Source organism: Zobellia galactanivorans (genome assembly GCF_000973105.1).
Lineage (GTDB): Bacteria > Bacteroidota > Bacteroidia > Flavobacteriales > Flavobacteriaceae > Zobellia > Zobellia galactanivorans.
In genome coordinates this window covers 3,763,790-3,879,132 of the sequence record NC_015844.1, presented here as the reverse complement: position 1 = coordinate 3,879,132, position 115,343 = coordinate 3,763,790, and the positions used below count along the sequence as shown (strand labels likewise).

The window sequence follows — 115,343 nt, the reverse complement described above, 5'->3', positions numbered from 1 at the left end:
TCAAATTTACAATTACGAAAAATATAATTCATAAAAACACTGTTAAAGGGAATGTTAATTAAAAAATTCGTAAAATTTAGTATTCATTTTTGGACACACCCTTACAATTCCAACCCCCATAATTCAAATTTTACAATATTTACACCCCACACCCATTCAAAACAGCGGTTATATACAAATAAACAAGACTTATACACCCTTGCACCCCATGTTACCACGGGGATGATTTTGAACATATGTTGTCAAATCACCAATAAAAAAGGAGGGCAGTTCGATCGGGCCACCGATTAAAAACCAAAGAATTTCAGTATCTTCTTTTCAGAATCGGCAAAGGTTGCCCCCTCCCCCGCCCTTTACCATACCAAGTATTTTTTATGGCCTTGGCCACAAACAACACAATCATGCGCATCGTTTTCGTCCTACTACTAATTTTACACGGCCTTGTACATTTGTTCGGTTTCTTAAAGGCCTTTGGCCTTTCGGGGTTCAATGCCATTCAGCAGCCCATTTCCAGACCTATGGGACTGCTATGGCTACTGGCCTTTGTACTGTTCGCCCTTACCGCCCTGCGCTACCTTAAGCCTTCGGAACTTTGGTGGATCTTTGGCTTCTTGGCCGTAGTACTCTCCCAGTTTTTGATCATCTCCTTTTGGGCCGATGCCAAGTTCGGCACCCTGTTCAATGTGGTCGTCCTCGCCGTCGCCCTAGCGGGTTACGGGTCCTTTGCCTTCCGTGAGAAGGTACACCGCGAAACCCGGGAAATGCTTTCACAGGCCCATTCGTTACAAAAAGCACCCGTTTCGAAGGAGATGGTTTCAGAAATGCCGCCCGTGGTTCAAAAATGGCTGCTGAACAGCGGGGCCATCGGCAAGGAACCGGCGGGCACCGTATACCTGCAACAAGACCTGCAGATGCAGATGAAGCCCGGACAAAACGATTGGATCCACGCCAGGGCCGAGCAGTATTTTACGGCACAACCTCCCGCCTTTAATTGGTCGGTACACCTAAAAATGAATCCGATCCTAGCCTTGGCCGGACGCGATAAATTTGAAAACGGAAAGGGGGAAATGAGCATCAAACTGTTCTCCCTCTTTTCTATGGTGAACGCCAAGAACAATGCAAAAACAAACGAGGCTACCTTGCAAAGGTATCTGGCCGAAATCGTCTGGTTTCCGTCCAACGCCCTGCAAAACTATATTACCTGGGAGCCCATAGACGGCACTTCGGCCAAGGCGACCATGCAGTACAAGGGCACCCAGGGTTCGGGGGTCTTCCATTTCGATGAAAATGGGAACTTTGTAAAATTCACCGCCATGCGCTACAAAGACGCCCAAGATACACGTCCTACCGAATGGACGGTCACCGCCATCAAGATCGAAAGGCACCAAGGCATAAAAATACCGGTGGAACTAAAGGCGGACTGGAAGCTGGGCGGTACCACATGGACCTGGCTAAAGGTGAAAATCAGGAAGGTGGAGTACCCTCTTCCGCAAAACACCAAAAATTAGATTTACGGATGCCTTGGCCTAGCCCGGTCCGTGGTTTTTTGTTAGATTCAAGCCGTACAAATATTACTTCCCCCCCCCCGGTACGAATCGAATTTAAAGGTAAGGTTAGAAAGTCCCACCTGATTATTTTGTATGTCATTTAATTGAATATACGAGTTTTGATATACAAAATGAATACTTATAATTTACACAGAATGGATTGATATACCGACAACTAAGGGATTTTATTATATTTATGGGGCAGTATAGAAACTTGTATATATATACGTGTTATGTAGCATTTAAACCAACAGCTAAGAACATTGAAAAACATACTATTTAATAATTCGATTACTAAAGGTTCATTACTCGGAATGACAACTAGACTCACTGCTGAACAAGAGTCTGAAATACTAGCTGGGTTATTTGAACAACTTTTACTTTTTGATAAGATTGTTTTAAGTACAGACAAAAATAATCTAACTCTGGTATTTCTAATTTCAAAACTTGGACTTGAGACAGTAGAACGGCTAATTAGAAGTGGGTATATTCTCTTTTCAATTAAGTCAGCTGCAATATTTACAGGAACTGGCAGACAAAGAGAGGACGGAACAATTGACGAATCTGTGATTTACAAACAACCACCAATAGTTGGAGGAAGTCTAAATGGAGATGATATTGACCCAAGCATAAATATTTACAGAGCGCTGGTACGCTTCGGACTTAGCAAAAAAGAGAGAAATAGACTAATCAAAAACATAGTGCCGAAATACCTTGTAAATGACGGACTAGAGATAAGCAGTAATGCAGCTAAAGTTGTTACTGATGCATACGTAAATAACAATTTAGAAAACTTAGGACTTCCTTTTGAAAAAGACCCTTTCGATTTAAACTTGGAGGAAAGAAAAATTCTTTTTGATTTAGGTCATACTGTATTGGACACTTCTATTTTAGCTAAAAATGGATACAAAAGCTACAATAACTATGAGCATTTAGAAATTTCAAAAAAGAACCTTGAGAACATCGGAAAGGCTTATAAGATTTCAGAAAATGTTTCGGAAATTCTCAAAATAGAAAATACACCTGACCTAAAAGCTATGTTTTATCAAGGAGGTCTTGACATTAGTGATATTTTCAAATTAAGGCATTTATCTAGTGCCAAATATTTTAGAAAATGGATTAATGAAGTTGGAGAAAATTCGGATTCAAGCGAAATAACCGAGGCTTACATAAGTGAAGTTGCTGGAGCAAAAAAGTTTTTTGAGACAACAAAAGGTAAATTAATCAAAAATACATTTCTATATGGAGCAACCTCAGGATTAGGAGCTTTAATTGCTGGACCTATTGGTGGATTAGTTGGAGCTGGAGCAAAATCTATTGTAGAACCCGCTGTAGATTATGGTTTAGGCTTATTAGAAGAATTCGTTTTAGATGGAATAATTGAGGGTAAAAATCCCAAAAGCTATATTGATAAACTAAAAAAAGAAATAGATAAAAACGCTACATAACACCGTATATAATCCATTGCTGGTGCTGGCTTACTTACGAAAATCCTCGCGGATTTTCTATTAGGTTTTTATTTGCTAAATTAGTTGCTTAACCACGCAACGTATCATATACAATCACGATGGTCGATGATACCTCCGGCCCGTAAAAAACCGGGCGGTCGAGGCCGCCGCCCTACCTTTTTTTCCTACCATCGACCATCGGCCAGACAGTACGACTGCACATTCGCCCATAAAATTTGCTATATTCCATCCAAGAAAACTCCGACGGAGCCGTTCGCGGTCGGTACCATCGACATCACTGGCTATAGCGAATGTGCGTCTAATGGCGACCCCTTGCTAAGGTATGCAAAGCATACCACGCAACTCGCCATAGCCGTCTGGCCGTTGTAACACATTTAACCGAATAGATTCTGAAAAAAAAACATTAAACATTTTACTGAATCAATATCTGATTTTTCCATATAAATAATTAGGAAAACTAACTTATGAAAAAAATAATATTACTAGTAAATATTTCTTTTTGTGTCTATTTTATAATAATGCTGTTTTGTTTATTCGAAAATAGTTGTTATAATTTTTATTATAATTACTCACCAACATTTTCCTTTATCTATTCCGTTATTTTTATAGTTTTACTAATCAATAATATTATTAAGAAGTCGAATATAAAACCAATAATTCTAAATATATTCTTTTTTTTATTAGCCTGTTTTATCTTGACTTGTCATTTGCTCAATATTTAATTTATATACGTAACTAAAAAATGGAATTCTCTAAATACTCAAAAATGTATTAAAAAGGAAAGAAGTTCAATTCGTAAAGAACTACAAAATCACGAAATACAAGTTTTACATAGCAGAATTTGACTAGAACTTTAGTTATTCTTATATATTCCCAAAAAGACGTTATTTGAAATAAAATATAAGTACATAAAATTGACTGAATTGAAAATAAAAAAATAGAACTGAATAAAAAACGTGTTACAACACCGGTAACCGTTGCACAACCCCATAATCATTAAAATAACGACTCACATAACTGCTTTTTAAGGCGGTTTTATTTTTATTCCCCTAGCGCAAGCTCCAGGCCTGTGCCATACATGCCATACAAAAAAACCTGAAAAGCAGCCTACCGCTACTTTGCTAACGCAGACGGCGTCCTCAAGGGGACATTTCAATACAACATCCCCAATAGAGCAATTCCCCCACTTCGGCAGGCGCCGTGCAGGCCTTGAAGGGCGGGGATGTTCTGCAACACCTTCGTAAACCACCTTGCCCCGAGCCTCACGCCCATTCAAAAACACCCCTGAAAAGCAATTTTACCACTGCTTTGCCGGCTTGCCACTCGCCCATGGCTTACACGCTCCCCCAAACGACCAGCATCAAATCCATTTTTCTATACCTTGTGCCACAGGCCCAAGGGCCATAAACAATTGCTAGGTTCCCGCCCGCCTAAGCCAATTTTTAATTGCTTTGCACCTGCCAAAGCAAACGCTAAAAACATGTAATAAAACCAATACAAACACGTTGTGGTCAATAAACGAAATAAAATAGAATGGCCGAACCTACAGGGATCTTTATTGAATTTGCAATTGATGAAAAGGGCATAAAAAAACTGCTTAACCATAAGTTCGAAAAAGCTGCTTACAATAAAAAACTGGGATATTATTTTTGCGAACTGCTATACGATTGCAATGACAATCCGGGCAATGTATTTATCTTAAACTACAATATAAAGACAAACAAATGTTTTATTGCCTATGTATTGAACCACTTTGAAAAATCGTTAATACAAGCCCTAATAGACAGCTTGCAAATTATCAGCTCATTAAAAAGTCCCCAAACCACCGAATATTCGATTGTATCTTCCACATTTCCCGAGGTGCTCGAGGCTTATAAAATTACGGACGGAAACGTAGCGCAAACCAACCAAGCATTGCCATCGGATATTGTAACTAATTTGATGGATAGGTTTTGGTCTTTTTCAGAAAACAATGCCTTCCCCGAACCTAACATAGCCTTGACCAAAAGGAACTATTTTTATAAAAACTTCAAAAACTACTACAAAAAATACCTCGGGTATATCGAAGAAATAGAAAGACCCCATAAAATTGCAAAGGCGACAAAGGATAACCCTTATCATTTATTTGACAATTTTTACACCTATGACAATAGGGTCTTTGAGTTTAGAAATCATACAAAACAAATTATAGAACTCCCTCAATCGGACCCGGTTTCATTTAGGGACGTTGCGGGAATCAAGGCCGACAAGAATTTTGTCTATAATGCGGTACTAGCTCCCAACTCCCCACCAAGTACGATCAAAGTCGGTGCCTTTACCAAAAATAATCCTGATGCCATTTGGCAATGGGTCATTATGGAAGGTATTGATGGGGAGAGTTTTAATTATGTAAAAGAGAAATGGGATACGGTATATTGGAAGGACAAAAACGCTGTGTTCATTTATAAGAACAAGGAACTTATAAAATTGGAAGGCGCAGATAGTTCGTCCTTTATCTATTTGGACTTTTGTTACGGCAGGGACAACAACCACATATTTTATTTAGACCAGGTCATCCCCATTGATGTAAACAATTACACATTGAACAAAAACGGATTTATCTATGATAAGAAAAACGTCTTCCATTATGAAAACCAACTGGAATTGGATGCCGAGACATTTAAGGTTTTAACATATGAGTCCGAGGTAAATCCGTTTATGGGAGAGTTTATCGTGGAAGACAAAAATGGCCGATATAGTTACAACAGAAAAAGGAAAGACGAGCTAATACGGCCCATAACGGAATAAAACACCAAGCCCTAGGCCATATCGCCTAAATCCAGGGGCATTGGTTTACCAAGCTTCCCTTTTCGCCGAAGCCGATGCAATACCAAATCAACCTACAGAAAACCGGTAAGGGGCAAAGCCTGGGCCGGGAAGGGTTTTTACCGAATTTTTCAAAGGGCCACGCGCCTTTGAAAGGTCATTTTGCTTAATTTACCGCCGAACATAAAGGGCTAGGCCTTTACGGGCGATGTTCGCAACACCACCAAAAGTCCCCATGTACCAGAAACAGAAAAATATGACCGAACGAAAAAAAGCGGTGTTTAATTGGAGTGGCGGAAAAGATTCGGCCTTGGCACTGCATAAGATACTGCAAGAAAACGAATTTGAAGTGCTTTCTCTATTGACAACCATCGACGAAGAAACAGCAAGCTCTTCCATTCATTCCATCCCCCTCGGCCTTTTGAAAAAACAGGCCGATAGCATCGGTATTCCGCTTTATCCGGTACCGCTTTCAAAGGATAAAACCTATAAAAAAGGAATGGCCGAAGCCGTTAGGCATTTTAAGAACAAAGGAGTAAGCCACTTTATTTTTGGCGATATCTTTTTGGCCGACGTAAGAAGGTATCGGGAAAACATGCTCCATCCACTGGGAATAGAACTGGTCGAACCGCTTTGGGGCAAGACGTCCGATGAAGTGATGAAGGACTTTTTAAAGTCGGGGATCAAGACCAAAATAATCGTAACCCAAGCGGATAAATTGGACCGGACCTTTATCGGTAGGGAAATAGACAGGGACTTTGTCCGATCATTGCCCAATGGGGTCGACCTGTGCGGGGAAAATGGGGAGTACCATACGTTTTCCTATGACGGGGAACTTTTTAAGCAGGGCATTGACTTTAAGATTTCCGAGGCCAACTTAATATCGCACGAGTTTAAATTGGACGACGGAAAAGTAAAAAGCTATGACTATTGGCAAGCCGAAATATCGGAATAAAGGACAACCGATCGTACAACAAAAACCGAAAAACAACATAAAAGTTGCCTGGCCAGCGCACCAACTCGCCCGATGCCAACGCAGACGGCGTCCCCAACCGGAACTTTGAAGGCATTTTCCAGTTTGAACAACCACAAAGTGGCAAAATAAAAGTCCCTTCGTTTTAATTAAAATGAAGGGACTTTTTGGATACTAATTCCTACTATGATCATAAATCCTCCATCACCGACTAAAAGAGGTTGAGTAGATCAAGAATATCTTATCAATTTTGATCTGCTGGTGACAGGTTTGGGTTCGCATCAATCTCCGCTTGTGGAATTTTAAATATCCAATCATCATTTTCCGATGGGCGCTCCACTTGGAAAGCCTCTTGGTATAATACTTCCGATGCTCCTGAACCGCCATCCGCTGCGTGGTCGATTCCCTCGTCCCATCTAATTTTGTCGGTATAGCCGAAACCTTCTCCCCATAGTTCAAGGCGACGTTGGAACTTAATGTGCTCCATTAAAGCTTCTTTGGTATTGTAAGCAGTTACATCGTAAGCGCTGTCGCGTTCCTCGCCCAAAGGCCTCAAAGCTTCCTGTGCACCTGCAATGTCGTCCATCATGGCTTTGGCTTCTGCCTCGATAAGGTACATTTCCGACGAACGCATGTAAATGATATCATCGGGATCAATAGAACCTGAATTGGCGTTCTTCAACTTAAAGTGCATATAGGGGTGTTGATTGTATGCATTGGTAATACCGTAAATTGCATTGATCTCTGCCCTTCTGGCATTGTATCCTTCCAAATCATTTTCATAATTTGGGTCTCTCGGCAAACCGGTATTTGAATCAAGTCCTCCCTGATTGTTCGCTGCGGAACTATTGGTATTCGGTGCATCGATAAAGAAAACATCCTTTCTGTAATCCGTATCGGGAATGGCATCGACCAATCTTCGGTCCGCAATCTTTGGGTTGTTTCTGACCTGACTACCGTTAAAGGTATTACTTACCAAATAGAAATATGAAGAAAAAAATGCGGTCTCGGCGTCTATTACGTGGCTTCCCCAAATAACTTCTGAAAGGTTATTGGAGTTAAAACCGGATTTCCATTCTTCCTCGCCCATCAACGGATAGTTCTCACGCGCCTTTACAGCTGCTTCGGCCGCCGTTTCCCAATCTCCTTTTGATAAGGCAGTGCGGGCCAATAGACCATAAGCGACATCTATGTTCAATTGGGATTTGGTATCTGCTCCCCCACTTGGTCTTCCCGTGCCTTTTTCAAAAGCAGCTATTGCATCAACCAAGTCAGCCCCAATCTGGTCATAGACCTCTTGTACGGTAGACCTTGGCTCACTGGTGAACGGTAATTCCGAGGAAAACAACAACGGCACCCCCGGATCTGTTGCCGGATCTCCGATTAAATATCCCTTGGCATAATGCTGTACCAAAGAAAGATAGGCATAGGCCCTATATGTATAGGCCTGTCCCAAAATTTCATATAGTGCCTGTGATTCCAACATTGTTCCATCCGTAGCCCTATTGATAAGCAGGTTGGCACCCAATACAATATTATATCGGTGGTACCATAGTAACTCACAGGTCAAGGATGTCGGGTCGGTGTGCGAGTTCCATTGCATTTCGGTTCTCCATCCCAAATTGTTGGCACTCGCCGAATGGATAAGCCCCCCTGAAAGGTTATCTCCAAGGGGAACCCAGTAATGGTTGTTGGCCCTGGAGGATTGGCCTCCGGGAAGAATGGTCTGCGACTGGGAATATAGGCCACGATGCAGTCCATTCAATATCAATTGCATGCTTTCTTCGTCGGCAAGCGCATCTACCGCAGAAATGGCATCGGTGGGCGTTGTTTCGAGAAAATCGTCGTCGCAAGAAGTTATGGTTGTCCCTAGGAATACCAATAACAATATATTTATTTTTCTTAACATAATTCTATTTTTTAAAAAGTAACGTTCACCCCTAAAGAGATAATTCTTGCAGGATTAAAGTCGTTTCCTTCACCGGTTCCCGCCAGGTTAAACTGAGGGTTCAATCCCTTTCTCTCGCTTTTGGTGTAGAGATTTTCACCTGATATGGATACCCTAAGCTTATCCAGGCCGAGTTGATTTGCAATCTTATCATCAAAGGTATACCCCAAGTTCACGTTTCTAAGTGCCCAAAACGAAGCATCGGTTATGAAACGATCCGATTGTGTTCTGACCAAATTAGGGTTACCCGATTCCAATCGGGGCACATCGGTAATGTCGCCCGGTTGTCTCCAAGCTTTTAAAATATCCGGGTGGTACGAGCTTCCAAAATTACCACTGTGCATCATTGCCGAATATCCATTGTCCAATATCGATCCACCAATACCATAATTGATCAAAAAGTCAAAAGAAAATCCTTTATAGCCAATGCTGTTGGCTATTGACCCCAGTAGATCAGGAATGGAACTATCACCCGTATAGGCACGTTGCGTCTCTTGCCAATCATTGGTTGTGGCTATTTCACCATTGCCATCCAACACGGGCACGCTATTGCCTTCTTCATCGAGTTCATACATAAGGAACAATTGATCCCCTGTTTGTGTATCAACACCGCCGGTCCTCAATAGATAGAAATCATATCGGGAATGACCTTCCGCCCAACGTTCGGACTCATTAATAAAGGGATCGGGCAAACTGGTAATCTCATTTTTAAATGTAGAGCCTTGTAAGGTAACATTCCATCTAAAGTCGTCAGTATCGAACAGATTCGCTGTCAGTGCAACTTCCCAACCGGAGTTGAACATGTCGCCAACGTTCACCGGCACTTCATTTAGGCCATTACTTGGTGCAATGGGCATTTTGTACAATAGGTCGGAAGAGTTTTTCTTGTAGTATTCCACAGAACCATCCAAGAAATTATTGAACAGGGCAAACTCCAAGGCGACATCAAAGTTTTCAATGGTTTCCCATTGTAGGTCGGGATTACCAATATCCGTAAAAATAATAGCAGGACTAGCCGCATTGGATGTAATAGAGAACCTTGCCTGGGAAAGGAAGAAGTCCAAAAGATCATCATTCCCTACTTCACCGTATGAAGCCCTCAACTTCAATTGGTCGATTATATCGGAGTCTTTCAGGAAATTTTCTTGATCGATTCTCCAAGAACCACCTACAGAGTAAAATGTTCCCCATCTGGTGTCGGCATCGAATACGGATGAACCATCACGTCGAACCGAAGCACTGATATAGTATTTGTTATCATAGTTATAATTTACTCTTGAAAAATACCCTTCAATACTCTTTCGTGTGGAAGCCCCTTCCAAATCTACAATATTCGAGAAGTTATCGAACTCATAGATTCCATTGGCCGCCTGGATCGTTTTCATACCACCGTTGAACGTAAAGGTCCTGTCGAAGCTCTCGTGTCCTGCCGTAATATCCAAATTATGGTTGCCGAAGCTTCTTACATAGCTCAATATTTGGTTAAAGTTCTCTACTTGCCTTCTGGATCTTTCCTCACTATACCTTCCATCAGGCTGGGCATCACCGATTATGGCATTTTCGTATTCTTTTTCAAGCCCTTCGTTGATATCCCTACCATAGTTCACCCTCACACTTAGTCCTTCAAAAATTTCCTGCTCTGCGAAAAACCTGAAACCATAGGTATTGTCCTTATCGCGCTCGTCATTGAGCATAAGCTCTTGAAGTGCATGACGTCCTTGGTAAACAGGTCTTGAGCCAATATTGTACTCAGAAAAACCTTCTCCACTGTCAAAAACTGGGTTTCCAAAATTGTCGGTTACCATATTTCCTTGAAGGTCGTTTACATATACGGGATACACAGAACCTATATTTTTAGCAAAACCAAAAGGGTTTACTATACTGTTGGTCCCTGCGGAACTAGGAGCCACAGCCTCTGTAAGGGCAATACTGGCACTACCTCCAATGGTCAATCGATCGTTGACATCGAATTCTGCGTTAAGACGGGTGGTCAAACGATTAAATTTTGAATTTACCACAAAACTCTCCTCGTCTAGGTATGAAGTGGAGAAAAACACCTTATGATTCTCGCCTCCACCGGAAACGTTTACATTGTAGTTTTGACGAACCCCTGTTCTCGACATCGCATCGTACCAATCAAGGTTTTTATAGATAACCTTGGCATTGGGGTTCAACGTACCATCCACACCTACAATTTGATCGTTGGGCACATCAAATGGATTGTAGCCCAAACTGTTGTAAATGTTTTCGGAAGCAAAGGCCGGATCTCCACCACCCGCACTTGAATTTTTTAGGGCTTCCCACATGCTTTCATAATACTCGCCAGGTGTAAGTTCCGGATAAAATGGAATAGCAGTGGATACAAGGCCATATTGCATAGAAGCATTTACCTGTATTCCTTCCTTTCTTCCACTTTTAGTAGTAATGATCACAACCCCATTGGCTGCCCTGGAACCATACAGAGAAGTTGATGCGGCATCTTTTAGGATCGTAAACGATTCAATATCCTCTTGGTTGATCGTATTCAGCGAACCTTCATATTGTACACCGTCTACGATGAACAAGGGATCGGTATCGCCGTTCAATGTTCCTACTCCACGGATAACAATCCCCGGTGAAGAACCAGGGCCTGTAGGCGATGTAAACTGCACACCTGTGGCACGCCCTTCAATGGCCGCAATTGGAGAGGTAACACTCCTATTCTCCAAGTCCTTGGCGCCAACGATATTGGCAGAACCTGTAAAAGCCTCTTTAGTACTAGTGCCATAGGCCGTAACGATTACCTCTTCGAGCGCCTGTGCATCCTCTTCCATCCGCACATTGATGGTATTGGACGCCCCAACGGTTCGCTCAACGGTTTTCTGTCCCATATAACTAAAACTAAGGACATTTCCAGTAGCGACAGCAATACTATAGTTACCATCAAAATCTGTCTGTGTCCCCGTAGATGTACCAACTACAACAATGGAAACACCAGGTAATGGCAAGCCTGATTCGTCGGTCACCTGACCCGACACGGTTTTGTCCTGCGCCTGTAATCCCAAACAAAACAACAGGGATACAATCGACACATAGCATCGAATTTTTAATTTCATAAATCTAGTCTTTGGTTGCATACATTTTAAATTAGCCGAATTAAAATAAGGTGATAAATATATTTTATTTTGTAAGAAATAGAAAAATAGGACTACACATAAAAACCCTACAAAATACAACATTAACCAATTTTAAAAGATTTAACAAACCTAAATAACGAAGGAATAAGACTACTTTATATTTTTGTAATAGTTACAAAAATCAATATATTATTTTAAACTATTTGTTTTTTAAACCTACATATATGATAAGATAGCAATACCCCAGGCCGAGTAAAAACACCTCCCTGGCACGAACGTCACGCTCGTACTAAAATCCCCACTTCGGCAGGCTCAGTGTAACGCTTTGAAGGGGGTGCCCGAAGGGCGGGGGATGTTCTGCGACACCAAGCAGTACCTTGATCAAAAAAATAACCCGGCCTTCACTTTATTTTAATAGTTCCCCTTCTATTTTTTGCTGTGTATTGTCTAATTTAGTTGCTACGACCAGCCTCCATCTTATCCATAGATCTGTGTCCGTATCCACTTTGAACAAAGCATAAACAAAAGATAGAACGATGAAAAAAGTACTGTTCCTAACCGGAGATTTTACTGAAGACTACGAAACCATGGTACCCTTTCAAATGCTGCAAATGGTCGGCTATGAAGTGCATGCCGTTTGCCCCGACAAAAAGAAGGGAGATACCGTTAAGACCGCCATCCACGATTTTGAGGGCGACCAGACCTATACCGAAAAACCGGGCCATAATTTTGCCCTGAACTATAGTTTTGACGATGTGGTCGCCGAAGACTACGACGGTTTGGTCATTGCCGGCGGAAGGGCACCCGAATATTTAAGGTTGAACCAAAGACTGCTAGAGATCACCACCCATTTTTTTGAGACCAACAAGCCCGTAGCGGCCATTTGCCACGGTATTCAGATACTAACGGCCGCCAATGTGGTAAAGGGCAGGAAACTTACCGCCTACCCTGCCGTAGGTCCCGAAGTGACCCTGGCCGGTGGCGAATTTCAAGATATCCCCGCAGACGGGGTCTTTGTAGACGGCAACCTGGTTACTTCCCCAGCATGGCCCGGACACCCTGGCTTTATCCGTGAATTCTTAAAAGTAATGGGCGCGACCATTACCCTGTAAAACGGTATTACAAATTCTAAGGAAGCTTATTGTAGCGTAATAAAATGCGAAACATTTAAATACCCCCGCTAGCGCGAGCTTCACGCCCGCGCTAAAATCCCCCACTTCGGCAGGCTCAGCGCACTGCTTCGAAGGTGGGGGGCACAGGGCGGGGGTGTTTCTTGGAGGACGAAAGTCCCCCTGTTTATTCCTCTGGAGGGCGCATGAGGTACTTTTACTTGTCGAGCTTTAAGTGCCTACACAGGTCCTCGTAGCCCATCTTCGCATAGTCTACAGATGCTTGCCCCTTGGCGGCACTACCACTGGGCACTATGATATATCTGAATTCCGTGAGGTAGGGAGCATAGATATCGCTACCATCCACACTTGAAACACTAATGTTCAATACATCTACAGCAGAAAACAATTTGATGGAATAATATTGAAAATCAGGATTATACCGATGGTAGGGCAATTGAAAATACAGGTAATCGTCACCATTACTTTTTCTGGCAAATACGGTCACCAAACCGTTATCCCTAATTTCTTGGTCTAAGTCGGGCACATTCATATTATCGGATGCATTAATGGCATTTATAGGTGTTTCCCCGAAATCGAGGGTAAACCATTCGGAAGAAATGACATTGGCCGTACCGGTTTCCCCCTGCTCTCCATCCCGGCCATCCTGGCCGTCCGCACCATCTTGTCCGTCGATCCCGTCTTCACCATCCCGACCATCAATACCCGCAGCCCCTGTTTCCCCTTGGGGTCCCATTGGGCCTAAGGCACCATCATTACCGTCTTTGGAGCAAGAGACAAGCAATAAGACCAGAAGTAAGCCGTATAATACACCCTTTGTTCCCATAATTGAAATTTTATCGTTTCCCTGTAAAACTAAGCCTCGCTCCCTTGGGTAGAGTCCTGTATGTTTGAGATTGAAAAAATCAGGATACATGTGATGGCCAAGGCTTTGCTCCCCGCTGTCGCAAGCATCACCTCGTGCTAGAAAAACACCTATATATAAAATAAGGATGCGGATAAAGTCGTTGTACTTCCTAACGAAGACAATCCACTAAAACAAAACACCTTATAGTCCACTAGATCAAACCAAATTCGTTTTTTTAAGTCCAACCCACAAACCGATATAACATGAAAAAGCATTTTTTTATACTTTCGATGATATCCTTGTTTACGATCGGCTGTTCCAACAATGACGACAACGATAAGGAAACAGTTCCGGAGGCCGAAGACACCTTTACCACCGAACAACTTTCGGATGCGGCCAACTACTCTAAAGAGAAAGGGGGAAGCGCCGTTTTGGTCATGACGGACGGCTCCGTTATTTTTGAAGATTACCATAATGGCGCCGACCAAGATACCGCGCCCCATATTTACAGTGCGACCAAGCTTTATTGGTCGGCCGTTGCCGCATTGGCCAAACAACAGGGCCTTATCGATTACGAAGAGCACGTTTCGAACACCATCACCGAATGGCAGGACACCGGTCTGCATCCGGGGAAAAATAAAATCAAGATAAAGCATCTATTGACCCTGTCTTCAGGACTCTCCCAGAATTTTTTAACCCTATCGGACGAGAGCGATAGATATCAATATGCCATTGACGAATTGAAAATGGTAAGTACCCCAGGGGAAAAATTCTCTTACGGACCGAGCAACTATTATATATTCGGGGTTCTTTTAGAGCGAAAATTGCAAGAGAAGGGCATTTCCCAAAACCCATTGGAATACCTTGAATCTGAAATTTTCGATAAAATCGGATTGGAGTATGACAGTTGGTCCCATGACGAGGCCGGAAATCCCAACATCCCCAACGGTTGCCATTTAACCCCGAGAAACTGGGTGAAGTTCGGACAGTTTATGATCGACAAGGGCAACTATAACGGCACGCAAATCATCGAAACGTCGCTGTTGGAAAATATGTTCGTTGCCACGGGTCCCAATCCGGGACACGGTAATTTTTGTTGGTTGAACAATGTAAACGGTTATGGGCTCAATCCCCTAGATGCCGCCCCCGATGGTTCATCGGGCGGAATTATGTACTACCATGGGTACACCGAAATCATTGGCGGTTTGGGATCAGGAAAAAACAGGATGTATCTCATACCCTCGCTCAAAACGGTTATCATCCGACAGACCACACTTGATGAAGATACCTTTGAGGACCATGAATTCCTAGAATTTTTATTGAACTGATCAAGGCGCAACACAGCGTTTAAAAAAGTGAAAATCCCCTACCTGTATGGCGGGGGATTTTTCTTGTTCTTAATGAAAACTGATTCCTGATTTGGCCCAAGTAATTTTTAAATCGTCTAGGGCCCGCTGAAACCGATCAAAATCTTTATTGTGGGTTTGGGTCCACCCTACCTCCGCATAGGCTGCCAGCCTCGGAAAAATTTGCTTTTCCATGCTTTCTACCGTTGGGATCCATTCACTCCACATTTGGGTGCCCGAACCTAAAATACGCGCATGGTACTTTTGGTCCAAGCCTTTAGGAATGGGATCAAAGGCGTAGGACTTTGACAGGGGCAGTCTTTGGTAGGTATAATCCAAGTAGGTATCCCAGTGATTCGAATTCACCACATCATACCCCTCTTGAACCGCCCGATTGATCAATTGCAAATCGCCTTTCCAAAAGTGTACGATGGCCGATTTTGCCAGTTTCTCCGTTTGAACCGTTTCTTGCTCGCGTTCCCCATGTATATCATCGCCCATAATTTCATTCCACCCCATCATTCGTTTTCCGGCATTGTCGATATAGTTCGATATTTCATTGGTAAAGTAAATCTGTAAATCAGCAGGGCTACCCAAGTTCTTTTCCTTCATAAAGCTTACGATATCTTGATGGGTCTCCCAAGGCGTATAGTTCACCTCGTCTCCCCCGATATGCACTACGGAACCTGGAAAAAGGGCCATTACCTCATCGAGGACATCCTTGAGAAAGCGCACTACCTTTTCGTCCCCAATATTGAAGGAATCGTCCATTTTTCCGAATACGGCTGGAACTTCGGTTGTGGTCCCCAAGGTCCCTAGCCAGTGGTAAGCCGCAATTGCCGCCATGGCGTGGCCCGGCATTTCTATTTCGGGCACTACGGTGATATGCCTAGCCTTGGCATAGGCGATGATTTCCTTGATCTCTTCTTGGGTATAAAAACCTTCATGGGGTTCTTTTGTTCTTTCCTCACTCTTTCGGCTCACCTGGGTGTTCTTTCTTTTGGAACCGATTTCCGTGAGCTTCGGATATTTCTTTATCTCGATCCGCCAGCCTTGGTCATCGGTCAGATGCCAGTGAAAGGTATTCATCTTCAAGAGGGCCATTTGGTCCAACATCTTTTTGACCGTCTCACTCCCCTTAAAATGCCTGGATTCATCCAACATAAATGCCCTCCAAGGAAACCTGGGAGTATCGCTTATTTCCAAAATTGGAAGCGTAACCCCCTCCACGGGTGCAGCATAGCCAAAATCTGGGGGAAGCATCTGTCGCAAGCTTTGGATGCCATAGAACACCCCTGTATTGGTAGCGGCTTTAATGGTTATCCCCTTTTTTCCAACCGATAGGATATAGCCTTCCTCGCCCAACTCCGACAACAGGCTTTCCTCTAGAAAAAGACCAATACCCTTGCCCTTGCTCTTTATTCGGGGCGATTGCCCAAAGCCTGTTTGAAGCACTTTTGCCAAATAGCTTGCTTCATTTTCCAAGTTTTCAGCGCTTATTATGGAAATCTTGCCCTTTAATTGAAAGGAACCTTCTCCATATGCCACTGACGTAGGCTGGGGAATGATAGTGACTTCTTCCCTAGCCTGCATTGAAAAAACGGAGAGGACAAGAGCTATAAAAAAGGAATTGGAAAGCTTCATATACTATATATTTTTATGTACTGTGTTTTGATTCTACTTTGTGTTTTAAGTGATACTAGCCTTGGTAAACCACTGCGCCGGACTTAACCGTCCTTACAATTTCGATGGTATTGGCGCGCCGTTCAAAGACGATGAAATCCGCGCTAGCCCCTTTGGTCAACCCCAAGGTTTTATTGGCCCCTAACCACTCCATAGGTTTTACGGAGGCCATATCCAGAGCTTCCGACAGGGGAAGAATGCCCGAATTCGTCAAATGGTCTACGCACCAAGCCAGGGACTGGGCGGAACCGGCCAACATTTTTGGCTCTTCCTTCATAAACAATCGACCTTCCTTGTTCAATTCTATCTGTCCTCCAATATGGCTATCGTAGGATCCCGGCGCGAGGCCGGCAAACTTTGTACAGTCACTCACCAAAATGCAGCGCCCTTCCTTTACCTTGACGAATATTTCTAGCATGGCCTTGGGCAAATGAAAGCCATCGGCGATAATAGAGGCCCATAGCTTGTCCGATGCCAACTGTTCCCAAATGTAATTGTCGTGCCTGGGCAAGGATAAATGGGTAGCATTGCCCAAATGGGTCGACATGGTTGCGCCCGCCCCTATGGCGGTCTGTATTTGCAACGGACTGGCGGCAGTATGCCCGATGGATACCAACACGCCCGAAGCCGTACATTTTTTTATAAACCCTTCGGCTTCCGGCCATTCGGGGGCCATGGTCATTAGCTGTATCCTGCCTTCGGCCAATTTCTGCCAAGAACGGAACAGCTCCCAATCCGGGGCTTTTATATGTTTTAAAGGATGTGCGCCCCGTGGACCGTCCTCAGCCGATAGAAAAGGGCCTTCCAAATGAATCCCTCCGATGGAGGCGTTCACCCTTTCGTCGGCCTTACAGGCGGCAACAATGGCCTCTATGGCCTCGGCTATGCCTTCGTCGGAATTGGTGATCAAGGTCGGGAAATAGGTAGTGACCCCGGCTTCCCATAAAAAACAGGTGAGCTCACAAACCTCATCGGCCGTCAATAGGCCACTATTAAAGTCGATTCCCTTGAATCCATTAACCTGAAGGTCTACCAAGCCTGGGGCCAAATGAAATTCGCCCTCGGCAGCAAGGGACTCTTTCACCTCCACTATCATTCCCCCATTAACACGAATGTCAATAGGCTTTCCCGTTTTGTAATGCTGACCTTTAAAATTCGTTTTCATTACTTTAGTTTTTATCCGTCTTCGCCAAATTTTTATGCAATTCCAATACTTCTTCCGGTACTTCGCCCTTGTTCAAAAATCCGTATAACGCAAACAAAAAGAAGGAAACCAAGGTAGGGGCACCGATCTCTAGGCCAAAGGAATCTATGGGAAATATTTTAAGAAGTATAAAGGTCACCAAACCGCCCACAATGGATATCAGGGCCGCCCTTCCATCGCTTTTCGCGAAAACGGGCAACAGGCCTAGGATCATAGGGATGGAGATGGGACCCAAGAGGGCGCCGAACCAACTGATGATCAAGCCGAAAACACCCCCAAAATGACTGGAATTCAAGGCTACTACAATGGTAAGCATCGTAAAACAAAAAGTTGTCAATCTCGCCAATTGCAATAGTTGTTTACTATCGTATGTCCTTATGGCGGGAAACAAGACCGGAAGAATATCACGACTGATAACGGCGGAAACCGTATTTGAGTCCGATGCCGTCATAGACAGGGTATTCGCAAAAAGTGAAGCAAGAACGAGTCCGACCAAGCCCGTAGGGAGAAATTGCTTTACCATCATTCCGTAAGAAAGTGTGGGATCCGCCAGGTTCTCTAGAAAAAGAGGCGAGGCGAACATGGGGTAGAACAAGACCAAGGGCCAAATAAAATAGAGTATGGACGATAGAATGGCCGCCTTCTTTGCCGTTTCCCCCGAAGTGGACGAGATAAAACGCGTAGCCAGGTTCCAAGTGCCCCCGCTATAGCTAAAAAAGTTGATGATCAAGATAACGATGACAAAGCCAAAGGTATAGGGGCTATTAAAAAAGTTGGAATTTTCGGCAGGTAAGCGATCCCACATCGTAAAGATACCTGCGATACCATCATCTAATTTCATAATGATCATGACGAACATGGTGGTTCCGGCAAGCAGCTGTACGATAAACTGTCCGAAATCGTTCCACACATCCGCCCAGAGCCCCCCTATGGTTATATATACGAGGGAAATAGTACCCACCAAGATAATCCCGAAGGTTATGGAGCTTCCGCTGAACACATTCAGTAGAACGGCTATGGCGGCAAGTTTTCCCCCTGTGTCGAAGATTTTTATGATGGCCCCCGACCAGGCGATCAACTGTTGGGTTTTTAGGTCGTAGCGCTTTAAGAGGTATTCCGTAGGGGATTGTATCCCGGAGAAAATCCGCAGCCTCGACCAACGGGGCGCAATGTAGAATGCGGCCAGGAGGGTAGCAAGGCCCACCGTAAAGGCCCACCACACATAGAGACTAAAGCCGTGGGTATAGGCAATACCGGCATAAGCCACGAACACGGCCCCACTATAACCGGAAACATGATGCGAGATACCCGATAGCCACCAGGGTAAATTCCCCCCGGCCGTGTAAAAGTCGGCAGCGTTCTTTACCCGAAAATAAGACCATAGGCCAATGGACAAAAGCATTAAAAAATACAATGATAAAACAATCCAATCGAGTAGCTGCATCTTACTTATTTAGGGCAAAAATTTGGTTTTACGATATTCATCCACGACTAAGGTTTACCTTATTTTAATTTGGCCAAACGGTCATAGAGTCCTTTCACGGGCTCGACCCTTAAGGCATTTTGCTCTTGTAATTCGGCATCGTATAGAAATCCCTTATTGAGGTCTATAAATCGTTTATCGAGGTCTTTGGCATCCTTTAAAACCTGGTCTAAGGCCTTAAGCAGTTCGGGGGTATCGGCAACGGAAAACCCTTTGGAGTTATAGCGCGCCTCAATGTTTTTAAAATCCAGATAGTGCATCCTTAAATCGGCCATCAACTTAAAATGTCCAAATTCCCTGATGTTCTTTGAGGGCGTGACACTGCTTATGGCCTCCCTTATCTTTCCGTAGCGCTCCTTCACTTCTTCAATACTGCCACTCTTTGAAGCTTTGCCGTTGGTAATCGGTTCGGGGTTTGCCGAAAAGAAGTCCCAAAGTTTTTGACTATCGGCCCGGTTCAAGCCGAACCTTTTCTTGCCGTAATCCCTGACAAAGGCTTCGATATCCAAGGGTTCATCGGTTTTCAGGGCATGGGCATAGCTGGCGATAAGAATACGAAAGCCCGCCATAGGATAGGTATTTCGCATTTGCACCATATCCATCACATCATAGCCTACGTCCCATGTAAAGCCGTATACGCCACTGGTAGACCACGAAGTCATGAACAGGCCTTTATAGTTGGCTTCCCGGGCGTAGGGAATAAAATCCCGTTGGTTTTTAAAATGGGTCATCCAGCCCGTTCCGTACCAGTTATCGGGATGGGAGCGGATCGCAGGGGAGCCCCAAAAGGTGAAGCCCAACTCTTGAAGTCCGGCCACATCCCCAAAGTGATTGGTTTTCCAGCCGTAGTTCCAGTCGATAAAAATGGTTTCCTCGGGCAACTCGGCCGCAGCCTCAGGATATTTTAAAATGATATCGGCCCAAATAATCGGCTTCTTTCCCAAGGCGATCACCGCCTCGGCCACCATCTTCATATGGTCGACGAACAATTTCGACTTTCCCTCTTCCTCTACCTTTTTCTTACACAAGGAACAATGGCCCAACAAATAAGTCTCATCGCCACCAAGGTGTATGTAATCGGAATTATGGGTTTCCGACAAATCGGCCAATAGATCCGAAAACAGCTCTATGTTCGCCTCCACCTGCATGGGGCATAATTGCGAAATATCCTTTCGGTCTTCCTTTAAGATGCTGTACCGGGGGTTTCTGAGAATATACTCTACATGGCCCAAGCTCTGTTGAAGTGGCACGACCTGTATGCCTAGACTATCGCAATGGGCCACAAAATCTTTTATCTCTTCACGCGTGTAGGAGTACTTATTTGAAATGGTAGCGTGATTTTTAAAGGGATAGGTTCCCTCCCACTCCATCACCAAGGTATTGATTCCGAAACCGGAAAGTTCCGTAGCAAAGTCCTTTAAGGCCTGGGGGGTCATTACCTGAATCCGTAGATCAATATGAAAACCCTTAACGGCAAAGTCATCCGTTCGTTTATTCCCCGATGTCTGGGCCTGAAAGTGCAAGGGCATCACAAGGAGTACAAGCCACACCGCAATCGAATATAAAATATGTTTTGACCTCATAGGATAGTTCGTTCTTTAATTTAAAAATTTAACTCGACACCTTTACCACCCCTTGGTAGGCATCCTCATCGAAATAATATTCGCAATTGGCATGTGTTGCCAATATCGAAGCCGGACATTCGGTAGTGATCGGCCCCAACAAGGAGTTTTTTACCGCTTCGCTCTTTTTAGCGCCCAAAACAATACAGAACAGCTTCTCGCCCCTCATTAGGGCGGGAATGGTCAAGGTCAAGGCCTTTTCAGGCACTTGGTCCAAGTTGGCGAAACAGCCATCGTTCACCTGTTGCTGGCGACATCCCTCGTCAAGGGTTACAATCTTGACCGTTTCGGGGTCATCAAAATGGGCTACCGGGGGGTCATTAAATGCAATATGGCCATTCTCGCCAATACCAGCGCAAACCATATCTATCGGGCCTTCGTTGACCAGTTTTGAATATCGGTCGAGCTCTTCGTCCAAATCCGTATGGGGGTTTATCAAAAACCGCTCCTTTAGGCCTACTTTAGAAAAAAGGTGGTCTTCGAGGTATTTGGAAAAGTGTTGTTGTGCCCCTTGGGGCAACCCGATGTACTCGTCCATATGCAGGGCGATGATTTTATCCCACCGAATGGATCGGGATTGCGCCAAGTACTCCAACATGGCATCTTGCGAAGGCGCGGCGGCAAAAATAATACGTACCACCTCTTGTCTTTCCTGCAATTTTAGGATATGTTTTTCAATTGCTTTCCCGGCAGCTGTACCTGCTTCGGTCCTAGAAGGAAAGACATTAATTTTCTTTGCGTAATCTAGCATTTTTATTTCTGTTTTTTATTGCGCTTAGGCCACATCTTTTATGAGCCTATAAAATTTCGATTCTGTCGATAATGATTTCGACCTCTTGGTTGTTCGATGGACTACTTCCTTTAAAAAGCCATAAGTTTATTTTTAATCTTTCTTCCTTGTCGGGCGGAATATCGGCACCCTTGTACACCCAGTGATTTAGGGGTTCTTCTAAACTTACATCGACATGCCCGTTGAAACTGGCAAATTCGATACGATCGGGTTTCCAATCGAAAAAGTGGGTCGACAAGCCATTTTCCATTTCCATATTGAACCGGAACTTGTTGTCAACCACTGAAGACGGCTGTACGGCAAACTGCGAATTGTCATTCTCGGTTTTAGACCATTTCGAAAATTCGATATCTATTTCCTCGGTATCGTTTCCGTACACGAAAAATCCCGCGACCGCATTCTCATCGATTTGATCCAGCCTACTCGAGGCATACATAACATACTTGGTATACCCGTGCGACCGTAGCAAGCTTATTCCGGAACAATACCAAATGCCTTCCTTTTTGATAATCTTCAAGTGCAAGCGCCCCTCATCGTCTACCCAGACATTTTCTTCGGAGTCTAAGAAGTAGTTGGGGCCTGGCCCCTGCTTATCATTATTTGAATTACGGACCAGCCATTGGTGCCCGGAAAACTCGATGATCCGATTCGATTGTTGAACCGGTGTTTCTTGGGGGCCTTCCGGGCCACTACAGGCTTTAAGGGCAAAAAGGTCAAGTACTACAAAAAGACCGAACATACCTTTTCGTAACATAGCATACATTTTGTCTTTTTGTATTTGCATGGGAATATTTAAACTTATTACTGAATAAGGATTTCCAAGGTGAACGGTTCTATGACCGACCCAACCCTGTCTTTGGCCGATAAATCAATCTGATCCGCACTACCCGATCCGTTATTGATGTAGACCAAGTTCATCAAATCGATATCTTGCTGGGTAAACTTATCACCCACCTGCAAGGTTTGTGCCCCTTTGATCAACCATCCGTTTTGAGGTATCCCTTCTACGGTATAAATGATATCACCGTTGGAAGCCCCCGAGATTTCAAGAACATCGGAATTCCATACAAAAGCTTCACCCGTGTTTACGCTAAAACCATTGTTTTTCTCCAATTCAAGAAAACTGTTGCCCGAACCTAGGGTGGCGATCAACATGGGCATATTAAAATCGGTATTTTCCTTAGAACCAAATTCGTCCGTTTCGTTGGTACCCGCCTCACCGTCTAGCATAAAGGCCACACGTTGCATACCGCCCAAACCGGTCACGTAATCCGTTAGGTCATAGTTAAACGTGCTCACCTTGGTGGTCGTAAGACTGGCTATCGGGTCATCGGTAGGGAAGGTGGCATTGTCAAAGGTGAGTCCCATTTCGTTCCACAGCGTATCCTGTACGGCATAGAGATCCAAGGCCACCCCTTTGGCATGGGTGAACTTTACCGCTATCTCAAGTTTTATATCGGTAATTACGCCTTCTTCGTCAAAATCGTTCAAATCGAACATTAAAAAGGCCTTTCTATCATAATCGCCGTTACCATCGACATTCTTGACCTTTAAAAGCACATCGGAACCAAAATTGACCCCAGACTGGCTTCCACCGTTGACGTAGGTATCGTGTATGGGATAAATGGTATCGGTTTTTACGGTGGGATCAGGAACGTTCAGATCGCCTGAAGGGGCCGAAAAATACACTATGGAATTTACCACGTGTACCACATCGCCCAAAGGCTCTATGTTCGAGCTGTAAATCTCCCATTGTTTGCTCGTACCTTCATTGATAAGTCCAATAAAGTTACTGTTATGCGACAAATACATGGTTTGCCCGTTCTCGGTGCTATAGGGCAAAGGCTTATTGTTCTCGAACAGCTTCGGGTCGGTAAACAATACCTTATCATTTACAATGTGGTATTTGAGGGCGTTGCGCAAAATAGGCAAAGGCACATCGTCTATAGATGCATAGGAATTCGTCTCTAGATATTCGGAAAAAGCGGTATTGGTAGGCGCTATAAAGGTCCTCGTTTCGCTATCGCTAAAGAAGCCCTGTAATTCCGCTCGTACTATGGCGCTTTCGAACATGGACAAGGAGGTATCCCTTTTAATAAATTCCCAAGCGGAAATCTCTAACTTACCGTCTATACCCGACTCTTGATAATCAAAGTTTTCTTGGATCTCACAGCTGTAAACCCCACCTATGAAAACAGCGGCAAGGAGAACGGGTTTTGTGAATTTTATGATATGATTTTTCATGTTTTATTTTTTTATTGAACACATAAATGAACCGGATTCTAGTAAAAAGCGTTCTGTACGAGTTTAGGGTTTCTATTTAGGGCGTCTTCGTGCAATGGCCACACCAAGTTGGCTTCATCACTTAAACCATTGATCGGCTTCATCACCTCAATGGCCTTACCGGTCCGCACTAGGTCGAACCAACGGTGTCCTTCAAAGGAAAGCTCTATGGACCGCTCGTGTAAAATGGCCGATTCCACATCCCCATAGGCACTTATGGCATCGTCTTGGGTCAACTCGGCCAGACCTGCCCTGGTTCGAATAGTGTTCAAGAGTCCTAAAGCTTCATTTACCTGCCCCAATTTATTATGGGCCTCAGCCTTTAAAAGCATAATATCGGCCAATCGGACCATTACTATATTTTTATCGGAGGGATCCGGACTTTCGTCGTTGAACCCTTGTCCGAAAAACTTCCAGATTTTTTTAGGCTGCTCTGCCGTCACATCATAAATAAGGTCCATTCTCAAATCGCCTTCCTCAAAGGAATTTCTAAAGGTCTCACTGGGAAAATAGTGGCTATCGGAGCCCAAGGCGTAAAGCACCCTTAAATTGTTGGTCTGTGTTTCATCGTAACCGATCTCAAAGATGCTTTCGTTTGAAAAACCGGTCGAAAAAATCTTTGACCAATCCCCTATCCCCACCAAGGAGTACAAACTATTGCCCATCACTTTTTCGGCAGCGTCTACGGCCTCTTCGTATTTGTTCCTCCACATATACACCTGGGTAAGCAAGGCATAGGCCGAACCTTGGGTAATCAAGAGGCGATCTCTTTCCCCTCCAAAGCTCTCGCGACAATTGTCAGCGGCAAACAATAAGTCCGCTTCTATTTGGTCTAAAATAGCTTCTTTATCCGTTTTTTCGACAAAGAACCCTTGTTCCGAACTTTCGTAGGGTTCCAATATCATGGGTACATCGCCCCACACACGTACGGCATAAAAGTAAGACAAGGCCCTGAGTGCCCTTGCCTGCCCCACCAACTGATTGCTAAAATCGTTTCCGGACTCAAAAACACCCGGTACGTATTTTATGGCATAGTTGGCCCGGCTGATGGTTTCATACAGATTGTTCCATCGGGCGGAAGTCATGGTTTTGTTCAAGGCATTCTGCTTCATGAGCAATGGGTCGCCCGAGTGGTTTGTATCGACCGCATCGGCCCTACCCTCTCCCCAAAAGGAAAAGTTCAAGGAAAATGTAGATTGAACGGCATCGTAGATACCGTATACCCCGGCCTGGGCATCACTTGAGGTCTGGTAGAAACCCGAGGCGGAAAAACCGCTTTGGGGATCCTTATCCAATATATCGTCGGAACAAGAAAATATTCCTGCCATAAGAATGAGCGAAAGTATTTTTTTATAATTTTTCATGGTCCTTTTTTTTAAAATTGAAAGTTTAATCCTGTCATGATGGTACGGCTCTGTGGGTAGGACCCCTCGTCAATACCGGCGCGCAGGCCATTATAAGAGTTTACGTCCGGATCAAAACCGGTATACTTTGTCCAAGTAATCAAATTGGACGCCGTTACGAACACATCAAGTTTACTAAGTCCGAATGAACTGATCAACTTAGAAGGGAAGCTATAGCGCAGGTTGACGTTCTTTAGCTTTAAATAAGAACCATCTTCTACCCATCGGCTCTGTACCCGACTATCGGATTGCATAGGGTCGTCGCGAACCGGTTTTGGAAAATCGGTAACATCGCCCTGTTCACGCCATCTATCGAGTGCATCGGTAGAAAGGTTGTTATAGCGGACCACTGAATTTCTTTGATGGTTGATCTCGCTATAAATATCATTGCCATAAGAGAACTGCATAAAGACGCCAAGACTAAAGTTTTTATAGCTAAAGTTGTTCGTGATCCCCCCAAAAAAATCAGGCTGGGCATCCCCGATAACCTCACGGTCGTCTTCATCAATGATATTGTCGCCGTTAAGGTCGTTCCATATAGGGTCGCCCCCTTTGAACACCTTGCCCAGGGCCCCGTTGGTAATACCGTTTACATTGTCCTCATCACGGGCATATACCCCGTTGAACTTCCATCCGTAGAAGGTACCTATCGGCAATCCCTCCTGTAAGATATGATAGGTTCCGTTCTGTATATATCCATTGGTCAACAAGTCGTCGGGCAAATCTTTTACCACGTTACGGTTGGTGCTGATATTAAAATTGGTATCCCATTTAAAGTCACCTACCAAGTTACGCGTAGAAATCAGGAGTTCTACCCCTTTATTTTCAATGCTTCCTATATTCTGCGTGCTATAAGCGAAACCAGAAGTTCTAGGTATAGGTACGTTGTACAACAAATCGTTCGTTTCCTTTAGGTAGACATCCGCATTGACCGTGAGCCTGTTGTTCATAAAAGACAGGTCCAGGCCCGCATTGTATTGGGTAGTGGTTTCCCAGGTGAGTCCAGAATTCGGCATTACCGATGGCGATGCCCCGGAATACCCCAAATAATTGGTGCCCACTAAAAATTCACCTTGGGAAGTATAGTTTCCTATGGCTTCGTTACCCGTCTGTCCTGCGCTAAACCTTAATTTTCCATCGGAAAGGAAATTTACGTTTTCAAATATATTCTCATCGGAGAACCTCCATCCCACGGAAGCCGAAGGAAAATAACCGAAACGGTTATCCTTACCAAAACGCGAAGAACCATCGGCCCTCAGGTTCATCTCCAGCAAGTACTTGCCTTTGTAATCGTAGGACAACCTTCCGAAATACGACAACATGGAGTGTTGGGTATGGATGTTGGCCTCTTGTCCGGAAATGGTTCCCGCCGCATTTAAGGTGATGACGTTATCACTAGGAAAAAACATTCCCTCAAGGCCGGTACGCTCATAGTTCCATTCCTGAAAACTAAAGCCCGCCAAGGCGTTAAGGTTATGCCCCTTGTCGAAGGCCTTGTCATAGGTCAAAAACGTTTCGTTGCCCCAAGTCAAGTTGTTGAGCGAGCTGGTCGCCCCAGAATTGTAGCCTTCCCGATAATCTAAGGAAGATGGAAGGAACTCGTCTTCCTTCATATTGAGGAAGTCTAAGTTCAGGTTACTGCGCAACTTCAATCCTTCAAAAAAGGTAAATTCACCGTATTGGTTACCGATTACCCTATTGGTCTTGTTCAAATGCGTTGCGTATTCGGCGAGACCTACGGGATTTCTTTTTCCAAATTGATACCCGTTCAAAGAACCGTCGGGCAAATACATGGCATAGGATGGCGGTCTGATCAAGAGTTCACGGACCACACTTAAGTTACCCGTTCCCCCCGCGTTTATTCGGTTGTTCACCCCGTTCGTATAGGAAATGCTCTGACCAATTTTAAATCGGTCGGAAACATCAAAATCAACATTTAAGCGCGAGGTCACCCTTTTGTAGTTGGAATTTAGGATGATACCGTCTTGATCCAAAAAGGAAGAACTCCATGAATACTTAGCATTCTCCGAACCACCTTGTACCGATACGTCTACCTTATATTGTGGCGCGACCCGCAACAATTCTTCTTGCCAATCGACATCACCATTGTTTTTAGGGTTCAAGGAATCAATGACCGTCCAGTTCGGCTCAACGGGATTGTCCATATTCAGGTAAGAATCTATAATCACCTGTCGGTACTGGGAGGCGTTCAAGACACTGAGCTTTCTCGTAATCTGGCTCGTACCCGATGTAAAACTGATATTCACCTGGCCTTTGCCTTCCTTTCCCCTTTTGGTCGTAATCATCACCACGCCGTTTGCGGCACGGGAACCGTAAATTGCGGTAGAAGCCGCATCTTTCAGAACCTCGATGGATTCAATGTCATTGGGATTGATATCGGAAAGCGGGTTCAAACCGAAGTTTTCCGTTCCGTTCAACGAAGAAAGGGAATTCGATTCAACGGGTACCCCGTCTATCACGTACAATGGGGAGTTTCCCGAGTTCAAGGAAGAATTCCCCCTGACCCTTACCGTCATACCGCCACCGGGCGCCCCGGAATTGGAAACGATCTGTACCCCAGCGGCCCGTCCTTGTAAAATGCTCAAAGCATCCTGTTGGTTGGTCTGGGCAATATCTTCCACACCGACGGACACCACTGAACCCGTCAAGTTCCGCTTCTTCTTTTTACCGTAGCCTACCACGACGAACTCGTCGAGTTGATTGGCTACCAGCTGTAAAGCAAGGTCCAATTCTTCCTTTTCACCCACTTGGATCTCTACAGCTCGGTAACCCATAGAAGAAAAGCTCAATACGGCTTCAGGGGAATTTACTTTTATTATATACTTTCCATCAAAGTCGGAAGCCACCCCATTTGTGGTTCCCTTCTCCACGACACTGACCCCGATAAGAGGTTCACCACTCTCTTGGTCGGTAATTTTCCCTACTATCCGAAGCTCTTGCGAAAAGCCAAAACCATGAAGGAAAAACAACATCACCCAAAGAATACCAGTCTTTAAGAAGAACTCTCGACTACCGAAATGCGAACGATCGGATTTACTTTTTTTACTCATAAAACAATGTTTAACTGGTTATTAGAAAAGAACTATCAACGCCTAATGATCTCAAATATAAAATTAAGATCGAATTAATGCAAACGTTTGCATAAAATAACTGTAAAATCTCCTTAAATTTTATTCCCACTTAAGAATAATTGGCTAAAAAATGTTAAATTTGCAATATATTACATCATAATATACGTTTAGAGAATATTTCTTCTAATTTGAGATTGTAAAATTTACGCAAACGTTTGTTAAAATTTACTTATGGGGAATTCCAGAGTTACCTTAAAAGATTTGGCAAAGGAGCTGAACTTATCGCCTTCCACGATTTCACGGGCCATCTCGGGGCACCCTGCCATTAGCGATGCCACACGTAAACTGGTCCAGCAAAAGGCAGACGAACTAGGCTTTACCCCCAATTCCATTGCCTCGAGTTTTAGAAAAAAGAAAACCCAGTCCATCGGTATTATCGTTCCCAAGATCGATATACACTTCCACTCCCTGGTCATTAGTGGTATTGAAGAGTACGCCTATAGCAAGGGATATAATGTCACCATTTTTCAATCGAAAGATTCCTTCGAAAGGGAAAAAGAGATTACCCGTATTTTACAAAACAGGATGGTCGAGGGCATTATCATCTGTCTTTCGAACGAGACCAAGTCGTATGCCCATTTTAAAAAATTCGCCAAATTGGGGGTACCCGTAATTTTCTACGACCGCGTCCCGACCAATTTTAACGCCAACAAAATTGTCATCAACGATTACGAATCGGCCTTTAAGGCAACGGAGCACCTTATCCAACAAGGCTGTAGCCGCATCGCCCATATCGCCGGAAACCAGTCGACCCACATTTTTAAAGACCGCTTGGAGGGCTATAAAACGGCTTTAAAAAAATATAAGTTGCCCATAGACCCGTCCCTTATTCTAGAAACCAAGAACCTGACCTACGAAGAGGGGGCCGAATGCGCAAAAAAAATGCTGGCCCTACCCGAATTGCCCGACGGATTGTTCTGTTCGAACGATTATACGGCGATCAGCGCCATTCAGGTCTTTCAAAAGGCCCATATCAAGGTTCCCGAGCAAATAGCCGTAGTGGGCTTTAGTAATTACCCCATATCAAGGGTCATAGAACCCAACCTTACCACGATTAACGACCGCGCCTTTCAAATGGGGCAGGCCGCCGCAAGCCTATTGATCCGACAGATAGACGATACCGATAGTTTTGTAGAGTTCGAAACCATTACCCTCAAGACCGATTTGGTGGTCAGGGCTTCCTCAATGAGAAAAGAAAATATCCCCAATACATAGTTTATATCTATGGAGGAGACACCTTCAAGAAAAGTGAATCGAGTGAGCGAACATCTCCATAAAGATAGTGGAAAACCAAATGAAGAAAGCCTTTAAAATTCTAAGGAAAAACTGCAAAGCAAGATTGAACCCGTTCTATTCTTAATATTTGGCCTTGACCTTACAAATTCCGATCCGCGATAAATATCCCTGCCGCTTCAGCTCCCCTGCCAATTGTATTCCAGGTCCAACAAAGTTAGCATTCGGCAAAAACAGGGAGCTTACAGCTTTACCCATTAATTGCCAAGAATCTCCAACTCTATCAGTTCACTACTCATTTGGGTTCGTTGCATTCCACTTACTTCAAATAGAGCATTGAAGCTGCTGGTTTTTTGAGGTAACTTTTCTTCCAAGGTTTTAAGCCAGGTTGGATCGGTAAACAAACGCAAGGTAGCCATAACCCCGATATCGTTATTGGACACAAAAAAAAGGGCGCGCTTGTCCGGACTCAACGAGGTAAAGGAAACTAGGGCATATTCAACCTTTTTATCGGGTGCAAATTGTGTCGTATAAATTTTCTCCTTCCCCTTGGCATTAACCTTAAAACCATCACCATAGGTAGAAAAAACCTTACTATCCCTTAAAAAGAACGACTTGGAAAGATTCATGGTCTTAAATTGTCCGATAAATACAATATTGTTTTCCTTGATATGGTTAAGCGCAAGATTACTTTCTAACTCAATCTTAAAATTACTGTCCCAGCTAAAAAACCATTCATCTAAATTCTTAATACCGTAAGGTGCCATTTTCGATACCAGTGTAAAATCCGTCATTTCCAATTTTCGGTCTGGATATTCCTTTTTAAACGCAAATAAATCTTCATCGCTGTTAATCTTAGAATACATCGTAGGGTGCTTTTCACCTTGGATATTGGTATGCATCAGCATGTACTGGTCCGAAATGACCACGAGAGTTTTATCCCCATTTTTCAAAAAAACCTCCCATAACGCCGGTGGACTGCCCAAATAATAAGATATGCCCCACATGGCCCCAAAGGCCAATAACAGAACCAAGCCTATACCCTTGACCCATTTTAACGGAATTTGAAATTCAAGCGACCTCTTATGCCTGTCATACTCTTTTTTGGAAATAAAGTCCAAATTGTACTGTCCCTTTTTGATTTCGAATATTATTTCGTTTTGCACATTCTTGTCCGCATAATAGGCTACCAATTTTTTTCGGAGCTTATACATGTGGGTTCGCACGGCCCCATCATTTTTGTCGTTCACATAGTTCTTGCCAAAAAGGTCGGCCCCAATGGTGTATTCCTTGATGTCTTCTTTCTCAATCGCCTTTTTAACCAAGTATTGAAGCAATTGTTTATACACTAACGAATTAACAAAAATGGGATGGGCGCATAAATCGTTAAGCGCTTTTTCGATTGTCTTTTGGTCTGGTTCGGATATCATATCCCTCAAATATAACCTTTGTTTTCAATTTGCTTACACTCTCCCCTCCAATATGGGTAAATGACAAATTCAATCACATTAATTTGATTTTCAAATAATTACACATTGTTTCCTCAAAAAATTAACAGTTAAAGCCACAGTATCCTATACAGTTCCCTTACTGTATTTCTTGTAATTAAATACGATGCTACGGTTTACATTGCATATTACCAAGCGGTGTTACTACAACCCCCATTCATTTTTTTTAAGGGCGAATTCCAAGTATTTGTCGTGGCAGTTTTCATAAAAAATAAGAAGGACAGGAGAACATGGGGCCATTCGATAATTCGAATACATTTCCAAGCCCCGGGAACCATGGGCATAAAATTATGGGGATCATTTAAAAGAGGAAGCTGCTATAGTACATCTTATAAAAATCAGAACCGTGATCAATAATTGACCAATAACCAAAATAGACCTTAGATGCTTACCAAACCTTTTATTTTACTTCTTGGCTTCATATGCCTATCATCTGAAATATTGTTCGCCCAAAGCCTGGGCTACAACAACAATCGCGTTGCCATTAGTGCCGATGGCAACAATCAAGCGGACAAGCACCCTGAAGCCCAATGGCCCCGTGCCGACCCAGATGATTGGGGAGGCACGCCAGCTGCTTTGGCCATGATCGCAAAGCTCGGACTACAGGATAGGCTCGTACATTTCTCGTACAACAATTTTATTGCGGCGCCGCCACATACTTCCGAAACCAATTACATGGCTGACGGGGTCAAGGGTGCCATTAAGCGGTGGAATTTCGATGCTACGCGTTTCTTTGATGTTTCTGAAGACAATGCTACCGCAATTACACATTTGGCAGAAGCGTTGAAAAAATCAACAGCTACAGACCCTTTGTATTTCATTCATATGGGACCTTCCGAATTCTTTTACAGAGCGGTAAAAGAGGTTGTAGATGATGGCCATTCAGAAGCTTTGGCCCATGTGTATGTTATTTCCCACAGTGGCTACAATGACAATCACTTGCGCAGAAAAGCGCATCACACCATGAAAGAAACTATAGCCTTAAGTGGAAATCGCATCAAGTACAAAAAAATAAAAGATCAAAATGCATGCGATAACCCTAGCAAACTTTGGTGTTCCAACACAGACTTCGCTCCATACCACTGGATGAGGGACCATTCGGACCCAGATATCAATTGGCTATATAGCAGGACGCTGTTCCATCCACAGAATAAAGGTGCCGATATCTCCGATGCCGGTATGGTTTGGTACCTACTTCTGGGCGACGAAGATGGAAACCTTCAAAAATTTCAGAAATTTATAGGAGATGGCATTACCCCTTTACCAGAATGCAAAGACACACACCTCATAGGGGTCAAACATTTTGAAATGTTACAAATAGGCCCGTTTGTAACACCCTATAAAGACCACTCCAGAAACGCGGTGGCGATTGACGCCGTTGTATATAAAAATGAATTTGCGGCAACCCAAAAGGTTTTTAAAGGTATTACCGACCATTACAATATCACCCTTACAACACTTACGGAAGAAGATGGGGAAAGTACCTATAGGCTGAAAGTAGACGGTAAGTTGATCGGTGAATTTCAAAATCCCGAAACCGCTCGTGATATGGCCCCTTATTCCCGAACTTTTAAAAATGTACCGGTAAAAACGGGTGATATAATCCAAATTGAATCGAACACCCATTCGAACGGCAAGATACCAGAAGACGATGCCTATGCCTATGCCCGTGGTAGATGGAGGTCTATTTCCTTTGAGTGCACCCCAGATCGGTCCGGAGAAGAAAAAAAGGGTTTAGTGGTTTTTGAAGCCGAACGTTTTGAGTTAAAGGGCGCATGGAAACTTGGAAAGGATACCGAAAAAGCCTCAGGCGGCGCCTTTATTTATTATGATGGGCCGAACACCTACCAACAGGTCGACATGGACCATGTTATTTCGTACACTTTCAAGATAAAAACCCCTGGGAACTACACCATAAAATGGATGATGAGACAGCCAAAAGGGGAACGCGGCACAGATAAAGGCAATGATATATGGATTCTCTTAGCCGACAATCTTGGATATGCCAAAGAGCTACAGCTAAAACATTTCGAAAAATATTACGGCCGTAGCGATGACAATTTTACCTTAAACGGCGTAGCAGAAATACATGGCGCCGGACATGGATGGCTAACAGGTAGATTTCCCAAAGCTGGAGCATACACTTTGCATATTGGCGGTAGATCTCATGGTTTGCAAATTGATAGGTTCCTCCTCTTTAAGGGTATGACCATTGATGAGGTCAAGTCCATTCTTATAGAATAAACTCCGATCAAAAAAAATAGGAAAACCGCCCCTGTCGTCATTACCATACCCAAGAACTACCCTTGGCTCACAAAACGAACCTGATAAATCTGAACCCGACTTCCTGAAACATTTTGCACAGGCATTTGCGAGCGCTTCAAGGTAGCCTCCGTTTTTTTTGTGAGGCCTGACTTTTACTAAGCATGGCGCCCTGTAAGATTTTTGAATCGTCAAAAACGCCCCTTGCAGACTTACTATTCGACATTATTAAACACCTAATATATTATATCCGTAAAATATTAACACATTTTAAGAAATATGATCATATGTTATGCTCATTAAATCATATGAAGCCGTCATCTTAACATAGAATTGGCTTTTTTGTATCACCAACTTTAACTACAACTATATGAGATTCAAGTTACATTTTAAGAAGAAAAACCAATTTTTTTTAGTCCCCCCCATCAACAGTCCCAATTATGTCAGCATGCCACTCCCCATAGCTACAACGGAAGGCATGTTTATGGAACTAGAACATCCCATGGCAACGAGGAATAACAACTACGGTTGTTTCCCTTGCATTTATGGCAAATACACTAACAAATGATTTATGAGAAATAGCAATACAATGAATAAAAAATGGAAAGTTAGGTTTGGGAACAATTCTCCCCGCTTACTCCTGTTTTTGTTTTTCATGGCCACCCTATCTGCCAGTGCACAAACAAAGACCATTACCGGTACCACCAAAGATGCCGATGGGATAGAACTTCCGGGAGTAAACATCATTGAAAAAGGGACCTTTAACGGTGTTGTTTCCGATATAGATGGTAATTATTCGATACAACTCAAGAATGACGAATCAGCCACATTATTATTTAGCTACATCGGCTTTAAAACGGTAGAGGTAGCGGTAGGTATCCAATCCACCATTAACGTAACCATGGAAAGTAACGCAGAACAACTTGAAGACGTGGTTGTTGTGGGTTACGGAAGTCAAAAGAAGGAGACGGTCGTTGGCTCCATCACACAAGCCAAAGGAGAAGAGCTGTTAAAAGCGGGCAGTGTAACCACCATATCAGAAGCCTTAACAGGACTTCTACCGGGCGTTACAACCATGCAAGCAGCAGGCCAGCCTGGGTCTACGGCCGCCAACATCTTGATTCGAGGCCGTTCTTCATGGACCGATAGCTCTCCCCTTTATATGGTAGATGGGGTTGAACGTGATTTCAATAATCTCGACCCTAATGAAATCGAGTCGATCTCGGTATTAAAAGATGCTTCCGCCACTGCGGTTTACGGGGTAAAAGCTGCAAACGGGGTTATCCTTATAACCACCAAACAAGGTCATATCGGGAAACCTAAAATACAGTTTACGGCCAATGTAGGTATGAAATCACCTACCATCGACACCGATTACGCGGCCGATTATGCCACGAACTTGGAGTATTACAACCTTGCCCAACAAAATGACGGCAACTACGATAAGCTCGTTCCCCAGTTTTATATTGACAGATGGAGGGACCCTGCCTATGCTGACAACCCATATTACCAATATACCTCCTTCATCAACTCATTGATGAAAACAGGCTATACCCACCAGTACAATTTAAATATAAGTGGCGGTAACGACCGTGTAAAATACTTTACTTCGTTCGGTTATAATTATGACGGGGATATTTTTGATTTGCAAAAACAACCGGAATTCGACCCTCGTACCTATCAGCATCGGTTTAACTACAGGACCAATTTAGATTTTAACTTCTCGAAATCTACACTGTTCAGTGTAAAGCTTTCCGGCGATATGACCAACTGGAACGGAAATTTCAACACTAAAAACACAAATGGGGGGATTGCAGGTAATGGCGGGTCAATTATGCAACGTATGTATTCTACAGCCTTGATCAACGCCCCGGCGGTATACGAAAATGGCAGGCTGGGATACGACTACAACAACTCCATCAATGTCAATTACTTAGGAATGATGGAACGCGAAGGTTCCTATGGCAAAAAAAGCAACCGCCTTTTTACCGATTTCATTTTAAAGCAAGATTTGACCGAGCATGTTTACCTGTCGGGAAAACTGTCTTATAACTATTATAGGAACTACCTATCAGAAATCAGCAAAAGATGGAACGACGCCCCTATTTACTACTACGTTCCCTCCTCCGATGGTTACAACCCTAATTTAGACGGTAACGGAAACGTTATACAAGAGCCTATTACCTTAGATGATTATGAAAACCCCGCAAAATTGGGCAACGAAGGTATAGATGGTTACAACAGTAGTATCTATTATGAATTAAACCTTAACTACAACCAAAGTTTTGGAGACCATAACGTTAGTGCCCTGGGCCTATTTCAGCGCAGAAAAGACAAATCGGGAGCGAACTTTCCACACTTCGAAGAAGGCTGGGTAGGCCGTGTAACTTATGGCTATAAAAACAAGTACCTCTTTGAGTCTAACGGGGCGTACAACGGAAATGAAAACTTTGCTCCCGGAAAACGTTTTGGTTTTTTCCCTTCCTTGGCCCTTGGTTGGGTAGTTTCGGAAGAAAATTTCGCCAAAAAGAACCTGTCTTTTATTGATTTCTTCAAAATCAGGTACTCTTATGGAAAAATAGGCTCTGACAAAGGTTTGGGCAATAACAGGTTTGCCTACATCAGTTCGTACTCTAGTAATCAGATTCGAATGGCATATGGTTATGTTCCCAACATTACCGGAAACCAAAATGCGGACGGACTTTATATCTATTCGGAAGACGATCCGCCAGTACTAGATGTTTCGTGGGAAACGGCAACCAAACAAAACCTCGGTTTTGAATTCAACGTATTGCGAAGCAGGTTAAGAACAACGGTCGATCTGTTCAAGGAAGACCGCGAAGGCATCTTGATGCAAAGAAGAACGATTCCCAACTGGTATGGAAACGCCAATCCTTATGGAAATATAGGAAGGACGAAAAACCACGGTATCGATATTGAGTTGGAGTGGAACGATTATTACGAGAACGGTTTCGCATATTGGCTTAAGGGAAATCTTTCGATTACCGAGAATAGGATTGTCGAAAGAGACGACCCGGCCCCTACCCCCGACTATCAAAAAGAAGCGGGCAAACCCATTGGATGGACCAAGGGAATGTTAGGGACCGGCCTTGCGCAGAACTGGGACGATGCCTATGCATACACCCCTTCGGCCCTGCTTCCCAGTGGATATATACCCGGCGACCTTACGTATAACGACTACAACGCAGATGGCATCATCGATAAGAACGACCAAGTTTCAATAGGTGACCCTTCTTACGCCACCAAATCTTTTGCCTTCTCTTTTGGGCTTTCGTACAAAAACTGGAGTTTAACCAGCATGTTCAACGGCATGTACGGTATTTCGAAGCAACTATCCGCCAACTTCCTATATGCTTATAACACAAACTCCAGTCTCGGGTTTATGTTAAAGAATAATGAGCAAAAAGATGCGTGGACACCGAACAATACCGATACCGACGTACCTGTACTACACACCTCCGAAACGGACCACTATAAAGAAAGTAGCAACTACACTTATAGGAACAGCACCTTTGTAAGGCTGAGAAATGTGGAATTAAAATACAGCTTACCCAAATCATTCCTTGAAAAAATAGGGGGCTTTGACAACTTCGAATTTTATGTAAATGGAAACAACCTGTACACTTGGCAATATCTTCCGAGGTCATTCGACCCCGAGGCCAATAGATTAGAGGTATACCCCATTACCAAAAGATACAACGTAGGCTTAAGGCTTTCATTTTAAATATGAGAAACATGAAAAAATATACTACAATACTTATTGTTTTATTCACATTTTCGCTAGGGATGGTTTCCTGCGAGGATTACTTGGATGCAGATCCAGAAATGGGAATAGACGGCGAGGTTGTCTATTCGGAATATTACAGTTACAAAGGGGCCGTAGACCGGGCCAACTGGCTGGTCATGAACTATGTGGCCACCTCATCTAACTGGGGTGCCTATGTGGGCGCCATGGGAGACGAACAACAAGCCGTAAAGGCCGATATGCCCGTTTATAAATCTATAAACCAAGGTCTATGGCAAGATTCGAATTGGAGGGATTTCGGAATGAATTTCAATTCTGAAACCAACTATGGATCCGACCCTTACTACAACTCCCCTGCCGGAAAGTCGCTGAAAGCGATCAGGGCTATGGGATTGGCCATTGAGAACATTGAGAAATTAACGGACTTCCCCGCTGAAGTAGGTGCCAGTCCTACAGAATTGAAAAATCAATTGTTGGGGCAGGCACATGCGCTTAGGGCATGGCATATGTTCGAAGTGGTTCGACGCTACGGGCCCATAACCTTAGTCGATACAACTGGTGGAGAGCGCAAGACCTTCTCGTCAGAGTTCAATTTTGACCAAGTCAAACCTACCTTTCAACAATGTGCCGACCTTATTGCCGCCGATTGCGAAGATGCGGTGAAGTATTTACCAAACCGATGGAAAGACCCTACAGATGTGGGGCGTTTAACAAAGGCTTCGGCCTATGCCATTGAAGCCATGGCCTATATGTACGCAGCAAGCCCCTTAATGAACACCGAAGGCGATGCCTTGCCCTTCGGCCAAGATTCGTACGACGAAACATACGCCAAAAAAGGAATACAGGCTATGGTAAACGCACTAAAACTGGTCAATAGCGGTGCTACCCGATACAAACTTTACGACAAGGATAGTTATATGGAGAATTGGATGTCCCAAGATAGGGCCATCAGCGACGAAGCCTTGTTCCAACCCGTTCCGACAAACTCCGATAACTGGAACCTACCTATGAACAGAAGCAATTCGGGAGTGGGATGGTTTCTTCCCCAACACGACGGAGGTTGGGCCGTATTCAACGTACCCACCCAAAATGCAGTGGATAAGTTTGAGACCATAAACGGATATCCCGTAGAGAATTTCTCTTCGGCCGACCCGTCGTTCGACCCGAAAAACCCCTATGACAACAGAGACCCTCGCTTGCGTTCTTTCATTTATTGTCCCGGTGACAAGATGTACCTGGCCGATCCAGGAGGGGGCAATAACTCTACCTTCGAAAACCAAGCCTGGTCAAACCCTGGTGACGAGGGTTGGCACTACAAGTATTACCGAGGAAAAAGCCTCGTGTATACCGGTTACTTCGACGCAGGTAAATGGAGGAAATTAGGATACAACAAGTATGACAATAAGTGGTCTCAAAACTATTACAGAATTTTTCCGCTAATACGTTTGGCCGATATGTATCTCGGCTTGGCAGAATTGGGCAATGAAGTATACGGGCCTTCCTCGAACATTCCGGAAGCCGTTGCCGCCGGTATCGATGTTACTACGGCCAGTCAGGCCATAAACAAAATTCGTAACCGGGTTGGCATGCCCGATGTGCGTTCGGAGTTTTTAACCGATAAAGGCACTTTTAGGGACCGTATAAGAAACGAATGGGCCGTAGAATTTTACGGAGAGTTCCGTCGCTGGAGGGATATTCGCAGATGGCGCATAGCCAAAAACCTATTGGCCGAAGGAATTTACGAAGCCAATGTAACGAAAAATGCAGATGGCTCCTTTAGCTATGTAAACAAGAAATTGGATGTTCCAAGGGTTTTTGAAGACAAGCATTATTGGTATCCCCTAGATATTAAATATGTGAACATGTTTGAATCATTTAAGCAAAACCCTGGTTGGTAACAATAAACAAGAATAAACTATGAAACAATATATATTGACACTATCATGCGCCTTGCTCTGTCTATTTTACATAGACGGGGTCAATGCCCAAGATGGAACGGGTAGTACAAAACAAGACACCCTTTTGCTCCCATTCTATAAAGTGTCCGAAAACAGGCTTGTAGGGGCAATAGACGTAATTACAAGCGAAGAGTTGCTGCATTCGGGATATCCTAGCTTACAGGCCGCTATAGAAGGACAAGTGCCGGGCTTTACTTTAGGCCGCATAAGAGGGAGGTCGAGAGGCGGTGACAATGATGGGCCACTAGTGGTCATTGACGGACTTTCCAACCGATTTCTCAGCTCCCTGCAACTCGAAGAAGTGGATATGATCTACATCCTTAAAGATGCCTCGGCCAAGATGTTATATGGCAGCAGGGGAGCAAACGGTGTGGTGGTCATAAAGACGAAAAGAGGAAAAAATGCCGAGAAAAAAATCTCGCTACTGGTAGAATCGGGCATACGAAGCGCCGGTAGCTACCCTGAGTTTGTCGACGCCCGAAATTACATGAAGTATCGTAACCAAGCCCTCAGAAATGATGGCAAGGACATTTTATTTTCCAATAACGATATTGCATTGGCCGGTAAGGATTATAAACATCCTGATGTCGACTATTACGATATGTTCGTCAACGATGCGAAGAATTACAAAAATGTCAATGCCCAGCTGCTCGGGGGGGATGAAAAAACCCAGTATTTTTTCAATCTCGGTTATGTAGGCGAAGACGGTATTGCAAAAGTTGGCGAAAAGGGCAAGACCAATGCCTTGAACGTAAGAAGCAACCTAGATTATAAGATCAACGATATCATTTCGGTCAATCTAGATATTTCGGGTCGTTTCTTTACAGAAAATGGAAGCCACGTCAGTGATAATGAACTCTTTAACCAACTATCTTCCACAAAACCGACCGATTACCCTATCTTCATTAGTGCACGGGCCGACGTAGATTCATTGGGAACATCGGATATAGTGAACGGAAAGAACCTATATGGCGACTTGGCCTATTCCGGTTATCAGAGACGTACCACCTCTATTGCCCAGACCAACATAGGAATGAACTTTGATTTAAATAGATATATCAAAGGACTAAAAGCCAGGGCCTACGCCACCTTTGACATGAACAATTATATTGCCGAAGGGAAATCGCTTACGTATCGTACGCTAAAACCTGCATTGACAGCGACCCAGCAAGATACCCTTATCGTAAACGGTGTCTATAACCCAAAGGGCAATGAGCAACGTTTGGCGGATTCCTACTACAGAAACCTAGGAGGCGGCGCTTATATCGACTATGACCGAGTTTTCGGAAAACATGCCATAAACGCAACCCTTAACTATCTCGTCGACAATAAGACCGTAAAAACCGCCGCTGCCATTATGGAAACAGTTCAAGATGACAAGAGTATGAACTTTGGCCTAAGGCTCAACTATGCCTTTCAAAACAAGTACATTGCAGAGATATCCTCTTCTTATATGGGATCTACAAGGTTCAACAAAGACAACCGTTGGAAATTGTTCAATGCCTTTGGCGTGTCTTATGTCGTGTCTGAAGAGAATTTTATGGACAATGTGGGCGTTATCGATTACTTAAAAATTAAGGCATCGTACGGTAAAATCGGCTATGATCAATCGTTTCCATATTTATTGTACAACGACTACTACCAATACTGGTCGGGGAGTTATGCAACCGGGGTCAAAAACTCCGAATCATTGGTAGGGACCCAATATGTACAGGCCGGAAACCCTAATTTAACCTATGAGACCTCTACGGAACTGAACATAGGCCTTACTACCCGAATGTTCGGAAACAGGTTTAGGTTAGATGCCGAATTCTTTACCGAAAAACGAGAAGGCATGCCCACTACCATAAACTACGCATTTCCAAAACTGGCCGGCACCCCTAACATCGTAGCTAATTACAATGCAATTGACAATAAGGGTTTTGAAATAGCTGCAAAATGGGGAGACCAGCTGGGAGATTTTGGCTACTCTATCGGGGGTAACTTTACCCATTATATTTCTAAATGGGCCAAGTACGATGAACTAAACGATTTTTCGTTCCAAAATACGGAAGGTCAAGATACCGACGCCATCTGGGGCTATGTCGCCGACGGGTTTTACACCAGTGCCGACGATATCGCAAACTATGGTGCCGAAAACGGAACCCCATTGACTTCTAGCTTGGGGCCTATAATACCTGGTGACCTTAAATTTAAAAACCTGTCCAATTCAGACTCCGAATATTCCTATGACGATAACGTCATCAACAACTATGACAAGACCGTTATAGGTAATAGCACACCGCGTTATGTGTATTCAATGATCCTTAACCTTCAGTATAAAAAGTTCAGCTTTTACGCTAGAGGACAAGGCGTCGGCGGCTTCGATCGAATGAATGCATGGTCTTCCTATTATACCAATAAAGGGGATGCCAAATATTCGAGGTTCGTTTACGATGCGGCCGTTCCGACCTTTGACAGTGAAGGCAATGCCGTTGGCTTGGCAAATAACGACTATACCCTGCCCCGGCTTACGAGTGAAAATTCGGCCCACAGTTATAATAGCTCTACCTTCTTTTTAAAGAACACCTATTATTTTAAGCTAAACAATGTGGAACTGAACTATAAATTTCCAGATGTCGTTCCCGCTTCTATTGCAGCCCAAGACCTGAATATTTTCGTAAAAGCGGACGACCTTATGACCTTCCGCAGCGACTGGGCCCTAGATGCCCAATCGCCTAATTCCGGTTTAAGCTCAGCACCGAGATATACGACCGTCTCTTTAGGTGTGAAAATAGGTTTCTAAATGAAAATGAATAAAAAAAATTATCTAAAGATGAAAAATATACGGAACAATATATTGCCGCTCATACTGCTTACCGTACTGGTTGGTTGTAGCGACTACTTTGAACCCAACTTCAACAATAACTTGAGCGAAGAAGCGGTATTGGATTACGAATTGAACCCCGAGTACGTTGAAGGTTTATATGTACCGGCTTATGGGGCAATTCCTGGAAGTTACACCACTTTTTCAGGTGACTTTCTAGATTGCGCCACAGACAATGCGGTTTCCAACAACTATAACTCTACCGCGTGGAAAATGCATACGGTTTCCAATTTCTTTACCTCTGGTAATTATCCTATTTACACATGGAGCAATAACTACAGGTACATAAAAAGTATCTACAAATTTCTTTCCGTAGGCTTGAACGAAGACATCGTATACCGCAACTCCAATGAGGACAGAAATATCCAGATAAAAAAGAGAATGGAAGGAGAGGCCCACTTTCTGTTGGCCCTAAATTATTTCCAGCTCTTACGCGATTATGCCGGGCCTGTAGATGGCGAAATCATGGGAGTCCCAATTGTAGACAAGGTAATTACGGAAGAAGAGGCCCTAGGGTTAAAAAGGGCGTCATACGCAGAATGTGTAGAATTTATAGTAGCACATATCGACACCGCATTAACTAGCGGTCTTCTCCCCGAGTATTCCGACGAATACGTTAACTCACATCCCGACGACAACCTTCAGTCTACCATTTATGGCGACGGACTGGCAGGCCTGCCCACAACGGTAGCCTGTAACGCCTTGAAATCGCGCTTACTGCTCTATGCCGCAAGCCCTGCCTTTTCGGGAGGCAATTCAGCTCAGGCCACGGACTATTACACCCGTTCGGCAAAGGCCGCCAAAAAGGTTATCGATGCCATTGGAGACCTGCCCGATATCTATCACCCGGAAACCATTGATGACGATTACTTTACAAAGGTTGACGCCAATCCTGAATTAATCTTAAGAAGGGCCAGCCAAACGAAAGCTTGGGAGCAAGATAATTACCCCCCTTCATTGGGGCTATCGGTCAAAGGCTCGACAAACCCCAGCCAGAACCTTGTAGATGCATTTCCTATGAGCAATGGCTATCCAATTACCGATACGTCAAACTCAGGCTACAGCGAAGATATGCCCTACGAAGGCAGGGACCCCCGCTTTTATATGACGATTATTTATAACAATGCGGAATTCCACGACACCAATATTGAAATGTGGGACGGGGGCAATACCGCGGTAGGTGCCGCCAATATTTCAGACGATTCGCGGGTTTCGCGTACCAACTATTATTTGAGAAAATGGATGACCGAAAAGCCAAGCTTTATTACCGGTGTCAGTTCTGAAACCCCTTGGCATTTTACGGCCATGTTCCGCGCGGTAGAGGCCTATCTCAATTTTGCGGAAGCCGCCAACAATGCGGTCGGCCCCGATGTAATGATCGATGGCCTTTCGGCCAGACAGGCATTAAGGCTCGTTCGTAACCGCGCCGGAATTCCTACGGATGGCGACGCTTCTATAGGTAGTGACCCCTATTTGGCAAGTTTGGCCGACCTCGCCCCCCTTATTAAAAATGAAAGACGTATAGAACTCTGTTTCGAGGGACATCGTTTTTACGACCTCAGAAGATGGGGAGACGATCTGAACACGACGGTAAAAAAATCGGAAGTTTCCACAAATGATAATGGAAGTACATTCGACTATAACTTTAATGAGAACGTCTACCCCAACCAAGTTTCATTTCCAGAGTACATGAGATATGGCGCCATACCTCGAAGTGAGATACTAACAAGCTCCAATTTGAAACAAAATGATGGTTGGAAATAATTCAAAAACGAACAAAATGAAAAAGATTACCATACTTCCGTTACTTCTTACTTTTTTGATGACTGCTTGTTATGACGAATACCAAACAGATTTTGAAAGTACGGCGGCCTATTTTGCCAATCAATACCCGGTCCGTACCGTTATCCTCGATCCAGGGTCAGATACTTTTGAAATCAATGTAGGAGCTACCTATGGGGGCAAATATTCTTACGATGGGGCCTCGGTAACCCTCAACTATACCATTGCCGATACCTTGATAACCAACAATACGGAATATACGGATATGGGGATCAAGGTAATGCCACCTTCATGGTACACCTTGTCAGACCCCTCTACAATCAATATTGTGGATTCAAACGTCGGTTTTGTAAATGTGACCATTAAAAGGGACTCTTTGGTGAAATATCCGGCCGGGGCCCAGAACACCTATGCCATTCCCTTCCTATTGACCGGGGGGACCACCGATTCCATTCTTGATAGCAAAAAGTTTTCTATCGTTGCCGTAAAATTCAAGAACGAATTTGACGGAAGGTACTATGTTAAGGGCAAGGACGACGAGCTGAACCAAGACGGTTCGGTCGCTTCGAGCATCGAATACAATAATCCCGCATTGGTATTGAACAAATTCATCTTCCTCACTACTAAAGAACGTGATATGCTTTCCGTACCACGTGTGGGCGACAATGAAAGCGGCAGTGATTTTACGTACGATTTAAAATTCCGTCCTTCCGATGGCAGTGCCCTGTTATCGGCCGACCCGAACTCAGAAATTACCGAATTGGTAGGTTCGGCCCAATACGACCATGATAACCAATCGTTTATCTGCAAATACAACTACCGATATAACGACGCCGAGCACAGTGTAATCGATACCTTGATTTACGCGAATACAGAAATAAAGATGGAAAGTTGGAAATAATCACATCATTTAAAAGATAACGAGATGAAGAAAATAATATACTTTTTAATATCGGTGTTTTTTGTCTTTTCCGCTCCTTCTTGTGAGCAAGAAGATTATAGCGATATAAACATTACACATGATACGGAAGAGAAGGTCTCCAAGGAATTTGTTGGTGATTTAGATTCCCAGATCATTATAAAAGACATGGATGGGGCCCTGGTCAATGAAATCGACATGGGCAAAACCTTTTTTGTTATTGATAACACCGAAGGAAATTCAGATACCAGTGAATGGGTCATTACCAAGGGCGATGAAACCATAACGTCTAAGGAACAGATAGTCCGACTAAATTTTTCCAACCCGGGAGTTGCCACGGTAAAACTTACCTCAACCCGCTCTTCGGATGGAAAAACGACAAGTTCGGAAACCACGGTAACGATCAATAGCGTTCCCGTCAAAACCCGCTTTATTACCGATCCTGTTGCCGATGCCGAAACCGTTGCTATCTATACCAGTAATAGCATTAGCTTTACAGACACCTCGGAAGGTTCGCCCACCGAATTCAATTGGGTTTTCGAAGGCCCCGAAACCTTGACCTCTACGGAGCAAAACCCGGTAATGACCTTTATGGAACCCGGTATTTATAATGTAAGCCTTACGGCCACACGCGACGATGGAGAAGAAGGGATTTCAGAAGATACCATTGAAAAAATCGGGTTTATTAAAGTAGAGCAATTGGTGGTAGAATTGATCCGAGCCGTGGCTACGGACAGTAAGATAGAACTTCAATTTACGCAGCCCATAGCGCAAGATATCCCTGCCACTGCAAGCAGTGAATTCTCGATTACCATCAATACGAAAAACGGTGCCATTTTAACCCCGGATATCGTATCAATCGAAGCCACAGGGGAAAAAACCGTTGAATTGGTCTTTGGCGACAAAATGTACAGTGATGACGAGGTGCTTATTTCATTCAATCCCAGCGGAATCTTAAAAGATGCCACTGGAAACTATATTCCGGAAATGATAACGGACGAACCCTGTGTTTACGGTCATAACCTATGGAGTGGAACGGATACGGAAGATGAATCGAAATTTGCACTTTCTACCAATAGCAATGGTTCTGGTTTCTTTAAATTTGTAGACGAAAACTCTCCAGAGCTTCCTATGGAACCTTACCAAGGTCGCAGCTGTATCGGTTTTATCAGGGGCGATGACAAAATCGGCCTGAGCGTTATGCAAGGTTACACCGTAGCCGAGGGCGATGTAGTGGTTCTGGCATATGAGGGCAAGCGTATAGAAAATGTCGCCGGTGCACTGGAACGCAGGATGTCCGCAACAATGGCCAGCGGAGGCAACGATGCCAACGGTAACTGGTCTAGCGCCAACAGCAATGGTGGGGATAACGAATGGATCACGGTCACTAAAACCATCAATGTAAGCGCAGATACCAAAGGGGTCACGGGCGAATTGTTTTTGACCTTCTTCCGCTACGGGGGCAACTCTGACACCGCCGCCCTATGGATCGACAACCTAAGGATCTACAAACCCAATCCCCGTCCTTAAAACATCGATATCACTTTAATACACGGAAAAAATCCGGCAGCCCAAAAGCTCGCCGGATTTTCTTATATCCACTTCTTTTTAAGGCTGTCCATTGCCGTATCTCGCGATTAAGGGAACAACCCGAAGCACATATTATCGTCCCTAATTCCGTTATGCGACGCACTGAGAACTTAAATCAATACGGTGAAGCCGTTTGGCCTTCTTCCTGGTTTCAAACCAACACCCCTCCTCACCCAAAAAATAAAATAAAGGCAGAAGCCGTGTTCGGAATTCGATGTATAATGATGTACATTGCACCGATTTTATGAAGTTCTACAAGATATAAAAGCCGATTTTACGCATTGAAACTTAAGAGCAAAAAGAAACTAGTAAGCTACCTCAACATCTTAGACCAACCCGTAAGGTTCAACCCCTTCGTCTTTAGTCGCACGTTTTTGTTGTGGGCCTTTCTTGGATTGGTAGGCGGAACCATTGCGGGGGCGTATTGGATCGCACTCGAGTTTTTGACCCACCAATTCGCTTTTTTCACTGGATGGCAAGTGATTCCCTTTATGGCGGTTTGCGGACTTTTAGCGGGTTTGGTAATCCACTTTATCGGAGACCCGGGAGAAATCCATTTGATCGTGAACAACATTCGGTTCAACAAAGGGAAACTTGACCCCAAAAATAATCCTTCAATGGTGCTGTCGTCCTTATTATGTGTGGCATCGGGCGGAAGTCTCGGCCCCGAAGCCCCATTGGTACAAATAACGGGTTCGACAGGCACTTGGATCGGAAAAATCTTCCGGCTAAAGGGCGAAGAATTACGCTCATTAAGTATCGCAGGCATGGCCTCGGGTTTTACGGCCTTGTTCGGGGCCCCTTTAGGCGGTAGTCTGTTTTCCTTGGAAATACTCCACCACAAGCACGCGGTAGAATATTACAAAGCTATAATTCCCGCCTTTGTCGCAAGTTGCTTTAGCTATTTGATCTTTGCCCTGATCGTCCATTTAGGATTGGGGCCTATATGGGATTTATCCGCCTATGAATATTCGGGGATTTTCGATTTCGGCTATGCCGTTCTCTTTGCCATAATCGGGGCGTGTTTTGGTTGGGGCTTTATTTTCTGCACCAAATTTTTTAAATCGGTTTTCGAGAAAAGACCCATTCCCATTTACATTAAAACCCTGATCGGTGGCCTTTTGCTCGGAACCATCGCCTTTTACCTTCCGATTACGCGATACTTCGGGCATCACGAAATTAACGAACTCATTGCCGGGGATTTTTCCTTGACGGTATTGATCGCCATATTGGTGTTTAAACTAGTGGCCATTTCAATTACCGTGACATCAGGTTGGAGGGGCGGGTTTATTATTCCCTTGTTTTTCGTCGGGACGACCTTGGGATTGATTATCCATCAATTGTTTCCAACGGTCAACCTAACATTGGCCATTGTCAGCTGTATGGCCGCCATTAATGCCTGCGTAACCCGAACCCCGATGAGCACGACCATCTTGCTCGCTACCTTGACCGGCTTCGGACATTTTATCCCCATATTGTTCGCAAGCTTGACCGGTTATTTTTTAGCCCCAAGAATACCTTTTATAGGAGCGCAAATGGAAAATAAGGAGGACGCATAGGAATACCACCCCCAAAACTCAAAAAGCCCTTAGGCGGCATTAGGCTGTATGCTTCGGAAGCTTCACTCTCGACGGACATGTTTACTTCATTATAAAAATTTAAAAAGCTCCTCTGTCTATTAAAGACCATTACCGTTCAGTCCTCTATCGATACTATCAGGGTAACGACTACTATGTCATCGGCTGACTTCTCTACCTAACCAACTCGTAGTTGTAGAGACCTCCCCAGAGCCTGCCCCGATCTTTATCGGGGTAAGAACATCTTCTTTCACTTGATTCCTGCCGCATCTACATTAGTTCACTTTTGGTATTCTTATGGGCTTTATAATGATCTGCTTACTTACCCGTGCATTTATGCCTCATATGCGATTCCTGTTCGTCGGTACCAAGTTTTGTAGGGTCGCTTCCTCCAGATGTAACCTCACGATTACCACCCTTGCAACTTACTAATGGCTCAGGCCGTTACCCCTGCCCATAAGGGACTTGCACCCTCTAAATGAATTAGCTACCTTTCGATAAATAAAAGATGCCCATGCTGGGCACACACAATTTATATAGTGTATAGCTTCCTATCGTCAGCTACGTCACCATATACTAACAGTTGTACAACATTATAACCAACCGGTAACCATTGATAAAATTCTTTAGAAAAATTCGCCAAAAATTGCTGACTGAAAATAAATTCAGTAAATATCTACTTTATGCTATCGGTGAAATTATACTCGTTGTGATTGGAATATTAATCGCTTTACAGATTAACAATAACAATAATTACAACGAACAAAGAAGTCTAGAGCAGGAATATCTAATATCCCTACAATCAGAATTTGAAACGAACCTGAATCAAATAAATGCCTCTATTCAAGAAAATGAGCTGCGTATACAGTCACTTGAATATCTATTGACTTTATTTGACAAAAATGTGCTTGACACAGTCAATAGTCAAATAATTTCCCAAAAGTTCGCCCCTATTTTCGGCAGTGAAATCAGCTATGTACCGGCAACAGGAGTTTTAAATGACATCATTAGTTCAGGTAAGCTCAATATGATTTTGAATAAAAGCTTAAGGCAAAACTTAGCCTCTTTTAATAGTTCTTTGGATTTTTTAAACAAACAAATAAATGGAGCTGAATTCACAGACGAAAAATTGCGTACTATTCTTTATGAAAAGGGAAGTATACGGAAAATAGTGACGGATATAGGATTTATGAATTTTGAGCACGAGTCGATTTCCGAAAAGCTCGATAACAAGCTGGTGTTCGAATCAATTGAATTTGAAAATTACCTACTGGGTTATCGATTGTTAGCTGATGCCACGAATGGACCGCGACTATTTGGTCGCATAAAGAAGGAAATAGAAACCATACTAAAGGAAATTGAGCAAGAACTGGAGAAATAACGAAAGCACAATAATGGCTATAGTAAATAGGGCATAAAAGTGTTAAATTTAAAGGCTTGGGTGAGTTTTCCAAGCCCACCAAACCTTTCGGATATACTCATGTGATTTCTATTTTCAATAAAGAATTCGTGATAACGCTGCGCTAAGTTGGCAATTAGAAAAATAAAGATAATTACACAACGCAAAAGTTTTGACGAAGTGTAAGACGGAAGGTTGGTTGCGTGCCACCTGCCCTATTTAGCTCAGCCCAACCGTTAGCACCAATTCAATAAAAAAAAATTTGAATTATTAACCCAATTCTAAAGATGAAATTATTTTATACAAATTATGGGACGGATAAAAGTATAAACTCTGATAATCCAATTGAAACTAATGCAGAGGATGCTATAAATATTTTTTTAGAATTAGTAGATGAAGATGAAAGTTTTATTGGTTTTGTAGATAAAAATGATAAATCTATCCAATTCATAAATGAGAAAGAAAAATGGCTGTTGGATATTCCCAATCCACCTCATTTTGAAAATCTACAAGCATATGTAAACGACAAAGAATGTATCTCTTTAATTGAAAAAATTATCGATGAAAATAAAATAAGTCTTGACATGAAATTATATAAGGTAAAAATTATGAATGAGACATTAAACGATATATTGCTTCAAGAACAAAATAATAAAAGAGGCGAATCTAAGAAAGCAAAACCTTTTTGGAAATTTTGGTAATCTAAAAAAACAACACTTAAAAATTGTTCAGATAATATAAAAAATGTTCGGTTTAACGAGAGGAAATCACCGCAGGGAACAATGCGCCATAAGCTTACGGTCGCTGATGATGTTCTCCACATACCCCACAAGACAGAGTGTGAAGAAGACTACCGGTTCTATGCTCTTTTGGCCGCTGTCCCCATAATAGCCTTGGGTAAGACCATATAGGAACCGCAGCTCCAAGACCTCCTTTAACCTTCTGTAAAAATTGCTCTTCGGAATACGCTCGCTTAACCGGTAATGGGCGAACAGCGTTTCTTGACACCTCTTTTTTACCTTCATACCTAAAACTAACGCCCCAACATTAAGATCACGTTGACCCTCTATGTTTTTTTTCGTTAACTTGTGCAACAGGCACGCCGTATATAAAAAACTGCTGGTGTTAGGCTTAAACAAAGGTCGTTGCAAGTTTACTACTTCTGATTTTCCTTCGGAAAAACCTCGCACGCAAATCCTCAACTATTCTTATACGTAACCATTGTGTAAAATATTGAAAAACTTTCCTGAATTCAAGAAATAGTGCTGATTAGATGTAACCATTGCGAATTAAAAAAGAATCTAAATAAAATGAAAAACCTGTTATTGATACTATTGACTTTTTCAATCTTGATTTCTTGCAAATCAAATCAAGAAAAAAAAGAACAGCAAGAACCAAATAAACAAAAACCTTCTTCGACACAGATAATTTCTGAATTGGATAGTAACGAAGACGGAAAATTATCGAAAAGTGAAGTAAAAGGACCAATCGCTGACGATTTTACCAATATAGATAGTAACAATGATGGCTTTTTGACCTTAGAAGAACTTAATAAAGCAGAAAAGAATCAAGAGCATAGACCCCCACAACAAACAAATACATATTTGTCAAATGAGATTGACGCTTCGGTTATGACCATTCCAGTAAATACGAATTATTTTATTTCAGAAAACATAATTGATGGAATACAAAAGCAAATAGTTGAATTAAACGGAATTGAGACACTTTGTTATGTCATTAAAACAAATTCCCAAGCAACTGAGCATAAAATGGGACCTTGGTGTCCTAGACATATCGAGGATGGAATGGAGAAAGCTGGAATTTGGTTTAAAGATGATAAAGTTTATGATGTTTCAGGACACTTTATTGCTAAATTAGATGAGTTTTACAGCGATGACAAATGGAAATTATATAGAGAAGATGGAACGATTAAAGTAACCGATACAGAAGAGGGTTGTTTGGCGGCAGCAAAACCAAATGTAGAGGAAGAATATCATAACCATTGTGTAGAATGCTTGCCCGAATATTTCAAAGACCAAGTAACCACTTTTGTAATTCCAGTCACCCCAAAATATATAAAAACCGCTCAAAGTTTTGGAAGAGGAGGAATAGGAGTTGCTTTCAACGGAGTTAAGTATGACCCACCTGCACCAACACACGCAATATTAGCAGCTCATACAATAGCGCCTTTAGATGACCACGGAGGGCACGTAAATCCGCACGGAGGCTATCATTATCATGCAGTTACCGGCTCAACAAAAGAAATTCCGCAAACTGATATTCACTCGCCAATTATCGGTTATGCAATCGACGGATTTGCAATTTATGGCTTATTGGATAAAAACGGAAACAAGCCAACAGATTTGGACGAATGTGGTGGGCATTCCGATGATAAAAGAGGATATCACTATCACGCTGGAGAACCTGGCGGAAACCAAATTATAAAATGTTTACACGGGTTACCTGGGTATACAGAAGTAAAGGAGTAAAAAACATTATACACAACAAAGAACCGTTGCGCATCTCGACATGGCGTCCCAAACCCTTATTTTTTCAAATAAAAAAACCATAACTTACTGATTTTAAAAGGGTACACTTATAAAGTCGCTAAATTAAAAATTACGCGATAGCGAAATATTCAAAATTTAACTTTGGACAAGAAAAAATAGAACTAAACAAAAAGCTTTAGCTATGTTCGTAGACAGAAACAGGCCAGCGCACCAACTCGCCCATTGCTGTCGCAGATGTCGTACCTCCGATCTGCACTTAGCCCAAGCCTTATCTTCAATTGAAATAGAGTATGATCAAAGCTGATAAAATAATCCACAAATACTGTTTAGTCTTGGTAACACTCATAATCTATGCTTGTCAAGCCGAGAATAAATCAGCAGACATTTACAGCTATCAAATTGACGATAAGACTGAAAAAATTGAAACGCTAAAAAAGTATTTAACAAAGGAATCAGGTCTTATTGAAGCTGAATATCATATATGGTTCCAAGACAATGGAACAGGTAGAATTCCTGGACCTTCAGATTATAATATTAAACTTGCATTAAAAGTTGAACCTGACTCTCTTGATTCTTGGACTAACTATCTTGATCGATCATCAAAAAAGATATCAATTGACCTATGGGACGAATTGCAACTAGATAAAAACTTTTGGAAGTTAGAATCCGAACCGGAGTTATATCACTCTAGTTTGTCTACTGAAGTGAAATTATTATTTAGAAAAGAAAATATCATTCTTTGTATTTATTCGACAATGCCTGTCGCCCTTGAATACCTTGATGAATAAACGAAGATTGCCTATATACTATTTGACGAAATAACTCTTTTTAGATTTTATTGGATCTATGACCTTATAAAGAATATAAAAACTAAAGGGTTTATGATAAATCGATAAAGGATAGTTTTGGACTAGAAATTATTCTCGATAAAATTAAACCTGATTTATCGGATTATGATATGATGCTTGCGCCAGTTCGTCGCGCTCGTGTCAGTTTGGTGTGCACCTGTAAAGTTGAGTGCCACCCCATCACCTACCCATATTCGAAACCATTATATTTTATTATAAAAAAAATAACACAATTGTAAAATTGGAATACTAATTTTGCCCGGAATGAAAGAAAAGCTGGAAATAAAAAATTGCTACTTAATCCTGTCCGTATTCGGACTAGCATTGTTGCTTTTACTTTCGCCGTGTAAGGTTAGGAACTTTATACAAGCCGAGCTAGATTTCCCTCAAACAAACGTATTAAATAAAAGTCGGACCACAATTTCGGCAACAAGCTGTGTGGCTTTTGATATTGCCGAAATCAACCATTCATCTTCAACATCAGATACAAAAGCACAGGACTTTTTATATAATAATGAGTTATTTGCTTTTCATTTTCCTACTCGATTAAAGGTTTACAACACCTTTCGAATCCGTGCTTCTAAACGGGTTCCTTCCATACCCCTTTACATTTTATACCAAAACATCCAGGTCTATTCGTAGTTGACTATTTACGTTAAAACCAATCAGTTAACCAACTGTATTTAATAATCAATCCCTTATAAAAATGATAACTCAAGATAAGAATCTTGAAGTTAGCTACACGTATTCTTGATGGGGGAAATCTTACTAAAAAGAGCTTTATTACTTTAACGATTTAGCAAGCAATAAAATGAAAGAAATAAATATAAAGAACGATTCAGGCCTATTAGCTTTAGCTATTAGACTTGTAGTAGGCTGGACCTATTTTTCAGCTTTCTGGAGGAGAACAATTCTAGCCACCAAATTAGACCCAGATCTACCGGGTTACATTGGGGAGAAATTCAATCACTTTTTACCAAATGCACTTGGTATAAAACCGATAATTCAATATTTAGTAGAAAACCCAGACATTTTATGGATAAATATGGTCGCCTTTACAATCATTGAAGGTATAGTAGGTCTATTTATCATTTTTGGTCTTTTTACAAGATTGATGAGTATTGGCGTTTTTGGTTTGGCCATGGGAATACTTTTAGGTTCTGGATGGATAGGTACGACTTGTCTTGATGAATGGCAAATAGGAGTGTTGGGAATTGCCACAGGATTTGTTCTGTTCTTAACAGGAAGTGGAAAGTATTCATTAGACAATTACTTTGTAAATCATAATTATTCATTCACCAAAAAGAAATGGTTTGCTTGGCTTGGCTCTGGTACTATTCCTATCAAAGAAAGAATTTTCCCGAAAGTAGTATTAATAGGATCTTTGCTTATTCTTGGGATTACCTTAATGACCAACCAAGTATTTCACGGTGGCTTATGGGGCACACTACACAATAAATCCGTAAAACCTAAACTAGAAATTACAGAAGGTAAAATTGAAAATTCGACACTTTCGTTCGACGTATTTAGAACAGAAGGTGTTGATGTTTACGGCTCTTGGGTAATAGCAATTGAGTTAATTGATAACAACCATAATACAGTCCTTCAATATACTCAAGAAGATTTAGCTCAATTGAAAAAGGAGAATTTCGATAATTATTATATTGCCAAAATCAAACCAGGAGAACATAGCTTAATTGTACCATTGGGAGCTAAAGCTAGAATAAGCTTAAATCATACGGTTTTATCGAACATGGCAAATGGAATATACACCCTGAAAATTACAGATATTAGCGGTGCTTTTTGGACACATTTGATTGAAAAATAACTAAAGCTAACAATAGTGGCCGTTGCGCAACTCGACATGGAGTCTACCCCCTATGTTTTGAAATTTAAAATATCATAACATACTGGTTTTTAAAAAGGTATTGTACCGATTACGTATCAGGATTGACGTGTTTATTTTAAATTTTGAGTTGTGCAACAGGCACAATGTATAAAAAACATAGCTATTACAGGCTCTCCGAGAGCTTTGTGTGTATTTGCGAATACCGCCTAATTTAAAAATCCGGATCGTGTACAATCCGAAAAGCTAGCGCTTTTTTATGCTGCGTTTCATACACAAGGTCGCTAGCAATACTAACAAAACATTTCGTGAGTGAAAAACCATCGTATTTTAACGTCCTTGGAACGTAATGTTTTAGAACAAAAATTGATTTAGAGTTTCAAGCAAAAATGTAACCTTACCTGCTTTTAGGGATGGCTACACGCAGATGGATTTTATTCATGCGTAATTGTTGCGCCAAAGGATTTTTCAACAAGTTTATGTAGAGGCTTCGATCAAGCCAAACTGTTGCTCTGATGGACTTTATTGTTAAGTTCTATAACAAATTTAAACGTACCTTTGTAGTCAAATGCAAGAAAACAGACTTTCAGATTGGTTACCAACAACGAACAAAGAAGTGAAAATTCGGGGTTGGGAAGAATTAGATGTTATTCTATTTAGCGGAGACGCCTATGTAGATCATCCTTCATTTGGACCAGCCGTTATCGGTCGCATTCTGGAAAGCTATGGCTTAAGAGTAGCTATTGTTCCGCAACCGAATGTGAACGATGATTTGCAAGATTTTACAAAATTGGGGACGCCAAAATTATTTTTTGGAGTTACCGGTGGGTGTATGGACCCCATGGTGAGTAATTATACCGCTAGTAAAAAACGTAGGGATAAGGATGCCTATACCCCAAATGGTGATAAAGGATTTCGACCAGATTACGCCACATCGGTTTATTCAAATATTTTAAAAGATAAATTCCCGGATGTTCCCGTTTTAATAGGGGGTATTGAAGCTTCCCTGCGTCGTGTTACGCACTATGATTATTGGAGTGATAAATTATTGCCAACTATTTTAGAAACTTCTAAAGCTGATATGTTGGTGTATGGTATGGGTGAACAACCTCTGCGAGAAGTGGTTGAGCTCTTGCAAAAAGGAGTGCCTTTCTCGAGTTTAAAAACCATAAAACAAACCGCTTTTTTAATTGATAAGGATGAAGCTACCCCTAAAAACAAAAATTGGGAAGATGTTGAAATTCATTCGCACGATGTTTGTTTAAAGGATAAGAAAAAATTTGCCTCTAACTTTAAAGTCATAGAGCAGGAATCTAATAAGCTTAAAGCTAGACGAATTTTTCAAGGCGTAAAAGATAGAATATTGGTGATAAATCCACCATACCCAACAATGACCGAAAAGGAAATTGATGCTTCTTTTGATTTGCCCTACACTCGGTTACCGCATCCGAAATACAATAAACGTGGGCCAATTCCTGCGTTTGAAATGATCAAGACTTCCATTAACATTCATCGTGGTTGTTTTGGAGGTTGTAGTTTTTGTACGATTTCGGCACACCAAGGAAAATTTATTGCCAGTAGAAGTGAAGAATCTATTTTAAAGGAAGTCGACAAAGTCGCCAACATGCCTGATTTTAAAGGCTACCTATCAGATATTGGAGGGCCGTCGGCCAATATGTACAAGATGAAAGGGAAGGTACAGTCCATTTGCGATAAATGTGTGGCCCCTTCTTGTATTTCCCCTGTCATTTGCAGTAATCTAGATACCTCTCACAAACCGCTAACCAAGTTATATCAAGCCGTAGATAAACATCCTAAAATAAAAAAATCATTTATCGGAAGTGGTATTCGTCACGATATGTTAGTGCCCGAATTCAATAAAAATGCGGACCCTAAAGAATTAGATGATTATACGGAAGAGGTAATGACAAAGCATATTTCCGGGCGTTTAAAAGTGGCTCCGGAACATACGTCCGATCCCGTCTTAAAACTGATGCGGAAACCTTCCTTTCAATACTTTCATAAATTTAAAGAGCGTTTTGATAGAATCAATATAAAGAAGAACCTGAAGCTTCAGTTGATTCCTTATTTTATTTCAAATCATCCTGCTTGCGAAGTAGAGGATATGGCCAATCTAGCGGCTGAAACAAAAAATATGGGTTTTCAGTTAGAACAAGTACAAGGTTTTACGCCAACACCAATGACGGTTGCAACGGTTATTTATTATAGTGGATTTCATCCTTACACACTAAAACCGACCAAGACTCCAAAAACAAAACAAGAAAAGGATGAGCAGCATCGCTTCTTTTTTTGGTATAAAAGGGAAAATAAAGGCTGGATCAGAAATACGTTGAATAAATTAGGCAGAAAAGATTTGGTAGAAGCATTAGTGCCCGAAAAAGAAAATGATTCTTGGAAAAGCATTAAACCGAAGAAAGTTAAAAACACCTTTGATGATGCGATTCCTGCAAGTCATTCACGCCTAAAAAACAAACGTAAATCTAAAAATAAGAGACGTTAAAACGTCTGCTACCCCATTCGAAAATTGAAAAGTAAAACTCCCAATGCCAGAACTTGATGTCATTCATGAAAACAAAGACTATATTGTTGTAAATAAAGCGGCGGGACTTATAAGTGAAAAAAGTCCTTACGAAGCGGTCACAGTCGAGACTCAGGTTTTGAATCACCTTTTAAAAAGTAAGCGGAAGCCTTATCTTGGCATCATACATAGGTTAGATCGCGTTACAAGTGGTGTCTTAATTCTTGCAAAGAAAAAAAGCATTCTTGTAGAATTCAATAACCTTTTCAGTAGCCGTAAAGTTCAAAAAACCTATTTGGCAATTGTTAAGAATAAGCCGGCAAAGAATAAAGGGAACCTGGTGAATTTTCTTGTAAAAAACAACTTAGAAAAAAGAGCGGACATCGTCCCTACAAAATCAAAAGACGCCCTGAACTGCTCACTTTCCTATGTGGTTATAGACAAAAACGATTTCGGTTATCTTTTAGAAATTAAGCCAAAAACAGGTCGATTCCATCAAATAAGGGCGCAATTAGCCAATTTAGACCTTCCTATTATCGGAGATGAAAAGTATGGTTCGGATCAAAAATACTTTCCCCTATCCATTTGCCTACATGCATGGAAAATAACCTATGAAAACTCAAGCTCCAAAGAATCCCAGACCTTTGAAGCACCTCTGCCCAATAACGATTTTTGGACATTCAAATCCATCTAGACCTATCGATTATTTTTAATAAGTACTATGGTGCAGAAGAACTGTATTCGAACAGATTTCAGTAGGTTTGAATCTCCACAAGCAGAACGTACTTACTCAAACGTATCACTATTTTTGCTGTCAAAAGTAACCGTTGCACAACTCGACATGGAGTCCAATCCTCTTATTTTTTGAAATAAAGAAGCATAACTGACTGATTTTAAAAGGGTATTATTTCCATTAAGTATCAGGATGGATGTATTTGTTTAAGATTTTGAGTTGTGCCAGGCACAAGGAAAAAAAATATACGGCGGTTAAGGCTTTCTGAAAGGTCTCTGTATTTGCAATCTTGCCAACTATAAAATATGGCATTTACAAAAAATGATAAAGCAAAATATTTATATTTGGTTTAGTACCAAACAGAAACCTATCGCTTATCACCTGCCCTATGTTTCTTATACTGACCGTTTACAACAAGCTGGTACGATATTCAAGCACCAGAAAATGAATAAAAGAAAACAAATGTACCAAAGCACATTATTTATTGTTTTATTTACATTTTATCATGTAATAGGAATAGCACAAGAAAAAACAGATTCAAAAAAACCTATAACATTTGAACCCACTTGGGAATCTCTTAAGCAATATGAATCGCCAGAATGGTTTCGCGATGCGAAATTTGGTATTTGGGCCCATTGGGGTGCACAATGCGAACCTGAAGCTGACGACTGGTATGCCCGTAATATGTATATTGAAAAAACAGCAGGCTACCGTTTTACGGATAGTACGGGCACGGTTGGGACTGAAACAAATCGACAATACCTTTACCATCTAGATCATTACGGCCATCCTTCCGAATTTGGTTTTAAAGATGTAATCAATGAGTGGAAAGCAGAGAATTTTAATGCCGATTCATTACTTACCCTTTACAAAGATTGTGGGGCTCGTTATTTTATGGCAATGGCCAACCATCATGATAATTTTGACAACTACAATTCTAAATACCAGCCTTGGAACGCGGTAAATATGGGTCCCAAAAGAGATCTTATCGGAGAATGGTCCAAAGCTGCTCGAAAATTAGGTTTACGCTTTGGTGTCAGTGTACACGCTTCCCATGCCTGGAGCTGGTACGAAACCGCCCAAGGTGCTGATACTGAAGGACCATATGCCGGTATTCCTTACGATGGAAAGCTTACAAAAGCTGACGGAAAAGGCAAATGGTGGGAAGGCTATGACCCTCAGGATTTATACGAGCAAAATCACAAAGCAAACCCAAACAATATTGTCGAATAGAGCTGGGACCCGAATTTAGGTGTTCAAACTCCAGATTCAGCTTATATAACAAAATACTACAATCGTGTAATCCAACTTTGGGACGATTACAAACCGGACCAAATTTACTTTGATGATTTTGTGCTTCCATTGTATGAGATTGATTCAACCCTAGGACTAAAAATGGCAGCACACTTTTACAACACCAACACTAAATGGAACGGTAGAAACGAAGCTGTAATGAATACCAAAATGTTGAATGAAGAGCAACGTGATGCCATTATGCTCGATATTGAAAAAAGCAATGCACCCGATATATTACCTGATGCATGGCAAACGGACGAATGTATCGGCACATGGCATTATAACAGACAAATGTACTATCAACACAAGTATAAACAGGCAGCTGAAATAATACCAATGCTTGTGGATATTGTGAGTAAAAACGGAAACTTGATGCTTAACCTTCCATTACGGGGCGATGGTACTTTAGATTCAGATGAGATTAAAATTATTAAGGAAATTGGAGCTTGGTTAAAAATAAACGGTGAAGCCATATATGCCACACGTCCTTGGAAGGTAAGCGGAGAAGGCCCTTCTACAAAAAAAGCACCTCGCCACCAGACTTTTGGAAGCAGTTATACCGAATATAGCAGCGAGGATATACGTTTTACCCGCTCAAAAGACAACAAAACGCTTTTTGCCATTGTATTAGCTTGGCCAGAGGACGGGAGAATTAATATTAAATCACTGGCTAAGGGTGCACCCACTGCCGAAAAAATAAAAGATGTATCTCTAATTGGTTATGAAGGTAAAATTAATTGGAAACTGGGTGACAAAGGCTTGCAAGTTAACCTCCCTAACAAACTGGTAAGCGAACACGGTTTTGCCATCAAAATTCACAAAAAACCCTAATTTATAAATATTAAGCAGTATAGAAAGAATAGAGATACAACGCCAGTGTACCACAAGGAGCTGAGTTAAAAAACAAAGCTTCCCGTCCCGCTTTTTCAAAGGTATTTCGTGAATTTCAGGTGTTTTTTCAGGTTGTAGGCGATCGCCGAGAGATGTATCACCTTGTTGGCCTTTGCCCATCCTATGCTGTTTATCTTCCTGAGTCCCATGAACTGGGGCAAGGGACGGAAAGCGGGCTCCACCGTACGGTCGTCGTTGAACACCTTGGCGAATGGGATCTTCTTTTTTCCCTGCATGGCTAAACTTAACAACCCAACGTTAAGATTACGTTGATCCCATATGGTTTCTTCGTTAACTTGTACAACAGGCACACAACCTAAACATAACACGTACCTTAAGGCTGAATTTAAAGGTCAGCGTATATTTATCAAGTCGCAAAATTGAAAATTACGCGTCAGCGAAATATTCAATTTTTGCATTGGACCGTAAACGACAAAACAAACAGTTTTTGCCAAGTGCGTAACGGGAAGCATTCCCAAGGTATCAACTCGCCCGCTACTGTTGCAGACACCGTGCCCCGTACTATAAGTACTGTGACAAAAAACATATTTTATTGAATGAACAGACAACTACTTATGATAAATAAACGCGATTTTTACGCCATCGTTTTGTTCATATGCTCCACTCAATGGATGTATGCCCAAAATCTTGAAATTACACATGGCCCCTACCTTCAATACCTAACCTCCAATGAAATAACAATTAATTGGAGTACTTCTAAAAATTCTATATCATGGGTTGAATACTATAAAGAAGACGGATCAAATTTTTATCAAAAAGAAAGAGAGAAAATATTTAATGCATCTGATGGACTAAAAAATATAAGTGTACTACACAGTGTAACACTAAAAAACTTGGATCCTGCGACAAAATATGCCTATCGTATCTACTCGACAGAAGTAAAAGATGATAGGAGTTTTGGAAAAACCGTGGCGACCCAAGTATACAAAAGAGCACCACTTTATTTTACAACACAGCCCATAAAAAAAGAACAAATATCGCTTCTAGTACTAAGCGATATGCATGAAAATACCAAAAAAGTAGATAGCCTTTTGAAAGGCGTTGAATGGGACAAAACAGATTTTGTATTGTTAGATGGTGACTTTGTGGATTCCTTTGAATCGGAATCCGATCTGTATGATGGGGTACTAGATACATGTGTTGATATATTTGCACAAAATAAACCGCTAGTTATTGTAAGAGGAAATCATGAAACAAGAGGCAGAAAGGCACATGAACTAAAAAAATACTTTCATTTCCCAGATAACAAATATTATTATACTTATACAATAGGAACTACATTGTTTATTGTATTGGATTCAGGAGAGGATAAGGCTGATTCGGATATAGAATATAACGGATTTGCAGATTTTGACACATATCGCAGCGAACAAGCTAATTGGTTATCGGAAGTCGTAAAGTCAGATGCCTTTAAAAATGCCGAACATAAAATAGCTTTTATGCATATTCCGCCCTATGATGACAACAGAGGACAAGAATGGCATGGGGATCTTGAAGTAAGGTTAAAGTTTGTACCCATACTTAACAAGGCAGGCATAGATTTAATGGTCTCTGGCCATACACACCATTACTCATTTCAGCCTCCTAAGATTGAAGAAAACAATTTTCCAATTCTAGTTGCGGACCATAAGACGCGATATAATTTGTTAATTGATAAAACGGGAATTAAGATCAAGGGAATTGACATCGATTCTAAAGAGGTGTTAAACATGTTCATTGAGAAATAATATTAAGCTTCCGGTATCCTAAAAAAACAAGAAGCCCAAAACGGCATTAATAAACGATTTGCCATCAAAGCCTAAAATTCATTGCTTGCGGATTTCCTAAACGGAAATCACGCGCAACAAAGCTATCTTTAGGGTCGGCTGCCCCGATAGCTATCGGGCTTCGGACGAATCAAAGCAAACAAGCTTGGCCTAACCCTTGCACACACATTACCCCCCTTAAAAATACATTTGCACAAGCCCGTACCACATTTCACGATTTAGGCCTCGGAATAACGCTGGCCAAGAACTTAAAAGTTTCCGATTATTTGACCTAGGTCAAATAAATTCCTTCATTACCGCTTTAGTTTTGCATTTTAAATCACCATAAAATTTTAAAATGGCACTTGTAGAACCACACCCATTAACAGCTTCTTCGCACGACAGTCAAATACGCTTAGAAAAAGCATTGGAACACCTTCAAAATGGAAAGGGACTTATTCTGACCGATGATCATGACAGGGAAAATGAAGGGGACCTCATTTTTTCCCCTCACCATATGACCATTAGCGATATGGCCCTTATGATAAGAAGAGGCAGTGGCATTGTCTGTCTTTGTCTGACCAATGATAAAGCTGACGCACTTCAGTTACCCTATATGGTAAAGGAAAATACAAGTAGCTTCCAAACCCCTTTCACCGTTTCCATAGAAGCAAAAGAAGGGGTAACTACAGGGGTTTCGGCCAAAGACAGATTAAAGACCGTTCAAGTTGCCTGCCATGAAAATGCCACAAGCGACGATTTAGCAAAACCGGGCCACATCTTTCCGCTAAGGGCCAATGACAATGGGGTACTACAAAGAAACGGCCATACCGAAGGCAGCATCGACCTAATGAAATTAGCCGGTCTAAAACCGGAAGCCGTACTATGTGAATTGATGAACGACGACGGGACCATGGCAAAAATTGACACGATTACACGGTTTGCCCACGAACATGATTTGATGGTCGTATCCATACAAGACATTATTCATTATCGTAAATTTGTTAGAGATTACTACTAAATGACAAATTATATTGAGCTCGCGAATTTCATACAAAAGAACATTCATATAGAAGATGACGATTTAAAAACCGTGCTATCTTATTTTAAAAGCATCAAAAAAAGTAAAAATGAAATTTTACTTTCACACGGTAAACATAGTCAGGTGAGCTATTTCGTGAAAAAAGGTTGCCTAAGGCTATTTTACATAGATGAGGAAGGCAAAGACGTCACCCGTTACATTGCATTTGAAAATCAATTCGCTACAGAACTGGTTAGTTTTATAACGAATGAACCCGCACAAGAAAGCATTCAAGTCATCGAAAACAGTGAGCTTTTATATATCACCCACGAAGACTTTAGACATCTGATCACCCTTGTTCCCAAATGGAAGGACTTTTACAGTATCTATTTGGAAAAGGCGTATGTAAACAACGCTAAAAGATTAATTTCATTTACTACCCTAGATGCATCAGAGCGATACAAACAATTATTTAAAATAAATCCGAACATTGTCAAGCGTTTACCGAACAAGATTGTAGCTTCTTATATTAACATCTCACAAGAAACTTTGAGTCGAATAAAGTCCAAAATTTGAAAAGGCAGCCTCCTCCCCTCCCTTTATAAAGTTATTGAGTAAAAAAACTAGTGCCGAATTGATTATGCAAGTGGAGCTGCACCCAACTTCCCATTCTTGTAGGTCCGTTAAAATAGAATGGCGGAAAACACGTTTAACAACAAAACCCAAGCCTAATACGGACTTTAGACCGAAACCGATAAGGTCTGTGTATAATTGCAATGTCGCTGAATCTTTTGGGTTTAGCTTTGAACAACAAATAAAACCAAACCATAAGCTTTAGCTTCGTGTGCAAACGGGAACCGGCCTGTGCTTCAACTCCCCTACTGCTGTTTTCGAACGGCGTAGCTTCATACTACGCTTGGCTCAAACCTTGTGCGTCATACCAAGAAAATGGACGAAATATTTAGTCAGATAAAAATCTTTTTTGAGCAAAACCCGGAATACTCGTATTTACTGTTCACCGTTGTTTTTCTCATTTACGGAATCGGGAGTTTCATGAACAAAGATTGGGCGACCAATCCCGCTAACAGTACCCAAAAATTAAACTATGAAACTTTTGGACATAATGCTTTTAGATTTGGTAGAGGCTTGCTTTTTATACTAGGGGCTATCGCCGGCATATTCGGATTCTTATGGGCCATAGAGTAACTATATAAATCGCACCTATCCCCTAAACCTATGAAAATAAAGCTCGTAATCTTATTTATTTTGGTCCTAACCGGACTTTCGTGCAAAACAACCTTAAAGAATACGAACACCCATCGGAAGCTAAAGATCGAGTGGACAGAAAATTTAAAAGGCGACTTTTCCTTCAAAGACAAATGGAGTTATCCTGAATATGTTTATCGCAACGCCCATGGACAATTAAGCTGCGATGGAAATTGCCCCTTAGAAACCGACCGAATGAAAGATGCGTCCGGAAAAATCTATAAAGATTCCTTGCAAGCCTTCTATGCCCTTATCGATACCACCCATGTATTTCACTCTTTACGATCGCAAAACAAGATGTATGAATACTCCGGAACCGATTTTATTGAATTCCATAAAACCGAAAACGGAATTGTCAAAGGGAAATCGGCAAATAACGTTTCAACGAATAGCAGTCTCATTATAGAAATACAAAACGATTCGTGCTTGGTTTGGGTCGATTTTAATAGTATCAGGGGTTTAGGTCAGAATATCTTCCCCCTTACAAACGGAAGCATTACAGTTGACCGAAAACGATTTGAAGAAGGCACTTTAAAAGCTGCATTCGATTTTCATTTCAAAAACACCTTAGAACCGAACATCCCCCTTTTCTGGAAAGGCCTGATCCATAGTAAAATAAAAACCGAATGAACAAGTACGAAGGCTCGGAAAACCTAGGGCAATACGGATATGGATCTGAACAGAAAAAACGAAACAGCACACTGACGGAATAGCTTTAACCTATGCTCAGCGCGAGCGCCACCATCAATTATGGAACTATGAAATACACCTATATAACACTGCTCTTTCTTTCCCTTGTTCTATACAGCTCCGGAAACGAGACTAGCCAAGAAACCTTTGTAACGCCCTCAACTTACATCGATAGTATTTTTACCGCTGTCAAAAACAATGATTTCAAAAAGTTTAGAAGGCAATTTGATTCCCAGGAACTAAAAAAAGCCAATCGCCTAAAAACATTGGGGAACCTTAATGAGGTCCAAGAAAAATTCATCCTTTATGTAGATGACCATGAAAAAGGACTAGTCGAGAATTACAACAACCTTAAGGATACCATAAGCAAATACGGCCTAAGCCGAGATAGGCAATACCACAACCGTTTTGTGTATGTAAACAGACTTGATAAAACCCATAAGCGGGTAGAGTATGCCAAAAGTGTCGATTTTAGCTTTTTAAAAGACTCTGTGATCTTGACTTTTACTCCATTCCACTATGAATTGCACAAGACCGACACCCATTGGGTCTCTAAAAATAAACTAGAAGTCAAAAGGTATCCCGTACAGGAAATCTCTAAAAGACCCCCCTATTTTGTCAATACCATCCCTGAAGATTTTATCGCCTACGGTGAAAAAATATATACCCTGATCAAAAATAAAAACCTAGAGGACTTACAACTGGAATACCCTCAAAAGGATGAATTCGGGCTATTGAACACTTCCGAAGAAAGTCTTGGGAAACTACCGAGGTATCTACAGGAAAACCATGTCAAATTAGAAAAAGAGTTCGATACCTTTACTATTGTAGAATCGTTATACCGCGAAAGGACAAGCGTATTATGGAAGAAAAAAAACTACAGAAACGAAGGGAATATGAGGGTTACACTTTATGTCAAAACCACAAAGGGAGACAGGCTCATAAATATAATTTGTATGCCCACCGAAAAAAGGATAATGTTAGACCATATATCCACTAAGCTGATTACCCCCTAGAAAAATGAAGGTTGCGGTAGGGACCATATCAAAAGACCCGTTGGCCTGGGCATGCCCCAAAAGGCTTCCCGGTCTTTTATATTTACCCTTGCGGTTTCCATTTTTTATGAAGGAATCCCTATACTTTCGTTCGGTAATTCAAAAAGGAAAAACAGTTACACCACACAAGCCTTGGCCCAGCCCTGGTAAAAACAAATAGATCTACTCTTGGAGCAACTAAAAAAGAACCAAAAGGCCATCATTATTTCGCTTTTCTTCACGCTTATAGCCCTACTATCATTTTATACCTGGAGAAAAGAAGCATCCTTGAATTCCAACAGAAAAATAACCATAGGAAGGGTAACCGACGTCAACTATTCCATTAAAAACGGATATATTTCCTATGAGTTCTATGTCGACGGCAAGCATTACGACACAAGTGACCCCGACGACGCCGGATGGCCCAAATACTTCCGACAGGGCAAAGCGGTCAAAAACCAGTTCTACCCCGTGGAATACGACCTTACGGACCCCTACAATTCCAAAATTAAAATAACCCAAATGCCTATCAGCTTAAAAACCCTTTTAGAAAATGGAACTAAAGTCAAGGGCTTGGTTGAGAAATCGAGTCCGGTATCCGATTCGTATGTAGACCTATACATCAGCTATACCTTCCTCAAGCGTCAATTCAAATTCAGGACAAGATTGCACAAAGACAGTTTACCCTGCGGAACGGCCGATAGCTGCCCACAAAAAGAGATCGACCTAGTAATATCCGATTACTTCCCCGATGTAAGCGATCTGTATTATTCCAGCTATGACAGAATTGCCAGGGAAAAAGCAAAAAGACGAAAACCCTAGGCTTCGATAATACGGTGTTTACCTTCGTAGAACCTAGGCATCCATTACACAGTTCTCCCTTCATATGAATATACCGCCAAACTTTACACGTTTAAAAGAATGTCTTTACCTTTGAAGCATCAATCTACTAATGGGCACTACCAAATGCCAGCTGAATTTTAGCACTACCCTATGGCCCTATCTAAGCGCCCTAACACTATAAACACATAAACCATTATATATACAGATGAAAACGTCATCATTAACGTCCGCCCTCGCCCTAGCTACCGTAGTTATCGTACTTTCTTCCTGTGGGGCAAAAAACAAGAAAAGCCCAAGCAAGGATTTTGAGGACCATCACACCCCTGAAGTCGCATTAGATTGGCAGGGGCATTACTATGGCCTACTGCCCTGTGCCGATTGTGAGGGCATAGCGACCGAATTAAGCCTCAAAGACGACCTTACCTATGTTCTGACCCGAGTCTGGAAAAAGAAGGGCACTGCCGCGTCCGATACCCTAAAAGGGAAATTCACATGGCAAGGAAACCATATCAAATTAGAAGGCATGGAAGACTATAGCAGTCCGGCCACTTTTAAGGTCGAAGAAAACCGTGTTCGCCAATTGGACATGGACGGAAATGAGATCACCAGCCCATTAGCGGCACATTATGTACTTTCGAAAATGGGAAATCCGCAAATTGAGGATCAACGATGGCAAGTAGTCGAACTCAACGGAAAGCCGGTAAACGGTACTCCGGAAACGCACTACCTTATTTTCCATTCGAAAGAAAGACGCCTTGAGGCAAAGATGAATTGCAACGTACTATCTAAAAGTTACAGGATCACCGATCAGTTCAAGATTACCATCGGCCAAGGTATTTCTACCATGATGGCCTGCCCAGACCCTCTAGAGGCCGAATTCAACAAAGCCCTTGACATGGCCGACAACATTGCCGTCGGAGACGGAACAATGACGATCAACAAAGCGCGTATGGCGCCCTTGGTAAGCCTTAAATTAGTGGAATAAAAGTCCCGTTTTCCATATACAACGGCAACTTTTCCCATACCTCAACGTTCTAGCGTATTAAATAAACTACCATGAAAATTGAACCCCTTAAAGAAGGACAAAGCAGCAATGGCATAATTTGCAAGAGCTTTCTCATTAGTGCCTATACAAGCATTGAAGAACTAATGGATACCTACAGGCAACTTTTAGGGCAAAACAAGGGGAGTTCAGTGTTGCTTACGCTTGATGACTTGGGACAGGCCGAATACACCTGTGGCCATTCGACGATGACCCATAATTTAGATGAAACGGAAAACTACGATTTATCGATGGTCGACCCGGTAGCCTTTGAAGACGGGGAGCACATCGGCTACTTATCGACCCCATCTGAATTCTTTATAAGAAAAAACAATTTTGACAAGCTCGTAAAAGGAGTAGCATATTCTTCCGTACTTCAAAAAGGCTTAAGTCTAGATGACGAAGAGCTGGAACGCCTGGTCGATGCAAATACCGATCCGTATGCGTGGATCGATGAATATGTAATCGCAAAAATAGTTCCTGTAGAAAAATCCTATGAAGCCATTTGTGCCTTTCCCAACGGATATTTCAGTTGTGACCTAAATCCCTTTGAAAACTATGTTTTGGCCAAAAGACTTTACGACAAATACGGATACGAATTATTCGGGATTGGAGCCTCATTGCTTGGCTTTATCAAAAACGAAAAACTTCAAGAAAAAGAATACCGAGGCCTGCTAGCCGATTTATCCGAACTGTATCATTGTCCTGAAGCAGAAATCGAAAAAATAATAAACCACAAGCATAATTTACTTTTCCTAAAATATACCGAGCAATTGGAATAGCAGGACAAGGCCCCATCACAAAGAAACAGGACAGGAAACAAACAACTCCTTCCCTGCCCTTTTTAAAACACCCGTAGCAATCTATCTTGCTTTTTCCGTAAGCCTACACCTTCATAAACACATGTGATTTACTATCTTAGTCGTTATAAGTTGTATCGTATCAATGATGCTATACTAGCGTTGTGTATGGTGTACCATGGGTATGGCCCTTAACCAACATCAAAAGGCATATGAAAGTAAATGAAGTGATCGACTTAATTAAATCCACTTATCCGGACTCTTGGTTTAAGGAGGTAAATCAAGAATGGATCAAAGAGATTGAATCAAAATATTCAGAGCTTCCTAAAAACTTAAAGACCTTATACAATCAGCTAGGTTATGGCGGAATTGGCCCAAGCCACTATGCCATACATGTGTTAATGGAACCCGAAGAAATCTATGATCCCCTAACAGCGAAAGAATTGGCCGGAAAATTAATCGTTGGAGATGATTTTGCCGGATGCTGTTATGCATATGACACCCAAGATAATTGGCAATTTGGATATATTGAACATACTGGTGAATTTGAATCATTGGAAGGTGTCTATTCGGACTTTATAGATTTTTTGAGAGCATTGGCCACCAATGAAAAAGAATAAAAACGCAAGAACTTGTAAATGGCAACAGAAGAAAATCAATTGGGCATATTCACGGATTTTTGAGACGGCGAGCACCCGCATCACCTGCCTTTAATGGCTTTAAGAAATGATAGGTCGAACAAAGATTGCAACCTTGAAATTAGTCTAAACCGGATCGAGCATATATTCCAAGACCATGAAAGGCAGACGATCATCAAAGATTTGGAACTTCTGATCAAGCAAGACGATTGGAGACCTCAACTGATCTTTTGCATCTCTATTTTGAAATTACACCGCGAAGACCTCCCAAACCTAAAAAAGGAACTATGCCATAAATTAAACGAACAACGGTCTTGGGTAAGTCCACAATTGGCGGCAACGGTATCGATCCTAGATTCAAACTTTAAATCGATGGCCATCGACATCCTAAAAAAGCAAAAACGAATTGACCATGTAGACCGGTTAAGCAGTGATCATATCTTTATTGAACTAAGCAGAGGAAATACACCATTCGAAGACAAGGGCAAGATTGCAATTCGATGGAAAGAAAGAGTATTACAACCGTTACAAGACGAAAAAATATAAGTCGCCCCCCATAAAGACCCCAGGTAAAGGTCACCCCCATCTTTCCCCTTGCCTTTTTCGAGAACCCAACGACTTTCTATCTTACATTTTTTTGTAAGAAAAATCCCTTCCATATATACAATTTAATATCTTAGTACTTATTAAGTAGGATAGCATCAATGATCATATTCTGTTGTTGGCAGTAATATCGACAGACGAAGAAACTGAATATTAACCTAAAGCGGTTCTATTGATAAACATTTTTTAAACTTTTAAAATCGAACATTATCAAAAAAGTACTTTTTATTTTACTATGCTCATTTGTAAGCTTTGCTTTTACAACAAATGAAAAAGTCGAGCCAATTTCTGTAGAAGAAAATACAGAATTTATATTACCTATGGAGGTAAAGGTATATCCTATTGAAAATGGCTCTATTACTGTGGTAACACCAGCAAGAAGTACTTGCGATGAAGGTGTAGTGTCAAATTTAACCATCGAAGTTGACTGCGGAGGTGGTGGAGGTTATTCTTGGAGTGGAAAAATATGCTACGAACACATCGAAGCTTTAGTCGAACAATTCCAAGAATCTTGTTAAATATTTTATGAAGTCATAGAACCGCTTTTTCAACAAAAAACAAAATGAAAAAACTTACAATAATATTTACTTTGCTACTATGTATAAACCTTTATTCGCAGGACAAAATGGGTTTAGTGCAATACGGTCACAAACAAAGTATGGGGTTAGGCGCACCTATTGGAGTAGATTACAATGCAGTCCTAATCTTTAACAATAACCATTCAAGTTATATGTATGCTAAAGATTCTTTAGAAGGTGGCTTTGTCAACAAATCCGTGGTTATAAAAAAAGACAGTGATAATGTGTTTGTTAAACCAATGAGAACTTCTAAAGAGGGTTATCAGGTTTATATAGAACTAAACAATCAAATGTTAACAAGGAACAAAGGGTATAGCTATGTTAAAGAAAATATACCAAAAATAGATTGGAAAATCTTAAAAGAGAAAAAGAAAATTGGAACTTTTGAATGTGTTAAAGCGATCGGTATATTTAGAGGAAGAGAATATACTGCTTGGTTTACAAAATCAATTCCTTTATCATATGGCCCATGGAAATTACAAGGTTTGCCTGGATTAATCCTTGAAGCTTATGACACAAACAAAGAGGTATATTTCTATTTTAAATCCATAAAGTATCCTTTAGATAACAAAATAAAAATCACCAAACCAAATCCCAAAAGTGATAGTACTGATTGGATAACCTTAGATGAGTATAAAAAATTATTAAAAAATCTTCACGAAAAAAATATTCAAAATGGTAGAATGATAGCAGAAACTTATGATGCCGTTGATACAACTGAAAATGAAATACCTATGAAAAACTTTTTTATAGAGGCATTTGACGAATAAATGAAAAAACTTCAATTAATATTTTTCTTTATAAATACCTATTTCTCTATCTCACAAGAATATAAAGTCTCTGGTGTTTTATACTCAATTCAAAATGAACCAGTCCAAAATGCGACAATTCTAGTTTATCAAGAAAACGAAATAATTGCTTATACCTATTCTAACACAAATGGTCGGTATCAAACAAAATTTAACTTGAAAGGTAGAGAGTCTAATAAATTAAAGATAGTTGCAAATAGTTTAGGATTTCAAGAGAAAGAAAGAATAATAAGCATTGAAAACAAAACCGAATACAATCTTGACTTTATTTTAGAAGAAAAAGCAGAACAATTAAACGAAGTTGTTTTGGAGGCTCGGGAAAAAATAAAAGTAAAGCAAGATACAATAACATATAAAGTTTCAGCTTTTAAAGAGGGTTCAGAAACTGTAGTTGAAGATTTACTCAAAAATATTCCCGGAATAGAAGTGTTATCTGATGGAAATATTAAAGTGAATGGGAAAGCTATAGACAAATTGCTAATTGAAGGTGATGACCTTTTTGACGATAAATATAAATTGTTGACCAAAAACTTAGACGCCAACAATATTGAAGAAGTTGAAGTGTTAAACAATTTTGAAGATAATCCTGTATTGAAAAACTTTCAAGAATCTGAGAAAGTGGCCTTGAATCTAAAATTAAAAGAGGATAAAAAAAATGTATGGTTTGGTAATTTTGATTTAGGCTACGGAACTTATGACCGTTACAATTCAACAGCTAACATTGGACTTCTAAAAAAGAAAATAAAGTTTTTCAACCTGACAAATGTAAACAGTATAGGAAGAACAGCTATTTCGCAAGTTAAAAATACCGGAAAGTTAAATATTAGTGGTTTTGACACCAGTAAAAAGATTGAAAAAACAAATAATACTTTTGTCAATATAGATAATCTGTCATCAACAAACTTTTCAAACAACGAAGATATTTTTAATAACTCGTTTTTAAACTCTTTGAGTTTTGTTACCAACTTATCAAAACAAACCAAAATAAGAAGTCTAACTTACTTTACTTATGATGAGATAGAAAAGCAAAACGATAACATTACAGAATATTTTATCGAGCCAGAGGTTATTTCTTTTAATGAACAAAACAGGGTTAATATTAAAGATTTATCGTTTGCAACAGAATTGGAGCTTAAACACTATTCTGAAAACGAGACCTATTTTACCTACGACTTTACATTTGAAAACAACCCAACTGAAACAAAAGGAAACCTAATTTTTAACAACGATAATATTTTGCAATTTCAAGATGATAAAAAATATAATTTCTTCAATCATCTAAGTAATACAAAAAAAATCACTAACAATACGCTTTTATTGGCTTATGGTTATTTAGGTATAAACAATACAAAACAGGATTATACAATTCAGCCCAACATTTTCAGCGATATTTTCAACAATGATGAGGATTTAACCATAACCCAAAACAGCAACACGCCTTTAAGCTATTATGGTCTGATTTCTGAAATAGTTACAAAAGGAAAAAAGTCAGAATATGGATTGGAATTTTCAGCTACTGTTGATAGGGATCGGATTGAGAACAGTTTTAGGTTTGATAACCAAACACCAGTCGATACGATTTCAAACAATACCGATTATAAAAATACTAGAATTTCAATTTTAGGTAAATACAACTACGATATTTCAAAGCTGTTTAAAATTAGTAGCTCGTTAAGTGTTTCTCAAAACTATTTAGATGTCAATAACACCAAAAAGGATTTCTTTTTTATTAATCCAAAAATCAGGTTTCATACTAAAAAAACCAAGATTGGTAATTTTGGGATAAGTTATAGCTACCAAAACAATTTGCCACAAGCTCGATATTTAACAGAGGATTTTATATTAACCAATTATAGAACATTTAATAGAGGAACGAACGACATACAACAAATTAACAATCATAGTTTTGGTTTTTTCTACACCTTTAACAATTATAAAAAGCAGTTTTTAATCAACTCTTTTCTGTTACATAGCTTTGCGGACAAAAGTTATGGTTTAAACAGCCAGATTACGGAACAGACAAACTTTAACGAATACCAAATCATTGATGGAGGAAAATTGACCAATTATAATTTAAGCATTACAAGATACTTAAAAGCATTTTCTAGCACATTAAAAGTCAGTACTCAACAGTCATGGTCAAATAATCCAATAATCATAAACAACAATATTAACGAAGTCATAAATTATAATGCCAATTATAGAATACAAGGAACAACTTATTTTAAACTGCCAGTAAACTTTAAATTTGGCTTTCAGTACAACTATTCAAAAGGGGAATTTGACAATCAAATCTCAACAAATGAGTATTTGGAAAGTAATTTAGGTGCAACCTTAAAATTATCTGACCAATGGCTATTTAAAATTGAAAACAATTATTATTCGATAAACGAAAATGACTATTGGTTTATAAATGCCAATCTGAATTACAATCCCGAAAAAAGCCATTTTTCTTATAGATTATCAGCTAACAACTTATCCAACATTACAGAATTTAAAGATATTTTTATATCTGAATTCCAACGAAACGAAACAAATTTTAGAGTAATTCCAAGCTACATACTTTTAAACATAAAATACAGATTTTGACAAACGAACTGAATAAAATACTACTGCCAACAACGAACTGAGGTAAAAAACAAACAAATCCTTCCTTGATCTGAGACAATACTATTCTAGGCCCTTAGATTCAAAAATTTGATTCTTTGAGCTTTTCTCATCGAGGGCGCTAAAGATTTGATCGAAAAGGGATGCATCATCTCATCCCCCGCAAATAAAAACATAGTCTGTAGATTAGAGACGGCATTTGATATTATTGTCACCCACGAACAGAGGCATTTCGAGCAATTAAAGGAAACCTATCAACTTATGGCCCAACAAAGCTCCTATAAAAAACAAAAAAAGGACGCACTATCGTGCGTCCCTTTTTATAATCGCCCGTAAGAAACGTATAAGGCTTAGACGCCTTGGGCATCGCTAATTACACGGTCTATAAAATCGGTATTGATACGTAAGAGCCTTGCCAGATTGTATAGCACATGTACTTCGCTGTCGTCTATCTGTCCGTCGGCGTACGATATAATGGATAGGTCCCTAAGAATGTTCAACTTTTGCATCACCGAGAGTACCAGGTCCAAATCGTTCGATAGCTGTTGTACTTCCTCAATCATCTCGTCTTGGGTAAGCCCTTTGATCGTCATCATACAATTGGCAAAGACGTTAGGCAGTACAATACTGCTCAATGCCTGGATCTCGGAGTCGTCGACAACACCATCGGCATTCGATATTAAATAGCCCCCTAAGAACATAAAACGCTGAATTTTCTCTGAACACTCATTATTTTCCTCTAAGCTCTCGGGCTCCATTAACGACATAATACGTTTAATTTCAAGCTCCATGCCCTCTTTGCTGGTCTCTCCCCTAACCTTGTCGTTAAAGGAAGCATAGGTTTCACTCTTATTAAAAAGTTCCAAGGCCTTGATCCGCAGAGGGCTGAAAGGGTGGCTGCTGTACCAGTCCGAAGGGTCGTGGTTGGCATCGTTCAAGGCTTCTTCCAAATCTACAAATTGCTCTATATAAGCGTTTAGTTGAAAGTCCAATGAATCGGTAGTCACCCCTGAGGATAGCTTAAAGAAGGTACGACCGGCGGTTTCAAAATCTTGGCAGCAAAGCAATCCGACCCTATCCGCGCTTATTTCGGCATTTCTATGCCAGGCGTACAATTTCATGGCATGTATCGGTGCTAGATCATTCTCGCCAACATCTAAAATTTGGCGCACAGGATAATCAAAATGTTCAAAGAGTACATGGCCGATTTCGTGACCGACCACAAAGGTCAATTCTTCCTTTGAAAAACGCTCTAAAAGTCCTGAAGACAAAATAATATACAATCGGTTATCGTCAGGAGGGTAGCAAGAGGCATTGAATATATCGCTTTGGTAGACGAAAAATTCAATTTCGGCTTTCAGTTTTAGCACTTGTTTGCAATGCTCCCCGATCTCATGGAGCATTGGGGCCAAGGTCTTGGTCAACCTTAAGCTCGATTTCAATAAGTGTTTTCTTGATTTGAACCTACCATTGGTGGCACTGATCCTTTCCAAAATGTCTTGTATGAGTTCGTTTTTCTGAAACTCGACGACATAATCCCTATCGCCATCATAGACCAAATGGTTCAAGTCTATATTGGCCCTTTTGTCGCTATAAATATCCGGTACTTTTTCCGCTTCCACCTTTTCGTTTAAGGCGTTGATCTCTTCGATACGTTTGGTATAATCATCGGCCAATTTTGTGGCCGTATTTTGAAAAGAAACACTTACTTCCTGTATTTTTTGAAAATCGCCCGATGCCTGTGCCGCGTTTAAATTGGCCATCATCTCTTCCTGGGCCGCATTAAGGGCATCTTCATGTTCTTTTTGTAAATCGGCCAATGTGGTTGATGTATATGACATAATTTTTGTTTTTAAGCTTGAACCGCTGTTTTCGAATTTGAAATTTTCATTAGTTTTCCTTTTAGGTCAAAAATTCCTAAAATCTGATCCTTACCCTTTTTGGCCAAAATGTTATTGCCGCAATTTTCTACTTGATACCCTTTCGCCATCAGGTAATACTGTAGGCAGTACTTATGGGGAAACTGGTAGCTTGCCGTCAGGTTGGTGAAATGGGAACAAATCAATGCTGGTTCATTTCTTGCCATGCCGTCCACTTCCTTGGATCGTACGGTGACGTACACTTTTAATCCTTTAAAGGTTAAGGGCACATAACAAGTGTCTCCAAAAACACCCAAGGCTATAACGGAATAATACGCGCCGGGATCGGTTGCCGTTTGCAGTTTCGGGGATGTCAGGTCCTGTAATTGATGGCTTGTTCCCAAGTTCCTCATTGCCAAGGATGTTTGAAGGAAGGTCTCGGGAATACCGCTTTGGTTGTTGGCCCAGGCCCATAACCAGCTTTTTTCGTTCTCTGAATAGGTTCCGATAACCTGAATGTCAAAAACCTTGTCATCACCATAGGTCAGTTTACCTTCAAGCATGTCGCAGCTCCAGTTCAAGCCTTCTACGATCCTGGCAAAAATCTCCTGCTTTTCACAGGCCAATGCGAAAGATCGGTCGTACAGTTCCGCCATGGAAACTTGGGGAAGTGGGTTTGCTTGTTCCTGTTGGTTTTGCGATGCTTCGGTTGCCTCGGCACTTGCAGGGGCTTCGGCAGCAGGGGTTGCCGTAACGGGGGCTTCGGGTGCAGTTGCCTGAGTTGTAGGAGTTGCCGCAACAGGGGCCTGGGGTGCCGGTTCTTCCGCTGCAGGAGCCTTATCCGTAGTGGTTTCGGCAAATTCCTCCAATTTGTTCTCCAACAACTCGATAATACGGTTCGCCTTGTCTTCGATATTATCGGCATTGATAACCGGACTGTGGTTAATTTTCAGCACGCCGTCTTCGAAGGTAATGGCCTTCCCTAAGCTATGCTCGTTGTTTTCATTTACGATGACGACATTTTTTAATCCCGCCCGTAAAAGCTCGGTCCCCATTTCATCGACACAAATGGCTTTGAACGCTTCGATCAAGGGCTGAAAATATATTTTGGGGAAGGTGTGGTGGTAGATGTGCGAAAAGCGGTTTTCCATTAAGGTGTCCCACTTGATATCCATAGGCACTGCGTAACCTGCCACCTCGTTTATTTCCGCTTCCAAGGCAGGATATTGTTCGGTTTGAAAAGCTTTGATGATTCTTTTTTCCTTAAGTCCCATATCTCTGTTTTTTATAGTTGTTGTAATAATTTCTCTTCTAAAATTTTGGATAGTTCTTTGGGCAAGGCCCTGTCGATCCCCAATGAAATGGTCAGTGTCGTCCCTTGAATAGCGATATTCAATGCATCTGCCTGTTGCAAAACAATGGTATCGATGGCCTGCCAAGCGTCTTGACCCAGGTCGTCCTTGGTGATTTGCGACACGGCCTTTTGTAGGGCGCTGAAAACGTCTTTAATATTTAACCGGTTGTTTGCTGCATCCAAAGGAAGCTGGTCTATGTTGAATTCCTTGATCTGACTTCCCAATTGTGTCTTTTCCGCATTCAACCAGCGTTTCAGCTGCAATACGGTAAGCGTTTCCTTTTCTTGGTTGAGCGGCCTACTGATAGCTCCTTTAGACAGGGCCACGGCCATTTTCTTAGGCTGTCTTACCGTGATGGACACCAAGTGCTGCACATTGAAAAACCATACCTGTTCTTCGGACGATAGCATGCAGACCGATTTTTGATAATTCTCTTCCTTAATGTCCAGCACAATGCCCTCTATGTAGCTACCGTTGGAAAGGGAAACACTTATTAAAACAGGGGTTTCATTTTTATAAGCGCTTTGCAAAACCTGCTCGGGCGTTTGCGCCACAAAGGCGTTGTAGTAGGGTGTATTTGTCATAATAAGAAGTGTTGTGAATGATTAGTCAATACATTAGGATACTCTAACAAGAAAGGGTTAAAGATTGCTTTCCAATAGATCGGTCAACACTTCTATTCTATTTTCTACCTGGTCAGCGTTGATTATCGGGCTGTGGTCGACCGTTAAGACCCCATCGACAAACGAATAGGCATTTTTAGGGTTGTGATGATCCTTGGTGTTGGTAATACGTATTTCCTTTAAACTTTCGGCAAGGGCTTCCTTCCCCATCTCGTCTGTCGTGATGGCTTTGAAAGCTTCAATAAGGGGTATGAAGTATATTTTGGGGTAGGAATCGTTATAAAGATGTAAAAAGCGATTTTCGAATAAGGTTTCCCACTCAATATTCAAGGCTACGTCAAAACCTGCTGCGGCTATGATCTGCGCCTTTAATTCGGGAAATTGTTCTTCTTGAAATGTTTTTGTAAATCGGTTTTCCTTTAATCCCATGATCTTTTGTTTTAAGGGTTATTTGTTTATTTGCCTCAAAACTAGGGTGCGAAAATGGAGATTTTAAAACCGTTTTACATTTGCTATTTTCCGTTTTGTATTTGCGCCTATAGGCTATCCAAAACCTGTTTTAAATACGATTTTTTTCGTGTGGCCACCGGTATTTCCTCGTCGTTCGTGAGCCAAACGGAATTATTGCCACTGATCGTTTTTATATACTTGATATTTACCAAATGGGATTGATGTACCCTAACAAAGGTATGTTCGCTTAAAATATTCTCGTAATACTTTAAGTTACGGGCACTCATGATTTTTTTGTCTACGGTATGAAAGACGGTGTAAGCACCATCGGACTGGCAGCGTACAATATCTTTGATCTGAAGAAAATATTGGGCGTCGGCAGTTTTGATCAACAAGGTTTTCTGAACTTCCCTTTCGTTGATTTTAGCAACCTTGTCCAAGGCATTTTTATACACCCGGTCTTTTTCATAGGCCACCCTGAACCGATCTAAACAGGCGGATAGTTCATCGGAATCTATAGGCTTCAATATATAATCTATGGTATCGAACTTGATCGCCTTTATGGCGAATTCGTCGTAGGCGGTTATAAAGATAATTTTGAAGGCGATACTGTCCAAGGCTTCCAAAATTTGAAAGGCATTCCCGTCAATAAGCTCTATATCGAGAAAAACCAGGTCTGGCGTCTGCTTTTTCAAAAAGGCTATGGCTTCTTGAACATTGTCTATTTTAGCCACGACCTCAATGTCTTTTTGGGTATATCGAATAAGTTTGTCGAGTGTGTTCAGGGCATTAAATTCATCCTCAACTATAATGGCCTTAATCATTGATTTTCAATTTAAAAAACACTTTTGTTCCTGCAGGGTTGTTGTCCGTATCGAATAGGTCTTCGATAACGAAGGTTTTTTCCTCTCCCTTTTTCCTCATTTTTAAACGCTCTAAAAATACACTTGTTGCGTGCAGCTCTTCCGTTATTTTTTCGTCTTTCGCCTTTGCCGACCTTCCCACGCCGTTATCGGATATTACAAAGGACAGCTCGTTTCCGTTTTTCTCTATTTTGAGCAGAAGCTCCCCGCCTTCCTTTTTTCCTTTTAAACCGTACTCGATGGCGTTTTCAATAAAGGGCTGTAACAGCATTGGGGGCAGCTTTATGCTAGAGGTATCGTCTATACCTTCAATTTCTATTGAATATGCAAAGGCATTGTTAAAGCGCAGTTGCTGGGTTTCAATATAATTGGTAACCATCTCAATTTCCTTGTCCAACGTAATCGATTCCTTTCGTACATAATCGAAATTTTGACGGATCAACTTCGAAAATTTGGCAATGTGGTTCGATGATTTTATGGGGTTTCCATCCAAGATTATATTTTGAATGGCGGCAAGGGTGTTGAAAATAAAATGCGGGTTCATTTGTACGCGCAGTAAACGCTGTTCTAATTTGGAAGCCCTATTCGCAGCCCGCAATTTGGTGTTATAGATAGAAAAGGCCGCAATGATAAGCAAGAATATAAATAGGATGACCGTACTGATCAAAAGCCAGGTGTTTCTTCGGTTAATTTCCTTCTGGTGTTGGATTTCGGTCTCTTTTCGTTTGACTTCATAATTGACGTTGGCAAAATTTAAAAGCCGGTCCTTTTCCAGGTTGTTTACGTTGAGCTGTAAACTATCCCTAACGGCTTGGTGGTTCAGCGCTTTGGTATAATCTCCCGACATAATGGATATGGCAATGAGCTTATCCCTTACATCTATTTCCTCCTTCATATCCTTCTTAGAGCTGTAAATAGCCAGTGCCCTGTTGAAGTTGGCCTCTGCAGAGTCGTTTTGGGCCTTTAATAAAAATAGGTTGCCCAAACCTTTATAGGGAGCGGCATTTATCGCCTTTATGTTTTTGTTCAAGGTAACGGCTCCCCTTAAAAACTTCTCGGCACTCTCGTATTCCTCCGCCTGCATATAAGTATAGCCTATGTTATTGAGCACACTGACCAAGGTTTTGGGATCTCTTTTCCTTTGGCTCAAGGCCATGGCTTCAGAGTAACTGGCCAGGGCTTTGTTGTAGTCCTTTAATTTCAAATAAACACTCGCCTTATTGTTTTTTATTGAAATTATCGATGTGGTGTCCGCTTCTGTGGAATATAGACTGTCGGTCAATTGTATATAGGATAAGGCCTCGTGGTAATCCTTTAACCTAAAATGAAGTTTGAACAATTGGTTGTATGCTTTTCCCTCTATGCGCTTGTCTTTGATTGACCGCCCCATTTCCAAGGCTTGCAAGGCATATTTTTGCGAGGTTTCTATATCTCCCATATGAAGGGCGGCCCCACTTAGGGTTACCAGGGAACGGGCCTCGTTGTACCTATCCTTTAATTCAACAAATAATTTATGACTTTGTTGTTGTGTATTAAAGGCTTCCAAGTATTTATCGTTCAAGTATAGGGCCTCTCCCTTATTGAATAACAATAGGGCCTGTTCCTTGTCGTTCAGGTCCTTGCTGTTTTGTAATAGGCTATCTAGCTCGGAAAGCGATTTTTCAGGTTGTGTCAGCCTTGTACTGTCTAACACCGATAGCCTTTTCTCTATACTGGGGCGAATGGCATCTTGTTTCTTACAGGCCGTAAACCCTAGCAAGAGTGAAATGGCAAATCCTAAGCGCCAAAGGCTTTTGTTCTTTAAAATCATGTAAGCAAAACGCAATGTTCTTTGAATAGGCTAAAGTAAGAAATCGGCAATGTTTAAATAAGGGAATTTGCCTTGTTTTTCTTGTCTACGGAGCAACTTTGAAGCAGTATTTTACAAAAATCAATGCAGTAGGAGAATCAAAAAACCTTTTAAGCACCTATAAGTACCTACTGGTGAAACCTTAGCAAAAAGGTTGTTTGTACCAAGTACTTCCCGGAACGGAAACATCAGGATCAATACGGGTATAGGGAGAGTGTTTACGACATGAAGGCTTTAAAGTGCTTCAATTGTCAGTTGTGCATTTCATTGGGGACTTCCCTGCCTCCCCTTTTTAAATTAATGGCTCCGCCATGCAACTATTCATACACAAAACCGTTGTAAGGCCATAAAACGAATAAAAATGAGATGGATTATCCTGGTTATGTTCTTCCCCATAAGTCTAATGTCTCAAACCGTAGACCGAAGTATAGCGAATTCGGTCTGTGAGACCCTATCTAGCCTAAATTTTTCAGAAGACCCTGATACGCTGCACGATAGCTTGATTACCTCCCTAAAGGCCGAGTACAAAAACCATCGTCCAGCATTTATCGACCAGATTTTAGCTTATGAAAAAGATTCGTTGATTTCCCAGATGCAAGCTGCCCAAGTGATCGGAGAAAAAACAATCGTGCATTTAATGGACAACTGTATTCCTTTTCAACGCATCACCATGTTTGAATCGCAAGCTGTTCCCGAAATTTCCCAAACGGCAAAAAAGCTTGGAAAAAAATTTACGGCCCTTTTGTTGCGTAAAGCCGAGTCCCAAGATATAGACAATGACCTTATCGATGCCACCCGACTTGAAATTAGGGAGGAATACGCGGGGCTTATTGCCAAGAAATACGGAGACAGCCATTCAAAAGTGTTCATGAAGGAATTTGACTCCTACATAATGACCGAGTCCCTCCCCTATATGAAATGGGCCGCAAGTAATTTCAACTAAAACGGCGTATAGGAACAGCTTTGCTGAAAAGCCTCCGTTTCCACCCAAATATTGAGACCTCCGTACAATAATTCACTTGTACAAGTGTTGTAAGCAAGGTAGAAAACGCAAAATAAACCCTAATAAATCAAATCGTAAACTATCCTATTTTTCCAAAAGCTACGCCTATACTAGGGAGAGCATCGTTACGTATCGAATTATCGGCATGAATTAAAGAAATGATAGAAAATCGTCCCATCCCTTCAGAACTGCAATCCCAATTGGATGGGGAAAGTATTTGCTTTTTTGTAAAAGCCGATAAGGAAAAAACAACAAGAGATCTATGGAGGGTTATACGTGGAGGCTTATTTTGGATCGTAGTAGTTGGGGGTATATTCACTTCAATGGTATATGAATTAGTATTGGGCCAACCGACAAACCTAAATATCGGACACAACAATTTGACCGTTAGTCCAGACGACCTGTCTCCCTTATATGGCTTTTTTACTTTTGGGGCCATTTTTATGTTACCCGGACTCGTATTCGTTTTGCTCGGAATGTATGGTTTTTCTAAAGAAGGCGGGTATTTTCTAGGAACCCCACACAGGTTATTAAGATGCAATAGTTGGAAGGAATACTCTGCCCACCACTGGTCCGATTTTTTAAGCGAAACCAACATTTTCTATACGAATAGCAAAGGGAACCTGATATTGACCCTAAAAGAAAAGCTTACTACAAAAAAAGGGAAGAAAAAGGGAAATAAATCTGTAAAAATGGCGGAAATCGATTATGCGAGAGAAATCAATAAATTCTGTTTGGAAAAAATAAGCCATGCCAACAAAACCTTTAAGCAATAACAAAAACCCTTGGGATATCAGCACTAAAACCAAAAAATGAAACCATTAGCCGAATTACTAAATAAAGACGAACCAGGTTGGGAATTGGTTTCTGAGTGGATGAAAGATGCCACCAATAAAGTCGTGATCCTACCGAAGGATGAAGAAAATGCCAAATTGGCTTTATACCATAGTCAAGTTACAACGCGTTCCCCATTGGGAGCGATTATTTATGAAACGGGCGGTATAGTAATTGACGGCGGATGGATCCGAATTCTCGGTTCAGGGGATGGAAAAACGAGCAGGACCATATCGGATTGGAACATAGGCAAATCCATAACCGAATTCGGAGAACAAGCCCCATTTTTTCTTGTCGCCGATGACGTTATCGGAGGCTTCTTTGCCTTTAACGGTGGGGAATTCGGGCAAGACCTTGGCCAAATGTATTATTTCGCACCTGATGGCCTTGAATGGGAAGCTATGGACATGGGCTATTCCGACTTTATATGGTGGACACTAAGGGGAGATTTAGAGCAATTTTATAAAGGCTTAAGGTGGAAGAATTGGAGGGAGGAAATCGAAAGCTTGGAAACCGATAAGGGAATGGGCTTCTTTCCCTTTTTGTGGACCGAATACGATAGCATAAACGATTTAAGCCGAAAACCTATTCCGATGCACGAGGTTTGGGAACTTCAACACAGTTTCAAAAAAGAACTATAAGCGTCTGCATCCTATAAACACATATAACATCACCAAACTTTAAAAACAGATCATATGATTCATCAAGAAACCGCAAAAAAAATGTTGGACAAAAAGTTTTTCAAGCAAGTAACAGGAGCCGGAAAAGGACTTTTGGGACTGATTGACCCTTCTTACAAACGGTATATCGCTTCCAGTCAACACAAAGTTGTTCCCCAAAAACTATTGAAATACTATGCGCCCACTAGCGAAGGAACTTCCGAAGGATTTGGTGAATATGGCGTATTTGCGTGTATACAGAACGAACAAGGCGAACAGGAATTAGAAGCCATAGAAGCCAGTCTCAACGAAAAAGGTCTACTTGACGATATTAGTAACATCAGGTATGAAAGCCAATCTGTTAGCGGATGCTGTCTGGTTGACGGTTTCAATAGTGGGGAAATCGAAGAAGGAGAACTTCTTATTAGACAACATTCGACCGACAATGTTTACGTATATGTCTTAACGAACGATAAGCAAGGGAAAATACAGAGCCTGAACACAGCCGTATCGTGCATACACCCGAAATACGGGCGAACAGTGTATTCCTTGAACAAGGTTTAAACGAACACCTAGCAACTCGGGACGACCGGCGCAAAAGCCAGTAGCCCGCCACAGAACGATCCAAAAAAAGCCTCTTTACGGGCTTTTTTTTTGCCCTGACAGAAGCATTAGGTACTTCTATGGAAGCCCTAAAACCACTGAAGTCCACTTTTTTTTAGATCAAGGTATATGAGATTTACTACCTTAGTTTATATAAGCAGCATAGCATCAACACCTGTATTCTATTGTTCGTCACAAGCTGAAAAATAATATTGAAAGCGAAACAAACATATTTAAAAGGAAAATCTGTTTTTAAAGTATCTCTAATCGTAATTGGAGTTACTATTTTAACGGTTTATCTGACAGGAGAAAATTATCATCGGACTTTGACTGAGAATTTTTATCTGTCATTGGGAATAATTTCTACCACTCTTTTTTTGTTTATGGCATATGGACTTTATCAAGGCGTTGGTCTTTTAGATAACTTTCCTAAAATTGAAAATTATAAGGCTAAGACCCCAATATTTAATTCTGGAAATATGCCACCTACTCCTGATATATCTGTCGGAGATGGAATCGGCGGACTATTACTATCAATACTTTTATGGATTGGAATAACAATAATTCTAGCAGTACTTTTAGTGCTATTCGAAGCTGTATTATGGCTTTCGATTTTCATAATCTTGGCGATGCTATACTGGGTGTTCTTTCGTGCTTTAAAATTCGTTTTTAATAAATCCGCAGACACAAAAGGAGATTTGGGAATATCTGCATTATATGCGCTTGGATATACTTCTCTTTATGTCGGCTGGATTTTTGGATTGGTATTTATTGTGGATGCACTAGGCTGAAAAGCCGGTGGCCAACAAAAGTAAGCCTTGCACAAGCCCATAATTATGAAAACAATGCCCCCTATAACCGCTTTTTAAGGCGGTTTGGTCTTTGAAGCAGCCACAGGAAGGGCAAAAGGTCTTTAAGGCAAAGACCGACCAATATACTGTTCACCGCCCCCTACGGAGCCCCTGTTAAAAACTTTCTTAAAAGCCTTACGTAAATCCGTAAGGCCAATGTGCGAAAAGGTGGTACATTAGAGGGGTTAAAAAGAGGGATATAGATTTGCGGGTGCTATAAAAAGGATAGCATCATTAACTATATTCCGCTGTTACAACAAATAGCTCCAACAATGAAATCAGAAGTGAATTGAATTCAAAACTAGATTGTTAAAAATTAGGAGTTTGAATAACCGATAGGTTTTAACTCCAATAATATCAGATTATGAGAACAACAATTCTAATAATTCTTATTTGTTTATCTGGCAAATCATTTTCCCAAGAATTTCTAAACCTTGGCTTCGAATATGAATTGCGAGGCTCTGAAACACCTAAGAAATGGTGGTATACTGCAAATTCTGGCTATACTTTTAAATTGGATGAAAACGAAAAACATGAGTCTAACAGGAGTTTAAAGTTAACAAGTAATAATCCTAAGGAAAATCAGTCAGGAGTTTTTACTGCAAGTTTTCCTATCGCTTTTGCAAAAGGCAGAACAATAGAGTTTAAAGGTCATATAAAAACCGATTCAGTAAATACTGGATATGCCGGTCTTTGGTGGGAAGTAGGTGGCAACGAAGGGGTTTTGGGTTTTGATAATATGGAGAACAGTGGGTTAAGAGGCACGAATAACTGGCAGGAAGTCTCACTAAAGATGAGTGTTGACGAGAAAGCCACAGAAATTACCTTTGGCGGCTTGTTGGTGGGTAACGGAGTAGCTTGGTATGATGATTTTGAAATTCTGATAGACGGAATGCCTTTTAAGGATTTACAACCTCGTTTAACCGAACCTACCCGTGAAGAACTGGAATGGTTAAAGAGTTATGTACATCCCTTATCAACCTACGATCCTAATACGAAATCAGATGAAGATCTTGAGATTATAGGTTCTTTAATTGGAGATGCCCAGGTTGTAGCACTTGGTGAGGTTACCCATGGATCGAGTGAAATATTCCAGATGAAGCATCGATTGGTCAAATACTTAGCTGAGAAAAAAGATTTCGAGATATTTTCTATGGAAGCGAACATGCCTGAAGCATATAGGCTCAATGATTATATCATCGAGGGAAAAGGAAACCCAAAACAATTAATTAAAGGTATGCATTTTTGGACTTGGGACACTCAGGAAGTATTGAATATGGTGGAGTGGATGAAGTTGCACAACGCTTCCAAACAAAAAATACAATTCACGGGATTTGATATACAGTATTATAATTTATCGGTAGAGGAGTTGGAAAAAGCATTTAAAGATGATAATACTATATTGGACAATTTGACAGCCATTGAACGGATATTGTATAAAACTTTAGCAAAACATCAAGGTTCAAGGATGGGAGCTGTTTCCCAAGACGATAAAGATACTATCGTGGGAAAATTAGAACATGTGAGGAAAGCAATTGGAAAATTAGGTCTTACCAAGGATAGGACGGAATGGCTATACCAAAATATTAGGGTCATTGAGCAATATATGGATAAAACTGTTTTCTCACGGGATAAATTTATGGCAGAAAACCTATTGTGGATAAAATCCCAAAATCAAGATTCGAAAATAGCAATATGGGCGCATAATGCTCATATACAGAGAACGATGCACGGCATGGGAAATTATCTATCCGATAGTTTAATGAATGATTATGTGGCGGTAGGTTTTGCATTTAATAGAGGTACTTATACTGCAATGGGGGAAAATGGACTAACCACATACCAGGCGCAGGTACCTTATAATGGTACTTTTGAAAAGTTTTTCGGATCTATTGATGTTCCGATATTTATTATTGATCTCCGTAGAATTAAAGAAGAAAAACCAATGCATGCCAAATGGCTTTTGGAAAAAATGGACTTTAGGCAAGTAGGATCTATGAAGATGAAAAGTGAATTTTGCGAGACAGATATAAGCGAAGATTATGATTTGATACTCTATATTAATAACTCATCGGGCTCAAAACTTTTGGATTGACTTTTACCTTTAGAATAGGAAATCGGAATGGACTTCTGAGCAAGTTTTTTCAGTCGCATTTAAATCAGAACGTGCTTACTCCCATGCGTCGCAACTTGTTGTAACAATAGTAAGCCTTGCACAAGCCCATAATTATGAAAACAATGCCCCCTACAACCGCTTTTTAAGGCGGTTTCGTCTTTAAAGCGACCTACAGGGAAGGGCAAAAGGTTTTTAGGGCAAAGACCGACCTATCTACTGCTCACCGCCCCCTACGGAGCCCCTGTTAAAAACTTTCTTAAAAGCCTTACGTAAATCCGTAAGGCCGATGTGCGTAAAGGTGGTACATTAGAGGGGTTAAAAAGAGGGATATAGATTTGCGGGTGCTATAAAAAGGATAGCACCATTAACTATATTCCGTTGTTGGCATACATTTGAGTAAAAAACGAACATTGGAGAAGAAAAAATCATATAAAGATTATTTAGACAAAACATTTCTTGAGGAATTGAATTATAAAATTTGGTCTACTAAAGGAAGTAGATTTAATGCGAGTAAAAGACTTAGGAAAGTAGCTGACTTATCAAACTTATGTTTAAGTATGTTATCTGTCTATTTAATAGCTGTCGGACTTTTATCAGTTTATAATATATATTCAACTGAAACAATCGACGAAAACTTAATTGCATATTCAATTACTTGTCTTTCTATATTATTATTAGTGTTTGGACAAATAGAGAACGCAAAAGACTTCGGTACAAAAGCAAAACAATTTCATACTTGCGGACTTGAATTATCAAAACTGTATAATGATTTAAGGATTTTTAAAACTCTGAAAGAGAAACCAAAATTGAATGAAAAGAAAGAGTTTGCAGAAAAAATATCTGACAAATATGAACGAATTTTAGAAAGACACGAAAATCACGAGCCAATTGACCATAATATGTTTAAAGCATTAAAAGCTGATTATCACGAATTAAGTAAAATAGATGTTTACAAAATAAAAGCAGATTACTACATTAAAACAAGTTTGATTTATCACACTTTAATAATATTACCACCAATAATTATAGTTGGACTATTAATTAAAACTGACCAATAAATGAAACTTAAAGAATTTGAAGAAAAATCTAAAATAATTAGAAAAGAAATTTTTGATGAGAGTCTATTAAAACAACCAAGTATTTACTCATTGAAAAGAGTTGGAAATCAACTTTTAGATATTGTAAAAACAATGAAATCTGAAAATTCCGAAATGATTCCTACTCTTCAATCATTGAAAATGGACTTGGATATTTATTTAGATGATTTAGGTGGAGAACTTCAGCACGATTATGATAAAAATAATAAAAGGTATAAAGGAAAATGGTCGAATGAAAGTAGAAAAATCAGTGGATTTATTTCTCGACTAAAACATACATTTTGGAAAAAGAAACGGAATAAAAACGTGTGGTAACACCGGTAACCCTTACACAACTCGTCATCAGGAATGAATTGATAGTTTTTGAATTATCTAAAACAATTAAAACACATTATATCAGTTAGTTATATTTAAAAAAAACAAAAATAACCTAACAAGTACATATTGATGGAATTCATGGTTGTGCAACAAGCACACCGTATATAAAAAATAGCGGTTTTATCGCTTAAATGAAATAATAGTAATAAATTAAACCGTAACCTCCGCATATTGTACCGGATTGGCAGGATAAAAGACGGAATGTTCCGCATATAAACAAGTTAGCACCAATTATGACCAAACAACAAACCATTGAACTATGACAACAAAATTAACAAGATTTAAAGTATATAATTTTCGCTCAATTGAGGAAAGTGATTGGATTGAAGCAGCTGACAATTCTTGTTTGGTTGGAACTAACGAAGCTGGTAAAACTAATCTATTAATTGCACTTTGGAAATTGAATCCAGCTAATGATGAGCCAATTGTACCATTAGATGATTTTCCAAGACATCTCTATAGCAATTTTAAAGCTGACGGACATTCAAATGATGTATTCATAGCTGCCGATTTTCTTCTTGGAGACACTATTCAAAAAGAGATAGCTGAAGAACTTAAATGTGATATTTCGCAAATTAAAACATCTTTAGTAAAAAGAAAATATGATGGCAAATATTATATTTCTTTTCCATATTCAAAATTAGACAGCTTTCCGTCACATAGAATTAAAACCTTGATTGATAGTTTTAAAACTATACTGGAGCAAAAAGAAGCATTCACAAAAGAGTCAGACGAATTAAAAGCTACAATAAATACTTTTTTAGAGAATGAAATTAATTCTATTAAAGAAGATGATGTTGTTCAGGCTGATGTGCAAGGAATTATCGAAAGAGCAAATAAATTTCAAGAAGACAATTTTGGAAAAAAGCAGAATTTACCGATTATTTTCAGAAAACATTTGATTAAAAAACTTGATTTTTTTATAAATGCATTTGAAGGTAAAGCTATTGAAACAACATCTGAAATCAGACAGAAAGTATTGGCAAACATACCTCAATTTGTTTACTATTCCGATTACGGGAATTTGGATAGTGAAATATTTTTACCGAGAGTAATAGAAGATTTTGAAAGAAAAGATTTAACCGAATCAGCGAGAGCAAAGGTTCGAACTCTTGATGTTCTATTCAAATACGTTAAATTATCGCCACAGGAAATTTATGAATTAGGAAATGATAGAAAAGTTGTTATAAAAAAATTAAATCATAGTAATCAAGTAATCAGCACAGAAGAAGAAGAATTATCAGAAGAGGAAATTCAAGAATGGGCTGATAAAAAAAGAGAACGAGGAATATTGTTAAGGTCTGCTGCTACGCAATTAACAAAGAGTTTTAAGCAATGGTGGCTACAAGGAGATTATATTTTTGCATTTGAAGCCGATGGACAACATTTTAGAATTAATGTATCAGATAGTTTACGACCAGAAGCAATTGAATTAGAAGGTAGAAGTAGAGGTTTACAATGGTTTTTTAGTTTCTTTCTCGTTTTCCTTGTAGAAACGAAAGAAGGGCACTCAAATACAATATTATTATTGGACGAACCAGGTTTATCGTTACATCCTATTGCTCAATATGACTTGGCTAAATTTTTTAGAAAGTTATCAGAGGATAACCAATTAATATATACTTCTCATTCGCCTTTTTTGGTGGATATGGATAACCTTGCCAATGTAAAGGCTGTTTATGTAGATAAACAAACTGGAAGAACAAAAATATCTGCAAACTTGAGATATAATGAAGAAGATGCTGAAAAATCAATTTATCCAATTCACGCAGCTTTGGGATTGACTGTTTCTGACACATTGTTATTGGGCTGTTTACCAGTTTTAGTAGAAGGAGTTAGCGACCAAGTTTATTTAAGTCTTTTAAAGAGGTTTTTGATAGGTAAAGGCGAATTACAATATTCGAAAGAAATAGTTTTTATTCCAACTGGTGGTGTTCGAGGAATGGGACCAGTTTCAAAACTTGTTTCATCAAGAGAAGATGACTTGCCATTTGTACTTTTAGATTCTGATAAAACAGGTAAAGAATACGCTAAAAGTCTAAAAAGTGGGAGATATAGAGATGAAAAAGACAAGGTTTTAGGTGTTGCAGACTTTCTTTCGGACAAAGAATACGAGATTGAGGATTTAATACCGACAGAAGCTATTATTTCTACTATTGATAGAATGTATCGTTGCGACCAATATTTTGAGGATTTCCACGATTCGAAAAAACCTATTGTTGACCAAATTGAGGATTGGGCTAAAAATAATTCAATTGATTTAGAGGATGGATGGAAAGTAGAATTGGCTCGAACAATTCAAAATAGATTTGACAAGCATTTTGAGAAAATAGATGATAAACTGGTAAAAAGTTGGAAAGAAATATTTGAAAAATTGCTTGCCGAAAAAAAATAACTGGTGCTAACAACGTATATAAAACATAGCTATTACAGGCTTTTCGAGAGGTTTGCGTGTATTTGCGAAGACCGCCAAATTTTTAAATTTGGCTTTTAGTAAAATAAAGATAAAAAGAAAAATTTAAAAATTCGGCTCGTATATAATCCGAAAAGTCAGCGTCTTTTTACACGCTACGTTTCATATACAAGACCGTTAGCTGTAATACAAACAAAATGAGTGAAAAAGACAAAATATTTGACAAGGATTTCTGGAGTATGATGAAATATTTTGGAATTTTCATTCTAATTATTTGTTTCTTGCCATTTCTTTTTACTCTTAAACTAGACTGGTTAAATTTCACAAAAACAGGACAAATTGGAGACACAATTGGCGGAACAATGACGCCTTTTATTGCAATAGCAGCAGCGTTATTGACTTTTTTGGCATTTTGGGTTCAATATAAGGCTAACCAGAAACAAACACTACAATTTAAGAAACAAGCAAATGATGTTACCATTGAACGTTTTGAAAATAAATTTTATGAAGCCATAAGGTTACATAGGGAAAATACAAATGAAATAGAAATATCAAAAATTTCATTACCAAATTATTATAAAGGGAGAAAAGTGTTTATCTCAATGTTTAGTGAATTTCGATTTTGCTATGCAAAAACTAAAGAATTTATAGAAGAATACAATGAAAAAGAAACAGGATTTGATATTAAAGATGAAAAAGCAATAATCAACATAGCATATCATATTTTCTTTATGGGAATAGGTAGAAATAGTGACTCTTTAATAGTAAAATCATTAGCAGGCGTTTGTCATCAAGAATTTATCATTGCCTTAATAAAGAATTTAAATACTATAAAGGAGAAAAGAAGAGATGCTAAAAAACCTATAAAATTCGAAGTCAAACTGAAAGATAATCCAAATGTTTTGGAATATGAACCTGATTATATTCCCTTTGGTGGACACATATCTAGACTTGGTCATTATTTTAGACATTTATATCAATCTGTTAAAATAATATCAGAACAAGATGATGAAGTTTTTGATAAAGAAATGAAACGTTCTTATGCAAAAACTTTAAGAGCACAGCTTTCAGATTATGAACAATTATTACTTTTTTATAATGTCAATTCTTCATTAGGTAATGCTTGGGTTAATGGTAAAGTAAATTTTATAAAAGAGTATAGAATGATTAAAAATATGCCAATCCCATTAGCCGATTTCGGAATAAAGCCGAATGAAATTTATAACAGCGAAATAACCTATTGGAAAAGCCAAAACAAATCATTCTTTGAATGGGACGAAAGAACTCACAACGGCTAACGGCCTATTTTATCTAATACGAAAAATGTACCGAGGAAGTAGATTAAAATTATATAGAGAAGGAAACTTAAAGAATCTTTTTGGTAATTCGGCACGACAAATTGAAAGCCAAATTAATCAGAAATCCGAAAGTTATATTCTTAATGTAAGTGAAGTAGAATTTGCAGAATTTCTAATACAATCTCATATTATTGACTTCCCAGTTCTTGATTTCGAAAATGTATTTGTTGAGAGCTACGAAAAGGATATTCCTGCCGAAAGCTTTCCAGGCAATTATGACGTGTATAGAGGGAAAACATACAGAAGAGATGTTATTGTATATCATATTCCATATACAGGAGATATATACATATTGGGAAATCAAGGAGTGAGTTCGTTTTCTATCTCTGGTAGTATTGAGGTCGGAGTAACAGAAGACAGTATAACAACAGAAATAATAAATTTTAATAGTGACCCAGAAAAAATAAAACGTGATTTTGAGGATAGTAAAAGATACATTTTATCTGATTATCATATACTAAAAAAAGACTGTGAAGGTTTTAATAATGAAGTTTTAGATTTTGCTATTGGAAAAATTAAAGAACGGAAACAAAAACTTCTCTCTAAAAACGACTTACTCTCTTCTCTAGGAGTTCCTTTAAAAAAGAAAGTTGGAGTTGCAGAAACGTTTTCAATTCCAAAACCAGAATTAAGAAAAAAGATAAAAATTGAACCAAAAGTGTATGAAAAAGGTTTTAAACCCGAACCTACTCTATCAAATGAAAACTACCAAGAAATACTCAAAATAATAAATGATGTTGGTAAAAATTTTGAAAGAATGCCATCTACTTATATTGGTAAAGGAGAAGAAGACTTAAGAGACCATATTCTTCTAATTCTTGACCCAAATTTCGAATTTGGTAGTGCTAGCGGAGAAACATTTAATAAAAAAGGTAAAACAGATATTCTTTTAAAATACGATAGCGATGTTGTTTTCATTGCGGAATGCAAGTTTTGGGCAGGAAAGGGTGTTTATTTATCTACTATTGACCAATTATTAGGTTACTTAACATTTAGAAACTCAAAAACCTCTTTGGTAATTTTTGTGAGGAACAAGGATATGAGTAATGTTATTACAACAATAAGTGAAGTAACAGAAACTCATCCAAATTATATTAGAACGGAAAAGAAAAATGGCGAGACTTGGTGGAATTATATATTTCATATCAATGATGACAGAAATCGAGAAATTAATTTAGGAGTTTTGGCATTTCACCTTCCTGATTGAAAAGTACTACAGCTAACAACGGTAAGCGTTGCACAACTCGTCATCAGGAATGAATTGATAGTTTTTGAATTATCTAAAATAATTAAAACACATTATATCAGTTAGTTATATTTAAAAAAAACAAAAAAAAAACCTAACAAGTACGTATTGATGGAATTCATGGTTGTGCAACAAGTACACCGTATATACAAAATAGCAGTTTTATCGCTTAAATGAAATAATAGTGATAAACTAAACCGTAACCTCCGCATATTGTACCGGATTGGCAGGATAAAAGACGGAATGTTCCGCATATAAACAAGTTGGCAGTAATACAAAAACAAACGAACTGAATTGAACAATTACGACTTTTCAACTTTAAACGATAAAGAATTTGAGCAAATTTCTAAGGACTTATTGAATGCCAAATTCAATTTGAAATTACAAAGTTTTAGAGCTGGTAAAGATAAAGGAGTTGATTTAAGGTATTCGTCAGAAAAAAACAACAATGCTGTTGTTGTTCAAGCCAAACACTACTCAAAATCGACTTATTCCAATTTAAAATCAGTAATAAAGAACAAAGAGTTTGAAAAAGTTGAAAATCTAAAACCTGACAGATACATTTTAATTACTTCAATGGATTTATCTGCCATTCAAAAAGACGAACTAAAATCATTATTAAATCCATATGTTAAAACATCAAATGACATAATTGGACAGCAAGAACTAAACGATTACTTATTTGAATTTCCAATTATTGAAAAGAAATATTACAAACTTTGGCTTTCTAGTACGGCTATAATAACTGAAATTTTAAATAATGCAATAGAATCTAGAACTAGGTATTTCTTGAAGAGATTAAAGGACAAGGTAAAATATTATGTTGTTACCGATAAACTAGATTTAGCCTACAAAATACTTAAAGAAGAAAAAATTCTTCTTATTACAGGACAACCAGGAATTGGAAAAACTTCCTTGGCAGAGATGATTTTATTTGATAGAGCAAAAAACAATTTTAAAATACACAAAGTCGAAAACATATCCGAAGCAGAAGATGTCATTTCGGACGATGATAATGTTAAACAGATTTTTTATTTTGATGATTTTTTAGGAGCCAATTATGCTGAAATAATTAATTCTCATAAGACGGAAACTCAACTAACTAGTTTTGTAGATAGAATAAGAAATTCGCCTAACAAATATCTTATCCTTACCACTCGTACTGTAGTTTTGAGTTTAGCTAGTGATAGATATGAAAAAATTAATCATTCAAGCTTGAATGAAAGACAATTTGAGTTAAAGTTATCAGATTATAATAAGTATGAAAAGGCATTAATTCTTTATAACCATTTTTTCCATAAACAAGTAGATGAAAAATTTTATAATGTTATACTAGAAGAAAAATTTTATTGGGACATAATTAAACACGATAATTATACACCACGGATAATCGAGTTTATTACAGATGAGTATAAAATTCAAAACTTTACAATTTCAGAATACAAACAATTCATAGTAAATAATTTGTCCAATCCAAAAGAAATTTGGAGGTTCTCATATAATAACCAAATCAGTTACTTGGAAAGATGTTTGTTAATGACCTTATTTTCTTTTGGAAATTATGTTACTGAAAGAAGGCTTACCAAAGCATTTGAACAAAGACTTCAATATGAGATAGCCGAACACAATCAAATTATCGATGGTAATCAATTTAATAAATCTGTAAGGCTGTTATTAAATGGTTTTATATCATCTACTCTCTACACTTCAACTGATAGAAATAGACGTTCATATAATTTTATAAATCCGTCTTTAGCAGATTTCTTAATTGGTCAAATTTCAGAATCTTTTTCAGATAGAAAAGCGATTATCAAAAACGTTATTTATTTAGATCAACTAAACAGATTTAATCCTAAAAAATCTATTATTCCTCTCGACAAGGAACTTCAAAGTGTTATTAGAGACCTGATAACAAATGATCGCTTTATTATTGACAAACAAGAGGCAATTGCCAATAAAAAAGAGAACAACTTTAATTCAAAAATTTTATCAATTCTATCTACTTATTGTACCGAAGTTAATATTGACAATGTGTTTTTAAAACATTTTAAGCTTTTAGACTATTTGGAAAACTGGGATTATTTTGTTTTTTCGGAAGTTTTAGGTTCTTTACTTAAAATAAAAGACTGCCCACAATCGGAAAGCTATATCAAGAAAAATTTCAATAAAATAGTAGATAAATTAATGTTAAGAGCCGATTCAGATTATGAATCAGAACAAGTCATTGATTTGTTTGATAAATACGAGCAAGATTACGATGAGTTTTCAAAATCTGAAGATGGTCAAGATACTATTGTTCAAATGATTGAAAACATCCTAGAAACAATGAAAGATGAACTTTCAGACCAAATAAAAGATGAGGTTACTGAATTGAGTAAAGTAGAAGAAATATATGAGGAAATATTTGGTACTAGGGAGCAATTAATTGATGATTTATTACCCGATTCAAAAAAGCCATTTGTTCTAGAAGTTGAGTTGGATAAGAAACATTGGGAGGATATAATCGAGGAAAATCAAATTAAAGAAAGTATGAGAGATTTTGAAGCTTGGGAAGAAAACGAATATAGAAAAGAGAATCCTGATGAATCAAATTCTAATGAAAGTGAACGAATTGATAAACTCTTCGAATAAAAGTACTACTGCCAACAATGGTAACCGTTGCACAACCCCAAAATGATTGAAAAAATGGCTTCCATAACCGCTTTTTAAGGCGGTTTTATCTTTTAGACCACTGGCCAACCTATATTTTTTGGGTAGCCTACAAGTGAACTTTCAAGTGCTTGGAAGCAGTTTTTTGCGATGCGCGGCAAAACAAAGCTTCCCGCCCCGCTTTTTGAACGTTTTTCGGTGAATTTCAGGTACTTTTTCAGGTTGTAGGCAATCGCCGAGAGGTGCATGACCTTATTGGCCTGTTCGAGCCCTATGGTGTTCACCTTCCGCATGCCCATGAACTGTGTCAACGTTCCAAAAACGGGCTCTACCGTGCTCTGTCGTTTGCCTTTCATATATCTGCCCTGTTGGCTGTTCACCCTTTTGATGTTCCGCTCGTACTCGGCCCGGTAATAGGTGACCGAAAATTGTTTTTCGTTCACCTTGCCCAGACATGTGGATTTCAACGGGCAGCCCTTACAGATCAGACTCGATGCGCGGTACGCTTTCTTTTTCGTACCCGTACGGTGATCCTTGAATACCTTTCTGAACGGGATGACCTTGCCCTGTGGACAGATATAATGATCTTCGATTTCATTATACGTAAAACCCGTGGGGCCGCCCTTGTACGTGCCATGGGGAGGAATGAAGCTCTTTAGACCGATATCCTCTAGAAAGGCATAGTTCCCGCCACTGCTATACCCGGTGTCCGCTATGCAGTTCTCCCACACCAGGCCCTGCTTCCACAACCTTGCCCGAAGTCTTTGGACGATATCCGGCAGCTGTTGGTTGTCCTTCCCGTCCGCATGGTAGGCCCTGATGTCCGTAATGACGTGGTGGGCCGTATCAACGCTCAATTGGCTCAGGTAGTTCAGTTTTCTGGCCTTGCCCGGTTTTACGCTGATGCGTGCATCGGGGTCCGTGGGGCTGTAGTGCGTTTTGTTGCTCGTATACTTGGCCCCCTTGTTCTTGGCGCCAGGGCGTTGGTCCTGGTCCTTCGCCCATTTTTTGTTCCTGCCCTTTATCGCCGCCAGTTCGTTCTTGCTTGCAGTGACACTACGCTGGCCCTTGTCGGAGCTGTCGTTCTTGCTCTTGCGATGCGGCTCCCCTTTTTTGTCCATTGCACTCAGGACACGTACCTTGCGCAGGTGTTCGTCCAGTTCCTCTTCGGGCACCTTAAGCTCCAAGGTGTCCATGCTCGCGTTGGCCTTCACAGGTGCGGAATCTATGGCCTGGGTATGGCCGCTGACCATTCCCTTCTCCACGCACATACTCAACACCTTGGTGAAGACTTCCTCGAAGACACTTTCGGGGAACAGTTGGCGCGTACGGCTTATCGTACTGTGCCAGGGGAGCTCCTCGTCTATATCGTAGCCGATAAAATAAAGGATGTCCAACCGCAGGGAACAATGGGCCATGAGCCTGCGGTCGCTGATGATGTTCTCCAGATAGCCCACAAGGCAGAGCTTGAAGAAGACCACCGGGTCTATGCTCTTTTGGCCGCTGTTCCCGTAATAGCCTTCGGTAAGGCCGTAAAGGAAGCGTAGCTCCAAAACCTCTTTCAACCGCCTATAGAAATTGTTCTCGGGGATTCGCTCGCTTAACTGGAAATGGGCGAACAGTTTTTCTTGATACTCCTTTTTTCCCTGCATACCTAAAACTAACGACCCAACGTTAAGATCTCCTTTAGCCTATGTGGTTTTTTCGTTAACTTGTGCAACAGGCACAATGCCTATAATTAATACGGACTTATGGGTTTTACGCCAAGGTCTGTTTATATTTATGAAGTCGCAAAATCTTTAGGATTTGGCAATTAAAAAAGAAAAATAATTACAAAACAAAAAGCTCTGGCTCGCAGACCAAACGGAAACGAAAAGTTTCCTTGCCCGCCCTACTTGCCATAGCCGTGACCGTTATATGCAATTAGCGAAAATGAAGATTTTGAAAATATTAATAGTTCTTTTAGGGTTTGTTATAATACAGTCTTGCGGACAATCAGAAAGAGAAAAGGAACGAATTGAATACGAAAAACAAAAAGTAATAAACGAATCGAAGCTATATTATCCTAAAGCCTATGATGATTGGTGGAGAATGTACAAACCCAAACTAAGAGGTGCAGAAGGTTGGATTACCGAAGATTGTGAAGACTCAAGATTCAAAGGAAAAAAAGGAATTGTAACCTATCAGCTATTGACTCACAAAAGTTGGGGAACTTACAAAGGTAGTTTGACCTTAGAATTATTAGATACTAAAGAATCAATTGATATTGATTATAAATGCTTTAAGCCTGATTTCGAAGTTGGAGAATGGTTAAGCAAAGAATATTAAAAGCATATAATCGAGTGGATGGCTCCGCCATCAAATGACGGAGTGCACCCCTCACACCACCGTACGTACGGGTCTCGTATACGGCGGTTCGTAAATCATCAAACCAAGGCTCTTTTCACCCTTGGCACTATCTTCTAATTTAGGCATAGGCTACAACATGTGCTCCTATGCGAATTTTGAAGAGAATTACGTTCGGTCCTTCCTTGTTTGTGAGACCTCTAGGGTACTGCCCTAGCTCGTTTCCCGTAAGTACTATGACCTCTGCTGACTTCTCCATGTAGCTACACGTAACTTTGGAGACCTCCCCAGGTAAGAACATCTTCTTTCACTCAATAACCGCCGTATCTACATATCTACCCTTTTGATGTTCTTAGGGCGTTACAATGATGTGCTTGCTTACCCAAGTAAATATGCCTCTGTATACGGTTCCTGTTCGTCAGTACCGAGTTTTGTAGTCTCGCTTTCTTCAGATGTAACTTCGCAGTTACCACCCTTGCGACTTACTAATGCTTCCAGACGTTACTCCAGCGCATGAGGGACTTGCACCCTCTAGATTAATTAACTACTTTTCTGTAGTTAAAAGATGCCCATACTGGGCACACACAACGTATATAATTTATTGCTTGCTTCTTGCCTACTTACAAAAATCCTCGCGGATTTTCTATTCGGTTTTTATTTGCTAAATGAGGTGCTTAAACCACGCAACAAACCATATACAACAACGTTGTAAAACATTTTGACCCGTCCTGAATAAAGTTCAATTAAACGATAATTGAAGAACTACTTGATTTGATTGTAGAGTATATTAAAGGAAATACCAGGTTAGGTATAATTCTTTCAATTCTTATAATATCCTTTTTTGTAGGATTTTTAATTTATTTTAAAATTCAATAATACGATGGATAAAAAACCTAAAAAGTTAAGCGGTTTTATACTGTGGGATCCTGTGACAACTTTGGTGATTATATTCTTTGGCTTAATTTTTTTCTTAACATTGGCTTATATTTTAGGGTACTTTGAATTTTAAGTAACACCAATTATAGAGAATAGAAATATGCGTAATACTGCGCATAGCTAATGATTGTATAAACATTTAAATGAACCAAACGGATATTAATAAATATTATAAGCTTTTTGGGTATTTAAATCTGACTTTAAGTATACTTTTTATAATTGTTTCGAGAGAAATTGAATTGACAGAACGGATTATAGCAGGGGTCGTTATTAATATGGGATATCATATGTTTTATATATTCTTTTCTAGTATTTCAAAGGACTCATCTCGTATGAACAATAACTTCAATAAAAATGTCGGTGGAATAATGCTAAAGCTTTTTTCGATATTCGGAATACTAGGCTCGTTTATTATTATTTATGTCTTTATTTCTAAAGCTATTTCTCTAAATGAATATTTGGGTCTATTTGCGATTTGTATTCCTTTTGGTCTCCTTCTTGGCTCGTATTCATTATGGATTGGTTTAAGTAACGAATAAAAACGTTTTACAACACAACCTATAAAAAATACGGGCTTCGGGGTATTCGCAGGGATTGCGTATTTTTATAATGTCGCGAAATCTTTGGGATTTCGCTTTGACACAAAAAAAAGAAAAAACAAAACCAAAAGATTTCGCTACGTGCATGACGGTAAGCAAACGCTAGCTTGCTCCCCTACTGTTCATAGCTCAACCGTTATGTGCAATTTTGAAAACAAATAGCGGTCAAAGAAAATAATTATGTATATAAATAGTGAGACTGACTATCTCAAAAACAGCTGGATTATCTAAGGACAGCTGAAATCTTGAAAAGATTTGAAACAACAAAATGAGTATTAAACACAAACTATAAAAATGAAATTATTTAGTATTCTAAGAAAACCAACTTTTGCTATTTTTCTAGCAGGATTAACCGTTTTTGCATCTTGTAGTCAATATGAAACTGATGAAATTGAGCAAGAAAATTTATCCCTTGAGCAACTTGAGAATATTCATCTCGATATTAAAAGTAGATATCAAATAGGAAATTCTCTAACTCAAAAAACATCGTCAGATAATGAACTCTCAGAAATATTTAATTCAAAATTTGAGGAGAATCTAGAAGTAGCTCAAAATCAAGGAGTGGAATATTTGTTCGAAGCGAATGGATTAGACTCTAGTTTGCCAAGTACGATTGATTGGGCTCTTAATAATATAGATAATGAAAACTTCTACGAGGAATTACTACAAAGAGAAGAAATTCAATCCGTAGAACAGGCGGAATTAATATTTAGTTATCTACAAACTTTTATTGAATATAGTAATCTCTCTGCAAATGCAAAATCAGCTTATTCAAAAGCTGCGCGCGAAAGTGGATGTGGTAGAGCGGTAGTAGGAACCATATTGACAACAGCAATATTTGCTGGTGTTACAGCTGCAACAGGAGGTTTTGGAACTGCAGCAGCAGTCGGCTTTTTGGTGGCAAAAGGGTGGAATACTTATAATGTTATAGCTGCTTGCAGCGAATAAATATTGCACAAATGAATAAAGTTATCTGGGCAATATTTTCCATCGCTTTTTTGATATATGGTATTTATGACTTGTATGCGGGAATCGTTGAAATAAGAGAAATGGATTTGAAAACTTTTCAATACATTTCTAAATTGGTTGTTCCTGTATACATCATTGGATGCAGTTTATATATTTTATATTTGAAAGTGATAAAAAAAAGCACATAACACGGTATAAACGCAATAGCGGCTCAGGTTCAGATCTGAGCCGTTTTTGTTTTAATTTAAGTATCTTTTCAGCTGTAAACCAGTTGCATAAATCCCGCTACTGTGCTTATACATACCGTTACCCAACATTTTGACCAAAAAAACAACCAATGAAAATAACCTTACTTAAAATCCTATTTGGTATACTTGCTTTCATAATCGCCGCAATATTTTCAGCTATGATTATTACATTTCTTTTGAGTAAAATAACTCCGAATGAAATTATCTTAAACGTAGTACAATTATTTTTAGCAATAATAATTACCGTTGTAATTTACAGGTATATGGTAAAGTATTTATTGAAAGTAAATGAATGAAATAGTATTAGAGTTATCAATAATAGAAGGACTTGAGTTCTCAATAATATACAATCAAAATTGAAAAGGGTTAAAGGGCTAAAGAAGTTTACGTAAAAGGACTTCACTCAAACGCAACTGTCGTGTTGATGGACTTTTAACAAGTTTGCGCAATTGGACTTATCACTCAAACGCAACTGTTGAGTTGATGGATTTGACCTTTGGATTGAAAAACTAACTCGGACGGAAAAAACGTTGGGTAACAAAGAACCGCTGCACAACTCGTCATCGGGAATAAATTGATGGTTTTTGAATTATTTGAGACAACTAAAACCCAATTTATCAATTAGTTACGCATTACAAAAAAAAAAAAAAAAAAAAAACTACCTAACAAGTACGCATTGATGGAATTCATGGTTGCGCAACAAGTACACCGTATATAAAAAATAGCAGTTTTATCGCTTAAATGAAATAATAGTGATAAATTAAACCGTAACCTCCGCATATTGTACCGGATTGGCAGGATAAAAGACGGAATGTTCCGCATATAAACAAGTTGGCATGCATTAAAAAAACATATATGAAAAAAAACATATTATCATTATTAATCATATTGCAAGCATTCTCTTGTAAGGAAAAAAAAGAAGAACTAAACCTAACCAAAGGGCTCTACATAGCTAATGTTACTATAATATCTACAGAAGATGGTAATTACGACCCATATGTAGGTCATTTGGTTGTAGAAAAAGATAAAATTATTTACATCGATAGAAAGGAGCCAAGTATTAGTGGAATCTTTGAAAAGCTAGATGGAACTGGAAAATTCATAGTCCCGGGATTAATTGATAGTCATGTTCATATTACAGAAGTACAAGGAATGCTCCCTCACCATATGGAAAAGTATCCTGAACTAACTAAAGAATTTAATGAGCAAATGCCAAAAAGCTATTTATACTATGGCTTTACCACACTCATTAATCTTGGCGGAATATCAGAAGAGCAGATCGCTTCTTTCAATTTGCAACCAATTAAACCCGATTTATATCATACAGGAAACTCAGGAGCGTCCGTTGCAAATGGTTACCCTATGAATTTTGCACCTGAACAATATCGATTTGAAGCAGCTCCAAACTTTATATTCATGGAAAGTGAAGCAGACAATATTCCTGTTAAATTTGACCCTGCAAATCATACACCCAAAGCAGTTGTTGACCGAATTAAAAATTCTGGGGCTATTGCGGTAAAATCTTATTATGAATCGGGTTTTAGAGGAATGTCGAAATTACCTGTGCCTACTAAAAGGATTATGAATGAATTACTTGATGAGTCACATTCAAATGGACTTGTTTTAACTGTTCATGGTAATTCACTTGAAGCACATTCATTTTTGGCTGAAGTAGGGGTTGATGTCTTAGCACACGGATTATGGAACTGGGAAAAGTATAAAGATGTACCAGTAGACTCCCTTCCCCTAGAAATAAGAAAAACGTTGGATTTACAAATTCAAAAACAAATAGGCTATACTCCTACATTAACCGTTATTGCTGGCGAGGAGGCACTAGCTGAAGACACATTTCTAAACCAACCTGAGTTAACAAAAGTTGTTCCTAAAAAGCTACTTGAATGGTATAAAACTGAAGAAGGACAATGGTTCGCTAAAGACCTTTTTAGTGAATATAATGCAGAAGAAGTACATGAAATCTATGGAAATATTCAAGCACATGCGATGCTCGCTCTAAAATATCTTTCCGATAATAATGCGTTAATTTTATTTGGAACAGATACTCCATCTGCACCTACCTATGGTAATCAACCTGGCCATAATGGATATTGGGAGCTTAAATTAATGGAAGAAGCTGGCGTCCCATTAAATAAAATTCTTTCATCCGCTACAATTAATAACGCCAAAGTTTTTCATTTAGACTCTTCTATAGGCTCATTAAATAAAGGAAAAAAAGCTAACATAGTACTATTGTCAAAAAACCCTTTGAAAGAAATAGAAGCTTATAATACTATTGAAAAAATTATTATTGGAGGCAAACTTACCAAAAGAGAGGATTTGGAGGCGAAAAAATAACGACATGCCAACAACGGCTATAAAACATAGCTAATTCAGGCTTCACGAGAGGTTCGTGTCTATTTTCAAAATCCGCCAAATTTACAATTTGGCGATTTAAAAGAAAGAAAGTTAAAGCGAAAATTGTAAATTTCGCTAAGTGATAATCTGAAAGGTTCGTGCTTTTTTGCACGCTACGTTTCATAGCCCAATCGTTACCACACATTTTGAAAAAGAGATTATGAAAAAATGGAATCTAAAAGTAAAAAGTAATCCTCAAGAGATAAGTCAGAATTTAAAATCCGCACTTGAATCTGTAGACGGATTGATGTTCAATTTGAATCACGATAAAAAAAATTCAATAAAATTTAAAATGCGTAAACGGATTCAATATGCTTGGTATCTAATTTATATTAATAATGTAGTTGTTGATGGAAAATTATCAAAAACAGAAATTGAAAATGAGACCGACGTAGAAATTTTATTTAGTCAACATTTTTTATGGAAATTAGTAATATTCACACATGTATTTTTGGTGTTATGTATCGTAATTGCTATCATCTTAGGTAAAATTAGTAGTGCTTCAGCGTATTTGTTTGGTGCGGGAATTTTAGCAATAGGCATTCTATTATGGATTACAGTTCAAAAGAAATATGAGAGGAATGTTCAAGAATATAAAACATTGATATCTAAAATTTTAAAGTTCTAGAAATCAATGTTTACCACACATTTTGAAAAACTTGATAGAATTAAAGAATATTTGGCTTTTAGTTAAAACTGGATTTGTAAATAAAGAAGAAAGAAGTGGAAAGGAACTTGTATTCTTCTTATTGAAAATGCTCTTAATTTTATTGATTTTCAAAATATCAACATTTGGTGTTGCTTACTTTCTCGAGTCGTTCAATATCTTTAAAATACCGGCTAACCTAAATAGGTTGAAATTTGAAAATTCTAGCGATTTTGAAATACTATTCATGATAGCCGTTTATGCTCCAATAGTGGAAGAGTTAACCTATAGGCTGCCATTAAAATTTTCCAAATGGAATCTCATAATCTCTTTAATGGGTTTAAACTTGGCAATTTTGCGAATATTTGGGGAAATAGAATATCTATATTGTTTCCTATCTAGCGTAGGAGTTGGAATTTTATTGTACTTTTTCTTACGACCAAAAAAAATAGAAATACTCCGAGAATTTTGGACTAAAAACAAGCTTGGTATTTTTTACTTCTTCCTACTCATATTTAGCTTTTTACATCTCATAAACTATGAAATAACCACAGAGGTTTTATTATTCTCACCCATTATTATCCTGCCGAGAATTTTGGGTGCTTTGGTATATTCTTATATTCGACTAAGTTCTGGTATTTTATTAGCAATTTGTTTTCACGCCTTTAACAATGGGATTTTTAAAATAGCAACTATAATTACGAATTATACGAATGGACTTTTTAGCTAGTTTGTGCAGATGGACTTTACTCAAACGCAATTGTGACGGATGGCAATACAACTCGGACGGAAAAAACGTGTGGTAACAATGGTAACCGTTGCACAACCCCAAAATGATTGAAAAAATGGCTTCCATAACCGCTTTTTAAGGCGGTTTTATCTTTTAGACCACTGGCCAACCTATATTTTTTGGGTAGCCTACAAGTGAACTTTCAAGTGCTTGGAAGCAGTTTTTTGCGATGCGCGGCAAAACAAAGCTTCCCGCCCCGCTTTTTGAACGTTTTTCGGTGAATTTCAGGTACTTTTTCAGGTTGTAGGCAATCGCCGAGAGGTGCATGACCTTATTGGCCTGTTCGAGCCCTATGGTGTTCACCTTCCGCATGCCCATGAACTGTGTCAACGTTCCAAAAACGGGCTCTACCGTGCTCTGTCGTTTGCCTTTCATATATCTGCCCTGTTGGCTGTTCACCCTTTTGATGTTCCGCTCGTACTCGGCCCGGTAATAGGTGACCGAAAATTGTTTTTCGTTCACCTTGCCCAGACATGTGGATTTCAACGGGCAGCCCTTACAGATCAGACTCGATGCGCGGTACGCTTTCTTTTTCGTACCCGTACGGTGATCCTTGAATACCTTTCTGAACGGGATGACCTTGCCCTGTGGACAGATATAATGATCTTCGATTTCATTATACGTAAAACCCGTGGGGCCGCCCTTGTACGTGCCATGGGGAGGAATGAAGCTCTTTAGACCGATATCCTCTAGAAAGGCATAGTTCCCGCCACTGCTATACCCGGTGTCCGCTATGCAGTTCTCCCACACCAGGCCCTGCTTCCACAACCTTGCCCGAAGTCTTTGGACGATATCCGGCAGCTGTTGGTTGTCCTTCCCGTCCGCATGGTAGGCCCTGATGTCCGTAATGACGTGGTGGGCCGTATCAACGCTCAATTGGCTCAGGTAGTTCAGTTTTCTGGCCTTGCCCGGTTTTACGCTGATGCGTGCATCGGGGTCCGTGGGGCTGTAGTGCGTTTTGTTGCTCGTATACTTGGCCCCCTTGTTCTTGGCGCCAGGGCGTTGGTCCTGGTCCTTCGCCCATTTTTTGTTCCTGCCCTTTATCGCCGCCAGTTCGTTCTTGCTTGCAGTGACACTACGCTGGCCCTTGTCGGAGCTGTCGTTCTTGCTCTTGCGATGCGGCTCCCCTTTTTTGTCCATTGCACTCAGGACACGTACCTTGCGCAGGTGTTCGTCCAGTTCCTCTTCGGGCACCTTAAGCTCCAAGGTGTCCATGCTCGCGTTGGCCTTCACAGGTGCGGAATCTATGGCCTGGGTATGGCCGCTGACCATTCCCTTCTCCACGCACATACTCAACACCTTGGTGAAGACTTCCTCGAAGACACTTTCGGGGAACAGTTGGCGCGTACGGCTTATCGTACTGTGCCAGGGGAGCTCCTCGTCTATATCGTAGCCGATAAAATAAAGGATGTCCAACCGCAGGGAACAATGGGCCATGAGCCTGCGGTCGCTGATGATGTTCTCCAGATAGCCCACAAGGCAGAGCTTGAAGAAGACCACCGGGTCTATGCTCTTTTGGCCGCTGTTCCCGTAATAGCCTTCGGTAAGGCCGTAAAGGAAGCGTAGCTCCAAAACCTCTTTCAACCGCCTATAGAAATTGTTCTCGGGGATTCGCTCGCTTAACTGGAAATGGGCGAACAGTTTTTCTTGATACTCCTTTTTTCCCTGCATACCTAAAACTAACGACCCAACGTTAAGATCTCCTTTAGCCTATGTGGTTTTTTCGTTAACTTGTGCAACAGGCACAATGCCTATAATTAATACGGACTTATGGGTTTTACGCCAAGGTCTGTTTATATTTATGAAGTCGCAAAATCTTTGGGATTTTGCTTTCGAACAAAAAAAGAAAAAACAAAACCAAAAGCTTTTGCTTAGCGCGTAGCTGGAAATCCGTCGGATTTCCGCCCCGCACTAAGCATAGCCGAACCGTTATGCTCCATATGAAAAAAAACTTGCTCATAATTTTAGTTTTTCTTTTTTTCTCATGCAATAATAACAACAGCGCAAAGACGTATCTCAATTCCGCCATCGATATCATGGAGGAAAACTCCATTAAAACAGAAAATATCGATTGGGATAATCTAAGAAATACTGCTCATAAAAATATTGAAGGTAAGAAAACTGCTGAAGAAACATATTCAACAATTGAGAACGCTTTAAAAGAGTTAGGAGATAATCATAGCTTCTTCATACCAAAACAACCTGACACAATTATAGGAGAGAGCGATGAAATAATACCTAGTGTTGAAGCAAAAATATTAAACAAGCAAATTGCCTATTTGAAAGTTCCAGCATTTAATAAAGGTGGAAATCTGGCTAATAAATTTGCGACAAAAATCCAAAGTAAGATAATAGCATTGGACAGACCTGAAATTGAAGGATGGATTATTGATTTATCAGAGAATTATGGCGGAAACATGTGGCCAATGTATCTAGGTCTAGCACCATTAATAGGAGAAGGTATTTCAGGGTATTTTTTTGATTGGGAAAAAAATAGCGCAGAATGGAGTTTCAAAACTAACGCGGTATATAATAAAGAAGATAACAAGCTAGAAATTAAAAATCCCTACAAGCTAAAAAAGAAACCTATTAAGATTGCGATATTAACAAGTGGAATAACTGCAAGTTCTGGAGAAGCAATAGTAATAGCTTTCAAGGGACTTTCCTACACGAAGTCTTTTGGGCAAAAAACGGCTGGACTCTCGACTGGTAACCACGTTTATGAATTAAGTGATGGGGCTAAACTTATTCTGACAACAACAATAATGGCTGATAGAACAAAAAAGTTATATGGCGGACAATTAATACCGGATATTCCGACAAATAATCCAAAAGCAAAAGCAATCGAATGGCTTCTGGAAAAATAATACGTAGCATAACAAAGATGGTAACCGTTGCACAACCCCATAATCATTAAAATAACGACTCACATAACCGCTTTTTAAGGCGGTTTTATCTTTTAGACCACTGGCCAACCTATATTTTTTGGGTAGCCTACAAGTGAACTTTCAAGTGCTTGGGACCAGTTTTTTGCGATGCGCGGCAAAACAAAGCTTCCCGCCCCGCTTTTTGAACGTTTTTCCGTGAATTTCAGGTACTTTTTCAGGTTGTAGGCAATCGCCGAGAGGTGCATGACCTTGTTCGCCTTGTAGCCTTTCCCTTTTTAACCTAAGTTTGTACAAAAGCTGTCCTACTAATTGGGGAATGAAGGCACTATGCCGCTTAAAACTAATATTAATCTGTACTCGTATTTTAAGACGTGACATTAACGACCTCAATGGATCAAGATTTTTCTTCTGAAAAAAATATTTTATTCAATTTCTTTAATCAAGTATACCCAATTACCGAAACAGATTTTGAGCCTCTAGCAAAGGTTATGAAAAAGAAAAAAATTAAAAAAGGTGAAATTCTACTTAATCTTGGGCAAATAGAAACTAAAACCAGTTTAGTATTAAAAGGGTTTATTCACCAATACGTAATTATTGAAGATAATTTATTTACAATTGATTTTTCTCTTGCTGGTATGAGCTTCAATAACTTTACTAGCTATATGGAAAATTCACCTTCCAATCAAATACAAGAAGCAATAACCGATTCTGAAATTCTTTATTTTGAAAAAGAAGATATTGAAAAACTCTTATTAAAAAATCACCCATTTTCATATATCTACACCAAACTTTTTGAACAAGTTCATTTGGAACGTGAAAAAAGATCATTGTTATTACAACACAAAAATGCTTCTAAGAAGTACGAACTCTTTTTGGATACCATTACAAAATCTAAAGTGTTTTTAGAACAAGTACCTCAAAAATTAATTGCTAACTACCTAGGTATTACTCCAGAAACTTACAGCCGTGTAAAAAAAGAATATTTAAAAAAACGATGAAAAAATGATTTCTTGATTTAGAATAAGTTTTACACTTAAAAAATTCATGATTTTTACCACAAAATCCAAGTCATGAAATTTACATCGTATTTTTTACTTTTTATGGTATGTTTTAGTTGTTCTGAAAATGACGATTTTGACGCCTTAGGGGTTACAGAAGAGTTTATCATAGAATCTACACTAATAAATGACAGCTATCCCATAAACGTTTTTTTACCCGAAAATTATGATCACAACTCTTTAAATCAATTAATAATTGCTTTAGATGGTGATATAAGGTTTAATGAAATTGCTACTATCATAGCAGATAAAGCTCAAAACGATAGTATGCCCTCTTCTATATTTATTGCTATTGGTAATAACAAGCAAAGAAACAGAGACTATACACCTACCGCCTATGCACATGGTTCTGGTGGTGCTGAAAGCTTTTACCAATTTATTAAAGATGAATTAATCCCTCAGTTAGAAACAAGATATAAGATTGATCCATCTAATAACAAAACACTAATTGGTCACTCGTTTGGTGGTTTGTTTACTCAATACGTATTGGCCCAAGATAGGAATTCGAACCCCTTCAACAAGTTTATAGCAAGCGGAACATCATATTGGTATGACTCCGGGGTCATATTCGAGTATGAGCAAACCTACGCCGATACACATACGGATTTAGATGTAAGGTTTTACAATGGAATGGGAACATTGGAAGGCGGAGTTATGCTAGCCTCTTTTGAAGAAATGAATATGCGAATGGATAATAGAAGTTTTCCAAATTTTAAACATAAAAGTGAACTAATAGAAGAAAGCGGACATAGTGGCTCTGCCAAGAAAACATTCAAAAAAGGATTAGATTATGTATTTAGTAATTAGAAGAATTATGGCCCTCTGTCTTTTAACAGTTGTATCTACACTTTACTCTCAAAACACCAACAATGGCTCTCTAGAGTTTGGAGCACTTGTAGCTGGAGATGAAGCATTATATTATGGTGGTTATGGTAAATATAACATTCCACTATCCCAAAATAAGCATCATTTCACATTAGGGTTTTCTATGGTAGCATATTTCGACTTCAAAGGAGAATCAGAGCCGGAAGCGTATTTAAAAAATGACATAGATATGCGCTTAATCCCCACAGCAAATATCGGATACTCCCTAAATTTTAAAAGAATACAATTAAATTTTGAAGTCCCTATTGGACTTAGCATGGCTATCACAAAAGGAACTTTGGTAAATGAAAAAATAGGTTTTGAAAGAGATTTTTACAACCAGGAAATATTTTTTAATTATGGCTTATCCTTTTCACCAAAATATAAACTTAACAGGTCTAATAGCATTGGATTATACAGTTTTTTGCCTTTAATTGAAGACAAGACTCAATCAGGATATCAGATTGGTATTGAATGGACAAAAACTTTTGCCAATCGAGCAAACCGCTCTGCCGGTAACTGACAAAGTGCCTCTCAGACTGTAACCTTAGCTATTTTGTTGCCTTGCCCAAAAATAGGACCGATTAAATTAAACGTTTTCGATTGACGACTCGGGTAGACTTCATTTGCTGCCAGAAGTATCGTGATCGCCCCTTAATTTTCAAACACCTCGACCTAAGAAGTCGTTTTTAGAGAGTAAGCAAAATCGTCAAACTTGTTCGCTTTCAACTCGTTCTTTGAAAAATATTCAATGATTTTAGCGATTGCCGGGTTTCTTAGGCTTTTACGAGGGTACGCTAAGCCAACTTCCCTAAAATATCTTGGTCCGTTAAATGGCTTTACTTCAAATCCATACCAACCATCAATAAAGGCTTCAGGCAAAAAAGTAACCCCTAAACCCGCCATAAGCATGGTCAAGGTCTCTGTTTTTGACGAACAGTTCGCAACCGTCGTCATCTTATTGGTTTCATTGTTCAAGATCGACAAACATTGTATATGTGCTTCACAAGATGGACAATGGATAAAGGTTTCCTTTTCTAAATCCTTTAAATCAATCACCTCTTTATTTAATAAATGATGACCATTGGGAATACACAAAACATAATCCTCCTTCCAGAGGGGTAAGAACAAATCTTCTTCGTTTTTCCATTCCCTTACCAAAAGATTAATTTCATTCTCCCTTCCAATCTCTTTGGTATTCCATTCAACAGATTCGCATAATTTAGAGGCCGTTCTAAAAAATTGCTGTTTGTGCTCTTGTGGCAAACTATCGGCAACGCCGATCTGAATTTTATTTTTAAACTCTCGCTCATTAAAAAATCCATTTAAGCCGTTGAGTTCCCCTAACAAACGTTTCGCGATCGGATATAGATAATGTGCCTCCGTTTTTAGTTCTACGCCCTTTTTATGACGTTCAAAAAGTGTTTTCCCTACTTCTTCCTCAAGTTGCTTTATTCCATTGGAAATATTGGGCTGAGACACAAAACACTGCTCGGCGGCACGTGTTAAATTTTTCTGTTCATAAACCGCGATAAAGAACTTCAACAACCTTACATCCATAATTTAAACTTATGATTGACATGTATAAATAGTATTTTGAATATCATAAAGCCCCCTATACATTTGTGCCGTCAAAAAGAATAATCAGGTGTTTTAAAATATTTCCACAAAGTTATCATTTGTATTAATTATACTAAAACACAGAATTAAAAACTCAAAAAATGTCAAGTAAAAAATTAGTAGTCATTACAGGGGCGAGTTCCGGAATAGGAAAGGCAACGGCAGAATTATTCTCGAAAAACGGACATCCATTGCTTTTAATAGCCAGAAGAATTGAACTCATAGAAGGGTTTAACCTACCCAATACCTTATGTAAAAAAGTAGATGTTACCGATATTGACACATTAAAAAATGCCATTGCAGCCGCCGAAGAAAAATTCGGACCCGTAGATTGTATGATCAACAATGCAGGCATGATGCTTTTAGGCGATATTGCGACCCAAGACCCCTTAGAATGGAAAAAGATGTTCGACGTTAACGTTTTAGGACTACTCAACGGTATGCAAGCCGTCTTGCCACAAATGAAAACACGACAGTCGGGAACAATTATAAACACAAGTTCAATCGCCGGCCGTAAAACCTTTGCCAACCATGCGGCCTACTGCGGAACAAAGTTTGGGGTTCACGCCATAACAGAAAATGCACGTGAAGAAGCTGCTTTGTACAATGTTAGAATGGTTACCATTGCTCCAGGGGCAGTAGAAACAGAATTGCTATCGCACACCACATCGAAAGAAATTAAAGAAGGGTATGAAAATTGGAAAAAAGAGATGGGTGAAATTTTAAATCCTGTTGATATTGCGAATGCCATGTGGTATGCCTACAACCAGCCCCAAGGTGTCAATATTAGGGAAATTGTAATAGCGGCAACGAAACAACAACCATAAGCTCTAGTTACAGTTGATATAAAACCAGGGCGTTTGGAGTTAATTCAAACGCCTTTTCTTATCAACAAGGTCTACCTAACATTTACAATAAAAATGTAAACCTACTTCCCTAGAAATCTTACACTTACCCTTGCGTATAATCGAAGAAAACCTTTAAGCCCTGTATTTCATTGCCGTACCCTCCCCTACTTCAACATCCCCCTTGCTTCCTACCCTTTTTTAAAATTATGGGCTTCCGTATACAATGCGCCATACACAAAACCGTTGTAAATAATTCAAGAAAAAGCTTCAAGAGATAAATGAAGCGCAATCGAATACCGCTATGTAAGGCATATTTTTCTTGTAAGGAAAAACCGAATAACCAACAAAATTCCACTATGATCGCACTCGAAAAAATTCAAGAAATCTATGACCATATGCATAGCAACGGGGTCAATACCGACGCTGATATGCTATACGGTTATTTCTTCACCAACTCAGAACCCCAAACCTTGGAAAAGGTATCGGAACTCCTGAAAAGTGAAGGCTTCGAACACGTAGACATCTACCCCGATGACACGGGCGAATACTGGTTGCATCTAGAACGGATAGAGAGCCATAATGCCTCTTCGCTCTTTGAGCTGAACAAAACGCTATATGCGGTCGCTGACAAATTCAACTTAAGCTCGTACGACGGATTCGACATCGGAAACCCCGATAAAAACCTTCCCATAGAAAGAGACACCTATGCGGTGCCCGAACAGTTTGCATCGAACGACTTTATCATAGATGACCTTCCCTGTTTGCTTTCTGCCAATAAGGCTTTTGAACAATTTCCCCACAAAGATGAGTTTCTGTACTTCATCGAGATCAAATCGAAATACACAGTGGGTAGCGCCTCACAATTACCGACCGAAAAAGAACTACAAGACCTCAACGACTTTGAGATATTCGTTGAAAATAATTTGACCCAAAATAAAATTCCCAATTACTATGTTGGGCGGACCACCTATAATTCGGAAAGAACGGTCTACCTGGTAACCAACGAAAAGGAAGGCGCCACGGGGTTAATGGACTTTCTAAAAGAACATGGCAACCAAAGGGATTTCGAGTTCAACATCATTGAAGACCCAGAGTGGAAGATCTACTCGGAGCTCATGAACAGGCTAGAATAAAACCGAAACCCCAACACGTCCCATCAAAAGCCCCAACCTGGGGCTATTTGTAGGTAGGGTCACTTCCATAAATGTATTTATGAATCTGCCCAATATCATAAAAACCTCAAACGGAAAATAGACATTCATATGTTCGGAAACCACTTCAAGGGCCTAGGTCCAGCTGATAGGTTCAAATTTGCCTCCCCCTTTTTAAAACCGGAATTTATCGGCTACGGATATATGCGATTTTCTATCTTAGTACTTGCAAGTAGATGCTGTGATGGCTATAGACTATTCTTGCCCCCAATTTGAACCAAAATATGAAACAGACGCTACTAGGTTTCACCCTTTTACTGATCACGACTTTATCCCGTGGACAAGCCTTGCCCGAAAAAATCAGTGAAAGCGACTTTTCAATTGGCAAGTCGATCCAAATCGAATCGGCCGTATTGGAGGAAACAAGGGACCTGAACATTTACCTGCCCCTAAACTACGCTTCCGATAGTTTAAAGACCTACCCCGTCATTTATTTGCTTGATGGTTCTAAGGATGAAGATTTTATACATATTTCCGGAATCGTTCAATTTGGTTCTTTTTCTTGGATTCGGATGCTTCCGGAATCCATTGTGGTGGGCATCGGAAATGGGGATAGAAAGAAAGATTTTACATTTCCTTCCCAAAATAAGCAAGACCAAAAAGAGTTTCCCACTTCCGGGAAATCAAAAAACTTCATCGCATTTATAGAAAAAGAACTTCAACCCTTTATAGCATCAAACTATAGAACCACAAAAACGAAAACGATAATCGGACAATCGCTCGGCGGTCTACTGGCTACAGAAATTCTATTTAAAAAACCCCATCTTTTTAACAACTATATTATTGTGAGTCCCAGTTTATGGTGGAACGATGAAAAGCTGCTAGATGAAGTACCTACCGTCTATGACACCCCTAAATCGATTTATATTGCCGGAGGAAAAGAGGGCGAAATCATGGAACGGACCGCGAAAGAACTATTTGATAAATTGAGTGCGAACAAAAAGGACAACACGCTGTTATTTTACGATTTTTTAGAGGACAAAACTCACGGAGACGCATTGCATATGGCGGTATACCGTGCTTTTGAAAACATATTTAAACCCCCAAAAGAATAAAAAACCGTCCCACAAAGAAGAGGGAGCAAAAACAAATATCTCCCCGTCCGAAAAAAATAAAATCCGCTACCATTCCGTTGTTATGTACATAAATACAAAAGGCAGCCTTGCCCGGTCTGGGTTTCCTTCTGGAATTTATCGGACAAAAAACTGAAACCCATTAAGATCAAGACATGTTTAAACGATTTAAGTCCCCTAAACAACCCAATCGAAAGGAAAGAACAGAGGAGTTCCTAAAAAGTAAAGGCGTCAAAATAAATGAACACCTCCCCCACATAGAAGCAGAAGAAGACACCACATTGCGAGCCCCCAAGGAAATAGCCCAAAGGGTTTCTGTTCTAGCAACTACCAATATGGTAGCATTCAATGTTATAGAGGCGGAAGATGCAATCGAGTATTTAAAGACATACCATCTTTGGGAGCTGCTTACCCCTAAAGAAAAAAGCTTTTTAGAAAACCCCACCGACGATAAGAAAACCCAAGAAACCTGGAAATGTGAAGGGATTTGGGTCTTAATGTGGGCCTTGGGCGTTGTCGAGGATATAGGGTATCCGGACAAAATGTGCGATTTAAATCAGATCCCATTCGAAAAATATCCTATTGGAGAAGGCAAAGACCCGAATACG

85 protein-coding genes and 3 pseudogenes (1 of these 88 cut by a window edge) are annotated in these 115,343 nt (G+C 40.0%); 62 read left to right on the top strand and 26 right to left on the bottom strand.

Annotation, left to right across the window (positions count from 1 at the left end; all coding sequences use genetic code 11):
- Positions 1 to 401 precede the first annotated feature (401 nt).
- The 4 genes from ZOBGAL_RS15855 to ZOBGAL_RS15840 all read left to right on the top strand — a co-directional run bounded on the left by ZOBGAL_RS15855 (position 402) and on the right by ZOBGAL_RS15840 (position 6,776).
- Positions 402 to 1,508 (top strand): DUF6920 family protein, encoded by a 1,107-nt coding sequence (locus ZOBGAL_RS15855; RefSeq protein WP_046287986.1) that lies wholly within the window; start codon positions 402 to 404, stop codon positions 1,506 to 1,508.
- A 302-nt stretch (positions 1,509 to 1,810) separates the two neighbouring features.
- Complete coding sequence (locus ZOBGAL_RS15850; RefSeq protein WP_148560723.1) at positions 1,811 to 2,995, top strand: hypothetical protein; 1,185 nt, start codon at positions 1,811 to 1,813, stop codon at positions 2,993 to 2,995.
- A gap of 1,554 nt (positions 2,996 to 4,549) precedes the next feature.
- Complete coding sequence (locus ZOBGAL_RS15845; RefSeq protein ID WP_013994691.1) at positions 4,550 to 5,803, top strand: DKNYY domain-containing protein; 1,254 nt, start codon at positions 4,550 to 4,552, stop codon at positions 5,801 to 5,803.
- Between the two features lie 274 nt (positions 5,804 to 6,077).
- Complete coding sequence (locus tag ZOBGAL_RS15840; protein ID WP_046287985.1) at positions 6,078 to 6,776, top strand: Dph6-related ATP pyrophosphatase; 699 nt, start codon at positions 6,078 to 6,080, stop codon at positions 6,774 to 6,776.
- 262 nt (positions 6,777 to 7,038) lie between these two features.
- On the opposite strand, the gene ZOBGAL_RS15835 is transcribed toward ZOBGAL_RS15840, so the two are convergent.
- Positions 7,039 to 8,703 carry a RagB/SusD family nutrient uptake outer membrane protein gene (locus ZOBGAL_RS15835; protein ID WP_013994688.1) on the bottom strand — a complete coding sequence of 555 codons (1,665 nt, stop codon included), beginning with the start codon at positions 8,701 to 8,703 and terminating at the stop codon, positions 7,039 to 7,041.
- An 11-nt stretch (positions 8,704 to 8,714) separates the two neighbouring features.
- Complete coding sequence (locus tag ZOBGAL_RS15830; RefSeq protein ID WP_013994687.1) at positions 8,715 to 11,837, bottom strand: SusC/RagA family TonB-linked outer membrane protein; 3,123 nt, start codon at positions 11,835 to 11,837, stop codon at positions 8,715 to 8,717.
- A gap of 557 nt (positions 11,838 to 12,394) precedes the next feature.
- Between ZOBGAL_RS15830 and ZOBGAL_RS15825 the strand changes: the two genes are divergently transcribed.
- Positions 12,395 to 12,970: a DJ-1/PfpI family protein gene (locus ZOBGAL_RS15825; protein WP_013994686.1), complete on the top strand. Its 576-nt coding sequence runs from the start codon at positions 12,395 to 12,397 to the stop codon at positions 12,968 to 12,970.
- Between the two features lie 214 nt (positions 12,971 to 13,184).
- Here the strand turns inward: ZOBGAL_RS15825 and ZOBGAL_RS15820 are convergent, their stop codons facing one another.
- Complete coding sequence (locus tag ZOBGAL_RS15820) at positions 13,185 to 13,814, bottom strand: collagen-like protein (protein WP_013994685.1); 630 nt, start codon at positions 13,812 to 13,814, stop codon at positions 13,185 to 13,187.
- A 284-nt stretch (positions 13,815 to 14,098) separates the two neighbouring features.
- On the opposite strand from ZOBGAL_RS15820, the gene ZOBGAL_RS15815 reads away from it, so the two are divergent.
- The gene (locus ZOBGAL_RS15815; RefSeq protein WP_013994684.1) at positions 14,099 to 15,163 is read left to right on the top strand and encodes a serine hydrolase domain-containing protein; all 1,065 of its coding nucleotides are present in this window, start codon (positions 14,099 to 14,101) and stop codon (positions 15,161 to 15,163) included.
- A gap of 69 nt (positions 15,164 to 15,232) precedes the next feature.
- Here ZOBGAL_RS15815 and ZOBGAL_RS15810 read toward each other — a convergent pair whose 3' ends face one another.
- From ZOBGAL_RS15810 to ZOBGAL_RS15770, 9 genes are read right to left on the bottom strand one after another with little or no spacing between them, the layout of a single operon-like run.
- Positions 15,233 to 16,825 (bottom strand): beta-N-acetylhexosaminidase, encoded by a 1,593-nt coding sequence (locus ZOBGAL_RS15810; protein WP_013994683.1) that lies wholly within the window; start codon positions 16,823 to 16,825, stop codon positions 15,233 to 15,235.
- A gap of 55 nt (positions 16,826 to 16,880) precedes the next feature.
- Positions 16,881 to 18,029 (bottom strand): N-acetylglucosamine-6-phosphate deacetylase, encoded by a 1,149-nt coding sequence (locus ZOBGAL_RS15805; protein WP_013994682.1) that lies wholly within the window; start codon positions 18,027 to 18,029, stop codon positions 16,881 to 16,883.
- Between the two features lie 4 nt (positions 18,030 to 18,033).
- Positions 18,034 to 19,512: a sodium:solute symporter family protein gene (locus tag ZOBGAL_RS15800; protein WP_013994681.1), complete on the bottom strand. Its 1,479-nt coding sequence runs from the start codon at positions 19,510 to 19,512 to the stop codon at positions 18,034 to 18,036.
- 59 nt (positions 19,513 to 19,571) lie between these two features.
- The gene (locus tag ZOBGAL_RS15795) at positions 19,572 to 21,134 is read right to left on the bottom strand and encodes a family 20 glycosylhydrolase (protein WP_013994680.1); all 1,563 of its coding nucleotides are present in this window, start codon (positions 21,132 to 21,134) and stop codon (positions 19,572 to 19,574) included.
- 28 nt (positions 21,135 to 21,162) lie between these two features.
- On the bottom strand, positions 21,163 to 21,924 hold the full coding sequence (locus tag ZOBGAL_RS15790) for a 6-phosphogluconolactonase (RefSeq protein WP_013994679.1): 762 nt from the start codon (positions 21,922 to 21,924) through the stop codon (positions 21,163 to 21,165).
- A 46-nt stretch (positions 21,925 to 21,970) separates the two neighbouring features.
- Complete coding sequence (locus ZOBGAL_RS15785; RefSeq protein ID WP_148560722.1) at positions 21,971 to 22,717, bottom strand: glycoside hydrolase family 16 protein; 747 nt, start codon at positions 22,715 to 22,717, stop codon at positions 21,971 to 21,973.
- A 47-nt stretch (positions 22,718 to 22,764) separates the two neighbouring features.
- Positions 22,765 to 24,207 (bottom strand): CBM96 family carbohydrate-binding protein, encoded by a 1,443-nt coding sequence (locus ZOBGAL_RS15780; RefSeq protein ID WP_013994677.1) that lies wholly within the window; start codon positions 24,205 to 24,207, stop codon positions 22,765 to 22,767.
- Positions 24,208 to 24,245: 38 nt separating this feature from the next.
- Entirely contained in the window at positions 24,246 to 25,610 is a 1,365-nt protein-coding gene (locus ZOBGAL_RS15775) for a RagB/SusD family nutrient uptake outer membrane protein (protein WP_013994676.1), read from the bottom strand.
- Between the two features lie 11 nt (positions 25,611 to 25,621).
- The gene (locus ZOBGAL_RS15770) at positions 25,622 to 28,720 is read right to left on the bottom strand and encodes a SusC/RagA family TonB-linked outer membrane protein (RefSeq protein ID WP_013994675.1); all 3,099 of its coding nucleotides are present in this window, start codon (positions 28,718 to 28,720) and stop codon (positions 25,622 to 25,624) included.
- A 252-nt stretch (positions 28,721 to 28,972) separates the two neighbouring features.
- On the opposite strand from ZOBGAL_RS15770, the gene ZOBGAL_RS15765 reads away from it, so the two are divergent.
- Positions 28,973 to 30,016: a LacI family DNA-binding transcriptional regulator gene (locus tag ZOBGAL_RS15765; RefSeq protein ID WP_013994674.1), complete on the top strand. Its 1,044-nt coding sequence runs from the start codon at positions 28,973 to 28,975 to the stop codon at positions 30,014 to 30,016.
- Between the two features lie 275 nt (positions 30,017 to 30,291).
- Here the strand turns inward: ZOBGAL_RS15765 and ZOBGAL_RS15760 are convergent, their stop codons facing one another.
- Entirely contained in the window at positions 30,292 to 31,464 is a 1,173-nt protein-coding gene (locus tag ZOBGAL_RS15760; protein ID WP_013994673.1) for a helix-turn-helix domain-containing protein, read from the bottom strand.
- A gap of 462 nt (positions 31,465 to 31,926) precedes the next feature.
- Between ZOBGAL_RS15760 and ZOBGAL_RS23720 the strand changes: the two genes are divergently transcribed.
- The 10 genes from ZOBGAL_RS23720 (at position 31,927) to ZOBGAL_RS15705 (ending at position 50,362) form a co-directional block, all read left to right on the top strand.
- Entirely contained in the window at positions 31,927 to 33,786 is a 1,860-nt protein-coding gene (locus ZOBGAL_RS23720; protein WP_013994671.1) for a hypothetical protein, read from the top strand.
- Positions 33,787 to 34,375: 589 nt separating this feature from the next.
- A complete protein-coding gene (locus ZOBGAL_RS15745) occupies positions 34,376 to 37,549 on the top strand; it encodes a SusC/RagA family TonB-linked outer membrane protein (RefSeq protein WP_084724363.1) in 3,174 nt (1,057 codons plus the stop codon).
- 11 nt (positions 37,550 to 37,560) lie between these two features.
- Positions 37,561 to 39,468, top strand: a complete 1,908-nt coding sequence (locus ZOBGAL_RS15740) for a RagB/SusD family nutrient uptake outer membrane protein (protein ID WP_158499741.1) — start codon at positions 37,561 to 37,563, stop codon at positions 39,466 to 39,468.
- Between the two features lie 19 nt (positions 39,469 to 39,487).
- The gene (locus tag ZOBGAL_RS15735) at positions 39,488 to 42,313 is read left to right on the top strand and encodes a SusC/RagA family TonB-linked outer membrane protein (protein ID WP_013994668.1); all 2,826 of its coding nucleotides are present in this window, start codon (positions 39,488 to 39,490) and stop codon (positions 42,311 to 42,313) included.
- A 30-nt stretch (positions 42,314 to 42,343) separates the two neighbouring features.
- Complete coding sequence (locus ZOBGAL_RS15730; protein WP_158499740.1) at positions 42,344 to 44,158, top strand: RagB/SusD family nutrient uptake outer membrane protein; 1,815 nt, start codon at positions 42,344 to 42,346, stop codon at positions 44,156 to 44,158.
- A gap of 16 nt (positions 44,159 to 44,174) precedes the next feature.
- Complete coding sequence (locus ZOBGAL_RS15725; RefSeq protein ID WP_158499739.1) at positions 44,175 to 45,077, top strand: DUF1735 domain-containing protein; 903 nt, start codon at positions 44,175 to 44,177, stop codon at positions 45,075 to 45,077.
- 24 nt (positions 45,078 to 45,101) lie between these two features.
- Positions 45,102 to 46,625 carry a PKD domain-containing protein gene (locus ZOBGAL_RS15720; RefSeq protein ID WP_013994665.1) on the top strand — a complete coding sequence of 508 codons (1,524 nt, stop codon included), beginning with the start codon at positions 45,102 to 45,104 and terminating at the stop codon, positions 46,623 to 46,625.
- A gap of 341 nt (positions 46,626 to 46,966) precedes the next feature.
- Positions 46,967 to 48,244 (top strand): chloride channel protein, encoded by a 1,278-nt coding sequence (locus ZOBGAL_RS15715; RefSeq protein WP_013994664.1) that lies wholly within the window; start codon positions 46,967 to 46,969, stop codon positions 48,242 to 48,244.
- A gap of 631 nt (positions 48,245 to 48,875) precedes the next feature.
- A complete protein-coding gene (locus ZOBGAL_RS22820; RefSeq protein WP_013994663.1) occupies positions 48,876 to 49,643 on the top strand; it encodes a DUF6090 family protein in 768 nt (255 codons plus the stop codon).
- A gap of 305 nt (positions 49,644 to 49,948) precedes the next feature.
- Complete coding sequence (locus tag ZOBGAL_RS15705; protein ID WP_013994662.1) at positions 49,949 to 50,362, top strand: hypothetical protein; 414 nt, start codon at positions 49,949 to 49,951, stop codon at positions 50,360 to 50,362.
- 69 nt (positions 50,363 to 50,431) lie between these two features.
- Here the strand turns inward: ZOBGAL_RS15705 and ZOBGAL_RS15700 are convergent.
- Positions 50,432 to 50,686: pseudogene (locus ZOBGAL_RS15700) on the bottom strand (transposase); the annotation flags it as partial.
- Positions 50,687 to 50,971: 285 nt separating this feature from the next.
- Here ZOBGAL_RS15700 and ZOBGAL_RS23835 point away from each other — a divergent pair.
- The 7 genes from ZOBGAL_RS23835 to ZOBGAL_RS24060 all read left to right on the top strand — a co-directional run bounded on the left by ZOBGAL_RS23835 (position 50,972) and on the right by ZOBGAL_RS24060 (position 60,264).
- Entirely contained in the window at positions 50,972 to 52,150 is a 1,179-nt protein-coding gene (locus tag ZOBGAL_RS23835; protein ID WP_013994660.1) for a YHYH protein, read from the top strand.
- 311 nt (positions 52,151 to 52,461) lie between these two features.
- Positions 52,462 to 52,959: a hypothetical protein gene (locus tag ZOBGAL_RS15690; protein ID WP_013994659.1), complete on the top strand. Its 498-nt coding sequence runs from the start codon at positions 52,462 to 52,464 to the stop codon at positions 52,957 to 52,959.
- A gap of 871 nt (positions 52,960 to 53,830) precedes the next feature.
- Entirely contained in the window at positions 53,831 to 54,847 is a 1,017-nt protein-coding gene (locus tag ZOBGAL_RS15680) for a TQO small subunit DoxD (protein ID WP_013994657.1), read from the top strand.
- Positions 54,848 to 55,433: 586 nt separating this feature from the next.
- Positions 55,434 to 57,386, top strand: a complete 1,953-nt coding sequence (locus tag ZOBGAL_RS15675; protein ID WP_013994656.1) for a YgiQ family radical SAM protein — start codon at positions 55,434 to 55,436, stop codon at positions 57,384 to 57,386.
- 43 nt (positions 57,387 to 57,429) lie between these two features.
- Positions 57,430 to 58,098, top strand: a complete 669-nt coding sequence (locus ZOBGAL_RS15670) for an RluA family pseudouridine synthase (protein WP_013994655.1) — start codon at positions 57,430 to 57,432, stop codon at positions 58,096 to 58,098.
- Positions 58,099 to 58,458: 360 nt separating this feature from the next.
- Positions 58,459 to 59,370, top strand: a complete 912-nt coding sequence (locus tag ZOBGAL_RS24065) for an alpha-L-fucosidase (protein WP_013994654.1) — start codon at positions 58,459 to 58,461, stop codon at positions 59,368 to 59,370.
- Between the two features lie 45 nt (positions 59,371 to 59,415).
- The gene (locus ZOBGAL_RS24060) at positions 59,416 to 60,264 is read left to right on the top strand and encodes an alpha-L-fucosidase (protein ID WP_394331330.1); all 849 of its coding nucleotides are present in this window, start codon (positions 59,416 to 59,418) and stop codon (positions 60,262 to 60,264) included.
- A gap of 110 nt (positions 60,265 to 60,374) precedes the next feature.
- Here ZOBGAL_RS24060 and ZOBGAL_RS24105 read toward each other — a convergent pair.
- Positions 60,375 to 60,509: pseudogene (locus ZOBGAL_RS24105) on the bottom strand (transposase); the annotation flags it as partial.
- Positions 60,510 to 60,881: 372 nt separating this feature from the next.
- Between ZOBGAL_RS24105 and ZOBGAL_RS15655 the strand changes: the two are divergent.
- The 13 genes from ZOBGAL_RS15655 (at position 60,882) to ZOBGAL_RS15585 (ending at position 74,003) form a co-directional block, all read left to right on the top strand.
- Positions 60,882 to 62,072 (top strand): FN3 domain-containing metallophosphoesterase family protein, encoded by a 1,191-nt coding sequence (locus ZOBGAL_RS15655; RefSeq protein ID WP_013994650.1) that lies wholly within the window; start codon positions 60,882 to 60,884, stop codon positions 62,070 to 62,072.
- A 376-nt stretch (positions 62,073 to 62,448) separates the two neighbouring features.
- Positions 62,449 to 63,111, top strand: coding sequence for a 3,4-dihydroxy-2-butanone-4-phosphate synthase (gene ribB / locus ZOBGAL_RS15650; RefSeq protein WP_013994649.1), 663 nt, complete (start codon positions 62,449 to 62,451; stop codon positions 63,109 to 63,111).
- A complete protein-coding gene (locus tag ZOBGAL_RS15645) occupies positions 63,112 to 63,687 on the top strand; it encodes a Crp/Fnr family transcriptional regulator (protein WP_013994648.1) in 576 nt (191 codons plus the stop codon).
- 372 nt (positions 63,688 to 64,059) lie between these two features.
- Complete coding sequence (locus ZOBGAL_RS15640; RefSeq protein WP_013994646.1) at positions 64,060 to 64,317, top strand: immunity 17 family protein; 258 nt, start codon at positions 64,060 to 64,062, stop codon at positions 64,315 to 64,317.
- A gap of 30 nt (positions 64,318 to 64,347) precedes the next feature.
- Positions 64,348 to 65,007, top strand: a complete 660-nt coding sequence (locus ZOBGAL_RS15635) for a hypothetical protein (RefSeq protein ID WP_013994645.1) — start codon at positions 64,348 to 64,350, stop codon at positions 65,005 to 65,007.
- Positions 65,008 to 65,099: 92 nt separating this feature from the next.
- Positions 65,100 to 66,083, top strand: coding sequence for a hypothetical protein (locus tag ZOBGAL_RS15630; RefSeq protein ID WP_013994644.1), 984 nt, complete (start codon positions 65,100 to 65,102; stop codon positions 66,081 to 66,083).
- Positions 66,084 to 66,290: 207 nt separating this feature from the next.
- The gene (locus ZOBGAL_RS15620) at positions 66,291 to 66,923 is read left to right on the top strand and encodes a hypothetical protein (RefSeq protein WP_013994642.1); all 633 of its coding nucleotides are present in this window, start codon (positions 66,291 to 66,293) and stop codon (positions 66,921 to 66,923) included.
- Between the two features lie 226 nt (positions 66,924 to 67,149).
- On the top strand, positions 67,150 to 67,929 hold the full coding sequence (locus ZOBGAL_RS15615; protein WP_013994641.1) for a copper resistance protein NlpE N-terminal domain-containing protein: 780 nt from the start codon (positions 67,150 to 67,152) through the stop codon (positions 67,927 to 67,929).
- 71 nt (positions 67,930 to 68,000) lie between these two features.
- The gene (locus ZOBGAL_RS15610; RefSeq protein ID WP_013994640.1) at positions 68,001 to 68,768 is read left to right on the top strand and encodes a hypothetical protein; all 768 of its coding nucleotides are present in this window, start codon (positions 68,001 to 68,003) and stop codon (positions 68,766 to 68,768) included.
- A gap of 230 nt (positions 68,769 to 68,998) precedes the next feature.
- The gene (locus ZOBGAL_RS15605) at positions 68,999 to 69,406 is read left to right on the top strand and encodes an SMI1/KNR4 family protein (protein ID WP_013994639.1); all 408 of its coding nucleotides are present in this window, start codon (positions 68,999 to 69,001) and stop codon (positions 69,404 to 69,406) included.
- Positions 69,407 to 69,499: 93 nt separating this feature from the next.
- Positions 69,500 to 69,970 carry a hypothetical protein gene (locus tag ZOBGAL_RS15600; RefSeq protein WP_013994638.1) on the top strand — a complete coding sequence of 157 codons (471 nt, stop codon included), beginning with the start codon at positions 69,500 to 69,502 and terminating at the stop codon, positions 69,968 to 69,970.
- Between the two features lie 619 nt (positions 69,971 to 70,589).
- On the top strand, positions 70,590 to 71,375 hold the full coding sequence (locus tag ZOBGAL_RS15590; protein WP_013994636.1) for a GLPGLI family protein: 786 nt from the start codon (positions 70,590 to 70,592) through the stop codon (positions 71,373 to 71,375).
- On the top strand, positions 71,376 to 74,003 hold the full coding sequence (locus ZOBGAL_RS15585; RefSeq protein WP_013994635.1) for a carboxypeptidase-like regulatory domain-containing protein: 2,628 nt from the start codon (positions 71,376 to 71,378) through the stop codon (positions 74,001 to 74,003).
- 368 nt (positions 74,004 to 74,371) lie between these two features.
- On the opposite strand, the gene ZOBGAL_RS15580 is transcribed toward ZOBGAL_RS15585, so the two are convergent.
- The 6 genes from ZOBGAL_RS15580 to ZOBGAL_RS15555 form a co-directional block, all read right to left on the bottom strand.
- A complete protein-coding gene (locus ZOBGAL_RS15580; RefSeq protein WP_013994633.1) occupies positions 74,372 to 75,862 on the bottom strand; it encodes a M48 family metallopeptidase in 1,491 nt (496 codons plus the stop codon).
- Positions 75,863 to 75,873: 11 nt separating this feature from the next.
- The gene (locus ZOBGAL_RS23715) at positions 75,874 to 77,154 is read right to left on the bottom strand and encodes a DUF6882 domain-containing protein (protein WP_013994632.1); all 1,281 of its coding nucleotides are present in this window, start codon (positions 77,152 to 77,154) and stop codon (positions 75,874 to 75,876) included.
- Between the two features lie 11 nt (positions 77,155 to 77,165).
- Positions 77,166 to 77,819, bottom strand: a complete 654-nt coding sequence (locus ZOBGAL_RS15570) for a hypothetical protein (protein WP_013994631.1) — start codon at positions 77,817 to 77,819, stop codon at positions 77,166 to 77,168.
- Positions 77,820 to 77,876: 57 nt separating this feature from the next.
- Positions 77,877 to 78,287: a hypothetical protein gene (locus ZOBGAL_RS15565; RefSeq protein WP_013994630.1), complete on the bottom strand. Its 411-nt coding sequence runs from the start codon at positions 78,285 to 78,287 to the stop codon at positions 77,877 to 77,879.
- Positions 78,288 to 78,394: 107 nt separating this feature from the next.
- A complete protein-coding gene (locus ZOBGAL_RS15560) occupies positions 78,395 to 79,132 on the bottom strand; it encodes a LytR/AlgR family response regulator transcription factor (protein ID WP_013994629.1) in 738 nt (245 codons plus the stop codon).
- Positions 79,125 to 80,981 (bottom strand): tetratricopeptide repeat-containing sensor histidine kinase, encoded by a 1,857-nt coding sequence (locus ZOBGAL_RS15555; RefSeq protein ID WP_013994628.1) that lies wholly within the window; start codon positions 80,979 to 80,981, stop codon positions 79,125 to 79,127. Before ZOBGAL_RS15555 ends, ZOBGAL_RS15560 begins: the two co-directional genes overlap by 8 nt.
- A gap of 400 nt (positions 80,982 to 81,381) precedes the next feature.
- On the opposite strand from ZOBGAL_RS15555, the gene ZOBGAL_RS15550 reads away from it, so the two are divergent.
- The 12 genes from ZOBGAL_RS15550 (at position 81,382) to ZOBGAL_RS15495 (ending at position 96,209) form a co-directional block, all read left to right on the top strand.
- Positions 81,382 to 81,963 (top strand): hypothetical protein, encoded by a 582-nt coding sequence (locus ZOBGAL_RS15550; RefSeq protein ID WP_013994627.1) that lies wholly within the window; start codon positions 81,382 to 81,384, stop codon positions 81,961 to 81,963.
- Between the two features lie 218 nt (positions 81,964 to 82,181).
- Complete coding sequence (locus ZOBGAL_RS15545) at positions 82,182 to 82,799, top strand: hypothetical protein (protein ID WP_013994626.1); 618 nt, start codon at positions 82,182 to 82,184, stop codon at positions 82,797 to 82,799.
- Between the two features lie 36 nt (positions 82,800 to 82,835).
- A complete protein-coding gene (locus ZOBGAL_RS15540; protein ID WP_013994625.1) occupies positions 82,836 to 83,498 on the top strand; it encodes a DUF2625 domain-containing protein in 663 nt (220 codons plus the stop codon).
- A 54-nt stretch (positions 83,499 to 83,552) separates the two neighbouring features.
- On the top strand, positions 83,553 to 84,080 hold the full coding sequence (locus ZOBGAL_RS15535) for a hypothetical protein (RefSeq protein ID WP_013994624.1): 528 nt from the start codon (positions 83,553 to 83,555) through the stop codon (positions 84,078 to 84,080).
- Positions 84,081 to 84,331: 251 nt separating this feature from the next.
- Positions 84,332 to 84,910, top strand: a complete 579-nt coding sequence (locus ZOBGAL_RS15530) for a hypothetical protein (RefSeq protein WP_013994623.1) — start codon at positions 84,332 to 84,334, stop codon at positions 84,908 to 84,910.
- Between the two features lie 424 nt (positions 84,911 to 85,334).
- Positions 85,335 to 87,065: an erythromycin esterase family protein gene (locus tag ZOBGAL_RS22805; protein WP_013994622.1), complete on the top strand. Its 1,731-nt coding sequence runs from the start codon at positions 85,335 to 85,337 to the stop codon at positions 87,063 to 87,065.
- Positions 87,066 to 87,496: 431 nt separating this feature from the next.
- Positions 87,497 to 88,144 carry an SLATT domain-containing protein gene (locus ZOBGAL_RS15520; RefSeq protein ID WP_046287533.1) on the top strand — a complete coding sequence of 216 codons (648 nt, stop codon included), beginning with the start codon at positions 87,497 to 87,499 and terminating at the stop codon, positions 88,142 to 88,144.
- The gene (locus ZOBGAL_RS15515) at positions 88,145 to 88,498 is read left to right on the top strand and encodes a hypothetical protein (RefSeq protein ID WP_013994620.1); all 354 of its coding nucleotides are present in this window, start codon (positions 88,145 to 88,147) and stop codon (positions 88,496 to 88,498) included. It begins immediately after the preceding gene.
- A gap of 322 nt (positions 88,499 to 88,820) precedes the next feature.
- Positions 88,821 to 90,956, top strand: coding sequence for an AAA family ATPase (locus tag ZOBGAL_RS15510; protein ID WP_013994619.1), 2,136 nt, complete (start codon positions 88,821 to 88,823; stop codon positions 90,954 to 90,956).
- Between the two features lie 215 nt (positions 90,957 to 91,171).
- Positions 91,172 to 92,272 (top strand): putative phage abortive infection protein, encoded by a 1,101-nt coding sequence (locus ZOBGAL_RS22800; RefSeq protein ID WP_013994618.1) that lies wholly within the window; start codon positions 91,172 to 91,174, stop codon positions 92,270 to 92,272.
- A gap of 25 nt (positions 92,273 to 92,297) precedes the next feature.
- A complete protein-coding gene (locus tag ZOBGAL_RS15500) occupies positions 92,298 to 93,539 on the top strand; it encodes a hypothetical protein (RefSeq protein ID WP_013994617.1) in 1,242 nt (413 codons plus the stop codon).
- Between the two features lie 333 nt (positions 93,540 to 93,872).
- Positions 93,873 to 96,209 carry an nSTAND3 domain-containing NTPase gene (locus ZOBGAL_RS15495; protein WP_013994616.1) on the top strand — a complete coding sequence of 779 codons (2,337 nt, stop codon included), beginning with the start codon at positions 93,873 to 93,875 and terminating at the stop codon, positions 96,207 to 96,209.
- A gap of 92 nt (positions 96,210 to 96,301) precedes the next feature.
- Here the strand turns inward: ZOBGAL_RS15495 and ZOBGAL_RS15490 are convergent, their stop codons facing one another.
- Entirely contained in the window at positions 96,302 to 97,879 is a 1,578-nt protein-coding gene (locus ZOBGAL_RS15490) for an IS1182 family transposase (RefSeq protein ID WP_013994606.1), read from the bottom strand.
- 289 nt (positions 97,880 to 98,168) lie between these two features.
- Between ZOBGAL_RS15490 and ZOBGAL_RS15485 the strand changes: the two genes are divergently transcribed.
- Positions 98,169 to 98,555, top strand: a complete 387-nt coding sequence (locus ZOBGAL_RS15485; protein WP_148560719.1) for a hypothetical protein — start codon at positions 98,169 to 98,171, stop codon at positions 98,553 to 98,555.
- Positions 98,556 to 98,694: 139 nt separating this feature from the next.
- Here ZOBGAL_RS15485 and ZOBGAL_RS23605 read toward each other — a convergent pair whose 3' ends face one another.
- A complete protein-coding gene (locus ZOBGAL_RS23605; protein WP_158499738.1) occupies positions 98,695 to 98,832 on the bottom strand; it encodes a hypothetical protein in 138 nt (45 codons plus the stop codon).
- 820 nt (positions 98,833 to 99,652) lie between these two features.
- On the opposite strand from ZOBGAL_RS23605, the gene ZOBGAL_RS15475 reads away from it, so the two are divergent.
- From ZOBGAL_RS15475 to ZOBGAL_RS15450, 4 genes are all read left to right on the top strand, one after another.
- Positions 99,653 to 100,048: a hypothetical protein gene (locus ZOBGAL_RS15475; RefSeq protein WP_013994614.1), complete on the top strand. Its 396-nt coding sequence runs from the start codon at positions 99,653 to 99,655 to the stop codon at positions 100,046 to 100,048.
- Positions 100,049 to 100,402: 354 nt separating this feature from the next.
- The gene (locus ZOBGAL_RS15470) at positions 100,403 to 101,056 is read left to right on the top strand and encodes a glycine zipper family protein (RefSeq protein ID WP_013994613.1); all 654 of its coding nucleotides are present in this window, start codon (positions 100,403 to 100,405) and stop codon (positions 101,054 to 101,056) included.
- Between the two features lie 1,124 nt (positions 101,057 to 102,180).
- Entirely contained in the window at positions 102,181 to 103,677 is a 1,497-nt protein-coding gene (locus ZOBGAL_RS15455) for an amidohydrolase family protein (RefSeq protein WP_013994609.1), read from the top strand.
- Positions 103,678 to 103,897: 220 nt separating this feature from the next.
- Positions 103,898 to 104,365 (top strand): hypothetical protein, encoded by a 468-nt coding sequence (locus tag ZOBGAL_RS15450; protein WP_046287530.1) that lies wholly within the window; start codon positions 103,898 to 103,900, stop codon positions 104,363 to 104,365.
- Positions 104,366 to 105,266: 901 nt separating this feature from the next.
- Here the strand turns inward: ZOBGAL_RS15450 and ZOBGAL_RS15440 are convergent.
- Complete coding sequence (locus ZOBGAL_RS15440; RefSeq protein ID WP_013994606.1) at positions 105,267 to 106,844, bottom strand: IS1182 family transposase; 1,578 nt, start codon at positions 106,842 to 106,844, stop codon at positions 105,267 to 105,269.
- Between the two features lie 269 nt (positions 106,845 to 107,113).
- On the opposite strand from ZOBGAL_RS15440, the gene ZOBGAL_RS15435 reads away from it, so the two are divergent.
- Positions 107,114 to 108,040: a S41 family peptidase gene (locus ZOBGAL_RS15435; protein ID WP_158499737.1), complete on the top strand. Its 927-nt coding sequence runs from the start codon at positions 107,114 to 107,116 to the stop codon at positions 108,038 to 108,040.
- 92 nt (positions 108,041 to 108,132) lie between these two features.
- Here ZOBGAL_RS15435 and ZOBGAL_RS24100 read toward each other — a convergent pair.
- Positions 108,133 to 108,321 (bottom strand): annotated as a pseudogene (locus ZOBGAL_RS24100) (hypothetical protein); the annotation flags it as partial.
- Between the two features lie 129 nt (positions 108,322 to 108,450).
- Between ZOBGAL_RS24100 and ZOBGAL_RS15430 the strand changes: the two are divergent.
- From ZOBGAL_RS15430 to ZOBGAL_RS15420, 3 genes are all read left to right on the top strand, one after another.
- Positions 108,451 to 109,059: a Crp/Fnr family transcriptional regulator gene (locus ZOBGAL_RS15430; protein WP_013994602.1), complete on the top strand. Its 609-nt coding sequence runs from the start codon at positions 108,451 to 108,453 to the stop codon at positions 109,057 to 109,059.
- A 72-nt stretch (positions 109,060 to 109,131) separates the two neighbouring features.
- The gene (locus ZOBGAL_RS15425) at positions 109,132 to 109,926 is read left to right on the top strand and encodes an alpha/beta hydrolase (protein ID WP_013994601.1); all 795 of its coding nucleotides are present in this window, start codon (positions 109,132 to 109,134) and stop codon (positions 109,924 to 109,926) included.
- On the top strand, positions 109,910 to 110,506 hold the full coding sequence (locus tag ZOBGAL_RS15420) for a hypothetical protein (protein WP_013994600.1): 597 nt from the start codon (positions 109,910 to 109,912) through the stop codon (positions 110,504 to 110,506). The genes ZOBGAL_RS15425 and ZOBGAL_RS15420 overlap by 17 nt, the downstream gene beginning before the upstream one ends.
- Positions 110,507 to 110,658: 152 nt before the next feature.
- On the opposite strand, the gene ZOBGAL_RS15415 is transcribed toward ZOBGAL_RS15420, so the two are convergent.
- Positions 110,659 to 111,543, bottom strand: coding sequence for a LysR family transcriptional regulator (locus tag ZOBGAL_RS15415; protein WP_013994599.1), 885 nt, complete (start codon positions 111,541 to 111,543; stop codon positions 110,659 to 110,661).
- A gap of 161 nt (positions 111,544 to 111,704) precedes the next feature.
- On the opposite strand from ZOBGAL_RS15415, the gene ZOBGAL_RS15410 reads away from it, so the two are divergent.
- The 4 genes from ZOBGAL_RS15410 to ZOBGAL_RS15395 all read left to right on the top strand — a co-directional run.
- A complete protein-coding gene (locus tag ZOBGAL_RS15410; protein ID WP_013994598.1) occupies positions 111,705 to 112,430 on the top strand; it encodes an SDR family oxidoreductase in 726 nt (241 codons plus the stop codon).
- 377 nt (positions 112,431 to 112,807) lie between these two features.
- On the top strand, positions 112,808 to 113,584 hold the full coding sequence (locus tag ZOBGAL_RS22790; protein ID WP_013994597.1) for a DUF695 domain-containing protein: 777 nt from the start codon (positions 112,808 to 112,810) through the stop codon (positions 113,582 to 113,584).
- A 302-nt stretch (positions 113,585 to 113,886) separates the two neighbouring features.
- Positions 113,887 to 114,717 (top strand): alpha/beta hydrolase, encoded by an 831-nt coding sequence (locus tag ZOBGAL_RS15400; protein WP_013994595.1) that lies wholly within the window; start codon positions 113,887 to 113,889, stop codon positions 114,715 to 114,717.
- A gap of 173 nt (positions 114,718 to 114,890) precedes the next feature.
- Positions 114,891 to 115,343 carry the 5' portion of a DUF4272 domain-containing protein gene (locus ZOBGAL_RS15395; protein ID WP_013994594.1) on the top strand. 216 nt of this gene lie beyond the right edge of the window, so only the first 453 of its 669 coding nucleotides appear in the window; its start codon is at positions 114,891 to 114,893; the stop codon falls past the right edge of the window.

Excerpts from the sequence above, each read along its gene's own strand:
- ZOBGAL_RS15855 (WP_046287986.1), top strand. The coding sequence starts at position 402 with ATGCGCATCGTTTTCGTCCTACTACTAATTTTACACGGCCTTGTACAT.
- ZOBGAL_RS15845 (WP_013994691.1), top strand. The coding sequence starts at position 4,550 with ATGGCCGAACCTACAGGGATCTTTATTGAATTTGCAATTGATGAAAAG.
- ZOBGAL_RS15840 (WP_046287985.1), top strand. The coding sequence starts at position 6,078 with ATGACCGAACGAAAAAAAGCGGTGTTTAATTGGAGTGGCGGAAAAGAT.
- ZOBGAL_RS15835 (WP_013994688.1), bottom strand. The coding sequence starts at position 8,703 with ATGTTAAGAAAAATAAATATATTGTTATTGGTATTCCTAGGGACAACC.
- ZOBGAL_RS15830 (WP_013994687.1), bottom strand. The coding sequence starts at position 11,837 with ATGAAATTAAAAATTCGATGCTATGTGTCGATTGTATCCCTGTTGTTT.
- ZOBGAL_RS15825 (WP_013994686.1), top strand. The coding sequence starts at position 12,395 with ATGAAAAAAGTACTGTTCCTAACCGGAGATTTTACTGAAGACTACGAA.
- ZOBGAL_RS15820 (WP_013994685.1), bottom strand. The coding sequence starts at position 13,814 with ATGGGAACAAAGGGTGTATTATACGGCTTACTTCTGGTCTTATTGCTT.
- ZOBGAL_RS15815 (WP_013994684.1), top strand. The coding sequence starts at position 14,099 with ATGAAAAAGCATTTTTTTATACTTTCGATGATATCCTTGTTTACGATC.
- ZOBGAL_RS15810 (WP_013994683.1), bottom strand. The coding sequence starts at position 16,825 with ATGAAGCTTTCCAATTCCTTTTTTATAGCTCTTGTCCTCTCCGTTTTT.
- ZOBGAL_RS15805 (WP_013994682.1), bottom strand. The coding sequence starts at position 18,029 with ATGAAAACGAATTTTAAAGGTCAGCATTACAAAACGGGAAAGCCTATT.
- ZOBGAL_RS15800 (WP_013994681.1), bottom strand. The coding sequence starts at position 19,512 with ATGCAGCTACTCGATTGGATTGTTTTATCATTGTATTTTTTAATGCTT.
- ZOBGAL_RS15795 (WP_013994680.1), bottom strand. The coding sequence starts at position 21,134 with ATGAGGTCAAAACATATTTTATATTCGATTGCGGTGTGGCTTGTACTC.
- ZOBGAL_RS15790 (WP_013994679.1), bottom strand. The coding sequence starts at position 21,924 with ATGCTAGATTACGCAAAGAAAATTAATGTCTTTCCTTCTAGGACCGAA.
- ZOBGAL_RS15785 (WP_148560722.1), bottom strand. The coding sequence starts at position 22,717 with ATGTTACGAAAAGGTATGTTCGGTCTTTTTGTAGTACTTGACCTTTTT.
- ZOBGAL_RS15780 (WP_013994677.1), bottom strand. The coding sequence starts at position 24,207 with ATGAAAAATCATATCATAAAATTCACAAAACCCGTTCTCCTTGCCGCT.
- ZOBGAL_RS15775 (WP_013994676.1), bottom strand. The coding sequence starts at position 25,610 with ATGAAAAATTATAAAAAAATACTTTCGCTCATTCTTATGGCAGGAATA.
- ZOBGAL_RS15770 (WP_013994675.1), bottom strand. The coding sequence starts at position 28,720 with ATGAGTAAAAAAAGTAAATCCGATCGTTCGCATTTCGGTAGTCGAGAG.
- ZOBGAL_RS15765 (WP_013994674.1), top strand. The coding sequence starts at position 28,973 with ATGGGGAATTCCAGAGTTACCTTAAAAGATTTGGCAAAGGAGCTGAAC.
- ZOBGAL_RS15760 (WP_013994673.1), bottom strand. The coding sequence starts at position 31,464 with ATGATATCCGAACCAGACCAAAAGACAATCGAAAAAGCGCTTAACGAT.
- ZOBGAL_RS23720 (WP_013994671.1), top strand. The coding sequence starts at position 31,927 with ATGCTTACCAAACCTTTTATTTTACTTCTTGGCTTCATATGCCTATCA.
- ZOBGAL_RS15745 (WP_084724363.1), top strand. The coding sequence starts at position 34,376 with ATGAGAAATAGCAATACAATGAATAAAAAATGGAAAGTTAGGTTTGGG.
- ZOBGAL_RS15740 (WP_158499741.1), top strand. The coding sequence starts at position 37,561 with ATGAAAAAATATACTACAATACTTATTGTTTTATTCACATTTTCGCTA.
- ZOBGAL_RS15735 (WP_013994668.1), top strand. The coding sequence starts at position 39,488 with ATGAAACAATATATATTGACACTATCATGCGCCTTGCTCTGTCTATTT.
- ZOBGAL_RS15730 (WP_158499740.1), top strand. The coding sequence starts at position 42,344 with ATGAAAAATATACGGAACAATATATTGCCGCTCATACTGCTTACCGTA.
- ZOBGAL_RS15725 (WP_158499739.1), top strand. The coding sequence starts at position 44,175 with ATGAAAAAGATTACCATACTTCCGTTACTTCTTACTTTTTTGATGACT.
- ZOBGAL_RS15720 (WP_013994665.1), top strand. The coding sequence starts at position 45,102 with ATGAAGAAAATAATATACTTTTTAATATCGGTGTTTTTTGTCTTTTCC.
- ZOBGAL_RS15705 (WP_013994662.1), top strand. The coding sequence starts at position 49,949 with ATGAAATTATTTTATACAAATTATGGGACGGATAAAAGTATAAACTCT.
- ZOBGAL_RS23835 (WP_013994660.1), top strand. The coding sequence starts at position 50,972 with ATGAAAAACCTGTTATTGATACTATTGACTTTTTCAATCTTGATTTCT.
- ZOBGAL_RS15690 (WP_013994659.1), top strand. The coding sequence starts at position 52,462 with ATGATCAAAGCTGATAAAATAATCCACAAATACTGTTTAGTCTTGGTA.
- ZOBGAL_RS15680 (WP_013994657.1), top strand. The coding sequence starts at position 53,831 with ATGAAAGAAATAAATATAAAGAACGATTCAGGCCTATTAGCTTTAGCT.
- ZOBGAL_RS15675 (WP_013994656.1), top strand. The coding sequence starts at position 55,434 with ATGCAAGAAAACAGACTTTCAGATTGGTTACCAACAACGAACAAAGAA.
- ZOBGAL_RS15670 (WP_013994655.1), top strand. The coding sequence starts at position 57,430 with ATGCCAGAACTTGATGTCATTCATGAAAACAAAGACTATATTGTTGTA.
- ZOBGAL_RS24065 (WP_013994654.1), top strand. The coding sequence starts at position 58,459 with ATGATAAAGCAAAATATTTATATTTGGTTTAGTACCAAACAGAAACCT.
- ZOBGAL_RS15655 (WP_013994650.1), top strand. The coding sequence starts at position 60,882 with ATGAACAGACAACTACTTATGATAAATAAACGCGATTTTTACGCCATC.
- ribB (WP_013994649.1), top strand. The coding sequence starts at position 62,449 with ATGGCACTTGTAGAACCACACCCATTAACAGCTTCTTCGCACGACAGT.
- ZOBGAL_RS15645 (WP_013994648.1), top strand. The coding sequence starts at position 63,112 with ATGACAAATTATATTGAGCTCGCGAATTTCATACAAAAGAACATTCAT.
- ZOBGAL_RS15640 (WP_013994646.1), top strand. The coding sequence starts at position 64,060 with ATGGACGAAATATTTAGTCAGATAAAAATCTTTTTTGAGCAAAACCCG.
- ZOBGAL_RS15635 (WP_013994645.1), top strand. The coding sequence starts at position 64,348 with ATGAAAATAAAGCTCGTAATCTTATTTATTTTGGTCCTAACCGGACTT.
- ZOBGAL_RS15630 (WP_013994644.1), top strand. The coding sequence starts at position 65,100 with ATGCTCAGCGCGAGCGCCACCATCAATTATGGAACTATGAAATACACC.
- ZOBGAL_RS15615 (WP_013994641.1), top strand. The coding sequence starts at position 67,150 with ATGAAAACGTCATCATTAACGTCCGCCCTCGCCCTAGCTACCGTAGTT.
- ZOBGAL_RS15610 (WP_013994640.1), top strand. The coding sequence starts at position 68,001 with ATGAAAATTGAACCCCTTAAAGAAGGACAAAGCAGCAATGGCATAATT.
- ZOBGAL_RS15605 (WP_013994639.1), top strand. The coding sequence starts at position 68,999 with ATGAAAGTAAATGAAGTGATCGACTTAATTAAATCCACTTATCCGGAC.
- ZOBGAL_RS15600 (WP_013994638.1), top strand. The coding sequence starts at position 69,500 with ATGGCTTTAAGAAATGATAGGTCGAACAAAGATTGCAACCTTGAAATT.
- ZOBGAL_RS15590 (WP_013994636.1), top strand. The coding sequence starts at position 70,590 with ATGAAAAAACTTACAATAATATTTACTTTGCTACTATGTATAAACCTT.
- ZOBGAL_RS15585 (WP_013994635.1), top strand. The coding sequence starts at position 71,376 with ATGAAAAAACTTCAATTAATATTTTTCTTTATAAATACCTATTTCTCT.
- ZOBGAL_RS15580 (WP_013994633.1), bottom strand. The coding sequence starts at position 75,862 with ATGTCATATACATCAACCACATTGGCCGATTTACAAAAAGAACATGAA.
- ZOBGAL_RS23715 (WP_013994632.1), bottom strand. The coding sequence starts at position 77,154 with ATGGGACTTAAGGAAAAAAGAATCATCAAAGCTTTTCAAACCGAACAA.
- ZOBGAL_RS15570 (WP_013994631.1), bottom strand. The coding sequence starts at position 77,819 with ATGACAAATACACCCTACTACAACGCCTTTGTGGCGCAAACGCCCGAG.
- ZOBGAL_RS15565 (WP_013994630.1), bottom strand. The coding sequence starts at position 78,287 with ATGGGATTAAAGGAAAACCGATTTACAAAAACATTTCAAGAAGAACAA.
- ZOBGAL_RS15560 (WP_013994629.1), bottom strand. The coding sequence starts at position 79,132 with ATGATTAAGGCCATTATAGTTGAGGATGAATTTAATGCCCTGAACACA.
- ZOBGAL_RS15555 (WP_013994628.1), bottom strand. The coding sequence starts at position 80,981 with ATGATTTTAAAGAACAAAAGCCTTTGGCGCTTAGGATTTGCCATTTCA.
- ZOBGAL_RS15550 (WP_013994627.1), top strand. The coding sequence starts at position 81,382 with ATGAGATGGATTATCCTGGTTATGTTCTTCCCCATAAGTCTAATGTCT.
- ZOBGAL_RS15545 (WP_013994626.1), top strand. The coding sequence starts at position 82,182 with ATGATAGAAAATCGTCCCATCCCTTCAGAACTGCAATCCCAATTGGAT.
- ZOBGAL_RS15540 (WP_013994625.1), top strand. The coding sequence starts at position 82,836 with ATGAAACCATTAGCCGAATTACTAAATAAAGACGAACCAGGTTGGGAA.
- ZOBGAL_RS15535 (WP_013994624.1), top strand. The coding sequence starts at position 83,553 with ATGATTCATCAAGAAACCGCAAAAAAAATGTTGGACAAAAAGTTTTTC.
- ZOBGAL_RS22805 (WP_013994622.1), top strand. The coding sequence starts at position 85,335 with ATGAGAACAACAATTCTAATAATTCTTATTTGTTTATCTGGCAAATCA.
- ZOBGAL_RS15515 (WP_013994620.1), top strand. The coding sequence starts at position 88,145 with ATGAAACTTAAAGAATTTGAAGAAAAATCTAAAATAATTAGAAAAGAA.
- ZOBGAL_RS15510 (WP_013994619.1), top strand. The coding sequence starts at position 88,821 with ATGACAACAAAATTAACAAGATTTAAAGTATATAATTTTCGCTCAATT.
- ZOBGAL_RS22800 (WP_013994618.1), top strand. The coding sequence starts at position 91,172 with ATGAGTGAAAAAGACAAAATATTTGACAAGGATTTCTGGAGTATGATG.
- ZOBGAL_RS15500 (WP_013994617.1), top strand. The coding sequence starts at position 92,298 with ATGTACCGAGGAAGTAGATTAAAATTATATAGAGAAGGAAACTTAAAG.
- ZOBGAL_RS15490 (WP_013994606.1), bottom strand. The coding sequence starts at position 97,879 with ATGCAGGGAAAAAAGGAGTATCAAGAAAAACTGTTCGCCCATTTCCAG.
- ZOBGAL_RS23605 (WP_158499738.1), bottom strand. The coding sequence starts at position 98,832 with ATGGAGAAGTCAGCAGAGGTCATAGTACTTACGGGAAACGAGCTAGGG.
- ZOBGAL_RS15475 (WP_013994614.1), top strand. The coding sequence starts at position 99,653 with ATGAACCAAACGGATATTAATAAATATTATAAGCTTTTTGGGTATTTA.
- ZOBGAL_RS15470 (WP_013994613.1), top strand. The coding sequence starts at position 100,403 with ATGAAATTATTTAGTATTCTAAGAAAACCAACTTTTGCTATTTTTCTA.
- ZOBGAL_RS15455 (WP_013994609.1), top strand. The coding sequence starts at position 102,181 with ATGAAAAAAAACATATTATCATTATTAATCATATTGCAAGCATTCTCT.
- ZOBGAL_RS15450 (WP_046287530.1), top strand. The coding sequence starts at position 103,898 with ATGAAAAAATGGAATCTAAAAGTAAAAAGTAATCCTCAAGAGATAAGT.
- ZOBGAL_RS15440 (WP_013994606.1), bottom strand. The coding sequence starts at position 106,844 with ATGCAGGGAAAAAAGGAGTATCAAGAAAAACTGTTCGCCCATTTCCAG.
- ZOBGAL_RS15435 (WP_158499737.1), top strand. The coding sequence starts at position 107,114 with ATGAAAAAAAACTTGCTCATAATTTTAGTTTTTCTTTTTTTCTCATGC.
- ZOBGAL_RS15430 (WP_013994602.1), top strand. The coding sequence starts at position 108,451 with ATGGATCAAGATTTTTCTTCTGAAAAAAATATTTTATTCAATTTCTTT.
- ZOBGAL_RS15425 (WP_013994601.1), top strand. The coding sequence starts at position 109,132 with ATGAAATTTACATCGTATTTTTTACTTTTTATGGTATGTTTTAGTTGT.
- ZOBGAL_RS15420 (WP_013994600.1), top strand. The coding sequence starts at position 109,910 with ATGTATTTAGTAATTAGAAGAATTATGGCCCTCTGTCTTTTAACAGTT.
- ZOBGAL_RS15415 (WP_013994599.1), bottom strand. The coding sequence starts at position 111,543 with ATGGATGTAAGGTTGTTGAAGTTCTTTATCGCGGTTTATGAACAGAAA.
- ZOBGAL_RS15410 (WP_013994598.1), top strand. The coding sequence starts at position 111,705 with ATGTCAAGTAAAAAATTAGTAGTCATTACAGGGGCGAGTTCCGGAATA.
- ZOBGAL_RS22790 (WP_013994597.1), top strand. The coding sequence starts at position 112,808 with ATGATCGCACTCGAAAAAATTCAAGAAATCTATGACCATATGCATAGC.
- ZOBGAL_RS15400 (WP_013994595.1), top strand. The coding sequence starts at position 113,887 with ATGAAACAGACGCTACTAGGTTTCACCCTTTTACTGATCACGACTTTA.